Annotated in this window: 94 protein-coding genes and 2 tRNA genes (1 of these 96 cut by a window edge); 72 read left to right on the top strand and 24 right to left on the bottom strand. The window is 59.0% G+C overall.

Going from position 1 to position 115,343, the window contains the following annotated elements:
• Positions 1-1,421: the 3' portion of an alpha-amylase family glycosyl hydrolase gene (locus QZ298_RS01565; RefSeq protein WP_296004971.1), read on the top strand. The gene continues 616 nt to the left of window position 1, outside the view; the window shows 1,421 of its 2,037 coding nt (coding positions 617-2,037); its start codon lies off the left edge, out of view; the stop codon is at positions 1,419-1,421.
• Between the two features lie 157 nt (positions 1,422-1,578).
• Here the strand turns inward: QZ298_RS01565 and tsaD are convergent, their stop codons facing one another.
• The gene (gene tsaD / locus QZ298_RS01560; protein WP_296004969.1) at positions 1,579-2,601 is read right to left on the bottom strand and encodes a tRNA (adenosine(37)-N6)-threonylcarbamoyltransferase complex transferase subunit TsaD; all 1,023 of its coding nucleotides are present in this window, start codon (positions 2,599-2,601) and stop codon (positions 1,579-1,581) included.
• An 86-nt stretch (positions 2,602-2,687) separates the two neighbouring features.
• On the opposite strand from tsaD, the gene QZ298_RS01555 reads away from it, so the two are divergent.
• From QZ298_RS01555 to QZ298_RS01505, 11 genes are all read left to right on the top strand, one after another.
• A complete protein-coding gene (locus QZ298_RS01555; RefSeq protein ID WP_296005131.1) occupies positions 2,688-7,253 on the top strand; it encodes a translocation/assembly module TamB domain-containing protein in 4,566 nt (1,521 codons plus the stop codon).
• 94 nt (positions 7,254-7,347) lie between these two features.
• Positions 7,348-8,022 carry a MotA/TolQ/ExbB proton channel family protein gene (locus QZ298_RS01550; RefSeq protein ID WP_296004967.1) on the top strand — a complete coding sequence of 225 codons (675 nt, stop codon included), beginning with the start codon at positions 7,348-7,350 and terminating at the stop codon, positions 8,020-8,022.
• 6 nt (positions 8,023-8,028) lie between these two features.
• Positions 8,029-8,433, top strand: coding sequence for a biopolymer transporter ExbD (locus QZ298_RS01545; RefSeq protein WP_296004965.1), 405 nt, complete (start codon positions 8,029-8,031; stop codon positions 8,431-8,433).
• Positions 8,433-9,119, top strand: a complete 687-nt coding sequence (locus tag QZ298_RS01540) for a TonB family protein (protein ID WP_296004963.1) — start codon at positions 8,433-8,435, stop codon at positions 9,117-9,119. Before QZ298_RS01545 ends, QZ298_RS01540 begins: the two co-directional genes overlap by 1 nt.
• 113 nt (positions 9,120-9,232) lie before the next feature.
• On the top strand, positions 9,233-9,622 hold the full coding sequence (locus QZ298_RS01535; RefSeq protein ID WP_296004961.1) for a DUF1573 domain-containing protein: 390 nt from the start codon (positions 9,233-9,235) through the stop codon (positions 9,620-9,622).
• Between the two features lie 70 nt (positions 9,623-9,692).
• Positions 9,693-11,003, top strand: coding sequence for an amidohydrolase (locus tag QZ298_RS01530; protein ID WP_296004959.1), 1,311 nt, complete (start codon positions 9,693-9,695; stop codon positions 11,001-11,003).
• Positions 11,004-11,444: 441 nt separating this feature from the next.
• Positions 11,445-12,083, top strand: a complete 639-nt coding sequence (locus QZ298_RS01525; protein WP_296004956.1) for a TetR/AcrR family transcriptional regulator — start codon at positions 11,445-11,447, stop codon at positions 12,081-12,083.
• 6 nt (positions 12,084-12,089) lie between these two features.
• Positions 12,090-13,397 carry a TolC family protein gene (locus QZ298_RS01520; protein WP_296004954.1) on the top strand — a complete coding sequence of 436 codons (1,308 nt, stop codon included), beginning with the start codon at positions 12,090-12,092 and terminating at the stop codon, positions 13,395-13,397.
• Between the two features lie 83 nt (positions 13,398-13,480).
• Positions 13,481-14,494, top strand: a complete 1,014-nt coding sequence (locus tag QZ298_RS01515; protein ID WP_296004952.1) for an efflux RND transporter periplasmic adaptor subunit — start codon at positions 13,481-13,483, stop codon at positions 14,492-14,494.
• A gap of 12 nt (positions 14,495-14,506) precedes the next feature.
• Entirely contained in the window at positions 14,507-17,650 is a 3,144-nt protein-coding gene (locus QZ298_RS01510; protein ID WP_296004950.1) for an efflux RND transporter permease subunit, read from the top strand.
• A 75-nt stretch (positions 17,651-17,725) separates the two neighbouring features.
• Entirely contained in the window at positions 17,726-18,019 is a 294-nt protein-coding gene (locus tag QZ298_RS01505) for a PG0541 family transporter-associated protein (protein WP_296004949.1), read from the top strand.
• Between the two features lie 48 nt (positions 18,020-18,067).
• Here the strand turns inward: QZ298_RS01505 and QZ298_RS01500 are convergent, their stop codons facing one another.
• Positions 18,068-18,286 carry a hypothetical protein gene (locus QZ298_RS01500; protein WP_296004947.1) on the bottom strand — a complete coding sequence of 73 codons (219 nt, stop codon included), beginning with the start codon at positions 18,284-18,286 and terminating at the stop codon, positions 18,068-18,070.
• Between QZ298_RS01500 and QZ298_RS01495 the strand changes: the two genes are divergently transcribed.
• Both QZ298_RS01495 and QZ298_RS01490 read left to right on the top strand, forming a co-directional pair.
• Positions 18,276-19,070: an MBL fold metallo-hydrolase gene (locus QZ298_RS01495; RefSeq protein ID WP_296004945.1), complete on the top strand. Its 795-nt coding sequence runs from the start codon at positions 18,276-18,278 to the stop codon at positions 19,068-19,070. The two genes, QZ298_RS01500 and QZ298_RS01495, sit on opposite strands and share 11 nt — an antisense overlap.
• Before the next feature lie 67 nt (positions 19,071-19,137).
• The gene (locus QZ298_RS01490) at positions 19,138-19,953 is read left to right on the top strand and encodes an SDR family oxidoreductase (protein WP_296005130.1); all 816 of its coding nucleotides are present in this window, start codon (positions 19,138-19,140) and stop codon (positions 19,951-19,953) included.
• A gap of 268 nt (positions 19,954-20,221) precedes the next feature.
• Here the strand turns inward: QZ298_RS01490 and QZ298_RS01485 are convergent, their stop codons facing one another.
• From QZ298_RS01485 to QZ298_RS01475, 3 genes are all read right to left on the bottom strand, one after another.
• Positions 20,222-21,163, bottom strand: coding sequence for a ribose-phosphate pyrophosphokinase (locus QZ298_RS01485; RefSeq protein WP_296004944.1), 942 nt, complete (start codon positions 21,161-21,163; stop codon positions 20,222-20,224).
• A 342-nt stretch (positions 21,164-21,505) separates the two neighbouring features.
• Complete coding sequence (gene yihA, locus QZ298_RS01480; RefSeq protein ID WP_296004942.1) at positions 21,506-22,108, bottom strand: ribosome biogenesis GTP-binding protein YihA/YsxC; 603 nt, start codon at positions 22,106-22,108, stop codon at positions 21,506-21,508.
• A gap of 25 nt (positions 22,109-22,133) precedes the next feature.
• Positions 22,134-23,528, bottom strand: a complete 1,395-nt coding sequence (locus tag QZ298_RS01475; RefSeq protein ID WP_296004940.1) for an arginine decarboxylase — start codon at positions 23,526-23,528, stop codon at positions 22,134-22,136.
• A gap of 220 nt (positions 23,529-23,748) precedes the next feature.
• On the opposite strand from QZ298_RS01475, the gene QZ298_RS01470 reads away from it, so the two are divergent.
• Genes QZ298_RS01470 through secG form a run of 5 tightly spaced genes read left to right on the top strand, consistent with a single transcriptional unit; the run spans position 23,749 to position 27,312 of the window.
• Entirely contained in the window at positions 23,749-24,522 is a 774-nt protein-coding gene (locus tag QZ298_RS01470; protein ID WP_296004938.1) for a hypothetical protein, read from the top strand.
• Positions 24,523-24,534: 12 nt separating this feature from the next.
• Positions 24,535-25,785 carry a sigma-54-dependent Fis family transcriptional regulator gene (locus QZ298_RS01465; RefSeq protein WP_296004936.1) on the top strand — a complete coding sequence of 417 codons (1,251 nt, stop codon included), beginning with the start codon at positions 24,535-24,537 and terminating at the stop codon, positions 25,783-25,785.
• A gap of 25 nt (positions 25,786-25,810) precedes the next feature.
• Positions 25,811-26,335, top strand: coding sequence for an LptE family protein (locus QZ298_RS01460; protein WP_296004935.1), 525 nt, complete (start codon positions 25,811-25,813; stop codon positions 26,333-26,335).
• Positions 26,336-26,349: 14 nt separating this feature from the next.
• Positions 26,350-26,940 carry a hypothetical protein gene (locus QZ298_RS01455; RefSeq protein ID WP_296004933.1) on the top strand — a complete coding sequence of 197 codons (591 nt, stop codon included), beginning with the start codon at positions 26,350-26,352 and terminating at the stop codon, positions 26,938-26,940.
• Positions 26,941-26,952: 12 nt separating this feature from the next.
• On the top strand, positions 26,953-27,312 hold the full coding sequence (gene secG, locus QZ298_RS01450) for a preprotein translocase subunit SecG (RefSeq protein WP_296004931.1): 360 nt from the start codon (positions 26,953-26,955) through the stop codon (positions 27,310-27,312).
• A 213-nt stretch (positions 27,313-27,525) separates the two neighbouring features.
• Here the strand turns inward: secG and ruvA are convergent, their stop codons facing one another.
• Complete coding sequence (gene ruvA, locus QZ298_RS01445) at positions 27,526-28,098, bottom strand: Holliday junction branch migration protein RuvA (protein ID WP_296004929.1); 573 nt, start codon at positions 28,096-28,098, stop codon at positions 27,526-27,528.
• 99 nt (positions 28,099-28,197) lie between these two features.
• Between ruvA and QZ298_RS01440 the strand changes: the two genes are divergently transcribed.
• The 15 genes from QZ298_RS01440 to QZ298_RS01370 all read left to right on the top strand — a co-directional run bounded on the left by QZ298_RS01440 (position 28,198) and on the right by QZ298_RS01370 (position 44,476).
• Positions 28,198-28,779: an OmpH family outer membrane protein gene (locus QZ298_RS01440; RefSeq protein ID WP_296004927.1), complete on the top strand. Its 582-nt coding sequence runs from the start codon at positions 28,198-28,200 to the stop codon at positions 28,777-28,779.
• Between the two features lie 145 nt (positions 28,780-28,924).
• A complete protein-coding gene (gene cdaA, locus QZ298_RS01435; RefSeq protein ID WP_296004925.1) occupies positions 28,925-29,725 on the top strand; it encodes a diadenylate cyclase CdaA in 801 nt (266 codons plus the stop codon).
• An 84-nt stretch (positions 29,726-29,809) separates the two neighbouring features.
• Positions 29,810-30,454: a hypothetical protein gene (locus tag QZ298_RS01430; protein ID WP_296004923.1), complete on the top strand. Its 645-nt coding sequence runs from the start codon at positions 29,810-29,812 to the stop codon at positions 30,452-30,454.
• Between the two features lie 29 nt (positions 30,455-30,483).
• Positions 30,484-32,055 (top strand): hypothetical protein, encoded by a 1,572-nt coding sequence (locus QZ298_RS01425; RefSeq protein ID WP_296004921.1) that lies wholly within the window; start codon positions 30,484-30,486, stop codon positions 32,053-32,055.
• A gap of 567 nt (positions 32,056-32,622) precedes the next feature.
• Positions 32,623-32,865, top strand: a complete 243-nt coding sequence (locus QZ298_RS01420; RefSeq protein WP_296004919.1) for a DNA-binding protein — start codon at positions 32,623-32,625, stop codon at positions 32,863-32,865.
• 232 nt (positions 32,866-33,097) lie between these two features.
• On the top strand, positions 33,098-35,017 hold the full coding sequence (dnaK, locus tag QZ298_RS01415; protein ID WP_296004918.1) for a molecular chaperone DnaK: 1,920 nt from the start codon (positions 33,098-33,100) through the stop codon (positions 35,015-35,017).
• Positions 35,018-35,532: 515 nt separating this feature from the next.
• Positions 35,533-38,529 (top strand): protein translocase subunit SecDF, encoded by a 2,997-nt coding sequence (gene secDF, locus QZ298_RS01410; RefSeq protein WP_296004915.1) that lies wholly within the window; start codon positions 35,533-35,535, stop codon positions 38,527-38,529.
• Between the two features lie 224 nt (positions 38,530-38,753).
• Complete coding sequence (locus QZ298_RS01405) at positions 38,754-39,149, top strand: hypothetical protein (protein ID WP_296004913.1); 396 nt, start codon at positions 38,754-38,756, stop codon at positions 39,147-39,149.
• The gene (gene coaE, locus QZ298_RS01400) at positions 39,146-39,745 is read left to right on the top strand and encodes a dephospho-CoA kinase (RefSeq protein ID WP_363323903.1); all 600 of its coding nucleotides are present in this window, start codon (positions 39,146-39,148) and stop codon (positions 39,743-39,745) included. Before QZ298_RS01405 ends, coaE begins: the two co-directional genes overlap by 4 nt.
• Before the next feature lie 26 nt (positions 39,746-39,771).
• Entirely contained in the window at positions 39,772-40,557 is a 786-nt protein-coding gene (gene folP, locus QZ298_RS01395; RefSeq protein ID WP_296005128.1) for a dihydropteroate synthase, read from the top strand.
• On the top strand, positions 40,554-41,204 hold the full coding sequence (locus QZ298_RS01390) for an ABC transporter ATP-binding protein (protein WP_296004911.1): 651 nt from the start codon (positions 40,554-40,556) through the stop codon (positions 41,202-41,204). The genes folP and QZ298_RS01390 overlap by 4 nt, the downstream gene beginning before the upstream one ends.
• Before the next feature lies 1 nt (position 41,205).
• Positions 41,206-41,970 (top strand): TIGR02757 family protein, encoded by a 765-nt coding sequence (locus QZ298_RS01385; protein WP_296004909.1) that lies wholly within the window; start codon positions 41,206-41,208, stop codon positions 41,968-41,970.
• 123 nt (positions 41,971-42,093) lie between these two features.
• Positions 42,094-42,846, top strand: coding sequence for a methyltransferase (locus QZ298_RS01380; protein WP_296005127.1), 753 nt, complete (start codon positions 42,094-42,096; stop codon positions 42,844-42,846).
• Between the two features lie 56 nt (positions 42,847-42,902).
• Positions 42,903-43,808: a DUF4831 family protein gene (locus QZ298_RS01375; RefSeq protein WP_296004907.1), complete on the top strand. Its 906-nt coding sequence runs from the start codon at positions 42,903-42,905 to the stop codon at positions 43,806-43,808.
• A gap of 20 nt (positions 43,809-43,828) precedes the next feature.
• Positions 43,829-44,476 (top strand): DNA alkylation repair protein, encoded by a 648-nt coding sequence (locus QZ298_RS01370; RefSeq protein WP_296004905.1) that lies wholly within the window; start codon positions 43,829-43,831, stop codon positions 44,474-44,476.
• Here QZ298_RS01370 and trxA read toward each other — a convergent pair.
• From trxA to QZ298_RS01325, 9 genes are all read right to left on the bottom strand, one after another.
• Positions 44,473-44,799 (bottom strand): thioredoxin, encoded by a 327-nt coding sequence (gene trxA, locus QZ298_RS01365; RefSeq protein ID WP_296004903.1) that lies wholly within the window; start codon positions 44,797-44,799, stop codon positions 44,473-44,475. The genes QZ298_RS01370 and trxA overlap by 4 nt on opposite strands.
• Positions 44,800-44,841: 42 nt before the next feature.
• Entirely contained in the window at positions 44,842-45,807 is a 966-nt protein-coding gene (locus tag QZ298_RS01360) for an NAD-dependent epimerase/dehydratase family protein (protein WP_296004901.1), read from the bottom strand.
• A 36-nt stretch (positions 45,808-45,843) separates the two neighbouring features.
• Positions 45,844-47,211: a DNA repair protein RadA gene (radA, locus tag QZ298_RS01355; RefSeq protein ID WP_296004899.1), complete on the bottom strand. Its 1,368-nt coding sequence runs from the start codon at positions 47,209-47,211 to the stop codon at positions 45,844-45,846.
• A gap of 11 nt (positions 47,212-47,222) precedes the next feature.
• A complete protein-coding gene (locus tag QZ298_RS01350) occupies positions 47,223-47,777 on the bottom strand; it encodes a sugar O-acetyltransferase (RefSeq protein ID WP_296004897.1) in 555 nt (184 codons plus the stop codon).
• A gap of 80 nt (positions 47,778-47,857) precedes the next feature.
• Positions 47,858-49,186, bottom strand: a complete 1,329-nt coding sequence (rseP, locus tag QZ298_RS01345; protein ID WP_296004895.1) for an RIP metalloprotease RseP — start codon at positions 49,184-49,186, stop codon at positions 47,858-47,860.
• 15 nt (positions 49,187-49,201) lie between these two features.
• Positions 49,202-50,353, bottom strand: a complete 1,152-nt coding sequence (gene dxr / locus QZ298_RS01340) for a 1-deoxy-D-xylulose-5-phosphate reductoisomerase (protein ID WP_296004894.1) — start codon at positions 50,351-50,353, stop codon at positions 49,202-49,204.
• Positions 50,353-51,228, bottom strand: coding sequence for a murein hydrolase activator EnvC (locus QZ298_RS01335; RefSeq protein ID WP_296004892.1), 876 nt, complete (start codon positions 51,226-51,228; stop codon positions 50,353-50,355). Before QZ298_RS01335 ends, dxr begins: the two co-directional genes overlap by 1 nt.
• A gap of 82 nt (positions 51,229-51,310) precedes the next feature.
• The gene (locus QZ298_RS01330) at positions 51,311-52,090 is read right to left on the bottom strand and encodes a LytTR family DNA-binding domain-containing protein (RefSeq protein WP_296004890.1); all 780 of its coding nucleotides are present in this window, start codon (positions 52,088-52,090) and stop codon (positions 51,311-51,313) included.
• The gene (locus tag QZ298_RS01325; RefSeq protein WP_296004887.1) at positions 52,087-53,460 is read right to left on the bottom strand and encodes a sensor histidine kinase; all 1,374 of its coding nucleotides are present in this window, start codon (positions 53,458-53,460) and stop codon (positions 52,087-52,089) included. The genes QZ298_RS01330 and QZ298_RS01325 overlap by 4 nt, the downstream gene beginning before the upstream one ends.
• A gap of 249 nt (positions 53,461-53,709) precedes the next feature.
• On the opposite strand from QZ298_RS01325, the gene QZ298_RS01320 reads away from it, so the two are divergent.
• From QZ298_RS01320 to QZ298_RS01210, 23 genes are all read left to right on the top strand, one after another.
• The gene (locus tag QZ298_RS01320) at positions 53,710-55,011 is read left to right on the top strand and encodes an MFS transporter (RefSeq protein WP_296004885.1); all 1,302 of its coding nucleotides are present in this window, start codon (positions 53,710-53,712) and stop codon (positions 55,009-55,011) included.
• A 1-nt stretch (position 55,012) separates the two neighbouring features.
• Positions 55,013-55,669, top strand: coding sequence for a beta-phosphoglucomutase (gene pgmB, locus QZ298_RS01315; RefSeq protein WP_296004883.1), 657 nt, complete (start codon positions 55,013-55,015; stop codon positions 55,667-55,669).
• A 2-nt stretch (positions 55,670-55,671) separates the two neighbouring features.
• Positions 55,672-57,945 (top strand): family 65 glycosyl hydrolase domain-containing protein, encoded by a 2,274-nt coding sequence (locus QZ298_RS01310; protein WP_296004882.1) that lies wholly within the window; start codon positions 55,672-55,674, stop codon positions 57,943-57,945.
• A 142-nt stretch (positions 57,946-58,087) separates the two neighbouring features.
• Complete coding sequence (locus QZ298_RS01305; protein WP_296004880.1) at positions 58,088-61,075, top strand: TonB-dependent receptor; 2,988 nt, start codon at positions 58,088-58,090, stop codon at positions 61,073-61,075.
• A gap of 18 nt (positions 61,076-61,093) precedes the next feature.
• Positions 61,094-62,713 carry a RagB/SusD family nutrient uptake outer membrane protein gene (locus tag QZ298_RS01300; RefSeq protein ID WP_296004878.1) on the top strand — a complete coding sequence of 540 codons (1,620 nt, stop codon included), beginning with the start codon at positions 61,094-61,096 and terminating at the stop codon, positions 62,711-62,713.
• A 25-nt stretch (positions 62,714-62,738) separates the two neighbouring features.
• Positions 62,739-63,923 carry a SusE domain-containing protein gene (locus QZ298_RS01295; protein WP_296004876.1) on the top strand — a complete coding sequence of 395 codons (1,185 nt, stop codon included), beginning with the start codon at positions 62,739-62,741 and terminating at the stop codon, positions 63,921-63,923.
• A 68-nt stretch (positions 63,924-63,991) separates the two neighbouring features.
• On the top strand, positions 63,992-66,151 hold the full coding sequence (locus QZ298_RS01290; RefSeq protein WP_296004874.1) for a hypothetical protein: 2,160 nt from the start codon (positions 63,992-63,994) through the stop codon (positions 66,149-66,151).
• A 70-nt stretch (positions 66,152-66,221) separates the two neighbouring features.
• Entirely contained in the window at positions 66,222-67,901 is a 1,680-nt protein-coding gene (locus QZ298_RS01285; protein WP_296004872.1) for an alpha-amylase family glycosyl hydrolase, read from the top strand.
• Positions 67,898-69,997, top strand: coding sequence for an alpha-amylase family glycosyl hydrolase (locus tag QZ298_RS01280; RefSeq protein WP_296004870.1), 2,100 nt, complete (start codon positions 67,898-67,900; stop codon positions 69,995-69,997). The genes QZ298_RS01285 and QZ298_RS01280 overlap by 4 nt, the downstream gene beginning before the upstream one ends.
• 4 nt (positions 69,998-70,001) lie before the next feature.
• A complete protein-coding gene (locus QZ298_RS01275) occupies positions 70,002-71,372 on the top strand; it encodes an alpha-amylase family glycosyl hydrolase (protein ID WP_296004868.1) in 1,371 nt (456 codons plus the stop codon).
• Positions 71,373-71,453: 81 nt separating this feature from the next.
• On the top strand, positions 71,454-72,728 hold the full coding sequence (locus QZ298_RS01270) for an alpha-amylase family glycosyl hydrolase (RefSeq protein ID WP_296004867.1): 1,275 nt from the start codon (positions 71,454-71,456) through the stop codon (positions 72,726-72,728).
• A gap of 6 nt (positions 72,729-72,734) precedes the next feature.
• A complete protein-coding gene (locus QZ298_RS01265; RefSeq protein WP_296004865.1) occupies positions 72,735-74,639 on the top strand; it encodes a glycoside hydrolase family 13 protein in 1,905 nt (634 codons plus the stop codon).
• 202 nt (positions 74,640-74,841) lie between these two features.
• The gene (locus QZ298_RS01260) at positions 74,842-75,741 is read left to right on the top strand and encodes a YgcG family protein (RefSeq protein WP_296004863.1); all 900 of its coding nucleotides are present in this window, start codon (positions 74,842-74,844) and stop codon (positions 75,739-75,741) included.
• 92 nt (positions 75,742-75,833) lie between these two features.
• A complete protein-coding gene (locus QZ298_RS01255; protein WP_296004861.1) occupies positions 75,834-76,409 on the top strand; it encodes a LemA family protein in 576 nt (191 codons plus the stop codon).
• A 737-nt stretch (positions 76,410-77,146) separates the two neighbouring features.
• Positions 77,147-77,890 carry a 1-acyl-sn-glycerol-3-phosphate acyltransferase gene (locus QZ298_RS01250; RefSeq protein ID WP_296004859.1) on the top strand — a complete coding sequence of 248 codons (744 nt, stop codon included), beginning with the start codon at positions 77,147-77,149 and terminating at the stop codon, positions 77,888-77,890.
• Positions 77,891-77,961: 71 nt separating this feature from the next.
• Positions 77,962-79,839, top strand: coding sequence for a DNA topoisomerase IV subunit B (locus QZ298_RS01245; protein ID WP_296004858.1), 1,878 nt, complete (start codon positions 77,962-77,964; stop codon positions 79,837-79,839).
• 30 nt (positions 79,840-79,869) lie between these two features.
• Positions 79,870-82,833: a DNA gyrase/topoisomerase IV subunit A gene (locus QZ298_RS01240; RefSeq protein ID WP_296004856.1), complete on the top strand. Its 2,964-nt coding sequence runs from the start codon at positions 79,870-79,872 to the stop codon at positions 82,831-82,833.
• Between the two features lie 11 nt (positions 82,834-82,844).
• Positions 82,845-83,378, top strand: coding sequence for a shikimate kinase (locus tag QZ298_RS01235; protein WP_296004854.1), 534 nt, complete (start codon positions 82,845-82,847; stop codon positions 83,376-83,378).
• A gap of 127 nt (positions 83,379-83,505) precedes the next feature.
• Positions 83,506-84,282 (top strand): glutamate racemase, encoded by a 777-nt coding sequence (murI, locus tag QZ298_RS01230; protein WP_296004852.1) that lies wholly within the window; start codon positions 83,506-83,508, stop codon positions 84,280-84,282.
• Between the two features lie 84 nt (positions 84,283-84,366).
• Positions 84,367-87,390, top strand: coding sequence for a DNA translocase FtsK 4TM domain-containing protein (locus QZ298_RS01225; RefSeq protein ID WP_296004850.1), 3,024 nt, complete (start codon positions 84,367-84,369; stop codon positions 87,388-87,390).
• Between the two features lie 55 nt (positions 87,391-87,445).
• Positions 87,446-88,054, top strand: a complete 609-nt coding sequence (locus QZ298_RS01220) for a hypothetical protein (RefSeq protein WP_296004848.1) — start codon at positions 87,446-87,448, stop codon at positions 88,052-88,054.
• A gap of 227 nt (positions 88,055-88,281) precedes the next feature.
• Entirely contained in the window at positions 88,282-90,870 is a 2,589-nt protein-coding gene (gyrA, locus tag QZ298_RS01215; protein WP_296004845.1) for a DNA gyrase subunit A, read from the top strand.
• Between the two features lie 33 nt (positions 90,871-90,903).
• Positions 90,904-92,250 (top strand): tetratricopeptide repeat protein, encoded by a 1,347-nt coding sequence (locus QZ298_RS01210; RefSeq protein WP_296004843.1) that lies wholly within the window; start codon positions 90,904-90,906, stop codon positions 92,248-92,250.
• A gap of 115 nt (positions 92,251-92,365) precedes the next feature.
• Here QZ298_RS01210 and QZ298_RS01205 read toward each other — a convergent pair whose 3' ends face one another.
• Together QZ298_RS01205 and QZ298_RS01200 are read right to left on the bottom strand one after the other, a co-directional pair.
• The gene (locus QZ298_RS01205) at positions 92,366-93,412 is read right to left on the bottom strand and encodes a sugar kinase (protein ID WP_296004841.1); all 1,047 of its coding nucleotides are present in this window, start codon (positions 93,410-93,412) and stop codon (positions 92,366-92,368) included.
• A 125-nt stretch (positions 93,413-93,537) separates the two neighbouring features.
• A complete protein-coding gene (locus QZ298_RS01200) occupies positions 93,538-94,659 on the bottom strand; it encodes a DUF4861 family protein (RefSeq protein WP_296004839.1) in 1,122 nt (373 codons plus the stop codon).
• A 180-nt stretch (positions 94,660-94,839) separates the two neighbouring features.
• On the opposite strand from QZ298_RS01200, the gene uxaC reads away from it, so the two are divergent.
• The 8 genes from uxaC (at position 94,840) to QZ298_RS01160 (ending at position 105,696) form a co-directional block, all read left to right on the top strand.
• A complete protein-coding gene (uxaC, locus tag QZ298_RS01195) occupies positions 94,840-96,252 on the top strand; it encodes a glucuronate isomerase (RefSeq protein ID WP_296004837.1) in 1,413 nt (470 codons plus the stop codon).
• A gap of 18 nt (positions 96,253-96,270) precedes the next feature.
• Entirely contained in the window at positions 96,271-97,290 is a 1,020-nt protein-coding gene (locus QZ298_RS01190) for a sugar kinase (protein ID WP_296004834.1), read from the top strand.
• A gap of 189 nt (positions 97,291-97,479) precedes the next feature.
• Complete coding sequence (locus QZ298_RS01185) at positions 97,480-98,154, top strand: bifunctional 4-hydroxy-2-oxoglutarate aldolase/2-dehydro-3-deoxy-phosphogluconate aldolase (RefSeq protein ID WP_296004831.1); 675 nt, start codon at positions 97,480-97,482, stop codon at positions 98,152-98,154.
• A gap of 105 nt (positions 98,155-98,259) precedes the next feature.
• Positions 98,260-99,705, top strand: a complete 1,446-nt coding sequence (locus tag QZ298_RS01180) for an MFS transporter (protein ID WP_296004829.1) — start codon at positions 98,260-98,262, stop codon at positions 99,703-99,705.
• A 32-nt stretch (positions 99,706-99,737) separates the two neighbouring features.
• Complete coding sequence (locus tag QZ298_RS01175) at positions 99,738-101,195, top strand: tagaturonate reductase (RefSeq protein WP_296004826.1); 1,458 nt, start codon at positions 99,738-99,740, stop codon at positions 101,193-101,195.
• Between the two features lie 78 nt (positions 101,196-101,273).
• Positions 101,274-102,764, top strand: coding sequence for a UxaA family hydrolase (locus QZ298_RS01170; RefSeq protein ID WP_296004824.1), 1,491 nt, complete (start codon positions 101,274-101,276; stop codon positions 102,762-102,764).
• A gap of 281 nt (positions 102,765-103,045) precedes the next feature.
• Positions 103,046-104,032, top strand: a complete 987-nt coding sequence (locus QZ298_RS01165) for a pectinesterase family protein (RefSeq protein WP_296004822.1) — start codon at positions 103,046-103,048, stop codon at positions 104,030-104,032.
• Between the two features lie 20 nt (positions 104,033-104,052).
• Positions 104,053-105,696 carry a glycoside hydrolase 43 family protein gene (locus QZ298_RS01160; protein ID WP_296004820.1) on the top strand — a complete coding sequence of 548 codons (1,644 nt, stop codon included), beginning with the start codon at positions 104,053-104,055 and terminating at the stop codon, positions 105,694-105,696.
• Positions 105,697-105,859: 163 nt separating this feature from the next.
• Here QZ298_RS01160 and QZ298_RS01155 read toward each other — a convergent pair whose 3' ends face one another.
• On the bottom strand, positions 105,860-107,185 hold the full coding sequence (locus tag QZ298_RS01155) for an MATE family efflux transporter (RefSeq protein WP_296004818.1): 1,326 nt from the start codon (positions 107,183-107,185) through the stop codon (positions 105,860-105,862).
• Between the two features lie 199 nt (positions 107,186-107,384).
• On the opposite strand from QZ298_RS01155, the gene QZ298_RS01150 reads away from it, so the two are divergent.
• Both QZ298_RS01150 and QZ298_RS01145 read left to right on the top strand, forming a co-directional pair.
• On the top strand, positions 107,385-108,326 hold the full coding sequence (locus tag QZ298_RS01150; protein WP_296004817.1) for a DUF5106 domain-containing protein: 942 nt from the start codon (positions 107,385-107,387) through the stop codon (positions 108,324-108,326).
• A gap of 113 nt (positions 108,327-108,439) precedes the next feature.
• Complete coding sequence (locus QZ298_RS01145; RefSeq protein ID WP_296004815.1) at positions 108,440-108,991, top strand: NADH peroxidase; 552 nt, start codon at positions 108,440-108,442, stop codon at positions 108,989-108,991.
• A 57-nt stretch (positions 108,992-109,048) separates the two neighbouring features.
• Here QZ298_RS01145 and QZ298_RS01140 read toward each other — a convergent pair whose 3' ends face one another.
• Positions 109,049-109,396 (bottom strand): hypothetical protein, encoded by a 348-nt coding sequence (locus tag QZ298_RS01140; RefSeq protein WP_296004814.1) that lies wholly within the window; start codon positions 109,394-109,396, stop codon positions 109,049-109,051.
• A gap of 24 nt (positions 109,397-109,420) precedes the next feature.
• Positions 109,421-109,627 (bottom strand): YtxH domain-containing protein, encoded by a 207-nt coding sequence (locus tag QZ298_RS01135; RefSeq protein WP_296004813.1) that lies wholly within the window; start codon positions 109,625-109,627, stop codon positions 109,421-109,423.
• Positions 109,628-109,696: 69 nt separating this feature from the next.
• Here QZ298_RS01135 and QZ298_RS01130 point away from each other — a divergent pair, with 69 nt between their 5' ends.
• Positions 109,697-110,203, top strand: coding sequence for an SLOG family protein (locus QZ298_RS01130; RefSeq protein ID WP_296004812.1), 507 nt, complete (start codon positions 109,697-109,699; stop codon positions 110,201-110,203).
• 75 nt (positions 110,204-110,278) lie between these two features.
• On the opposite strand, the gene QZ298_RS01125 is transcribed toward QZ298_RS01130, so the two are convergent.
• The 3 genes from QZ298_RS01125 to QZ298_RS01115 form a co-directional block, all read right to left on the bottom strand.
• Entirely contained in the window at positions 110,279-111,145 is an 867-nt protein-coding gene (locus QZ298_RS01125) for a hypothetical protein (RefSeq protein ID WP_296004810.1), read from the bottom strand.
• Between the two features lie 175 nt (positions 111,146-111,320).
• Positions 111,321-112,556, bottom strand: coding sequence for a 6-phosphofructokinase (locus QZ298_RS01120; protein WP_296004809.1), 1,236 nt, complete (start codon positions 112,554-112,556; stop codon positions 111,321-111,323).
• A 120-nt stretch (positions 112,557-112,676) separates the two neighbouring features.
• Positions 112,677-112,877 (bottom strand): cold-shock protein, encoded by a 201-nt coding sequence (locus QZ298_RS01115; RefSeq protein WP_296004807.1) that lies wholly within the window; start codon positions 112,875-112,877, stop codon positions 112,677-112,679.
• Positions 112,878-113,016: 139 nt separating this feature from the next.
• Here QZ298_RS01115 and QZ298_RS01110 point away from each other — a divergent pair, with 139 nt between their 5' ends.
• Positions 113,017-113,292 carry a hypothetical protein gene (locus QZ298_RS01110; RefSeq protein ID WP_296004806.1) on the top strand — a complete coding sequence of 92 codons (276 nt, stop codon included), beginning with the start codon at positions 113,017-113,019 and terminating at the stop codon, positions 113,290-113,292.
• 2 nt (positions 113,293-113,294) lie between these two features.
• Complete coding sequence (locus tag QZ298_RS01105) at positions 113,295-114,368, top strand: TIGR04133 family radical SAM/SPASM protein (protein WP_296004804.1); 1,074 nt, start codon at positions 113,295-113,297, stop codon at positions 114,366-114,368.
• An 83-nt stretch (positions 114,369-114,451) separates the two neighbouring features.
• Here the strand turns inward: QZ298_RS01105 and QZ298_RS01100 are convergent, their stop codons facing one another.
• On the bottom strand, positions 114,452-114,688 hold the full coding sequence (locus QZ298_RS01100) for a hypothetical protein (RefSeq protein WP_296004802.1): 237 nt from the start codon (positions 114,686-114,688) through the stop codon (positions 114,452-114,454).
• Positions 114,689-114,852: 164 nt separating this feature from the next.
• Here QZ298_RS01100 and QZ298_RS01095 point away from each other — a divergent pair.
• Both QZ298_RS01095 and QZ298_RS01090 read left to right on the top strand, forming a co-directional pair.
• Positions 114,853-114,927 (top strand) — tRNA-Pro (locus QZ298_RS01095).
• A gap of 46 nt (positions 114,928-114,973) precedes the next feature.
• A tRNA-Pro gene (locus tag QZ298_RS01090) sits at positions 114,974-115,048 on the top strand.
• Positions 115,049-115,343: the final 295 nt, after the last annotated feature.

The following is a 115,343-nucleotide window of genomic DNA, read 5'->3' as shown; positions in this document are numbered from 1 at the left end:
TCATCAAAGCCGACGGTTATAATGCCGTGCAGTTGATGGCCATCGCCGAGCATCCCTATTACGGGTCGTTCGGCTACCATGTGTCGAGTTTCTTCGCTCCCTCCTCGCGCTTCGGCACGCCCGAGGAGCTGAAAGAGCTGATCCGCCGCGCCCACGAACTGGGCTTGGCCGTCATCATGGATTTGGTGCATGCCCACTATGTGAAGAATCTCAACGAGGGAATCAACGAGTTGGACGGCACCGACCATCATTATTCGCTGCCGGGTGCTGCGGGCGACCAGCCTTACTGGGATTCGAAGCTCTTCGACTACGGCAAACCCGAGGTGCAGCACTTCCTGCTCTCGAACGTCAAATATTGGCTCGACGAGTTCCATTTCGACGGCTTCCGCTTCGACGGGGTCACGTCGATGCTTTACCATCATCACGGCTACGTCGATTTCGACTGCCGCGAACGCTTCTTCGACGCGGGGGTCAACGGCGACGCCATCGCCTACCTCACGCTGGCCAACACGCTGGTCCACGAGTTCCGTCCTGCGGCCGTCACGATCGCCGAGGACGTCAGCGGCATGCCGGGCATCTGCATTCCGGAGTCCGACGGCGGCATCGGCTTCGATTACCGCCTGGGGATGGCCATCCCCGACTTCTGGATCAAGTATCTCAAGGAGGTGCCCGACGAGGAGTGGAACATCTGGGAGATGTGGTCGGTCATGACCGACCGCCTGCCCGAAGTGAAGACCGTGGCCTACGCCGAATCGCACGACCAGGCGTTGGTGGGCGACAAGACGCTGGCTTTCCGCTTGATGGACAAAGAGATGTATTTCCATATGGATCGGGCGTCGGAGAATCTCGTCATCGATCGCGGCATGGCCCTGCACAAGATGATCCGCCTGCTGACCATCTCGACGGGCGGACAGGCCTACCTTAATTTCATGGGCAACGAGTTCGGCCATCCCGAGTGGATCGACTTTCCGCGCGAGGGCAACGGCTGGAGCTATGCCCATGCGCGGCGCCAGTGGTCGCTGGCGACGAACGGGTTCCTGCGCTATTCATGGCTCGGCGACTTCGACCGGGCGATGATCGGGCTGGTCAAGGAGTACAAGGTGCTTTCGGACGGCTATGCCTGGAATCTTTTGATGGACGAGCAGAACAAGACGATGGTCTTTTCGCACGGACGGCTGCTTTTCGTCTTCAACTGGCATCCCACGGCTTCGATTCCCGACTACGAGCTGCCCGTGCAGGGGCCGGGCAAATACATACCCCTGCTCTCTACCGACGAAGAACGCTTCGGCGGTCAGCAGCGCCAGGCGATGGACGGCGAGCACTTCTCGTTCGACGTCGTGGGCGACGACGGCGCGCGCTATCCCCGCATCCGCATCTACAATACGGCGCGTACCGCCACGGTATATTTGAGGGAGGAGTAAGCTGAAGTCCTTGCGGGACGGCAGCGGCGAGGTAAGGTGTCGACTATGGTAAGCGTGCCGTCGCGTGGAAATCGGCGCAGAATAGCAGCACCTCGTACCGACCTGAAGGAATTTATCGGTGGCGCTCCGGGGTAAGGGGCGAATTTCGGATTTTTCTTTATAATTCTTCCAGCCGCGCTTCGGGAGCGATGTCGAGTGTCGAGAAGTCGCCGTGGCGATAGCGGTAGTGGCCCGCCATGGCGATCATCGCCGCATTGTCGGTCGTGAATTTGAATTCCGGCAGGAACGTGCGCCAGCCGCGTTTCTTTCCTTCGGCCACGATGCCGTCGCGCAGACCCGAGTTGGCCGAAACGCCTCCCGCGATGGCGATGTCGCGGATGCCCGTCTGTTTCGATGCCCGCACCAGTTTGTCCAGCAGAATCGCGACGATCGTGTGTTGCAGCGACGCGCACAGATCGGCCTTGTGCCGTTCGATGAACTCCGGGTCTTCGGCCACACGGTCGCGCAGCGTGTAGAGGAACGAGGTCTTCAGCCCCGAGAACGAATAGTCGCATTCCTCGACCCGCGGACGGGCGAAACGGAACGCCGCCGGGTCGCCTTCCTTGGCCAGCCGGTCGATTACCGGGCCGCCGGGGTAGGGGAGTCCCATCACTTTGGCACATTTATCGAAGGCTTCGCCTGCGGCATCGTCGATCGTCGTGCCGATGATCCGCATCTCCAGGGGCGAATCCACGCGCACGATCTGCGTGTGGCCGCCGCTGACCAGCAGGCAGAGGAACGGAAACTCCGGATGGGGCAGCTCTTGGTCGGGCAGGTCGATGAAGTGCGAGAGGATATGTCCCTGCAAATGGTTGACCTCCACCAGCGGGATGTTGCGGGCGATCGAGAGTCCCTTGGCGAACGATACTCCCACCAGCAGCGAGCCGACCAGACCGGGGCCGCGCGTGAAAGCTATGGCGTCGATTTCCGACGCCGCCACGCCTGCTTCGCGCAGCGCCGTGTCGACCACCGGCACGATGTTCTGCTGGTGGGCGCGCGAGGCCAGTTCGGGAATCACGCCGCCGTATTTCACATGCACGGCCTGCGAGGCGATGACGTTCGACAGCAGGCGGTTGTCGCGCAGTACGGCGGCCGACGTGTCGTCGCACGACGATTCGATGCCCAGTATTGTAATATCCATCCGGTTTTTCGTTTTTTAACTAAAATAGTTAAATTTGCAGGTTATAACGGCTATTCGTGCACAAAGGTATAAAAATATTGGGAAAGGTGTTCTCGGCGATCGTTTTGTTGGCGGTCGTCCTGCCGGTCAGCGTTTCGTTGTTGCTGGATATTCCCGCTGTGCAGAATTTCGTGGTGCAGAAAGCCGTGGAGGCGATCTCCGACAAGTTGGAGACCACAATCGCCATCCGCAGGGTCAACATCGGCTTGTTGGGCAAGGTCAAGATCGACGGTTTCTACGTCGAGGATTACCAGCGCGATACGCTCTTTTACGTCGACCGGCTCGACGCTTACGTGACCGGTCTGGGCCTTTTCGGCGGCGGCGTGACGCTCAGCCGCGGCGAAATCGTCGGTGCGAAGCTCTGTTTGCGCGAGACGCCCGACGGGGAGATGAACATCAAGCAGATCATCAACCGCATTTCCGATCCCGACCGTCCCAAGAAAGGCAATTTCAGCCTTGCCGTCCGCAAGGCTTCGATCCAGGATATGGAGTTGTGCCTGGAGCGGCAGGTGCGGCGCGATCCGCCGTTCGGCATCGACTTCGGGCACATGCACCTTTACGACATCGTGGCCCATGTCGACGACTTCACGATCGACGGCCAGACCATCCATACCACCATCGGTTCGTTTTCGGCACGCGAGCGCAGCGGTTTCGTGCTCGACCGGTTGTCCGGCCGCTTCTACCTGACCAACGGTTGTCTCGGTTTCGAGGACGCTTCGATCCTTACCGAGCGGTCGCACGTGTCGATCCCCTACATTTCGCTGGTCGGCAATTCGTGGGCCGATTACAAGGATTTCGTCGGGCTGGTGCGGTTGGACGGTGTCTTGCGCAACACTTCGGTGGCGACCGACGATATCGCTTACTTCGCGCCCAAGCTCCGCGAGTGGCATACCGTCTTGAGCGATATCGATGCTGCGGTCGCCGGCGAGGTCGCCGATTTCAGCGCTGCGATCCGCAGTTTGCGGATCGGGCACGAGACTTCGTTGTCTGCCGAGGCCCGGATCGTGGGCCTGCCCGATATCCGCACCGCGTCGTTCGATCTCGATATTCCCCGGCTGACTACTGCGGCCCACGATATCGAGGCTTTCGCCCGCGACATCGCCCGGCACCCCTTGCCGGCCAATCTGTCCGCCATGTTCGGGCGGGCCGGACGCATCGGACTGCGGTTGCGGTTCGAGGGTTCGCTCTCGTCGTTCGACTTGCAGTCCGCATTGTCGTCGCAGGTCGGAGACGCCGATATCGACCTGGCTATGAAGCCTCTGGGCGGGGGGCGCAACCGGTTGCAGGGCACCCTGGCCACGCGCGATTTCCAGTTGGGCGCCTTGCTCGGCCGCCGCACGCTGTTGGGCGGAGCTTCGCTCACGGCTTCGCTCGACGGTTCGGTGGGGCGCGGCATGACCGATGCCAATGTGCAGGGCAACATTGCGCACTTCGAATTCAATGGTTACACCTACGATTCGCTGCGGCTCGACGGCCGGTTGCGCAACCGCGGGTTCGACGGTCTGGTCACGGCGCGCGACCCCAACCTCGACTTCGACTTCCTGGGGGCCGTCGATTTCAACGGTTCGATTCCGCGTTACGACTTCACGCTCGATCTGCGGCGCGCCGACCTGGCGGCCCTGCATATCAATCCCCGCGATTCGGTGTCGGTGCTCGCGGCCCATGTCGAGGCCAACGCCAGCGGCCGGTCGCTCGACGATCTGAACGGCGTTATCCGCGTCACGGACGCTTCGTATCGTTATAACGACAAGTCGGTCGATTCGCGTAGCATCGAGATCACGGGCGAGAATTCGGCCCACAGCAAGTTCGTCGAGTTGCGTTCCGATTTCGCCGATGTCACTTTCCGGTCGAAGACCAGTTACCGCACGGTGTTCCGTTATTTGGGCGAGAGCGCCTGGAAATACCTGCCGTTGATCGGCAAGGGGGCGCGCCGGGTTTCCGGAGCGGCCCATGAAACTGCCGTGGCCGATGATTATTCGTTGCTCTCGGTGCATATCCGCGATTTCAATCCGGTGGCCGACGCCGTATCGCCCGGGTTGCAGATCGCCGACGGGGCTTCGTTGCAGCTGCTTTTCAATCCGGCCAGCGACAAACTCTCGCTCAAGGCTGCCGCCGAGTATGTGGAGCGCAAGCGGCTGTTGGCAACACGGCTCAATGTCAACGCTTCCAACCGCGGCGATTCGCTCACGGTCTACGCTTCGGCCGAAGATCTCTATGCCGGTTCGCTGCATTTGCCTCATCTCTCGGTCACGGGCGGTGCCCGGCAGAACACCATGCAGTTGTCGACCGGCTTCGAGGATACGGTGCGGCGGTTTTCCGGGTTGATCGGCTTGCGTGCCGAGACCCACGACAAGGCGGAGGGCGGGCAGCTTGTCGATCTGCGGATTCTGCCTTCGTACGTCACGCGGGGCGACAAGCGGTGGCAGATTTTCGCCGATAAGATGCAGATCGACACGGCACGCATCGTTGTCGATCGTTTTCTGGTTTTGAGCGGCGACCAGAGCCTGGCGCTCAACGGCATCGCTTCGCGCAGCCGCGACGATTCGGTAACGCTGCGTCTGCGCAACTTCGACTTGGCGCCCTTTACCCAAGTCGCCTCGCGCATGGGGTATGCGATCGAGGGGCGCACCAACGGCGGGGCTACCATGAAGTCGGTTTTGCGCGGCGGCGAGTTCCGGGCCGACATCTTGTTCGACAGCGTGGAGGTCAACGACATTCCTGCGCCGCCCCTGCGGCTGACATCGCAGTGGGATTTCGCCCGCAACCGCGCCAGGGTGTCGATCGCCGACCGGATGAAAGGCGATACGGTGGTGCGGGGTTATTTTGCGCCCGACCGGATGCGTTATTATGCCCGGTTCGATGCGGATAGTCTCGACATGGGGTTGCTCGACCCCGTGCTTGCGGGTGTCGTCTCCTCGACCCGGGGAATGGCTTCGGCCGATCTGGTATTGCGGGGCGAGCATCGCAACGCCGATCTGAGCGGTACGATCCGCGTGAGCGGTCTCGCCACGACGGTCGATTTCACGCAGGTAACTTATTCGGTGCCCGAAGCGGTGCTCGACGTGACGGGCAACCGTTTCCGAGCTTCCGGCGTGCCCGTCTTCGATCCCGAGGGCAACCGCGGACGTCTGGACATCGATCTCAACCTGCAACATCTTTCCAACATCGCCTACGACCTGCGTGTGGCGCCCAACGAAATGCTGGTGCTCGACACGTCGGCCGAGGACAACGATTTCTTCTACGGCCGGGTCTATGCTTCGGGCATGGCCCGCATCAAGGGCGACAAGGGGCAGGTCGGCATGGACATCGCCGCGTCGACCGAGGGGGATTCCTATTTCTCGATGCCGCTTTCCAGCAAGTCGAACATCTCCTATGCCGATTTCGTGGTTTTCGAGAAACCCGTCTCCGTCGATACGCTCGATCAGGTCATGCGCAAGAAATTGTCGTTCGAGCGCAAGCGGCGTCAGAAGTCGGTCGACGGCAACCGCATGGATATTGCCTTGGCGCTCGACGTGCGGCCCAACGTGGAAGTCGAGCTGGCCGTGTCGGGCAATACGGTAAAGGCCCGTGGCGACGGTACGCTCAATTTGCAGATCAACCCCCGTTCGAACGTCTTCGAAATGTACGGCGATTATACGATCCGCGAGGGTAGCTACCTGCTTTCGTTGCAGAACATCATCAACAAGCGTTTTACCATCGAAAACGGTTCTTCGATCCAATGGACTGGCGGGCCGATGAACGCCTTGCTCGACATCGACGCCGTTTACAAGCTCAAGGCGTCGTTGCAGCCGCTTTTGCAGGGCACTACCGACAAGCTCTCCACCGACCGGTCGGTGCCCGTGGAGTGCGTCATCCATCTGGGCGAGCGGCTTTCGAATCCCGAGGTCACGTTCGACGTCCATGTTCCCGCCTCCGATCCCGAGACGCAGACCCTCATCGCCAATGCGCTGGCGACGCCCGAGTCGGTCAACATGCAGTTCCTCTACCTCTTGTTGTTCAATAGTTTCCTGGCCGAGAACAATGCCGCCGCCAGCTCCAACATCGGCGCTTCGGTGTCGGCTGCCACGGGGCTGGAGTTCCTCTCCAACCAGTTGAGCAACCTGCTTTCGTTGAGCGACTACAACCTCATGATCCGCTACCGTCCCCGCTCCGAACTGACGGGCGAGGAGGTCGATTTCGGGCTTTCCAAAAGCCTGATCGACGACCGTCTGATCGTCGAACTCGAAGGCAATTATCTGATCGACAACAAGCAGGCCGTAAGCAACTCGGAGGTCTCCAACTTCATGGGCGAGGCCTATGTTACCTACCTGATCGACCGGGCCGGTGCGCTCAAGTTGAGGGCCTTTACCCAGACCATCGACCGTTTCGACGAGAACCAGGGTTTGCAGGAGACCGGCATCGGAATCTATTATAAGGAGGATTTCAATAATTTCCGCGATCTGCGCCGCCGGGTGCGGGAACGCTTTACCAACAAAAAGCGCCAAGCCCGCCGCGCAGCCCGCAGGGCCGAGAAAGAAGAGCGACGGAGTGCGGAGAAAGAAGCCGTAACCGGTGCTGCGCTGGGCAGAGAGGACGATGAGAACGGTGCGGTGTGGGTCGACGATGAACGGTAACCGGTGCTGCACTGCCCGGGGTGCCGTAGAAAATGCACCCGGATTACGATGCGAGTGAAATATTATGATTTGAAACTTAAATAAATTTTATACTATGATGACTTTTTTGCAGGCCGCCGAGGGAGTGGTCATGAGCGAGGAAACCCGTATGGGGTTGTGGACTTTGTTTACCAAGGGCGGTTGGTTGATGTGGCCGCTGTTGGCATTGGGCGGTGTGACGATCTTCATCTTCGTGGAGCGTTTCATGGCCATCCGCAAGGCTTCGGTGTTGGACATGAATTTCATGAATCGCATCCGTGATTACATTTCCGACGGCAAGATCGCCGTGGCCATCAACTTGTGCAAGAAGACCGACACGCCCGTCGCCCGCATGATCGAGAAAGGTATCGGACGCATCGGGCGGCCGATGAGCGATGTTCAGACGGCCATCGAGAACGTCGCCAACCTCGAAGTGTCGAAGTTGGAGAACGGTCTGCCGTTCCTGGCCACGATCGCTGGCGGTGCGCCGATGATCGGTTTCCTCGGCACGGTGCTGGGCATGGTGCAAACTTTCATGGATATGTCCGCCGCCGGCGGTACGGTCGACTTGGGGTTGCTTTCGCACGGTATGTATGTCGCCATGGTTACCACCGTGATGGGTCTGCTGGTCGGCATCCCCGCCTACTTCGGTTACAACTACTTGGTGGCGCGCATCGAGAAGCTGGTGTTCCGCATGGAGGCCAATTCGATCGCGTTCATGGATATTTTGAATCAACCCGTTCAAAAGTAGTTCGTTATGGCTATCAAACATGGTTCGAAAGTCGACAAGTCGTTTTCGGCTTCGTCGATGACCGACTTGATGTTCCTGTTGTTGTTGTTTCTGTTGATCGCAACGACGCTCATCAACCCCAACGCCTTGAAACTGATGCTGCCCAAGAGTTCCAACCAGCTCAAGGACAAGGCTATGACTACCGTATCCATCCAACAGAGCGGCAATTCCTATAATTATTATGTGGAATTGGATCGCGTCGACGGCATCCGGGGCGTCGAGCAGGCGCTGCGTTCGCGGCTCGACGGGCAGCAGGAGGCCACCGTGTCGCTGCATTGCGACAAGACCGTGGCGGTCGACGAGGTGGTCAAGGTGATGAACATTGCCAAGGACAACGGCTACAAGTTGATTTTGGCGACAACGGCAAACTGATGTATTACTACGATCCGAACGATGGAGGCCCGCGCCGGTGGGCGATCGTCGCCGCGGTGTTCTATGCCGTGGCCTTGGGCGTTGCGTTCGCCGCGGTGTCGTTCGATTTCACGCCTGTGGTGCAGAAGCCCGGCGACACGATCTTCGTGGAGTTCGTCGAGCCGCCCGTAGTCGAGCCGCCGCCGCCCGTCGAGCCGGCAGCGCAGGCCCGTGTGCACGATGCCGCCGACTACGAGGAGCGCACGGCGCAGATCCGGGGCGACGATCCCGAGACCCGCACGCCCAACCCCAAGGCGCTGTTCAACATGAATAAGAGCGGTGCCGACGAACCCGCCGACGCCGGCAACCGTCACGCTCGCGAAGGCGAGGAGCAGGCTGCCGGAACCGGGCCGGGGGCCGATGCCGACGGGTTGGATCAGCTCGACAAGGGGTTGCAGGGGCGCGGTTTGGTGGGCCATCTGCCGCGGCCTTCCTATCCCGGCACGCGGAGCGGCAAGATCGTTGTGCGGGTTACCGTAGGGTCGCGGGGCGAGGTGACGAGCGCCGCTTTCGAGCCGAAGGGGTCTACCGAGAGCGACCCGCAGTTGGTCGAGGCAGCCTTGGCTGCGGCCCGCAAAGCCCGTTTTACCGAAAGCCGTGCTACGGTGCAGGGCGGTACGATAACCTATGTTTTCCGCATGGAATAACGATGGGACTTCGCTGGTTTTCCGGAGTTGCCGGAAAGACGATGCGATATATATAATGACATATTATTATGATGTTTACTCGTTTATTTTTGATTTGCGTTTTTTTTGCAGGTATGTGTTTTGCGGAATGCCGGGCCGGGGCGCCGTCGTCGGAAGTCGCCGTTGGGCAGCAGCCGGCCGGCAAGGGTGCGCAGTTGGTGTTGCCTGTGGCAACGTATGATTTCGGCGACGTGCCGCGCAAGGGCGGTGCGCTGACCCGGGATTTCGTCTTTCGCAACGAGGGTTCGGCTCCGTTGGTCATCGTGCGCGTGCTCACGTCGTGTTCGTGTTTCAAAGCATCGTTTCCCAAGCGTCCTGTGGCGCCCGGCGGGCAGGGCATCATCCGCGTGACCTACGAGCCGCTCAAGAGCGAGCCGGGCACCTTCAACAAGGTGTTGCAGATCTATTCCAACTCGGCCGGCGGCCGCGAGATCATTACCGTGCAGGGCAATTCGATCGAATAAAAAGATCCGTTGCCGGACAAAGCGCGGAGGATGGTAAGTATTTTTTTTGTGCATTGAAAATAACGTCGTCATGTCAGTTCTTCTTTTTACCAACGCCACTATTTTGCCGATGACTGCCGTCGGAGGGGAGCCCCGTACGTTCTGCGGCGCTTTGGGCGTCGCGGGCAACCGCATCGCTTTCGCTTCGGACGATCCCCGGGACGAGGCCGGCTTCCGGGCCGTGCATCCCGATGCCCGCATCCTCGATTGCCGGGGCAAGCTGCTGATGCCGGGGCTGATCGACACCCATTGCCATGCCGCTATGACTTTGCAGCGCAGCTATGCCGACGACATTCCGCTCATGACGTGGCTCAACGACTACATCTGGCCGTTCGAGGCGCGTCAGACGCCCGACGACGTGGTGTTGGGCATGACGCTGGGCATCGCCGAGATGTTGCTCGGCGGCGTTACGTCGTTCGCCGACATGTATTATTTCGAAAACCGCTGTGTCGAGACGGTCGACCGCCTGGGCATCCGGGCCATGCTCGGTTGCAATTATTTCGATACGAACATCGACGAGGTATTTCCCCAGATCGAGGAGGCCGTGCGTCTGGCTGCCGGTCGCGACCGCATCCGCATCGGCGTGGCGCCGCATGCGCCCTATACGGTCTCGCAGGAGAATCTGTTGCGCGGCAAGGCATTGGCCGACCGCTTGGGGCTGCACCGCATGATCCATGTGGCCGAGACGCAGGACGAGGTGCGCATCGTGTGCGAAAACTTCGGATGTTCGCCCGTCAAGTATCTCGATTCGATCGGCTTCCTCGACCAGCGGACGATCGGTGCCCATTGCGTATGGGTCGACGACGAGGATATCGACATTTTGGCGCGGCGCGGTGTGACCGTTTCCCACAATCCGCAGAGCAACATGAAGATTTCCAGCGGTGTAGCGCCCGTGCAGCGGATGCTCCAGCGCGGGGCGCTCGTGACCGTGGCTACCGACGGCCCTTGCTCGAACAACGATCTGGACATGTTCGAGGAACTGCGTACGGCGGCATTCTTGCAGAAGTCCGCCACGGGCGATCCGCTGGCGCTTCCGGCTTACGAGGCGCTGCGGTTGGCGACCGTCAACGGCGCCCGGGCCATGGGGCGTGCCGACGGCGAGCTGGGCGTGCTGCGTGCCGGCGCCTTGGCCGACGTGGTGGTAGTCGATCTTCAGAAACCCCATTTGCAGCCGATCCACGACGTGATGTCCAACCTGGTTTATTGCGGCAAGGCGGCCGACGTCGAGACGGTGGTGATCGACGGACGCATCGTGGTCGAAAACCGGCGCATCGAGGGACTCGACCTGCCGCAGCTTTACCACGATGCCGCGGCAGCCGTCGAGCGGATCAAGAAAGGGTAGCGAACTATGCGGGATCGGCCGGTGCGGGTTGCAGCTCTGAAGTTGCGGGAATTCTGAATCCAGCCGTCGCAAAATCGCCGCGTCCCGATCTTCGGCTCCGAATATTTCGGCTTTCCCCTCTTTCGCAGAACGATGCTGCGGAAGAGGGGATTTCATTCCCACTTCGACATGGGCTTATAATCGTCTTATTTCCTTTTGCCCGGCCATTCTGTGTTTTTTCCCAGCTTTCCCGCGGCCCAAAAAATCATTCTGCTCCTGCTTTTCTGCCGCTTGTTTTGTCGTTCTTTTTTCGGGGTATCGTTTGTTCTATATTTCCGCATGATTGTTGTATTGCGGGAATTTGCACGCAATCAGAAAACTTTTTTTGTTTCGTGAGTTTTCTTGCGTATATTTGTGCCTGCATATACGATAAATAGTTCTATTTTACCTTTTACCCGAATCATGACACAGAAGGATCGGATCGTCGAGCAAACTATGCACATGTTCGTCGCTCAGGGCATCAAGTCGGTGCGTATGGACGACATCGCGCAGCAGTTGGGCGTGTCGAAACGTACGCTCTACGAGTTGTTCGGCGACAAGGAGGGCTTGCTCTATCTGGCCATGTCTTGTTATTTCGAACAGCATCGGAAGCAATGGACCGAGTTGGGCAGCGATGCGGACAATGTGTTGGAGCGTTTGTTTCTGGTGTTGGGCAACGTCATGGAGCATTCCGAGACGACTTATCGGATATTGGAGAACCTCCGCAAGTTCTATCCCGAGGTCTACCAGAAATTGATGCGCGAAAGTTACGAGCAGAACAAGTTGGAGTTGCGCCGCATGTTGGAGCAGGGGATCGCCGAGGGATTCTTCATCGACAGCATCAATATCGAACTCTCCATTCTGGTTTTTTATTATACGGCTACGGCCATTACGACACGCAGGGAGTTGATTCCGTTTGAGGGAATTAGCGAGCGCGGCGCTTTCATGCAGATCGTCAGCATCTTTTTCCGGGGCATCTCTACCGCCCGGGGGGGGGAGATCATCGACGGGTTCTTGAAGCGCTGGCGGTTCGACAAACAGGAAAAACGAATCATTGAATAGATAAGTATGAAAAAAGTAGTTCTGACGCTCTGCCTGGCCGTCATGGGTTCTTTCGGCGCTTCGGCACAGATGAAGTTGTCGTTGGCCGACGCGATCGACTTGGCTTTGAGCGAGAATCCCACCGTCAAGGTGGCTGAACTGGAGGTGCAGCGCTTCGATTACGTGAAGCGCCAGACGTGGGGCAACCTCTTGCCGCAGCTCTCGGCTGCGGGCAGTTACCAGCGTTCGATCGTCAAGTCGGAGATGCGGGGCGGCATTTCGTTCGGCGCCGACAACACGTTCGCCGTGCAGGGCGATCTGTCGCTGCCCCTTTTCGCACCGCAGGTTTACCGCACCATGAAGTTGAACGACACGCAGATGGCTGCGGCCGTCGAGGCGGCGCGCGGGTCGCGCATCGCGTTGGTCGCCGAGGTCAAGAAAGCGTTCTACAACATTTTGTTGGCCGAGCAGTCGCTCGAAGTGCTTCGCGAGTCGGAGGCCACCGTCCAGCGTACGGTCGACGACACCGAGTTGCAGTACAGCCACGGGCTGGCTTCCGAGTACGATCTGTTGACCGCGCAGGTGCAGTTGAGCAACCTGCGGCCTACGATTCTCCAGACCGAAACATCGATCCGTCTGGCCAAGCTCCTGCTCAAGATGTATCTGTCGATTCCCGAGCAGATCGAGATCGAGGTCGAGGGGCAGTTGGACGGCATGCGCGACGAGGTGCTCGCGGGCACCGACGGGCTGACCGACGACGTGTCGCAGAACTCCGACCTGCGGACGCTCGAATTGCAGGAGGAGTTGTTGCGGCGTCAGCTCAAGGTCGCCAATGCGTCGCGGTGGCCGAGCCTCGGGGCTTTCGGTTCGGCGACCTATACGGGCAACGACATGGAGCCGTTCATGGGTATGGGTGCCGATGACGGGCCGAAGTTTTTTTGGACGAACCCCATCACGGTGGGCGTGCAGCTCTCCGTGCCGATCTTCGCCGGCCTGACTAAGATGAACAAGTCGCGCGAGATCAAGAATCAGATCGCCCAGATCGCCTTGCAGCGTACCTATGCCCGGCAGCAGGTCGACGTGCAGATGCGTTCGGCGCTCAACGACCTGCTTACCGCGCGCGAGACGATGTTCGCCCAGGAGCGCACCGTCGCGCAAGCCCGCAAGGCCTATTCCATCTCCGATACGCGTTATCGTGCCGGAGCCGGGACGATCCTCGAACTCAACAGCGCCCAGCTGGCGCAGACGCAGGCCCAGCTCAACTATTCGCAGGCTATCTACGATTACCTTTCGGCCAAGGCCGAGTACGACCGGATCGTCGGGCGGGAAAAATAAATAAGCGAGCCGGGGCCGCAGGGGCGTTCCGACGTTCCGGCCTCGCGTCCGTGTGTTTACGAATAATTGTAAATTATCATAAGATGAAAAAATCAGCGATCATGTTGTTTGCGGCGGTGGCTTCGACCGCCTGCGTCAGCCGGACGACCACGACCGACGTCGCGGCCGATCCGCGGGTGTTGACCAAAAGCGCTGCGGTCGAGACGGCCGCCGTGCGTCTGACCGAGGAGTTCACTTCCGAAATCGAGCCTTACAAGGAGAACGACATCACGCCCGCTGCGGCCGGCGTACACATCGACCGCATCTTGGTCGACGTGGGCGACAAGGTGCAGGCCGGTCAGCTGCTCGTGACGCTCGACCCTACGCAGTATACCCAGGCCCGCGTGCAGCTCAAGACCGTCGAGGACGATTACAACCGCTTGCTGCCCGTCTATAAGGCCGGCGGCATCTCGGCTCAGCAGATCGAGCAGGCCAAGGCCCAGCTGGACGTGCAGCGCGAGGTGGTAGCCAACCTGAAGAAGAATATCGAGGTGCGTTCTCCGATCTCGGGCGTCGTCACGGCCCGAAACTACGAGTCGGGCGATTTGTTCGCCGCGCAGCCCATTCTGCACGTCATGCAGATCGATCCGTTGAAGGTCGTGGTCAACATTTCGGAACAATATTTCCCCAACGTGCGTCTGGGCATGCCCGTAGAGTTGATGGTCGACATCTTCCCCGATAAGACCTTCACGGGCGCCGTGTCGTTGATCTATCCTGCGCTCGATCCCGCTACGCGTACGTTCAAGGTCGAGGTGCGCGTGCCCAATGCCGACCGCACGCTGCGTCCCGGTATGTATGCCCGCACGATCTTCGACTTGGGCGAGAAGCAGGGCGCCCTGGTGCCTGACGTCGCCATCCAGAAGCAGGTGGGCACAGCCGAGCGCTACCTCTATGTCATCGTCGGCGATTCTGTCGCCGAGCGCCGCGCCGTGAAGCAGGGCCGTCAGGTCGGCGACCGCGTGGATGTGCTTTCCGGCGTCGAGCCGGGCGAACAGGTGGCCGTCACGGCGCTTTCGAAGCTCTTCGACGGGGCCAAGGTCACCATTAAACAGGATTAAAGCCGCTGACTCATGAAAATCTACGAAAGTGCGGTTCGCAAACCGATTTCCACGGTTCTGCTGTTCGTGGGCGTGATCGTCTTCGGATTGTTCTCGCTCATGAATCTGGCCGTGGACCAGTATCCCGAAATCGAGATTCCTCAGATTTCGGTCATCACGATGTACCCCGGTGCCAACGCCGCCGACATCGAAACCAACATCACGCGTGTGCTGGAGGACAACCTCAACACCGTGAACAACCTCAAGAAGTTGACTTCCAAGTCGCAGGATAACGTCTCGATGATTACCGTCGAGTTCGAATACGGTTCCGACCTCAACGAGGGGGCCAACGAAATCCGCGACGTGGTGTCGCGCGTGCAGTCGATGCTGCCCGACGACGTCGACTATCCCACGATCTTCAAGTTCTCCACGTCGATGATCCCCGTCATGATGCTCGCCGTGACGGCCGAGGAGAGCTATCCGGCGCTCAATAAGATTCTCGATGACAAGCTGGTCAACGTCCTCAACCGTGTCGACGGCGTGGGTGCCGTCTCGGTCGTGGGTGCTCCCGAGCGCGAGATACAGATCAACGTCGATCCTACGAAGCTCGACGCCTATGGGCTTTCGGTCGAGCAGCTCGGACAGATCATCGCCGCCGAGAACGTCAACATTCCCAGCGGTACGATCGACATCGGCAATAATACATACAACATCAAGGCCGACGGCGAGTTCAAGCTCTCCGACGAGTTGCGCAAGGTCGTGGTTTCGAACCTCGGCGGCCGCACCGTGATGCTTACCGACGTGGCCGAAATCCGCGATACGCTCGAAAAGGCCACCATGGACGAGCGCGTCAACGGCAAGCGCGGCGTGCGCGTGATCTTCCAGAAGCAGTCGGGTTCGAACACCGTGGATATTGTCCACCAGATCCAGAGCCGCCTGCCCGAGATCCAGCGTTCGCTGCCCAAGGACGTCAAGATGGAGTTGATCTACGAGGCTTCGCAGGAGATTACCGACGCTATCGGATCGCTCTCCGAGACGGTCATGTATGCCTTCATCTTCGTCGTGCTCGTCGTCATGATCTTCCTCGGGCGCTGGCGTGCCACGTTCATCATCTGCATGACCATCCCCGTGTCGTTGATCTGTTCGTTCATCTATCTGTTCGCCACAGGGTCGACGCTCAACATCATCTCGCTCTCCTCGCTTTCGATCGCTATCGGTATGGTCGTCGACGACGCTATCGTGGTGCTCGAAAACATCACTTCGCATATCGAGCGCGGCTCGAATCCCAAGGAGGCGGCCATCTACGCCACCAACGAGGTGTGGTTGTCGGTCATCGCTACCACATTGGTCGTCGTCGCCGTGTTCCTGCCCCTTACGATGGTGCCGGGCATGGCCGGTATTCTGTTCCGCGAGTTGGGTTGGATCGTGACGATCGTCGTCTGCGTCTCGACCACGGCGGCCATTTCGCTTACGCCCATGATGTCGGCCTATTTGTTGAAGCTCGATGGCGGCGTCCATGACTACAAGGGCCTCGGCGTGATCTACAAACCCATCGACCGCGCCCTGGAGTGGCTCGACAATGCCTATGCTCGTGCGCTCGATTGGGTGGTGCACCACCGCCGCATCACTTTCGGCAGCATGATGGCGCTCTTCCTCGCTTCACTGGGACTCGTCGCGCAGGTGCCTACCGAGTTTTTCCCGCCTTCGGACAACAGCCGTATTTCGGCCATCGTCAAGCTGGAGCAGAACCTCTCGATGGAGTATACTGCCCGGGTCGCGCGGCAGATCGACAGCATCGTCTACGCGAAGTTCCCCGAGGTGGTCATCGTCTCGGCTTCGGCCGGCGCCAACTCCTCGGACAACGCCTTTGCGGCGATGCAGACCACCGGTTCGCACATCATCAACTACAACATGCGCCTTTCCGATGTCGGCCTGCGCGAGCGTACGATCTACGAGATTTCCGACTTGCTGCGTGCCGAATTGGACGGCATTCCCGAGGTGCGTCAATATACCGTCACTCCGGGCGGCATGTCGGGCGGCATGAGCGGTTCGGCCACGGCCAACATCAAGGTCTTCGGTTACGATATGGACGTCACGAACGCCATCGCCAATGACTTGAAGGAGCGGCTCGGCGCTCTGGAGGGTACGCGCGACGTGCAGCTTTCGCGCGACGACCTGCGCCCCGAATACAATGTCGTCTTCGATCGCGACCGTTTGTCCTACTACGGCATGAACCGTGTTACGGCGGCACAGGCCGTGCGCAACCGCATCGATGGTTTGACGGCTTCGAAATATCGTGAGGACGGCGACGAGTACGACATCATCGTCCGCTATGGCGAGCCGTTCCGCACGCGGGTCGAGGATGTCGAGAACATCACGCTCTACAACATGCAGGGTCGGCCCGTCAAGCTCAAGGAGGTCGGCAAGGTGCAGGAGGAGTATGCCGCGCCCGAAATCCAGCGCGAGAACCGCCAGCGTGTCATTACCGTGCAGTCGACCTTGGGTGCCGGCGTGGCGTTGGGCGACGTGGTGGCCGAAATCCAGGAGTTGATCGCCGATTATCCGCTGCCCGACGGCGTCGACCTCGAAATCGGCGGTACGGTCGAGGATCAGGGCGATGCTTTCCGCGACTTGTTGACGCTCTTCGCGCTGATCGTCATCCTGGTCTACATCGTCATGGCCACGCAATTCGAGTCGCTGAAGTTCCCCTTCATCATCATGTTTACCATTCCGTTCGCTTTCACGGGCGTCTTCCTGGCTTTGTGGATGACTTCTACGCCTTTGTCGCTCATCGCCTTGATCGGTGCCATCATGCTGGTGGGCATCGTTACCAAGAACGGTATCGTCATGGTCGATTACATGAACTTGTTGATCGAGCGCGGCTCGGGCGTCTTCGACGCGGTAATCGCTGGCGGCAAGAGCCGTCTGCGTCCCGTCTTGATGACGTCGTTTACTACGATTCTGGGTATGCTGCCTCTGGCCATCGGTACGGGTGCCGGTTCGGAGACTTGGCAGCCGATGGGTATCGCTGTCATCGGCGGTCTGACCTTTTCGACGATCCTTACGCTTTTCATCGTGCCGGTGCTCTACTCGATTATGGTCAACCGTGCCCAGCGCAAGGAGCGCGAGAAGCTGGCCCGGCTGGCTACCGAGCAGCAGGCCCGCGAATTAAAGTAAGTTGATTCTTCGTTCCGGAGCCGCTGCCGTTTTCCGATCGTGCCGCGTGCTTCGGGACGAACCAAGAAAAAAGATATGAAAGCAGTATTTTTGTCCTATAATCAGGCCCTTACCGATCGGGTAAATCGTATTCTCGACGAGCAGGGCATCCGCGGTTTTACGCGTTGGGCCTTGACCGAAGGCCGCGGTTCGGCCGACGGCGAACCTCACTACGGCACGCATGCCTGGCCTTCGATGAACGCGTCGGTGCTGGCCATCGTCGAGGATGGGCAGGTCGCGCCTTTGATGGAGGCGTTCCGCGCTATGGATGCCGCGACCAAGATGCAAGGTTCCCGGGCGTTCTACTGGAATATCGAAGGCGGATTCTGAAGCCGGGAGGAGCCAGGCGAAACCGGGAGAATCGGTAGAAATTCTCGTTCAGGCTTCTTTTTCGGTAGTTTCAAGTTCCGAATTTTCCGTCCTTTTTTGAAACGCGTTGCCTCGGCAGCGCGTTTTTTGTGTTTCGGGGTATGCTTGCGGTGTCCCGCTTGCCTTCGGGGCGCCGTTTCGGCCGGGCGCCGGATTCGGCAGGAAAGCAGCGGGGCGAATTTTTAATTTTTCATTTTTAATTCTTAATTTTGCAAGAATGAAGTTCACTTTTTTGGGAACGGGCACTTCGCAGGGCGTGCCGGTAATCGGGTGCCGATGCGAGGTCTGCACGTCGCAGGATGCGCGCGACAACCGCCTGCGCACGTCGGCGATGGTCGAGACCCGCGGTGTACGGTTGATAATCGACGCCGGGCCGGATTTCCGTTGCCAGATGCTGTGTGCGGGCGTGCGGCATGTCGATGCCATCTTGTTGACGCACGAGCATAAAGACCACACGGGCGGGCTGGACGATGTGCGGGCGTTCAATTTCGTCGATTATCCGCCCGCCGTGCACGAAGTCGACATCTTCGCCGCACCTGCCGCTGCGGCTGTCGTGCGCAAGGATTTCGACTACGCCTTTGCGGCGAACAAGTATCGCGGTGTGCCGGTAATCGGATTGCATGAGATCGACCCCGCGGAGCCGTTCGAGGTCAAGGGCGTGAAGATCGTCCCCGTCGCCGGTCATCATTCGCCCCGCTTCACGGTCACGGGCTATCGCATCGGGCCGTTGGCTTATCTGACCGATTTCAAGACGATCGCCGATGGCGAGGTCGAGAAGTTGCGCGGTGTCGAAGTGTTGGTGGTCAATGCTTTGCGATTTGCGTTGCATGATTCCCATTTCAACGTCGACGAGGCGCTGGCACTCGTTCGCAGGGTAGGGCCGCGCAAGGCTTTCCTTACGCATATGTCCCACGAAATCGGGTTGCATGCCGTGGTTGAACCGACGCTGCCCGAGGGGGTGCGCATGGCTTATGACGGCTTGCAGATAGAAATGCACGAAGACTTTTTGTGAACCGGGCGGAGGAGGCCGACGGCTTGGGTGCGCCGGGACAAGAAAAGCAACATGAAAGTAGATGGATATGGAAGATTTCAAGAATAAGACGGTCATTGTGACCGGTGCTTCGTCGGGTATCGGCGAGGCTTTGGCGCGCGAGTTCGCATCGCGCGGCGCGCGGGTGGTTATGGGTGCCCGCAGTGTGGATAAGTTGCAGCTTCTTGCTGGAGAAATCCGCGCCCAGGGTGGGCAGGCGGCTTATTGCGGGGTCGACGTGACCAAGCCCGAGGAGTGCCGCGGGCTGATCGACACGGCCGTACGCGAGTTCGGCGGCATCGACGTGCTGATCTGCAACGCCGGGCTTTCGATGCGGGCGCTTTTCGACGAGGTAGACCTCGAAGTGCTGCATCGTTTGATGGACGTCAACTTCTGGGGTACGGTCAACTGCTGCAAATATGCGTTGCCCTATCTTCAGGCGTCGAAAGGTTCGGTCGTCGGCGTGTCGTCGGTGGCCGGTCTGCATGGTTTGCCCGGTCGTACGGGCTATTCGGCGTCGAAGTATGCGATGACCGGATTTTTGGAGACGCTGCGCATCGAAAACCTCAAGAAAGGGTTGCATGTCATGATCGCCTGTCCGGGATTCACGGCGTCGAACGTGCGTTTCTCGGCTCTCACGGCCGACGGTTCGCAGCAGGGCGAGACGCCGCGCAACGAGTCCAAGATGATGACCTCCGCCCAGGTGGCGCGGATTATTGCCCGCGACGTGCGGCGCCGCAAGCGGCTGTGTCTGATGGAGGCCGAGGGGCGCGCCACGCATTTTGTCAAGAAGTTCGCCCCGGCGTTCCTCGACCGCATGTTCTACTTGGTCATGGCCCGCGAACCCGACAGCCCGCTGAAGTAGGGAGAGCCGCCGGCCGGTGCGCGCTGCTGCCGGCCCGCAGACTTTGTGGAAACCCACCCCTTGTGTTCTTGACTCAGAGACGGGGAGCCGGGTGCTGGGAGTTGGGAGCGTTCCGGTGCCGGCTGCTGGGAGTTGGGAGCGTTCCGGTGCCGGCTGCTTGCTCCCTTATCCGAAAAAGCCCTCTGTCCTCCGAAAAAAGCCCTCTGTCCTCCGAAAAAAGCCCTTCCGCACAAAGGCGGAAGGGCTTTTTCGGTGTTCTTGCCGGATGCTATTTGAAGAATATCGATGAGATTTCCTTGTAGTTGTGTACGCGTTCGATCACATCGGCAAAGAGGTCTGCTACGGTCAGCACCGTGAATTTGTGCAGGTCTTTGTCGGGGTTGAGCGGTATGGTGTCGGTAACGATTACCTCCTGCAAGGCGCTGTCGTTGATTCGTTCGTAGGCCGGGCCGGAAAGCACGGGGTGGGTAATGGCAGCTCTTACGCTCTTCGCACCGCGGGCCATGAGCATGTCGGCGGCCATGCAGATCGTGCCGGCCGTGTCGATCATATCGTCCACGATCAGGATGTTGCGTCCCTCGACTTCGCCGATGGCGGTCATCTTGCCCACCACGTTGGCCTTGGCGCGCTCCTTGTGCGAAATGATGATCGGCGTGCCCAAGAGCTTGGCATAGGTGTTCGCACGCTTGGCACCACCCATGTCGGGGGCTGCGATCGAGAGGTCTTCGATGTTCAGACTGCGGATGTAGGGCACGAAGATGCCGCTGGCATAGAGCGCATCCACCGGCACGTCGAAGAAACCCTGTATCTGGTCGGCATGCAGATCCATCGTCATGATGCGGTCGGCACCCGCGGCCCGCAGCATGTTGGCCACCAACTTGGCGCCGATCGGCACGCGCGGGCGATCCTTGCGGTCCTGGCGCGCCCATCCGAAGTAGGGCATCACGGCCACGACCTGATGGGCCGAGGCGCGGCGTGCGGCGTCGACCATCATCAACAACTCCATCAAGTTGTCCGAGGGCGGAAAGGTCGACTGGATGATGAAGACCGTGCAGCCGCGGATCGATTCGTTGTAGCAGGGCTGGAATTCGCCGTCGCTGAAGCGGAGCACTTCCGACTGTCCGAGTGTCGTCCCGAAGCTGGCGGCGATCTTCGCAGCTAAATACTCCGAGCCGCGGCCTGCGAAAATCTTGATTTTGTGGATTGCCATAGGAGGTTATGGATTTTGATGGTGCAAAGATAGCATAATCATAGATAACTATACGTACTTTCGACCTAAAAATTTCATATCCCTGATGATTTCGACGACCGGACAACCGAGTAGGGAAAATCGGAAAGAAAAGGATCGGAGGAAAGAGGAAAAAAGAAGAAAGGGGAGAGGAAGGGGAGAGGAAAGGGAGAGGAAGGGGAGAGGAAGGGGAGAGGAAGGGGAGAGGTACTGGGGATGTTGGGAGTATATCCGGGTTGTGCGCGCCGGGGCGGGGCCGGAGTATCCGGGTTGTTGGTGCGGGTGTTCGGAGGAAGTTTGGAAGAGGGCTTCCTCCTCCCTATTTTATTGGGCCGGGTTGTCCAGACACTCCCCGATGAACGTCAGAATTTCTTCGCGTCCTGTCCCTTTGGCCGACGAGGAGACCAGCATCGGAGGAAATTCCTCCCATTGTTCCGATAGTACGGTGCGGTAGCGGTCGACGCTGCGGCGCACCTGGGTCTGCGAGAGCTTGTCGGCCTTGGTAAAGATGATCCCGAACGGCACGCCGTTGCGGCCCAGCATCTCGATGAAACGCAGGTCGATCTTCTGGGGTTCGAGCCGCGCATCGACCAGCACGAACAGGAAGTGGAGTTTCTCGCAGCGCAGTACGTAGTCCGTGATGAGTTTCGAGAAGTCGTCGCGCTGGCTCTTCGACGTGCGGGCGTAGCCGTAGCCCGGCAGGTCGACCAGATACCACGCGTCGTCGATGCGGAAGTGGTTGATCAGCCGTGTCTTGCCCGGCGTGCCCGATACTTTGGCCAGCCCCGTGCGGCCCGTCAGCATGTTGATGAGCGACGATTTGCCCACGTTGCTGCGGCCGATGAACGCAATGTCGCGCAGGTCGTCTTTCGGGACTTGCGCAATGCGTTCGGAGCTGCACTTGAATTCGGCTTTGGCGATCTGCATGGCGGCGTCGGAATAGGTCGTTGAATCAATATCCCAGAATGCGAAGCATCGAGCGGTAGGATTGTTCCTTGGCGAACAGACGCGTGTAGTATTCGTTGTCCGACTTGTCGCGGTCGATGATGACGTGCTTGGGTGCCGGGATGAGGCAGTGCTGGATGCCGCCGAAGCCGCCCAGCGATTCCTGGTAGGCACCCGTGTGGAAGAAACCGATATACTGCGTGTTGCCCTTTTCGAGTTTGGGCAGGAAGATGGCGTTGGTGTGGCACTCCGAATTGTAGAAGTCTTCGCTGTCGCACGTCAGTCCGCCGAGGAAAACGCGCTGGTATTCCTTATCCCAGTTGTTTACCGCCAGCATGATGTAGCGCTGGTTGATGCCCCACGTGTCGGGCAGCGTAGTGATGAACGACGAGTCGATCATGTACCAGTTTTCGCGGTCGTTCTGCTGTTTCTGGTTGACGATCGAGTAGAGCGCCGCGCCGCTTTCGCCTACGGTAAACGATCCGAACTCGGTAAATATGTTGGGTTCGTCGACACCGTTGCGCTGGCAGATGTTCTTGATCTGGGCTACGATCTCCTCGGTCAGGTATTCGTAGTCGTATTCGAAGTTGAGCGAATTCTTGATCGGGAAGCCGCCGCCGATGTTGAGGCTGTCCAGCTCGGGGCAGATGGCCTTCAGCTCGCAGTAGACGTTCATGCACTTCGACAGCTCGTTCCAGTAGTAGGCCGTGTCCTTGATGCCCGTGTTGATGAAGAAGTGCAGCATCTTGAGCTGGAACTTCTTGCTGTTCTTGATCTTGGCTTTGTAGAAGTCCACGATGTCGTTGTAGCGGATGCCCAGGCGCGAGGTGTAGAAGTCGAACTTGGGTTCTTCCTCGCATGCGATGCGGATGCCGACCTTGCATTTTTTGGTAAAGGCGTCTTCGAAGAGGTCGATCTCTTCTTTGTTGTCGATCACGGGGATCGTGTTTCCGAAGCCGTCATTGACCAGCTGGGCGATGTTCTCTACGTATTGCGGGCGTTTGAAGCCGTTGCAGATGATGTAGCGGTCTTTGTCGACGATGCCGCTTTCGTAGAGCGCGTTGATGATGTGGATGTCGTAGGCCGAGGAGGTCTCCAGATGAATGTCGTTCTTCATGGCCTCCTCCAGCACGAACGAGAAATGGCTCGACTTGGTGCAGTAGCAGTAGTTGTACGACCCTTTGTAGTCGACTTTCGCCATCGCCACATTGAACATGCGCTTGGCCCGGTTGATCTGCTGGGAGATCTTCGGCAGATAGGTAATCTTCAGCGGAGTGCCGTATTGCTTGATGAGTTCCATGAGCGGAATGTCATGGAAGTTGAGTTCGTTGTCTTCAACGGAGAACTCGTCCTGCGGGAAGTCGAACGATTGTTCGATCAAGTCGATATACTTGTCTTTCATGGTCGGTTTTGTAGCTTGTCGGTAATCCGGCTTCGCTACATTGCAAATTTCGGGGCAAAGTAGCTCGTGCGGATTTTCTTCCGAACGGGGATGCAAAGTAGGCGAATATTTTCCTTTCCGCCAAACACTTTCGGGGTTTATTTCGAAAAAGCGCTCCGGATTTTGGTTTTTTCTGTGAAAAGAGGTAATTTTGAACCCTAAAAAGTAATCAGGTTCCGCCGTGTTGATTCCTATCATATCGCAGTATCTCAGGTCGCAGAAGCGGCTGGTCGTCCCGCAGATGGGCGCTTTCATCGTCAAGGACCCCGACAAGAGCGTGGTTTTCTCCGAGTTTCTCAAGCGGGACGACGGTGTGTTGCGCGGTCTGTTGCGCGAAAGCGGCATCGGCGACCTCGAAGCTGCAGGCGAGATCGACCGCTTCGTCTTCGAGGTAAGGCATGCCTTGCAGCAGGGAAACGAGTTCCCGCTCGAAGGGTTGGGCGTGTTGAAGCCCGGCCCCAACGGTACGATCGCTTTCGTTCATGATCCCCACCTCGTCGCTTCGGTGCACGGTGCGGAGGCGGCCGAGCGGCAGGCCCGGGCCGAGGCGGAAGCCAAGGTCGCGGAGGCGGCGGACGATGCCGGCGTTTCTGCACCGCATGCCGCTGCCGGGAAACAGCAGGGTAGCAAACAATTGTCGGAGAAGATCAAGACGCTTTACGACGGGCCGGGATTGTTCGACGAGGAGGAGCCGCAGCGTCCTTCGTTCCGTCCGCGCCGCCGTTCTTCGCGTTCGGACGAGTACTATGGGAAGCTGCCCCGGCGTCCGGCCATCGAGCAGACGATCGTCGTCAAGCGGCGTTCCGACCATTTCATCTGGATCGCGCTCGTCGCCACGGCCATCGCCCTGGGGGCCATCGCTTTCGGTCATTGGTGCGACACGCGCGACCAGGAGACCGTGCCGCTGCGGTATATTTCCGAGGAGCAGGCGCCGTTCGGCTCCGAGGCTTACTAATTCCAGATTCGAATGACAGAAATCACTACGGTAAAACAGCGTTTCGGCATCATCGGCACCTCTCCGCTTCTGGATCGGGCGCTCGACGTGGCGTTGCGCGTGGCTCCCACCGATCTGACGGTGCTGGTTACCGGCGAAAGCGGCGTGGGCAAGGAGTTTTTTCCGCAGGTCATCCATGCCTTTTCGGCCCGCAAGCACAATAAGTATATCGCCGTCAACTGCGCCGCCATTCCCGAGGGAACGATCGATTCGGAGTTGTTCGGCCATGAAAAGGGCGCCTTTACCGGTGCTTTCGAGGCTCGCAAGGGGTATTTCGAGGAGGCCGACGGAGGTACGATTTTCCTCGACGAGGTGGCCGAGCTGCCGCTTTCGACGCAGGCGCGTCTGTTGCGCGTCTTGCAGACGGGCGAGTTTTTGCGCGTCGGGTCGTCGAAAGTCCAGAAGACCGACGTGCGCGTGGTCGCTGCAACGAATGTCGACCTTCCGCAGGCGATCGTTTCGGGGCGTTTCCGCGAAGACCTCTATTATCGTCTCGGTACCGTGCCCATCGTCGTGCCTGCGTTGCGCGAGCGGCCCGAGGACATCCCGTTGTTGTTCCGCAAGTTCGCTTCCGACGTCGCCACGCAGTACCGCATGCCCGCCGTCACGCTCGACGACGGTGCCCGGCAGTTGTTGACCGGGTATTATTGGCGGGGCAACATCCGGCAGTTGAAGAACGTCGCCGAGCAGATTTCGGCCATCGAGCAGTCGCGTGTCGTCACAGCCGAGATTTTGGGCCGTTATCTGCCTGAGCAGCACGCCGGCGCTTCCATCATGGCGGGTGCCGTGCCTTCCGGCGATGCGATGTCTTCCGAGCGGGAGTTGCTGTATAAGGTGTTGTTCGACATGCGGGCCGACATCAACGAGTTGAAACGCATGATGGGCGAGTTGATGCAGGGCGCCGGGGTGCACCGGGCCGAGCCGGCCGCCGACATCAAGGCGTTGCTGCCGTCGGCCGTTTCGTCGCCGGCTTCTCCGGTCGTGACGGCTCCGGCGACGGTAGCTTCGGGGACTGCCTATGCCGTGCCTCCGGTTTTCGCCGAAAGCGAGGATGTTACCGACGAACCGGTGCGCGAACTGACCAAGGCCGACGTGCAGCGCGAGCAGATCGTGCGGGCGTTGCGCCGCAACAACGGACGCCGCCGCGAAGCGGCCCGCGAACTTTTCATGTCCGAGCGTACTTTGTATCGCAAGATCAAGGAGTTGGGCATAGAGGAAAATTAGGAATCAACAAACAGCGATTTTAGAATTGAAACGTTTTCAAGTCATATTTGCGGTTTCGTTGTTCGTCGCGTCGGCGCTGGCCGGTTGCGGCGTGACGATCAAGTATTCGTTGTCCGGGGCTTCTATTCCGGCCGATGCCCGGACTTTTTCGGTGGCTTATTTTCCCAACAATGCTACGATGGTGTCGCCCATCTTGAGTTCGACGCTTACCGATGCGCTGGTCGATATTTTTTCGCGGCGTACGCGGTTGATGCAGGTCGACGAGGGCGGCGACTTCGCGTTCGAGGGCGAGATCATCAACTACACGTCGACCACCGCTTCGGTGTCGAGCGACGACTATGCCCTGCTCAACCGGTTGACGATCACTGTGCGGGTGCGGTTTACCAATGCGCTCGACGAGTCGCAGTCGTGGCCCGGCGGGCGGACTTTTTCGGCTTACGAGGATTACGATTCTTCGTTGTTGCTTACCGAGATCGAGGGCGACCTCATTCCGCAGATCGTCGATAAGTTGGTAACCGACATCTTCATGGCTTCGGCTTCCAATTGGTAATGCGTGCATTCGTTATGTTGAAATCTTGTTTTGTTTCGGCCGAGGCTGCTGCACAGCTTTCCGACCAGGAGTTGAACGATTGGATCGCTCGCTACCGGTGGTTCGTGCCGGCCCGCGTCGTGCGGCAGTCGCGGACAGGGAAAGCCGATCCGCAGCTTGCGCTCATGGCCCCGTGGCGTGCGCAGAGCAGCCTGCTTCAGCGGTCGGTCGATCTTGCGGCGTTGGCAAGGACTTCCGGTGCGTCGCAGCAAGCCGGGTATCCCGAACCGGATGATGCGGGGGAGTCTTCGCAGGCGGATGCCGAATCGCTTGAGTCGGAGGATGTGCGGATGCCGTCGGCTTGCGTCGATGCGTTGATCGATCGTTTTCTCTGCGAAAAGGATCTGCGCATCGTGGCCCAGGAGGGCGAACCCGAAAGCGAGGTGCGCATCCGTCCGGAGCTGGATGCCGACGACGAAGTGGTCTCCGAGCAGTTGGCTTCCATCTATCTGGCTCAGGGACTGACGGAGCAGGCCGTGGCGATTTATCGTAAATTAAGTTTGCTAAATCCCGAAAAAAGTATTTACTTTGCCGAACTTATTCGCCGGATAGAAAACAATAATTAAAATTCAACGTATATGTTATACACGATTTGCATTGTTCTGATCCTCCTTGCGAGTATCTTGGTAATCCTCGCCGTGTTGGTTCAGAATCCCAAGAGCGGCATGGCCGCCAATTTCGGTGCGTCGAATCAGGTGATGGGCGTGCGCGAGACGACGAATTTCCTGGAGAAGTTTACTTGGACGATGGCGGCTGCCATCGTGGTGCTCAGTCTCGTCGCTACGCTCGCCATGGACAAGGGCCGTGTTGCGGAGAGCAACCTGGAGATTTCCAAGGATGCCCAGGCCTTGCAGGAGCATGTCATCGATTCCGAGCTGCCCGCCATGCCGCAGGCCGGTCTGCCCGCCGAGGAGGCGCAGGCTGCCGATGCCGAGTAGATCCGATTCCGACCGAACGATAAAAAGCCGTGGTTTTCGCCACGGCTTTTTTGTTGATGTTGCAGGCCCGATCAAGAGCGTAAACGATGTCCGGGCATTGGTGCGACCAGGGAGCCGGAGTGTTTCGGACAGTGGATTGGATTGGGCCGGTTGTATGTTGTCGGCCGAACTGCGGGTGCCGGTGCAGCCGAATCTTTCGGCGGATGCCGGTCGTTACAATTCTTTGAGTGCCAGGCGCACGAGTTCTTCTGTTGTGGCGGCCGGGGTCGTGCGTAGAACGGCACGCAGCGCTTTTTCGGCTGCGGCCTTGCCGAAGCCCAGCATCGTGAGCGCCGCCAGTGCTTCGTCGGCCCGGGAGTCGCCCGCCGCGGCGCCTTCTGCTTCCAGCCCCGTCAGTTTGCCGCTCAGTTCGACGATGATCTTCTGGGCCGTTTTCAGTCCCAGTCCTTTCACGTTTTTCAGCAGTACGGCGTTGCCCGACGAGATGATGCCTTGCAGTTCGCCCGGCGAGTAGGTCGACAGGATCGTGCGGGCCGTGTTGCCGCCCACGCCCGAGACGCCCAGCAGCAGCCGGAAAAGTTCGCGTTCGGCCCGCGTAGCGAATCCGTAGAGCAGTTGCGCATCTTCGCGTACGATGTGGTGGACGAATAGTTTCGTTCGTTCGGCGTGTTCGATGGCCGCATAGGTTTCCAGCGATATGTTCACATAGTAGCCTACGCCCCCTGCGTCGAGCACAGCATAGGTCGGGGTCAGTTCGGCAATGACGCCGCTGATATATTCGTACATGCGTGTAAAATTTCAGAGGAATGTCAGGCAAAAATAAAGATTTTTTCTTACCTTTGTATTTCAAGCAAAGAATAATTCACTAAAAACAGAAAAACAGATATGAAAAAATTGCTTTTCATGGCCGGAGCCGTTGCCGCAGCGTTGACGGCTTGCGGGACGCAGGAGCAGAGCGGCGCACCCGCCCAGGAAGGCCCCGTCGGCCGAATCGGAGCAAGCGATATTGCCTACGTGCAGGTCGAGGCGGTGCTGGCCGAGAGCGACCTCTACAAGACCGAGGGCGTGGCGCTCCAGGAGAAGACGCAGAAAGCCCAGAACAGTTGGGCGCAGCGCGAGAAGAACCTTCAGGCCGAAGCCGCCAAGTTGCAGGAGAAGTACCAGAAAGGCTTGATTACCACTAACGATGCCCAGGCCCAGCAGGAGAGCATCCAGAAGCGCGTGGCCGCTTACCAGAATTCGGCCCAGAAGGAGGCCCAGACTCTCGACGAGGAGAATTTCGTATTTACCAACCGCGCACAGGATTTGTTGCAGCGGGCTGTCGAGGAAATCAATGCCGACGGCAAATATAAGTTGATTATCAATGCTTCCGCCTTGATCGACGCCGATACGACGCTCAACATCACGCCGGCCGTGCTGGCCAAGGTCAACGAGTTGTACGCCGCCGACAAGAAAGAGAAAAAATAGTCGTTTCCGCCGTCCGAGCCGCTCTTCGGCCGGATGCCCGCGGTCAGCGGAGTTTCTATGGGCGCGTTGTCGGTAGACGGCGCGCTTTTTTGTCGTCCGGCGCAAAGTTGGAGATCGCCGTCTTTTTTTATATCTTTGTCCCATCATGGGTTTCATTCCGTTCACATTCATCGATCTGATCGACATCGTGTCGGTGGCCGCGATCATGTATTGGATCTACCGCATGACCAAGGGCACCAATGCGCCTTACATTCTGTCGGGAATCATCGCCATCTACTTGTTGTGGGTGGTCGTGCGGACGCTCAACATGGAGTTGCTCTCGACCATTCTCGGGCAGTTGATTTCCGTGGGCGCCATCGCGTTGATCATCGTTTTTCAGCCCGAGCTGCGGCGTTTCTTGCAGATGATCGGCATGCGTAGCAAGCATTTCAACTTCATTACCCGCATCTTCTCTTCGTCCGAGGACAAGGTGCAGACCGACGTGGCCCCCATCGTCATGGCCTGCCGCGAGATGGCTGCGGCCAAAACCGGCGCCTTGATCGTCATCGGTCTTCGCAGCGACTTGACCTTGATCGCCGAGGGCGGCATCGCCGTCGACGCCAAGGTCTCCACCGCTTTGTTGCAGAATATTTTTTTCAAGAACGCTCCGTTGCACGACGGTGCCGTATTGATCGAGAGCGACCGCGTTGTCGCCGCCAAGTGCATCCTGCCCGTGACCCAGAGCGACGTTCCCAAGTCTTATGGCACGCGGCATCGTGCGGCCATCGGCATGAGCGAGATTTCGGATGCCGTGATCGTCGTGGTCTCCGAGGAGACCGGCGGCATCTCGGTGGCCCAGGGCGGGCAGTTGAGACGGGACATCGAACCGGCGCGGTTGCAGCAGACTTTGCAGCGTTATCTCGCGCCCGTCTCCCGCCGCCGTGCGAAAAAGGAGGCCGCCGAATAGCGGGTCGGAAAAGCGTGGCCGGTGTTTGTTTTTCGCGGTGGATCGCGGTATAATCCGATTGTTTTTGTAAATTCGCACGTTTCTATGCCGAAGAATCTTTTCATACTCTTGTGCGCGGCGTTTGTCTGCGGCGCCGGTTGCGCCGACCAGGAGGACGTGCACGGCAAGCAGCGCACCGATATGGCCAACTTCCTGGAGCGTTCGCACCAGCCGCGGTTGATTCCCGAGGAGGAGTACGAGGAGGGCAGCCGCCTGCCGTTCTATACGACCCTCGGCGACGCCGTGTTCCGGTATATCGACGTCGAGCAGTATTTCGACCCCGACCGGGAAAATTGGCCCGAAGTAACCGACCGTTCGTGGGTCACGGTTACTTTTACCGCTTATGTCTTCCGCAATGCCGCCATCGTCGGGGTGCCCGACGGCGGGGTTACCGAGAATAATTTTTCCAGCATCACGCAGCCTTTCTTTTCCAACGATCCGGCTTTCGTGCCTTACTTGCAGATGGCCGGACTCACGCCCGGCGTGTGGCAGTTCGAGCCGTTGGTTCTCGACATGCGCAATCCCGGCATAATAAAAGGGTTGTATCTTGCGTTATTGGGGTGTCGCCAGGGCGATCGGGTCGAGGCTTATATGACATACAACATGGCTTATGGGGATAAGGATTATATGTATGCCATCCCTGCAGAAACGCCCGTTGCGATCTTTTTCAGCGTGGACAAAGTAGAGTAAATACAGCGAATATGATGATACAAAGCAATATGGTTTTCCGTTTTGCATGCGCCGCAGCCATGATCTGGGTGGCCGCCTGCGCCAAGGAGCAGAGCGACTCGTACGACCGCTTCGAGGACATGTCGCTCGAAGCGTGGATCGCGCAGAACCGTTGCGAGTTGCTCGAAAACAAGCAGGAGTTCGGCGGTGCAAGTTATTATATCGACGTGTTGGATGCCGGCGATCCCACGGCCGCGCCCGTCAACGATACGGTGTGTTGGGTAAAGTTCGATTTTTCGGGCCGCGACCTCGGGCACAGAATCGTGCTGACCCGCCGTGCTCCCGAAGCCTTGCTCGCAGGGACTTTTACCAAGTATACCCATTATGTGCCCTATTATCGTTATTGCGGCACCCAGAACGGCAATTTGCCCGAGGCCACTTACCTGGCCATGCGTAATGTCCAGACGCTCGGCGAGACTTATTTCGAGACGTATAAGAGCGATCCTGAGCGGCGTCTCGCTTCGCGCGAGGTGTTGCTGCGCAAAGGGGCCAAGGTCGTGTTGTATTGTCCCTCGCGCGTGAGCGGCGATATTTCGGGCACCGGCGGTTACGAGGGGCAATATGCGTTGGAGTCGGGCAAACCCGTGCGCATCGAGTTGACGATCTGCGATACGGTCAAGAATCCTTTGGCCGCCGAGGGTACCGAGGTAGACCGGTTTTGCCAGGACGAGCGGAACGGCGGGCTGCGCATTTATGGTTCGGAGGAGGATGCGGCCGATGGGCGCATTCCGCTGCCCACCGATCCCAAGGATGCGAACCATCCTTACAATATCGCGGAGCGTTGGACCAGCGCCTGCGATTCCGTGCCCCAGCTCTATGTCGATTATGCCTACAAGCCCCAGGAGCGCTTCGAGTTCCCTGAGCCCTATGCCGTCGGCGTGGCTCCGTATGTGGACAGGTCATCGATGGCGCAGATCGACAAGCGGATCGCCGATACGCTTCTCTATCGTTTCCATGGCGGCGATGCTTCTTCGGTTCCCGACGTGCGGACGCTCGCGGCTGATTCGGTGGGGTTGAGCGGCAAGGCCAAAATTTGGTACATCGGACGTTTTCTCGACGGCTTCATCTTCGACACCAACATCGACGAGGTAAAGAAGATCATCTACGGCGAGGTAAAGAAGCAGGGCCGCGCTTGGGAATATACGCCCGAGTCGGGCGGTGCCGTGCAGTCGTGGTATTACACGGTTCCTCGGCTCAAGTTCGGGCAATGGGCCGCGGTCGTTTCTGTCTCGACCCATGCCTATGGCGCCCAGGGCAAGCAGGGGAGTACCGAGACTACGACTTCTTCTACTTCCAACGGCTATGCACAGCAGAGTTATTACGATTACCTCAATTATCTGAACTACGCTAACGGTTATTACGGCAATAGCTATGGCGGTTATTTTGGCGATTATTACGGCGGTTATATGGGCGGTTATTACAATCCTTATTATAGCGGTTACATGCCCGATTATGGCGATAGCGGATCGGATTCGGTGGTTACCACTTCGTCGACTTATACCGAGGTGCTGCCTTTCACGCCGTTGTTGTTCCAGATTTATGTCGAGCCTGCCGAGGATTGATATTCCCGATGCCGGCCGAAGTCTCGAAGTCCCGTTCCGACATGCGGAACGGGACTTTCGTTTTTTGAAGATGAGGGAGGACGAGTTTTTCGCGGTTAGAGGGGCGGAATTCCCTATGTTATCAGGTTGCCCCCACTTACCCATGTTACCGGGCAGAGTTTCCCAGCTGACGCCCCTCCTCCATGCTGCCGGACGGTGTTTCCCATGCTGTCAGGCCAAGTTTTCCAGTTGACGCCCTTCCTCCATGCTGCTGGACGGTGTTGCCCATGCTGTCAGGCCAAGTTTCCCAGCTGACGACTCTCCTCCATGCTGCCGGACGGTGTTTCCCATGCTGTCAGGCCAAGTTTTCCAGCTGACGCCCCTTCCACGCTGCCCCCCCCCTCATGCCGCCGGACGGAAGTCCCCAGCCCCCCCCTCCATGCTGCCGGACGGTGTTTCTCGGGCGTGGGGCGTTTTCTGCCGGGCACCTTATTTTACGCCTTACTTTTTTCTGAATAAATTTGGCGATTCCATAAATTTATCGTAATTTAGTTGTGTATTAAGTATCATCTTTAAACTTCAACCGATATGATCATCACATTTAACGAATTGCGCCGCATCAAGGACAAATTGCCCAGCGGCAGTTCGCAGCGCATTGCAGAAGAATTGGGCATCGACGTAGAGACCGTCCGCAACTACTTCGGCGGCAAGCACGAGGCGAAGGAGTGCGTGGGCGTCCATTTCGAGCCGGGGCCGGACGGCGGCGTGGTAACGCTCGACGACACGACGATTCTCGACGTGGCGATGCGTATCCTCGGCGAGGAGAAATAGTAGCGATTCGTTTTCTTTGAGCGCGAACGGGTAATTCCGTTCGCGTTTTTTTTGTTTGTCTCTGCCAAAATATCACATCTTGCCGTTTTCGGACTTTCCGATCTGTCATCTTGCTGTCAATTTGGCAGAAAAAGGCATTTGGTACAACCTTTGATCGAATCCGAAGCGTTGACTGTCGGGCGGTATGTGCGCCGGCAGGAGAATGGATAACAAATTCAAAATTCATATCATTATGGCAAAGATTATTGGTATCGACTTGGGCACGACGAATTCCTGCGTGTCCGTCATGGAGGGCAGCGAGCCTGTCGTCATTCCCAACTCCGAGGGGCATCGCACCACGCCGTCGGTGGTCGCTTTTACCGAGGGTGGCGAGCGCAAGGTGGGCGATCCGGCCAAGCGCCAGGCGATTACCAATCCCAAGCGTACGGTCTTTTCGATCAAGCGTTTCATGGGCGAGCGTTACGACCAGGTAACATCCGACATCGAGCGTGCGCCCTACGCCATCGTGCGCGGCGATAACAATACGCCCCGCGTCGACATCAACGGCCGGCAATATACGCCGCAGGAGATTTCGGCCATCATTCTTCAGAAGATGAAGAAGACGGCCGAGGATTACCTCGGTCAGGAGGTCAGCGAGGCGGTTATTACCGTCCCGGCTTACTTCTCCGATTCGCAGCGCCAGGCCACCAAGGAGGCGGGCGAGATCGCCGGTTTGAAGGTGCGCCGCATCATCAACGAGCCTACGGCCGCTGCTTTGGCCTACGGTCTCGACAAGAAGGACAGCGACATGAAGATCGCTGTTTACGACCTCGGCGGCGGTACGTTCGATATTTCGATTCTCGAGTTGGGCGACGGTGTCTTCGAGGTCAAGTCGACCAACGGCGACACCCACCTCGGCGGCGACGACTTCGACCACGTGCTCATCGATTACATGGCCGAGGCGTTCAAGGCCGAGCACCAGATCGACCTGCGCCAGGACCCCATGGCCCTCCAGCGTCTGAAGGAGGCCGCCGAGAAGGCCAAGATCGAGCTTTCGTCGTCCACCACGACCGAGATCAACCTGCCCTACATCATGCCCGTCAACGGCATTCCGCAGCACCTCGTCATGTCGCTCACGCGCGCCAAGTTCGAGCAGTTGTGCGACCACCTGATCCGCAAGACCGTCGAGCCTTGCAAGCAGGCGTTGCAGGATGCCGGTCTGCAGGCTTCGCAGATCGACGAGGTAATCCTTGTGGGCGGTTCCACGCGTATCCCCGCCATCCAGAAGATCGTCGAGGAGTTCTTCGGCAAGGCCCCCAACAAGTCGGTCAACCCCGACGAGGTCGTGGCCATCGGCGCCGCCATCCAGGGCGGTGTGCTCACCGGCGAGGTCAAGGACGTGCTGTTGCTCGACGTCACGCCGCTGTCGCTCGGCATCGAGACCCTGGGCGGCGTGATGACCAAGCTCATCGACGCCAACACCACCATCCCCACCCGCAAGTCGGAGACTTTCTCCACGGCGGCCGACAACCAGCCTTCGGTGGAGATCAACGTATGCCAGGGCGAGCGTCCGCTGGCCCGCGACAACAAGTCGATCGGCCGTTTCCACCTCGACGGCATTCCCGCAGCTCCGCGCGGCGTGCCGCAGATCGAAGTGACGTTCGACATCGACGCCAACGGTATTCTCAACGTCTCGGCCAAGGACAAGGGCACCGGCAAGGAGCAGAAGATCCGCATCGAGGCGTCGTCGGGTCTGACCGAGCAGGAGATCCAGCGCATGCGCGACGAGGCCAAGGCCAACGAAGCCAAGGACAAGGAGGAGAAGGAGCGCATCGACAAGATCAACGCTGCCGATTCCAATATCTTCGCTACTGAAAAGCAGCTCAAGGAGTACGGCGACAAGTTGCCCGCCGACAAGAAGTCGGCCATCGAAACGGCGCTCGGCAAGCTCAAGGAGGCGCACAAGAATGCCGACCTCGCTGCCATCGACACGGCTATCGCCGAGCTCAACGCCGCTTGGCAGGCTGCTTCGCAGGACATCTACGCCCAGCAGCAGGCCCAGGGTGCAGCCGGTGCGCAGGGGGCCGGTCAGCAGACCGATGCCGGCGGTCAGCAGGGCGGTTCCAACGGAGGCAGCCAGCCCGAAGACGTCGAGTTCGAGGAGGTAAAATAGTCCCGAGACCTTTCCGGAGCCGGTTTTTCTCCGTTTCTGTTCTTGTTCCTTTTCCTCGCTTCGGCGTGGTTCGAATAAGGTCGGTGTTGTTGCCGGTTTAAGAAAGTTCCGATTCTTTTTGCGCAGTCCTGGTTTGTCCGGGGCTGCGCTTTTGTTTTTCCGGCGTGTCTGCAATGCGGTGCGATGGCGCGGAGGCCATGCCGGTTGATCTTGCGGCCCGTTTTCGGGTTGTCCGGAGTCTCCCCGTGACTGTCAAATTATTCGGGTATTTTGCAGCTGTTCCTCGTGTTGCGATTGCTTGCCGTATCTTCTTTTGTCCGCGATCCGGCAGCGGAGTGCGGATCGTTGCGCCGAGCCGAGCCTCGAAAAGTAGCGTTGAAATCCCCCGATTGCGGGTTAATGCTGTGAATTGTCAAGTTTTAATTATGAATTCTGAATTGTTTTTCCTATCTTTGCATCCTATTAGGTGTGATGATAAAAATTACAATAAATTATAACAAAATCATTTAATACCAATGCAAAGTAAAGGTTTCATCAAACTCATCGCTGCGCTCTTGGCGCTCGCATGCGTTTACCAGCTCTCGTTTACGTTCAAGACGCGTAACGTCGAGAAGAAGGCTGTCGCTTATGCGGCGCAGTTCCCCTTGGAGCAGCGATCCGGGGCTGAACAGCATTTCCTGGATTCGGTACAGAATCTGCCCGTCTTCAACGTAGGTTTCCGCAAGTTCACTTACAAGGAGTGTAAGGAGAAAGAGTTGAATCTGGGTCTCGACCTCAAGGGCGGCATGAATGTCATGCTCGAAGTGCAGGTCGAAGATGTCGTCAAGGCGTTGGCCGGCGACAGCCAGTCCGATCCTGCTTTTGCCGCAGCGATCGCCGAGGCCAACGAGGCGTTGAAGCAGGGCGATTCCAAGGATTACATCGCCGATTTCGTCAAGGCTTACGAGCGTCAGACCAACGGCGGTTCGCTGGCCGTCATCTTCGTCAGCCCCGACCGCAAGGACATCACGCTGGAGTCTTCCAACGCCGATGTCGAGAAAGTCCTCAAGCATGAGACCGAGGCTGCCATCGCCGCTTCGTTCAACGTCTTGCGCAGCCGTATCGACCACTTCGGCGTCACGCAGCCCAACATCATGCGTCTGCCCAATTCGCACCGCATTCTCGTCGAGCTGCCGGGCGTCAAGGAGCCGCAGCGCGTCCGCGACTTGTTGCAGGGCACTGCGTCGCTCGAATTCTGGACGACCTACGATGCCCGCGAGGTGTTGCCCTCGTTGGTTACGGCCGATAAATATCTGCGCGGCGTCGTGGCCGAAACCGCTGCTGCAAGCACCGTTTCGCCCAAGCAGACCGCCGAAGCCGAGGCTGCCGGCGACCTGATCGCCGAAATCGGCCGCGAGGCTCAGGATGCCGCCGTCGAGACCGAGCATTTCGATCGTGCGCAGAACCCGTTGTTCGCCGTCCTCGATCCTTCGTTCGCCGGGGGCGCTGCCATCGGTGCCGCTTACAGGGCCGACATGGCCGCCGTCGAGGCTTATTTGTCCGATCCCGCCGTGCGCGAGTTCTTCCCCGCCGACATCGAGTTCAAGTGGGGCGTCAAGGGCGACGACAAGATCGACGGTCGTTATCATCTCTATGCCATCCGCGTCGCCACGCCCGACGGCAAGGCTCCGCTCGACGGTTCGGTCATTACCGAGGCTCGCGAGCAGTATGCCGAGCGCGGTGCTTCGGCCGTGGTTTCCATGACCATGAATGGTCAGGGCGCCCAGGAGTGGTCGCGGCTTACCGGCGAGAACATCGGCAAGTGCATCGCCATCGTGCTCGACGGCTACGTCTACTCCGCACCCTCCGTGCGAGGCAAGATCGACAAGGGGTCTTCCGAAATCTCCGGCGACTTTACCATCCAGGAGGCACAGGACTTGGCCAACGTCCTCAGTTCCGGTAAGGTTCCCGCTCCCGCCAAGATCATCCAGGATACCGTCGTCGGCCCGTCGTTGGGTCAGGAGTCGATCAACGCCGGTATGTTGTCGTTCCTCATCGCTTTCGTCCTCGTGCTTCTTTATATGGGTCTTTTCTATAAGACCGCAGGTTGGATGTCCGATATTGCGTTGGTAACCAACGTCTTCTTGCTGATGGGCGTGCTCGTGTCGTTCGGCGCCGTGCTGACGTTGCCCGGTATTGCCGGTATCGTCCTCACAATGGGTATGGCCGTCGACGCCAACGTCATCATCTACGAGCGTATCAAGGAGGAGCTGCGTGGCGGCAAGGGTTTGTCCATGGCCATCAAAGATGGTTTCTCCAAGGCTTATTCCGCCATCATCGACGGCAACCTTACGACCATCATTACCGGTATCGTGCTCTTCATTTTCGGCAACGGCCCTGTGCAGGGCTTCGCCACTACGTTGATTATCGGTATCGTCACGTCGTTCTTCTGCGCTGTCTTCATCACGCGTCTGTTGATCGAGTGGGTGGTCGCCAAGTGGGGCCATATTTCTTTCTCGCGCAAGTGGTCGGAGCGTTTCCTCAATAATACCCGCGTCGATTTCATCGGCAAGCGCAAGATCGCGTACATCGTTACCGGTGTCGTCATTCTCTTGTCGGCCGTTTCGTTCGCTGTGCGCGGTCTGAATCTCGGCGCCGAGTTTACCGGCGGCCGTGCCTACGTCGTGCGCTTCGACAAGGCCGTTTCGGCCGAGGAGGTGCGCGGCCGCATCGAGCAGGCGTTCGGCGCCCAGACCGATGCCGATGCCGCTTCGGTCAGCTCCGAGGTCAAGCAGTACGGCAGCGAGAACCAGATGCGCATCGTCACGCAGTATCGTTACGACGACACCTCCGACGAAGCTACGGCCGAGGTCGAGCAGATCATCTACGACGCTGTGAAGCCGCTCTATTCCTATGACATCTCGTTCGAGCAGTTCCGCAATACGCAGACCGACGTCAACGGTATTCTGAATGCCGACAAGATCGGCCCCTCGATCGCCAAGGACATGACTTGGAACGCCATCTACTCGGTGTTGTTATCGTTGATCGCCATCGGGCTTTACATTACCTTCCGTTTCAAACGTTGGCAGTGGGCTACGGGTGCTACGTTGGCTTTGGCTGTCAATGCGTTGTTCGTCATCGGTCTCTTCTCGATGTTCTACGGTTTGTTGCCGTTCAACTTGGAGGTCAACCAGGCGTTCATCGCCGCCATCCTCACGATCATCGGTTACGCCATCAACGACACCGTGGTGGTCTTCGACCGCATCCGCGAATTCTTGGGTCTCTATCCCAAGCGTTCGTTGCGAGAGAACGTCAACAACGCCATCAACTCCACCTTGTCGCGTACGATCAATACCTCGGGTACTACGATCGTCACGTTGCTCGCCATCTTTTTCTTCGGCGGCGAGACCATCCGCGGTTTCATCTTCGCGTTGACGATCGGCGTCGTGGTCGGCACCGCCGCTACGATCTTCATCGCCACTCCCGTGGCTTACGATCTGATGTCCCGTTCGGACAAGAAGGCCGAGAAATAGTATCGGCGACCGATACTACGGAGGGGGTAGTTCCTTCTGTAAAGCAAATTTCCCCTGTTGTACATGCGTGCAACAGGGGAAATGCTTTTTGTCCGAGGCTTGGGGCGTCTCGCCTTCGTCGTCTGCCGCCTTATTGTCGCGGAATTCGTCGGCTCGCGTATTTTTGGCGGCTATGTTTGGCATTGCGCCCCGCTTGCACTATCTTTGCAAAAAATGTTTTCCCTATGGAAAGTTTGTTGGAGTGGATGCGCCGTTATATCTCGCCTGTTTTTCTGGCTTTGCTCGTCGCGTCGTTCATCTTGTGGTACATCGCCAAACTCAGTTATACATATAGTACGCGCCAGCACGTCAAGGTCGAGGTCGACGGCGTGCCTTTCGAGGTCACATGCGTCGTGCAGGGCATCGGAACGAATCTGTTCGGTTACCGCGTCTATATGAATAAGACTTTGCGTATTCCGCTCGCCAGCCTCCAGTACAAGGTCTCTCCGGAGGAGGGCCACGAGGATAAAATCATTCTCGATTCCAAGTCTTTGCAAAGCGCCATCGCCGTACGTTTGAGCGACATCAAGGTGTTGTCGATCGACGGGGTGCCTGAAATCGACAATCCCGCCAAGAAATGATGAAGATCGGTATCACGGGAGGTATCGGCAGCGGCAAGAGCACCGTCTGCCGGCTTTTCGCATCGAAAGGGATCGCCGTTTACGATTCCGACCGCGCCGCCAAGCGGTTGATGGGCGAGCCGGGGCCGTTGCACGACGCGCTCGTGCGGCGCTTCGGGCCGCGGACGTTCTGCGGCGATGCGCTCGACCGGCATTACCTCGCCGATTTGGTCTTCAGTGATCCTGCTGCTTTGACCGATCTCAATGCCTTGGTACATCCCGCCGTCATGTCCGATTTCGACGTCTGGTGCAGCCGGCAGCAGGGGGATTACATCATCTTGGAGAGCGCCGTGCTCTTCGATTCCGGGTTGGAGGCCATGGTCGACCGTACGGTCGTCGTCTTGGCGCCTATGGAGTTGCGCGTCGAGCGGGCTTGCCGGCGTGACGGATGCGATCCCGAGAGCGTGCGGCGGCGCATCGCCGCCCAGTTGGACGACGAGACGTTGAGCCGCCGGGCCGATTTTTCGTTGGTCAACCTCTTCGAGGAGGATTTGCAGGCTGCCGTCGACGAGCTTGACCGGCGCTTTCGTGGCGAGGGTAATACGTTGTGGTCATGAGAATCGATTTTTCGCAGCCCCGGGTCATGGCGATTCTCAACGTCACGCCCGATTCGTTTTTCGCCGGCAGCCGTACGTTCGATGCCGCGGCTATCGAGCGCCGTGTCGCCCAGGCGCTCGACCAGGGTGCCGACATCATCGACGTCGGAGGTTATTCGTCGCGTCCCGGTGCCGACGAGGTGTCGCCCGAGGAGGAGTGGCGGCGGGTCGAGGCCGGAGTCGCCGCCGTGCGCCGATCGTCTCCCGAGGCGGCCGTTTCGGTCGATACGTTCCGTGCATCGGTCGTCGAGCGGGTCTGCGAGCGTTTCGGCGAAGTAATCGTCAACGACATTTCCGCCGGGGCGCTGGATCCTTCCATGCCCGCTGTCGTCGCCCGTCTCGGGGTGCCTTATGTCGCCATGCATATGCGGGGCAATCCGGCCAGCATGCAGTCCTTGGTCGATTACCGGCAGGATATTGTTATCGAGGTGTGCGCTTATTTTCGTCGGCGGGTCGCCGAGTTGCAGGCTGCCGGCATCCGGCCCGAAAACATCATCCTCGATCCCGGTTTCGGCTTCGCCAAAACGCTCGAACAGAATTACGAGTTGCTCGCCGGATTGCATAAGTTGTGCGCTCTCGGTTTTCCTGTTTTGGCTGGTGTGTCGCGCAAGTCGATGATCTATAAGTTGTTGGATGTGCAGCCTGCCGATGCCTTGGCCGGTACGATCGCTTTGGGATGGGAGTGCCTGCGGCAGGGCGCCGCGATCTTGCGCGTGCACGATGTCCGCGAGGCGGTCGATACGGTAAAGATTTTCAATAGGTTCCGATCATGATACAGGTTTTCGATATTCACAAGCGCTTCGGCGATCTCGAAGTCTTGAAGGGCGTTTCGCTCCGCGTGGCGCGCGGCGAGGTGGTCTCTGTCGTGGGGGCTTCCGGCGCAGGCAAGACTACGCTCTTGCAGATTCTGGGCACCTTGCTGCGTCCCGACAGCGGGCGGGTCGAGATCGACGGTCGAGAGCCTTTCGCTTTGGGCGACCGCGAGTTGTCATCTTTCCGCAACGAGCGGATCGGGTTCGTCTTCCAGTTCCACCATCTTTTGCCCGAGTTCACAGCGTTCGAGAATGTCTGCATTCCCGGTTTCATCGGACAGCGTCCCCGGGCCGAGGTCGAGCGCCGGGCTGCCGAGTTGATCGCTCTGCTGGGCCTCGCGGCGCGGCGCGACCATAAGCCCGCCCAGCTTTCGGGCGGCGAGCAGCAGCGTGTCGCCATCGCCCGGGCGCTTATCAATTCGCCCGCCGTGTTGTTGGCCGACGAGCCGTCGGGCAACCTCGATTCGCGCAACCGCGACGAGATCCACCGTTTGTTCTTCGAGTTGCGCGACGAGTTGGGTCAGACTGTTGTCATCGTTACCCACGACGAGGGGCTGGCTGCCATGGCCGACCGCAAGATCGTCATGTCCGACGGCCTTATTCTTTGACATGACCGACGAGTTGCGCGAGTTGTTGGAGCGGTTGTACGATCGTTACAATCGGCCCGAGTTCATCGCCGACGATCCCGTTTCGGTGCCCCATCGTTATGCCGGGCGTGCTGACCGCGAGGTGGCCGGGTTTTTCGCCGCCACCATCGCTTGGGGCAACCGCAGGGCGATCGTGCGCAGCGGCCACCGGATGATGGGGTTGATGGACGATGCGCCCGCCGATTTCGTCCGCCATGCTTCCGACCGGGAGTTGAAGGTGCTCGACCGTTTCGTCCACCGTACGTTCAACGGCGGCGACCTGCGCGATTTCGTTTTGGCCCTGCGGTCGTTGGAGTTGCGTTTCGGGGGACTGGGGGCGTTTTTTGAAAGTCGTTACCAGGCTACGCAGAGCCTGCCTGAGGTGTTGGCCGAGTTCCGGCACGAATTCTTCAGTTGCGACCATGCGCCGCGGTGCGAGAAACACCTCTCCTCCATCCTCAAGGGGGCGGCTTGCAAGCGGTTGTGCATGTTCCTGCGGTGGATGGTGCGGCATGACGACCGGGGCGTCGACTTCGGCGAGTGGCGGTGTATTCCGCCCTCGGCGCTCTATCTTCCCTTGGATGTGCATACGGGCGAGACGGCCCGGGCACTGGGGTTGTTGATCCGCCGGCAGAACGATTGGCGGGCCGTAGAGCAGGTTACCGCCGCGCTCCGCGAGGCCGATCCCGACGATCCCGTGCGTTTCGACTTTGCGCTGTTCGGAGTGGGGATCGATAGAAGCGAATAAAAGATGTATGGCCTTTCTCCGGCGTGTATTTGGCGGGGGAAGGGCGTTTTTCAACCGATATATTGCTCTTTTGTGTCTGTTTTTCGTTTCAAGCAGTTTGCCGTTCGCCAGGAGCGTACGCCTATGAAAGTCGGCACCGACGGCGTGTTGTTGGGGGCTTGGGCTTCGGTGCAGCCTTCCGACCGGCGGATTCTCGATATCGGCACCGGCACCGGGTTGATCGCCTTGATGATGGCCCAACGGGCGGCGCAGGCCCACGTAACGGGGATCGACGTCGAGGAGGTCGCCGAGGCGCGCGCCAATGCCGACGCTTCGCCTTGGGGGGCGCGCATCCGCATCGAGCGGACGGCGGTGCAGCAGTTCGGGCCGCAGGAGCGGTTCGATCTGATCGTCTCCAATCCGCCGTTTTTCGTCGATTCGCTCACTTGCCCCGATGCCGGGCGCACTACGGCGCGACATGCTGTGCTATTGCCTTTCGAGGCGTTGCGCGACGCGGTTGTCCGCTTGTTGGCACCCCAGGGGCGTTTCGCTGTCATTCTGCCCGTCGACGGCGCTGCGCATTTCGTGGAGCTTTGCCATGGACTGCTTCGTCCCGTCCGGCGCACCGATGTCCGCACTACGCCCCGTCGTCCGGTCAAGCGGGTGTTGCTGGAGTTCGTGGCCGAAAAGGCGGGCCCCCCGCTCCCCGAGGTTTGCGATCGATGTGCCGGTTTCCTTGCTTCCGACACCGCCGGCGTCTCTTCTCTCCAGGCGGTTTCCGATGCGGCTCCCGTTTCTTCCGTCGAGTGGTCCGAATTGGTCATCGGCACCGGGGAGCACGAATGTTATACGCCTGAATATCGGGCTTTGACGTGCGATTTCTATCTGAAATTTTGATTCTGCATCAAAAATACCTTACATTTGTAATAGGTGTTTTTTAAATTTTGTCTCTTATGAAGTTCGAATCTTTGGTGTGCGCTTGTCTGTTGAGTTTTTCCGGCATCTGCGGTGCCCTGGCTCAGAATCCTTATATCGCCTTGGTCGGGGTTGCAGAGACGGCCGATGGAGTCGTTGTCTCCGATCCGCGTTCGGTCTTGGCTGTCGATCTTGTCGTCGAGTGCGACAAGGCGTTGTCAGGGCCTTATGCCCGTTATGCCCAGAAATACTTGGGCGTGCGCGCTTCGTTGACCGATAAGGTGGCTTGGAGCGTCCGCAGCGCTTCGGTCGCCTTGCTGGACGAGGATGCCTGCTGCCTTTCGGAGTGCCCCGAGGCTTCCGGGCCGCAGGTCGTCTCGCACGCCGTTTCCGACGAGGAGTTCGCCCGCTTGCAGCCCGACAAGGTTTCGACCGCCGTTTCGTCGTTGGAGGATGCGGCACGCAATGCGGCCAACACCATCTTTTCGTTGCGGCGCCATCGGTTGGAGTTGATTACCGGCGAGGCCGGCGAGCATGTCTTCGGCGAGGGGCTTCGTGCCGCGCTCGACGAGATCGCCCGCTTGGAGCAAAGTTATCTGGAGTTGTTCCTCGGCAAGCGCGTCGTCACGACCCAGAGTCGGCGTTACGTGGTCTATCCGCAGTCCGACAAGAAGCAGTATATCGTTTGCCGTTTCAGCGTTGTCGACGGGTTGTTGCCCGAGAGCGATCTTTCGGGCGATATGGTGTTGTTGCGCATCGAGCCGTCGTTCGCAGCGCCTTCTCTCGTGGAGGCCGGGCCTAAGGAGTTGAATTTCGTTACCTGCCGCGTCGCCGATCTGTCGGCCTGCACGGTAATTTGCGCCGGTCGCGAGTGCGCCCGCAGCGTGCTGCCCCTCTACGAGTTCGGACGTACGCTCAAGTTGGCTTTGCCGCGGCATAAGTAGGCATGGATTTTTCTTCCCGCATGGTCGTTTTGCTGGCTGCGATGCGCCGCCAGCGCAACGGCGCCGTGGCCGATGAAATGCGTTGTTATGGCGTCGCCTGCGGCTTGAACTATGGCGTCAGCCTGCCGACCTTGCGGTCGATCGCCCGGGCACAGACTCCCGATCATGATTTCGCGCGCTTTCTCTTTCGGCAGGATGTCCGTGAGTTACGGCTCGCAGCTTTGCATATCGCTCTCCCCGATGCGCTTACGGTCGACGATGCCGCTTTTTGGGCCGAGGGCTTGTCCAATTCCGAGATCGCCGAGGAGGCTGCTTTCGCTTTGTTGTGCCGGAGTGCCGTTTTTCCGTGTTTGTTCGACCGTTGGATCGTCGGCGACACTCTTTTTCCCGCTTATGCCGCGTTGATGGCCGCTGCTCGTCGGCCTTCCGCGCCGGTCGGGTGGTGCGACGCGGCGGTCGATGCCGTCGTTCGTTGGGCGGTTCTTGCCGGGCAGCCCGATTATGCTGTCCGGTTGATCGCCCAGGGCGCCGTGGCTTTGCTCGCAGCCTTGGGGGCCCGCGGCGGAGCCGATCGACAGCGGGTGTTGGACGCGGCCGCCCGCGGAGACGATATTCCCGCGTTGCTTTTCGTGCGCGAGGAGTTGGCGTGGCGCTTGGAAGCGCTTTAGCTCTGTTCTATGCGTTCCGTTTTCTCGATCTTTTCCAATATGGCGACCAGATCGGCGTGGCTCATCATGCCGCTGCGGCGCCACAGGACTTCGCCCCGGCGAAATAGGATGAAAGTGGGCACCGAAGCGATGTTATAACGTTTTACCATGTCGTGCATGCGTCGGTCGTCGACATCTATTTTGTAGACGTCCACGCGTCCTTTCATCTCTTCTTTGAATTTGTCGATCACGGGGTGCATCATGCGGCACGGGCCGCACCAGGTGGCGAAGAAATCTATCAGCGTCAGTGCGTCTCGCCAGATGATTTTGTCGAAATCTTGCATAATGTAGGATTTTATGATTTTGGATCGTTTGTTCTTGTTTTTTCAGTTCATTTCCGCCCAAGTCATGCGTACATGGTTTTTGGTGGCAAGTTCCTTTTCCACATAGCTGATCGTGCGGCGCAGCCCTTCGACCAGCGGCGTACGGGGCGTCCAGTTCAGTTCGCGGCGGGCCGTCGACAGGTCGGCTACGCTGCGCAGGGCTTCGTCTGTGCGGGCGCATTGGTGGACGATCCGCGAGCGGCTGCCCGTCAGCGCGATGATCTTCTCGGCCAGCGCACGGATCGGCAGCTCGTGGTTGCTGCCCAGATCGACCGTGTGCACCCGTTCCGTGCGCGGAGACTCCATCAGACGCACCAGCCCGTCCACCAGGTCTTCGACCCAGCAGAATCCGCGGATCTGTTCGCCGTTGCCGTTTACCGCTATGTCGCGGTTTTGGAGCGCAGCGGCGATCATCTTCATCACGACGCGTTGATCCAGCAGATCGGCCCCCGGGCCGTAGGTGTTGAATATGCGGGCTATGCGGGCGTCGACGTCGTATTCGGTGCGATAGGCCCTGTGGAGCGCTTCGGCGGCGGTTTTTCCTTCGCCGAGCATGCGATGGCCCTGGGCGGCTTCCTTGCTTTCGCCGCGGCGGGGGTGTGCTGCATCGCAGAGGTTGCCCGACGAGCCGAAAAGGATGCGGGCATGTTCCGCGCGTGCTGTTTCCAGCGCGTGGATCGATCCCAGCATGCTTACCTTGAGCGTCTCCACGGGCAGCGCCTTGTCGTAGCGCACCCGCGAGGGCGAGGCCATGTTGTAGATTTCGTCGCAGCGGATGCCGAACGGATTGATAATGTTGTGACGGACGAAGCGGAAAGCCGGATGTTGCCGGGCGTTGCGCAGCAGCGGCGACGCATCCGCATCGCGGATATCGACACAATATACTTCGTGTCCCGCTTCCAGCAGACGCAGGCACAGATGCGAGCCTATGAATCCCGCACCTCCCAGTATGACGACTCTTTTTTGCATCTCTTGCTCCTTTTTTTGGAGCTGGAGGTGCAAAATCTATTCCATAAAAAGCGCCCGCGGCAGTTGGTCGATGCTGTTGATCGGCACCACTTCGATGCCTTTCGGCCGTTTGGCGTTTTTGGCGATGTAGCCCGAGACGATGATGCGCTTGAAGCCCAGGCGGGCTGCTTCGCTGATGCGTTGTTCGCAGCGGGGTGCCGGGCGCACTTCGCCCGAGAGTCCCACCTCGCCCGCACAGCACACTCCCTCGCTTACCGGACGGTCGTAGTAGGAGGAGACGACCGCCGCCACGACCGCCAGGTCGAGACCCGGATCGGCTACCTTGAAGCCGCCCGCGAAGTTGAGAAACACATCTTTCTGGAACATCTTCAGCCCGATGCGTTTCTCCACCACGGCCAGCAGCATGTTCATGCGGCGCGTGTCGAATCCCGTGGCCGTGCGCTGGGGCGTGCCGTAGGCCGCGCCGCTCGCCAGGGCCTGCACTTCGATCAGATAGGGGCGCACGCCGTCGGCCGAGGCGCCCACGGCTATGCCGCTCAGCGGTTCTTCGTAGTGGGTAAGCAGGATTTCCGAGGGGTTGTCCACGCCGCGCAGCCCGTCGTCCAGCATTTCGAAGACGCCGATTTCGAACGTTGCGCCGAAACGGTTCTTGATGCCGCGCAGGATGCGGTAGACGTTGTTGCTGTCGCCTTCGAACTGGAGCACAACGTCGACGATGTGTTCCAGAATCTTGGGGCCGGCTATGGCGCCGTCCTTGGTAATGTGTCCGATGATGAAGATCGACGTGCCGGTCGTCTTGGCATACTTGAGCAGCGTGGCGGCGCATTCGCGGATCTGCGAGACGCTGCCCGCCGACGAGTCGAGCAGTTCGGTGTAGATCGTCTGGATCGAATCCACGATCACTACGTCGGGTTTCTGTTCGGCGATCTGCGCTACGATGTTTTCCAGCAGCGTCTCGGCATAGACCATGCACTCCTCGTTGCGGATGCCCAGGCGCAGGGCGCGCATTTTGATCTGCTCGGCCGATTCCTCGCCCGAGACGTAGAGCGTCTTCAGTCCGTTGGGCGCCAGGGCGATCTGGAGCGAGAGGGTCGATTTGCCGATGCCCGGTTCGCCGCCCAGCAGGATGAGCGATCCCGGCACCAGCCCTCCGCCCAGCACGCGGTCGATCTCCGCATTGCCCAGGTCGATGCGGCGGTGGTCGCTTTCGCGGATTTCGCTCACACGTTGGGGTTTGGCCGCCGGCAGGGGGCCGCCCGCCGCCGATGCCGCCGGGCCGCTTTCGCGGGCTATGATCTCTTCGGCGAAGGTGTTCCATTCGCCGCACGAGGGGCATTTGCCCAGCCATTTGGGGGCTTCGAATCCGCAGTTCTTGCAGAAATAGGCTTTCTTTACTTTTGCCATCTTCCGTTTTTTTAGCGCAGTGCGCGTTTTACGACAGCCGGGTTGCCCGCAGCCATCACGTCGTCGGGCAGGTCGCGCACCACCACGCTGCCGGCTCCGATGATGCTGCGGCTGCCGATTTTGACACCTGGACATACCGTCACGTTGCCGCCCAGCCAGCAGTCCTCGCCGATTTCGATCCGCAGGCCTCGTTCGACAGGTTTGCGGCGCTCCTGGTAGTCGAGCGGATGTTGGGGCGTGAGCAGTTTGCAGTCGGGGCCTATCTTGGTGCGGTCGCCGATCGCGATGCCGCCGCTGTCGAGCATCGTGGCGCCACCGTTGATGAATACTCCGTCGCCTATGCAAATCGGGTGGCCGTGGTCGCAGAAAAGGGGCGGGATGATCGTCGCCGTGGCCGGAATGCCCGGTATCAGTTCTTCGAGCGCCGTCCGGCGGGCCGATTCGTCGTCGACGCCGGCGCGATTGAAGCGTTCCAGGCAGCGCTGCGCATGCCGATTCGAAGCTACGATTTCAGGTGCTGTGAAATCATAGAGTTCGCCGGTTTGCATTTTATCGAGTTCGGACATAAACTTGTGTTGTTCGCCGAACGGCATGGGCCGAACCTCTGCAAGACGCGGTTCGCGGAAACATGCGTCGAACGGCGTCTCTATTTGATGAAGAATCGATAGATGTCGTTGCCGTTGGCGTAGAGCAGGAGGGCAAGGAGGATGATCATGCCCGCATATTGTGCCGCTTCCAACACCTTGTCGCTCACTTTGCGGCCCGTTATCATTTCCCAGAACGTGAAGAGCGCATGGCCTCCGTCGAGCAGCGGTATGGGCAGGATGTTCATCACGGCCAGGATGATCGACAAGAATGCCGTTTTGAGCCAGAAGTCCTGCCAGTCCCAACTTCCCGGGAAGATGCTGCCGATCGAGAGGAATCCGCCCACTTCTTCGTAGAGTTTGGTTTTGGGTTGCACGATCATCTTGAGCTGCTGCCAGTAGGACGAGATCATGGCTCCTGCTTTGCGGAATCCTGCGGGGATCGATTCCCAGAACGTGTAGTGCTTCGTGCGCAGGGTGTAGGGCTGCGCCGCGATCACGCCGAGTGTTCCCTCGGCCGATATGGGAAGCCTCAGCGCCACCGTGTCGGAGCCGCGGAGCACTTCGAGGCCGGCTTCTTCGCCCGCGTGCAGTTGCAGCAGGGCCTTGTAGTCGCGGAATTCCAGGTTGCGGTGTTTTTCGCCGCTGCCGACTTCCATGCCTATGATTTCGTCGCCCCGGCGAAGTCCTGCGGCCGTCGGCGCCACTACGCTGTCGATCAGGAATGGCTGACGCAGGGCGAAGAACGTCTCCAGACCCTTTTCCTGCCTGGCCGCGATCAGTGCTTCGAGCGGGAGATCGAGCGTTACTTGTCCACCGGCGCGTTCGACCACCACTTCGCGGCCGCTCTCGGTAATGAATAGTGTGTTGAGTATCTGGGGCAGGCCGTCGACCGGTTCGCCGTCGATGCTGACGAAGCGGTCGCCGTCGCGGAATCCCAGCCGGTGGCCCGCCTCGTTGAAGTTGTAGCCCCAGCGGGCATCTTCGTTCGAGAAGTAGGTGTCGCCCCACGTGTAGCAGATGCCGCAGTAGATCGCGATGGCCAGCGCCACGTTCATCGCCACGCCGGCGATCATTACCAGGAAGCGCTGCCAGGCCGGCTTGGCGCGGAATTCCCACTCCTGCACCGGCTGTTTGAGCTGCTCCTTGTCCATCGATTCGTCGATCATGCCGGCGATCTTCACATAGCCGCCCAGCGGCAGCCAGCCCAGACCGTATTCGGTGTGTCCGCGCTTGAACTTGAAGAGCGAGAACCACGGGTCGAAGAAGATGTAGAATTTGTCGACGCGGATGCGGAAGACGCGCGCCATGATGAAATGCCCCAGCTCGTGTATGCCCACAAGGAGGGTAAAACAGAGGAAGAATTGGATGATTTTGATGAAAAGTTCCATGATCGGGAAGTTGCGTTACAGATGGAGGTATTCGGCAGCCAGACGACGGGCTTCGGCATCCGCTGCGGCGTAGTCGTCCAGCGTCGGTGCCGCGACGAAAGTCGCATGTTCGAGCGTGTGTACGATCGCGCCCACGATGTCGAGCCAGCGGCAGGCTCCTTTCAAAAATGCCGCCACGGCCGTTTCATTGGCGCCGTTCATCGTACAGGCCGCTGTGCCGCCGCGGCGCAGGCAGTCGTAGGCGATGTCGAGGGCCGGATATTTTGTCCGGTCGACTTCGGCGAACGTCAGTTGCGGATGGGCCAGGAAGTCGAACCGCTCGCCGGGCCGTTGGGCGCGGTGGGGGAACATCAGGGCGAAGCTGATGGGCATCCGCATGTCGGGCGTGCCCAGCTGGGCCTTGATCGCGCCGTCTTCGTATTCGACCATCGAGTGGACGATCGATTGCGGGTGCAGCAGCACGGCGATCTTTTCGGCCGGCGTGCCGAACAGCCAGCGGGCCTCGATCACTTCGAATCCTTTGTTGACCAGGGTCGACGAGTCGATCGTGATCTTGGCGCCCATCTGCCATTGGGGGTGGCGCAGGGCCTGTTCGACGGTCGCTTCGGCCAGTTGTTCGGGCGTGAAGTCGCGGAATGCGCCGCCGCTGCATGTGAGGATCAGCCGCCGCACGGGGGCCTGCTCGCCCAGCAGACATTGGAAGATCGCCGAGTGTTCCGAGTCCACGGGCAGGATCGGCGCCCGGTGTTCGGCCGCCAGACGCATGACCGTTTCGCCGCCTACGACCAGCGATTCCTTGTTGGCCAGAGCCAGTTTCTTGCCCGCACGGACGGTCGCCACCGTAGGTGCCAGGCCTGCATAGCCTACCAGCGCATTGACCACCACGTCGCTGTCGCCTGCGGCGGCGACTTGCGCCACGGCTTCTTCGCCGGCATAGACTTTCACGTCGGTGTCGGCCAGCGCATCGCGCAGCGGCGCATAATATTCCTCGTCGGCGATTACCGCTGTGTCGGCATCGAATTTTCGGGCTTGCTCGGCCAGCCGCCGCCAGTTGCGGTGCGCCGTCAGCACGCGGGCCTCGAACTGTGCGGGGTTCTCTTCTACGATGTCGAGCGTCTGCATGCCGATCGAACCGGTCGATCCGAGTATGGCCAGGCGTTGTTTCATCAAAATACGATGTAACCTTCAGGATCGACGGGGCGTCCGCTGTTCCAAAGTTCGAATTCGAAGAGCTGGACTTCGCCGTTCTTGACCTCGGAGTTGTAACCGATCAGTTCGCCCGGACGGATGAGCTGGCCTTTGGTCACGAGCGACTGCGAGAGGTGGCGGTAGATCGACAGCAGGCTGTTGGGATGCTGTATTTCGATGATGTGCCCCGTTTCGGGCGTCCAGCGGCTGATGACCACCGTGCCTTCGTCGATCGCCGTCACGGGAGCTGCGGCCGCCGCGGCGATCCGCAGGCCGAAGTTGCCTTCCTTCAGATCGAAACGGTCGGTAATGATGCCGTCGATAGGCGATGCCAGTTCCATGGTGCGGCGAATGCGGCCGCGCGAACTGTTGATGCCGCCCAGCGAATAGGGGCCGTCGCTCTCCATCTGGGCGCGCAACAGCGAGTCTTCGGTCGAGCGCATGACCAGGACTTTGCTCATGCGCAGGCTGTCCGACGAGGCGAACGTGCGCACGACGGGGGTTTTGCCCTCCAGAATCAGAGCGATGTTTTCGTTGTAGGTCATCATATCGGTAAGCATGCGCTCCATGGAGTCTATGCGGATGATGTTCTGCACGAGCGTTTCGCGTGCGCGTCCCGCTTCGGTGCGGTAGCCGGGCATGAACTCCAGCACCGGCGTGTAGGCCACCAGCGAAAGCAGGATGATGAAGAGCAGCAGCACGAACGACACCAGCCCGGCGAAGATGCTCGCCGGGGAGAGGTGGATGTGCCATTCTTCGCGGTTGTCCGTGGCGTTGAGCATGCTGAAGCGGCGTTTGCGGAAGATGTCGCGCCATTGTTCCGCCATGTCATGCCATATTTGCGTCGGTTTCATTGTCTTTATGCCTTTTGTGCTTGCAGTGAAGTGCAAGATTTGTTCCCTGCAAAGTTAATATAACCCGCGCGGACTGCCAAATTTATTTGTCCTCCAGCCAGTTCATGAAGTCGGTCGTGCGCGAGCGGCTGACGAAGACTTCGAAGTCGGGGCGGGGTTCGAGCGCCACTTTCAGTCTGTTGCTCAGGTGTTTCGATATTCCCGTTATGGCGTCGATCGAGGCCGTGCAGTTGCGTGAAAGGCGGAAAAAGAGCCGCGGGTCGACTTGTTCCGATGCGGCGTCGAGCGACACGTCGAGGATCAGTTTCCGCCCTTCCGTAGTTACCAGATAGGTGTATTTGTCTTCTGCATAGAAATAGGCCACTTGTTCCGTGTTTACCACCGTGATCTTGTCGCCCAGGCGTACCACGAACCGTTTTTTGTATTCCCGGCCCGTGCGGGCCAGTATGCCGCGCAACACCTCGGCGTCGGGCGCCGGCGCCGGTTTTTCCGATTCCATGGTTCTGCGGCAGCGCTCTACGGCGGCTTGCAGCTCTTCCGGAGCGATCGGTTTGAGCAGATAGTCCACGCTGTTGATGCGGAACGCACGGAGGGCATAGTTGTCATAAGCCGTGGTAATGACTACCTTGCCGTGCACTTCGGTCTGGGCGAAGATGTCGAAGCACATGCCGTCCGAGAGCTGCACATCCATGAAGATGATGTCGGGGCGGTTGTCCGGATCGCGCAGCCAGGCCACGGTGCCCACGACCGAGCTTTGCACGCCTACGATGCGCAGATCTTCGAAATGTTTTTCGATCAGACGCCGCAGATTGGTCTGGGCCGGGATTTCGTCTTCGACGATCAGTACGTTGAGGGTTTTCATAGCAGAGGTAGGGTAACGCAGAATTCCGTGTCGGTTTTCTCGACCGTGATCGGAAGTCCCGACAGATCGAGATATTGTTGTTGTATGTTTCTCAACCCCAGCCCCGTCGATGCCGGAGCGTTGAGGCGGGGTTGCAGGTTGTTCGCCACCGTGAGCCGGTCGCTCGTGGCGCGTATGCGTATGCGGAGCGGCTGTTCCGGCCCCACGGCGTTGTGTTTGATGGCGTTTTCGATCAGCAGTTGCAGGCTGCACGGCACCGTGTGGCGGTTCAGGGCTGTCGGCGGGATGTCGCACTCCACATGGAATCCGCTCGTGAAACGTTCTTGCAGCAGATCGATGTATTTGCGGGCGAATTCCAGTTCTTCATGCAGCGGCACCAGGGGTTCGTCTTCGTTTTTAAGCATGTAGCGGTAAGTGCCTGCCAACTTGCGGATGAAAGCGCTCGCCCGTTCGGTTTCGTGTTCTTGCACCAGGTAGTCGAGGATGTTCAGCGAGTTGAACAGAAAATGGGGGTTGATTTGTTGCTTGAGCCGGTCGTAGCGGAATTGGGCGCGGTGTTTCTTGCCGCGTTCGGTGCGCAGTTCTTGGTGCGAGCGGATTACGTAGGTTATGAGTTGCAGCACGGCGTAGACCATCAGGTCGACCAGCAGCACCACCATGTAGAGACGGAAGAATCCGCGGGGCGGAATCGGCTCCGCAGTGCCTTGGGGCGGCCCGTAGCAGACCGCCGCCGTGAGCAGCAGCACCAGCAGCAGCGTGAAGAGGGCCGAGGCGGCGATGCGTACGTCGCGGCGTCGCAGCATGCGGGCGCGCAGGTTGACGAAGATCACGTTGCCGCAGAACATTGTCATGAGCGCCAGTGTGTTGCTCAACAGCCTCTGGAATTCGGGGTAGACGCCTTCTTGTTCGTAGTAGGGCGAGTTGAAGAGCCGCATGTAGAAAAGGCGCAGCAGCAGGATCGCCGCTACGATGCCTACGATCTGCCATGCCGGGGGCGCCCAGCGTACGGGTGTGCGGGGGCCGGCGCCGCGCGGTCGGGCGAACGCATAGGTCAGCCAGCCGATCGCTTCGGTAACCAGCGTCGTCGTGATGACCGGAGCCAGGATGCCGCAGCCGAAGGCTTGTTGGATGAACTGCGCGCCGTAGATGCCGAACAGGTAGCCCACGAAGATGCAGATCAGCGCCAGGGCCGCCACGAATTCGACCCGCAGGCTGCGGCGGATGGCGACGATGAAGATCATCGACAGCGTGAGTACCGTCAGCGGCATGTCGTCGACGTAGTTGAAAAGTCGGCTCAACATGGCCACAACGGCATGCGCTGCTGCAAAAAGATGGATGACGGCCGGGGTGCTTATCGTGGGGCGCTTCATGTTCCGGAGACGTTAATTCAACTTAAAGTTAGGGCTTTTAGTCCGTTTCTCCAAATTTCGCCGCCGGAAAAAATTTCCTGTTCGTCGGCCGGCCGGCCGGCGCCCGTTGCTTGCCGGCCGGCCGGTCGTTTCGTCCTGCCATATTCGCCGTTCGTCGGTTCTTTTGCGCCGTTCGTCGTCCGGAAGTTGGAAAATCGGCCGATTTTTCCTTATATTTATAATACCAAAACCGAAAACTACGATCTTCCCATGAAAAAACCGAAACTGTCTTTTTGGCAGATATGGAACCTCAGCTTCGGCTTCCTGGGCGTCCAGATCGGCTATTCGTTGCAGAATTCGAATACGTCGACCATCTTCGAGTCGTTGGGCGCCGATCTTTCGCATTTGAGCTATTTTTGGCTTGCCGCTCCCGTTGCAGGCCTGGTCATCCAGCCCATCGTCGGACTCTTTTCCGACGGAACCTGGACGCGCTTGGGCCGGCGCGGGCCGTTCATCCTCGGCGGCGCCGTCATTTCGGCCCTCGCCTTGGCCCTGATGCCCAATGCACCGTTGTTGTTAGCTTTCGCGCCGTTGGCTATGGGGGCGTTCATCCTGCTGTTCATGGATCTTTCGTTCAACGTTACCATGCAGCCGTTCCGCGCGCTGGTCGCCGACATGCTCGACGATTCGCAGAAGACCAAGGGCTACGTTGTTCAGACTTTTCTCATCAACCTCGGTGCCGTTGTCGGCGCCGTCCTGCCGTTGATCCTTACCCGGTGCGGCATCTCCGACGAGGTGGTGCCCGGACAGGTCGCGCAGCATATCGCGTGGTCTTATTATATAGGTGGGGCCATCCTTCTGGCCACGGTGCTCGTCACGGCGTTCCGCACCAAGGAGTATCCTCCCGAGGAGTTTGCGCGCTATAACGATGAGACGGTCGAGGAGGTGCTCGAAAAGCCTTCGTTCATGGAGTTGATGCGCAACGTGCCCAAGGTCATGTTGCAGTTGGGCGTCGTGCAGTTCTTCTCGTGGGCCGCGCTGTTTCTCATGTGGACTTACCTCAAGCCCGCCATCACGGGCGTGGTCGTCGACCATGCCACCGGCGAGCTGCTCTCCGCCGGCCAGACCCAGACGTGGGTCGGCGTGTTGAACGGCACCTATCCCGTCCCCGCCTGCATCGCTTCGCTTTTCATCGCCGGCATCGCCGCCCGTTGGGGCAATAAACTCGTCTACGCCCTCTGTCTCTTGTGCGGCGCCGTCGGATTCGCAGGGTTGTGCTTCCTCTCCGATCAGTATGCTTTGATGCTCCCTATGATCGGCATCGGCATCGCTTGGGCCGGCATCCTCGCCATGCCCTACGCCATCCTCTCGCGGGCCGTCGAGGCGCGCCGCATGGGGGTCTACATGGGTATCTTCAATTTCACGATCACTGTGCCCCAGATCGTCGTCGGTCTCACGGGCGGCGTGATCGTACAGTATCTTTTCGGCGGCAGTCCCATGGCCATGATCGCCCTGGCCGCCGTTTTTATGTTGTTGGCCGCCGTGTCGGTCGTTTTCGTCAAGGAAAAATAGTATGATCGCTTGTTGCATCTTCGATCTGGACGGGGTCATCGTCGACACCGCCAAGTATCATTATCTCGCCTGGGCCGAGTTGGCCCGGGCATTGGGTTTCGAGTTCACGCCCGAGCAGGGCGAGGCTACCAAGGGCGTTAGCCGCATGGCGTCGCTCGACATCGTGCTGCGTGCCGGCGGCATGGAAAACCGCTTCTCCGCCGAGGAGAAGGAGCGCCTGGCCGCCGAGAAGAACGCCCGCTACCTCGAATACATCACGCGCATGACCGCCGACGAGGTGTTGCCCGGCGTGTTGGAGTTCTTGTTGGGACTCAAGGCCGCCGGCATCCAGGTCGTGTTGGGTTCCGCGTCGAAGAACGCCGGAGTCATCCTCGACCGTTGCGGTTTGCGCCAGTTGTTCGACCATGTCGTCGACGGGACGCTCGTCTCCAAGGCCAAGCCCGATCCCGAGGTCTTCGCCAAAGGGGCCGAACTCGCCGGCCAGGCGCCCGCCGCCTGTGTCGTCTTCGAGGATGCCGCCGCCGGTATCGAGGCCGCCGCGCGCGCCGGCATGCGTTCGGTGGGCGTCGGCGGAAGTCCGCTGCTGGACAAGGCTACCATGCAGCTGCCCACGTTCGAGGGCTTCACTTTTGAAAAACTTTGCAACCAAATAGATTGATCATGAACCAATTTATCAAGACCGACCCCTGGATGCTCGTCGAGGAGCGTTTCGATCCGGCGCGCGTCAAATCTTCCGAGTCGCTTTTCGCCTTGGGCAACGGCGTCATGGGCGGCCGCGCCAATTTCGAGGAGTCCTATTCCGGCGATTCGTTGCAGGGCAATTATATCGGCGCCATCTACTACCCCGACAAGACCCGCGTGGGATGGTGGAAGAACGGTTATCCCGAGTATTTCGCCAAGGTGCTCAACTCCGCGTTCTGGATCGGCGTCGACGTCGCTGTCGACGGCGAGGTGCTCGACCTCGCCCAGGTCGAGGTGCTGGCGTTCCGCCGCGAGTTGGATATGCGGCGTTCGGTGCTCACGCGTCGCATGACCGTGCGCATGCGCTCCGGCGTTGAGGTCGAGGTCGAGGTCGTGCGTTTCCTCTCGCTCCAGCGGCGCGAGCTGGGCGTCATCCGCTATGCAGTGCGGCCCCTCGATAGGGGGGCAGAGATTACGTTCTCGCCCTATATCGACGCCGATGTCCGCAATACCGACGCCAACTACGACGAGAAGTTCTGGGAGCATGTCTCGACCGACGGCGACGCCGTGCAGAGCCGTACCAAGAAGAGCGGCTTCGACGTCGCGTGGGCACAGCGCGTGGTGCTCGACGGCGCCGGGTTCCGTTGCGAGACGACGCCCGAAAAGGTGCGTCACACGACCGTTGTCCGCCGCGAGGCAAGGGAGTGGGCCGTGCTCTACAAGTATGCGGGCATCTGCTCGTCGCTCAACCATAAGCCCGGGGAGTTGATCGCCGCCGCGCGTGCCGTGGCTGCCGACGGTGCCGCCATCGGGTTCGATGCCTTGCTCAAAGAGCAGGAGGCCGCCTGGGCCGCACGCTGGCATAGCTGCGACATCGAGATCGGCGGCGACGATGCCGCCCAGCAGGGCATCCGCTTCTGCATCTTCATGCTCTTGCAGACCTATACCGGCGTCGACACGCGTCTGAACATCGGCCCCAAGGGATTCACGGGCGAGAAGTACGGCGGCGTCACTTATTGGGACACCGAGGCTTACTGCCTGCCGTTCTACATGGCGACCGCCGGGCCGCAGGTGGCCCGCGAGTTGCTCGTCTATCGCTACAACCAGCTCGACAAAGCCATCGAGAATGCCGCCAAGCTCGGATTCCACGGCGGAGCCGCGCTCTATCCGATGGTTACCATCAACGGCGAGGAGTGCCACAACGAGTGGGAGATCACTTTCGAGGAGATCCACCGCAACGGCGCCATCGCCTATGCCGTCTTCAATTATATCCGTTACACCGGCGACAAGGAGTATCTGGCCCAGGGCGGCGCCGAGGTGCTGCTCTCGATCGCCCGTTTCTGGGCGCAGCGCATCACTTGGTCGGAGGCCCGCAAGAAGTACGTCATGCTCGGCGTTACCGGCCCCAACGAGTACGAAAACAACGTCAACAACAACTGGTATACTTCCTATATCGCCTGCTGGTGCCTGCGCTACGCCGCCGAGGCCGTCGCTTGGGTGCGGCAAAACCGCCCCGAGGCCTATGCCGCCATGTGCGCGAAGCGTTCGTTCGACGAGCAGGCCGAGACGGCCGAATGGCTCAAGATCGACGCCGATATGTACCTCGGCGAAGACCGCGAGCTGGGCATCTTCCTCCAGCAGGACGGTTATCTGGACAAGGAGCAGGTGCTCGTCAAAGACCTCGATCCCGCCGAGCGGCCCATCAACCAGAAATGGTCGTGGGATCGTATTCTGCGGTCGTGTTTCATCAAGCAGGCCGACGTATTGCAGGGTCTTTACCTCTTCCGCGACCGGTTCGACGCCGATACGCTGCGGCGCAACTTCGATTTCTACGAGGCCCGCACCGTCCACGAGTCGTCGCTCTCGCCCTGCGTCCATACGGTGCTCGCTGCGCAGTTGGGACTGATGGAGAAGGCTTACGAGTTGTACCTGCGTACCGCGCGGCTCGACCTCGACGACTACAACCGCGAGGTCGAGGAGGGGTGCCACGTCACTTCGATGGCCGGGTCGTGGCTCGCCGTGGTCGAGGGTTTCGGCGGCATGCGCGTCTGCGACGGCGTACTCTCGTTCGAACCCCATCTGCCCGCCGCTTGGCAGCGTCTGGCTTTCCGCATCGATTATCGGGGCCGTGTACTCTCCGTGGAGATCGTCGACGGCACGGTCTCCATCGTTTGCGAGGGCGAACCGGTCGAGATCATGCTGGCCGGCGAACGACTCACGGTCGACGGCCAAGTCAGCCGTTCGCTGAAATAGGATTTTTCCGACAGGCCGAGTGCAGCGCCGAATTCGTTCGGCCTGCCGAGGCAAGAATATGAACCAGATATAACCACACAACCTATTATTAACTAACACAAACAGCTTTATGCGAAGAATTTTGGCTATGTGTTTGGGGGTTATGCTATTATGTGCAATTACCCCCCCCCTCGCGTCGGCACAGAACGGCGGGCGTGAGATAAAGGGCATCGTCGTCGATGCGTCCGGTACGCCCGTCATCGGAGCTACCGTGGTCGAGGTCGGCACCGCCAACGGTACGTCGACCGACCTGAACGGACAGTATGTCCTGCGTGTCGCCGATGCCGATGCCGCCGTCCGAGTCAGCTACATCGGTTACAAGGATTGGCAGCGCGTCGCTTCGTCGTCCGACTTGGCGCGCATCGTGCTCGAAGAAGACCTCATGTCGTTGGACGAGGTGGTGGTCATCGGTTACGGTGCCGTCAAGAAGAATGACATGACCGGTTCGGTCGTCGCTGTCAAGGCCGAGGAGGTCAACCGCGGCGCCCTGACTTCGCCCCAGGAGTTGTTGCGCGGCAAGGTTCCTGGCGTCAACATCGTCTCGGGCAACGGCGCCCCCGGTGCCGGTGCCGAAATCCGCATCCGCGGCGGCGCATCGCTCTCGGCGAGCAACAACCCGCTGATCGTCATCGACGGCGTACCCGTGGCCAATGACGCAGGCCCGGGCATGTCCAACGGACTGGCGATGGTCAACCCCAACGACATCGCTTCGTTCACCGTTCTGAAGGACGCTTCGGCCACGGCCATCTACGGTTCGCGCGCTTCGAACGGCGTTATCCTCATTACCACCAAGAAAGGCGAGGGCGGCAAGCCCCGCGTCTCCTACAACGGCAGCGTCTCCGTCAAGCACAATTTCAAGACGATGGAGATGATGAACGCCGCCCAGTTCAAGGAGTACATTCTCGGCACCTATCCCGACTTGGCCGACAAGTCTTCGGCACTCTTCGGCACGGCCGACACCGATTGGCAGGAGCTGATCTACAAGGTCGGCATCGCCACCGACCACAACGTCTCGGTCTACGGTTCGGCGCTCAAGGACAAGCTGCCTTACCGCGCATCGGTCGGCTACACCTACGACGGCGGTACGCTCAAAACGTCGGACAACCAGCGTGTGACCGTCGACCTCAACCTGTCGCCCAAGTTCTTCAAGGATCATCTGACGGTCAACCTCAACGCCAAGGGTATCTACAACCGCGGCAACTATGCAGATACGGGCGCCATCGGAGCTGCGGTCTATTTCGACCCCACGCAGGATCCCTACCATCGCACTGAAGACGGGGCGATCGACTACGCCACCAACAACGGTTATTTCAACTGGACTTCCAACCTGGCCGACACCAGCCCGTTGTCGCTGCTCTACGACAAGTGGGACGGCAACCGTTCCTACCGTGCGTTGGGCAACCTCCAGTTCAATTATAAGGTGCACGGTCTCGAAGAGTTGAGCTTCAACCTCAACCTCGGTCTCGATATTACCTCCACCTCCGGCGACAAGGGCAACTATCCCGGTTCGATCATGGCCAACCGCGACGGCGACAAAGACTACAAGGGTTTCGGCCGCTTCGAGGACTACAAGAACCTCCACCGCAACCAGTTGCTTGAGTTCTACGCCAATTACGCCAAGGAGTGGGGCATCCACAACTTCAGCGCCATGGCTGGTTATTCGTGGGCCGAGAACTATGCTTCGACCGACTCGCACAACTACGGCCGCGTCGTCGCTGCGGACGAGTCGCGTCCCTGGGATTCCGAACTCATCAACTTCACTCACTCGGCCTACCAGGATGTGTTGGTGTCGTTCTACGGACGTCTCAATTACTCGATCGCTTCCAAATACCTGCTTACCTTTACCATGCGTGCCGACGGTTCGTCGCGCTTCGTGGGCGACAACCGCTGGGGTTACTTCCCCTCGGCCGCTGCGGCCTGGAACATCGCCCAGGAGAATTTCCTCAAGGATTCCAACGTCGTGTCGGCCCTCAAGCTCCGTTTGGGCTGGGGCATCACGGGTCAGCAGGATTTCGACGACCGTTACGCCGCCAGATCGTATGCCGAGATTTCCAAAGACCCCGCCACGCAGTATCCGTTAGGCCCCGACCAGTGGTATTTCCCGCTCAAGCCCCACGAGTACAACGAGAGCTTGAAGTGGGAGGAGACTACTACTTATAACGTAGGTCTCGACTTCGGTTTCCTCAACGGACGCATCAACGGTTCGGTCGATGCTTATTACCGCAAGACCGACGACATGCTTTCGCGCGTGGCCGTGCCTCTGGGCGGCAACTTCTCCAACTACGTCTACCAGAATATCGGTTCGATGAAGAACAAGGGCGTCGAAGTTTCGCTCAACTTCGTTCCCGTGCAGACCAAGGACTGGCATTTGAGCATCGGCCTGAACGGCACGTTCCAGAATACCGAGATCATGACCCTGCCTTCGGATGCCATCGATGTGGGCGGTGCCGGCGGCGGTACGGGCAACACGGCCCAGCGCCATGTGGTCGGTTATGCGCCCTACACTTTCTATCTGTGGCAGCAGGCCTATGATGCCGACGGCAATGCCATCGAAAACGGCCTTGTAGACCGCGACGGCGACGGTCAGATTACCAACGCCGACCGTTACATGACCAACAAGAGTCCCAACCCCGATTTCTACTACGGCGTCAACCTCAAGTTGACCTACAAGAACTGGGATTTCGGATTCAACGGCCACGGCACCGTGGGCAACTACATGTTCAACGACGTACTGCGCCGCTCGGCCACTTCCTACTACCGCGATCTGATCGGTAAGGGCTTTCTGACCAACACGCAGCCTGTGGCTTCGCGCTACGGTTTCACGACGAGCGCTTCGACGGCCCAGTGTCTGTCGGATCTCTTCCTGGAGAACGCGTCGTTCTTCCGCATGGACGACATCAACCTGGGTTACACGTTCCGCAACGTCTCCAAGCAGGGATTGTCGATCCGCGTGGCTGCCGGTGTGCAGAACGTCTTCGTCATTACCGATTACAGCGGTCTCGATCCCGAGGTTTCGGTGGCCGGAGGTATCGACGGCAACGTCTATCCGCGTCCGCGCATTTACAGCCTGCGATTGGGCATCAACTTTTAATCCGAGGAGTTCACGACTATGAAAAAACATATTTTATTCGCATTTTGCGCGGCTCTGTCGTTCACCGCTTGTCTCGGTGATCTCGATCAGAACCCGCTTTCGGATACGACCGTTCCCAACGGCGAAATCTACTCCAATCCCGTTTTGCGCAAGGGCCAGCTGGCCAAGATCTACGGCGGTTTCACCCTCGTCGGACAGTCCGGCGCAGGCAATGCCGACATCCAGGTCGGCGACGCCGGAGCTTCGGAGTTCCTGCGTGCCTGGTGGTCGATCCAAACCCTTTCGACCGACGAGGCCCACTGCGTCTGGGGCGACGCTTGGGTCAAGGAGATCTGCAACGATACGTGGACTTCGACCAAAAACGACGCCATCTATGCGGCTTATACGCGCGGCATGATGATGATTTCGTATGCCAACGAGTTCTTGCGCAACACCAACGACGGCGACCCCGAGGTGGCGGCCGAGCGTGCCGAGGTGCGCTTCCTGCGCGCCTATGCTTATTGGATTCTGCTCGATTGCTTCGGTAATCCGCCTTTCGTGCTCGAAACCGATCCCGTGGGAACCTTCAAGCCCCAACAGACCGATGCCGCATCGCTTTTCGCTTGGTTGAAAACCGAGTTGGAGCAGTTGACCGGCGAGAATTCCAACCTCATGGCTCCCCATACGCAGGTCTATCCGCGCGTCGACAAGGGTGCTGCCTACGGTTTGCTGGCCCGTTTGTGCCTCAACCACAAAACCTATCTGGGGCAGGAGGACAACAAGATTTATGAAGCAGCCAAGAACGCCGCCAAGCAGGTAATCGACGCTTATGGGCTGGCTAAAAACTACGAGGAGCTTTTCATGGGCGACAACGGCGAGAATCCCGATGCCTTGAAGGAGATTGTCTACGCTTCGTGCTACGACGCTACCCGCACGCAGTCCTACGGCGGCGCTACCTACCTGATCGCTGCCAGCCAGGGCAACCTCAAGGATGGCGACAACCTGCGGCTCGGCACCTCGGAGGCTTGGGGCGGTCTGGTTACCTCGTCGGAATTCGTGGGCAAGTTGATCGGCGATGCCAATGCCGACGCGGCCGCAGTCGGGGCCGAACCCGGGTTCGCAGCCATCGATAAACGCGCGCTCGTGTCGCTCCGTTTCTCCGACGACAAGACGATGAACGGTTCCGACTTCTCTGCCGGCTGGCACGTCTGGAAGTTCAACAACAACCGGGTGTCTGACCCTGATACCGATTATTCGAAGCTCGAACTTTTCGTCTCGATCGACTTCCCGATGATCCGTGCCGCTGAAATGTACCTCGCCTATGCCGAGGCCCAGGCCCGCATCGACGGCGGTTCGACCTCCGATGCTGCGGCCGTGGATTATGTCGCTGAAATCCAGGAGCGCGCAGGCGTTGCGCCGACCGCCGGCCCGGTTTCGCTCGACGACATCTTCAACGAGCTTACCCGCGAGTTCTATTGGGAGGGTTTCCGCCGTACGATGCTCATCCGTTTCGACAAGTTCACTTCGGGCAACTACCTGTGGCCGTTCAAGGGCGGCGTCGCATCGGGTCAGGCGCTTTCCGACCACCTCAAGCTCTTCCCCATCCCGTCCGACGACCGTCTGGTCAACGACAATCTGGAGCAGAACCCCGGTTATTAGTGTCCCATTCTAAATCTTGCATACGATGAAATTCTTAAGATATGTTTCTTGCGCGGTCGCGGCTCTGGCTTTGTTCGCATGCCAGGAAGTCGAGAAGACCTGCGCCGTGGCACCCGATGCGGTCGTCGCGCCCGTTTTGGACGAGCATTCCGACATCCTCGTCGATGCCGACAATTTGTCGTCGGAGGTCACTTTCACGTGGCGTGCCGCCGATTACGGTTATCCCGCCGCCGTGGCTTATGCGCTCTACTGCGTCTACGGCGAGGAGGAGCCTTATCAGGTAGGCGAATCCGCCTCCACTTCCTACACCCTGAGCAAGGAGACGCTCAACAACGCGTTGGTCAACAGCAAGGGGCTGAACGTGCCTGCCGACGAGACTTCCACGGTCTTCTTCTATGTCGAGTCGTCGATTTCGACCGCCCAGGAGAGCGCCTATACCAAGAAGTCGAACGTCATCGGGCTCGACATCACCACCGTCAAGTCGACTTCCGCGCCTTGGATCCGCCGGCCGCTCTATGTGCCGGGCGGGCATCAGGGGTGGTCGCCTGCGACGGCTCCCGTGCTGTGGGAGACGGCCGAGAACAGCGATGTTTACGAGGGCCCGGTCTACCTGGTTCCGGCCGGTGCTGCGGCCGCAGTCTGCGAGTTCAAGTTTACCGACACCCCGGGATGGGACGGCGGCAACTTCGGCAACAGTCTCGATGCGCTCGGGAACAGCGGCGGGTCGGGCAACCTGAGCGTGGCGCCCGGTACCTACTGGGTCAAGGTGACCCTCACTTCCGACCACTCGACCGGAAGCGCCAAGCTGACCCCGATTACCGCCATCAGCGTCATAGGGGCGTACAACAGCTGGGGCGATAACGATGTCGAGATGACGCTCGCCGGACTGCCCGCCGCACCCGTGGATGCTAAAGACCCCGGGTATCCGGCTTATGAGGCTGCGCACAACGCCGCCGTCAACGCTCAGATTTGGGAGTGCACGATTCCTGCTTTCACGGGCGGCGAATTCAAGTTCCGTCTGGATCACGCCTGGGACCAGAGCTGGGGCGGTGCCAACCTGGAGCACCTCGATTTCAACGGCGGCAATTGCTCGACCGATCTGATGGGCAGCGTGCGTTTCGCTATCGACTTCCACGGCGACATCGCCGCGTTGGCCGAGGACGCCACCAACCCGTCGCCCATATCGGCTACCGTAGCGAAAGTCGAATAGCCATCGGCCGGGCCGGCGGCGGCTTGAGTTGCCGCCGGCCTTCGAAACCTTAAAACATAGTGAATATTATGAAAATTCTGAAATATTTCTTGTCGGCCGCAGCGTTGCTTTCGTTGGCCGCGGCTTGCAGCCACGACCCCGAGGAGATGACCGTTTCGTCGGCCGATCCTGCCATCGCTCAACATAGCGATGTGATGGTCAACAATGTTACCGTGGACGAGACTTTTACCTTGGTGTGGTCGGCCGCCAAATTCGGCGCCCCTGTCGAGGTCGAATATGCCGTTGCCGCCAAGTTGGGCGCCGGCGAGTATGTTGCGCTGGGTACTACCGGGAATTGTTTCTTCTCGACGACCAATGCCGCGTTGTTCGAAGCCCTGGGCATTGCGTTGACGGGTTCCTACGACGTGACGTTCAGCGTCGAGGCCGTTTCGGCCGCGGGGGATGTCCGTGCGGCCCAGCCCCGCGTCGTGCGTTTCGTCTACGATAAGAAGGCTTACCTGCATCTGATCGGTTCTTATAGTAATTGGGCTACCGGTATGGGGACCATGTCGCGTCTCTTGCAGGGCGAGGACGGCGTTTTCCGCGGGTTCGTCTTCTTCCCCGCCGACGGCGAGTTCAAATTCGCGTCGCAGCCCGATTGGGACGGCACCAATTACGGTGCAGGCGAAGAAGCCGGTACGATTTCGACCGACGGGGGCGCCAAGAACATTTCCGCCGCCGCCAACCTCTACTACGTCACGGCCGACATCGGCCAGCTGGTTTTTACGATGGAGCCGGTAACGGTTTCGCTGGCGCTCGGCGACCATGAGGAAAAGATGGTCTACAATGTTGCCGACAAAACTTGGGTTGCTTTCGCCGACGTAAAGGAGGGCGACAGCTATACGCTCAAGTTCGACGGTGTCGGCGACCTTGTGCTCGGCGGTGCCGAGAAAGACCTCGAACTGGGCGGCGCGGCTCTCGCGACGCCTGCCGGAGGGATCGTCAGCTTCAAGTTGTCGATTTTCGACTATCCTTATTCGGTCGCTGTGGGCGAAGTAGTCGAGGACGACAAGAAACTCTACGTGGCCCACTCGGTCAACGAGTGGAATTACTTCGAGGCTCCGGCGCTCACGCTCCTCGAAGCCGGCAAGTTCTACGGGCTGATGAACTTCATCGGTGCAACGTCGCCCCAGGTGTTGCTTGCCCGGTTGCAGTCGCCGCTGGGTACGCAGTATGGCGGTACGGCTGCTGCGCTGAAGGCTTTTACCGGCGGTGCCGCAGCTGCGCCGATCGCCGCCCAGGCCGGTCTGCGCTATTATGCCGCCGACCTTTCGGGCGAACCTAAAGTGTTGTATGACACTGAAATTACCGCTGCCGCCGTCTTGCCCAATGGGGCCGATGCTCCCTTCGAAATGACGGCCGACGGCGCAGGCAAATGGACGCTGACCCACGATTTCGCTAAGTCGGGCAAGATTTCGATCTTGCTCAACGGCGGCACCATCGAGTGCGGCGGTACGGAGTATCCCGCCGTGTTGGGCGGCAGCTGCGGCAACCTGGCGCTCGACGGGGCTGCGCTCAATATGACCAAGGGCGAACATACGCTCGTGCTCGACCTCTCGGGCGCAGTCATGACCCTTGGGATCGACGGCGAGATCGCCGATTTGCAGCTTTATCCCGAAACCCTCGGCGTGACGGGCGACTTCGGCGACATCAACTGGAAACCCGAGGTCGCACCGCAGTTGCAGGGCAACATCGAGACCGGCAAATATAAGGGCTATGTTTCGATGTATGGTCTGACCCATGGTTTCAAGTTTACCTACGGAAGCACTTGGGTTCCCGGCCAGGCTGTCGAGGGCGTTGAAAACGAGTTCACGCTCGGTGCAGGCGACAACATGATGATCGCCGACGGTCTTTACTGTTGGGATGTCGACCTCGACGCCATGACCGCCAAAGCTACGCCGCTCACTAAAGTCGGCCTGATCGGCGATGGTGTCGGCGGCTGGGACGATGACCATGCGGTGTTGGTGCGCGACGCTACGGACGGTCTCTATAAGGCAGCCGGCGTCGTATGCCCGGGCGGTGAGTTCAAGATCCGCTTCAACGGCGGCTGGGACTACAGCCTCGGCGGCACGGCGGAGAATTTGATCGACAACGCCGGCAACATGCCTATCGCTGCCGGCACCTACGACTTCACGCTCGACCTGACCCACACGCCTTACAAACTGACCATGACGACAACGGCCGAATAGGCATGCCGTCTCCTTGACCGGCGTGCCTTGACCGGCACGCCGGTTTCTAATGTTCCTAAAACTGCAAACCATGTTTTTCAGCAAATTCTTCCGACTTTTCCTTGCTGCGGCCCTGCTGTGGACGGGCGCTTGTTCTTCCGATCCCGACGCTCCGGTTCCGGTAGGCCCCTGTCCGGGCAATCCGGATGTCGTCGATCGGGTGTCGCAGTATGAGGCCCGGCCTTTCGACGGCGAGAAGCGCGCCGGAGTCTTCTACCAGATTTACGTCCGTTCGTTCGCCGACAGCAACGGCGACGGCATCGGCGACTTGAACGGCGTCACGGCCAAATTAGATTACCTCGACGATCTGGGCGTCGCCGGCATCTGGCTGCTGCCCATTTACACTTGCGATTCCGAGCATGGTTACGACGTCATCGACTACAAGGCCGTCAACCCCGACTACGGTACTTTGACCGACCTCGAAAATCTCGTCGCCGAGGCCCACAAGCGCAAGATCCGCGTCATCCTCGACTTCGTGCCCAACCACACCTCGCATTATTGCCCGTGGTTCCTCGAAGCCTGCAAGAGCGAGACGAATCCCTACCGCAGTTTCTACCACTTTTCCCAGACCGAAACGCCGGGGTGGATCGCCGTGCCGTCGGGTACGACCGGCTGGTTCTATCAGGGCGTTTTCGACCGGTCGATGCCCGATCTCAACTACGGCCCTGCCGCTTCGTGCGAACAGAGCGGGGCGTTCCGCGCCTTGACCGACGCTGCCGAATTCTGGATCGACAAGGGGGTCGACGGCTTCCGCCTCGACGCCGTGAAACATATCTATGATAGCGAGATTTCGGCCGAGAATCCCACTTGGCTCGGCAAGTTCTATACCGATGTCAATGCTTATTTCCAAGGCAAGTCCCAGCTCGGTTTCGAGGATGTCTACATGGTAGGGGAGTGTTGGCTGGCCACCGACCAGATGGCCGAATATTACAAGGGCCTGCCTGCGTTGTTCGACTTTACCGCTTGGCAGGATCGTCTGCTCTACGCCATTCAGAACGACCATGCCAAATGGTTCCCCAAGGACATGATCGCCGAGCGCGAGGTTTTTGCGGCCAAGCGCGCCGACTTCATCCAGGCTACCAAATTGTCCAACCATGACGAAAACCGCGCCCGCACGGCGGTCGGCGGTTCGCATTCCGTGTCGCTCGAGCGCTGCAAGATCGCGGCGGCCGTGTTGTTGACTTCCGTCGGGTCGCCCTACGTTTACTATGGCGAGGAACTCGGCTTCTTCGGCGACAAGAGCGACAAGGACGGCGACCGCAACGTGCGCGAACCGATGCTTTGGAAGCCCAAGGCCGAGGATGCGGAGCGCCCGACGTGGATCACATCGAAACTCAATACCGATTTGGGTGTCGGCAGTGTCGCCGTGCAGGCCGAGAACGTCGCGTCGCTCTACAACGTCTACCGCAAGTTCTTGCGTCTGCGCAATACCTATTCCGCCTTGGCCGGGGGAACGATCGAGCTGCCCGAGTGGTTCGACGATGAGGAGAGCCGCGACAAGCACATCATGGCGTTTTACCGTATTGCCGGCAGCGAGAAGTTGTTGGTCGTGCACAACGTTTCCAACACGTCGTGTTCCTATGCTTTCGAGGGGGCCGTCGACGCGCCCGTCGCCAACATGAACGGAGCCACGATTTCCTCGCAGGGTGCCCGGCATACGCTCGATATGCCGCCTTATTCTTCGATTATTCTTGAGATGAAATCCTTATGAAACGGCTTTTCCTCTTTCTGTCGGTCGCCGCTCTGTTGAGCGGTTGCCGTACACGGGTTTTTCCCGAGTTGCCCGCTGTCGGCAACGAGCGGCCCGTCGTGCCGGCGCTCTTGCAGCCCGGCGACAACCGATTGTGGCTTACCGATTACTTTCCTTGTTGGGAGCGGGCCGATTCGGTAACTTCCGCCGCGCTGCGGATCGTTCCGGCCGCCGATGACTGGTCGGAATTCGTCGTAACGGCTCCCCAGGGGGCTTTCGCCGCGTCGTTCGAGGCCTGGTGCGACGGTCGCCGGCTCTCCGTGGCGGCTCTCGGCGGCGAGCGCAAAGCCGCAGCATGGGCTTTCTCCGAGAGTTGCCGCGGGCATGAAGTCTTCGTCCGCACGTCGCAGAAACCGTTGCAGGTCGTTGCTTTGTGGCAGAATTGCCGGTTACCCGAACATTATGTTTCGGTCGGCGACAACGGCATTTCGGTCATCGTTCCCGGCGATGCCGCCAGGGTGCGGCGTTCGTGGCTGCGACTTTTCGCTGCCTCCGACGACGCGCGGTTCAACGATCTGCTCGTGCCGCTCGAAAACGGCGCTCCCGTGCTCGACGTCTCGCGGCTCGATCGCCATGACAAGCAGGCTCAAGTGCTCTATTCATTGATGATCGACCGTTTCGAGAACGGCGACCTTTCCAACGACCGGCCCTTGAACCGGCCCGACGTACTGCCGCAGGTCGACTATCAGGGCGGCGACCTGCAAGGCATCGCCCGGCGCATCGAGCAGGGTTTCTTCGATTCGCTCGGCATTACCACGATCTGGATTTCGCCCGTCACGCAGAATCCGCGCGACGCGTGGGGTCTCAACAAGGAGCCGTTTACCCGTTTCTCGGGTTATCACGGTTATTGGCCCATCCATACCACCCGGGTCGACGACCGCTTCGGCACGCCCGAGGATTTGCACGCCTTGCTTGCTACGGCTCATGCCCATGGCATGAATGTCATCCTCGACTACGTGGCCAACCATCTGCACATCCATGCGCCCGTCTTGCAGGCTCATCCCGACTGGGTAACGCCGCTTGATTTGCCCGACGGACGCAAGAATCTGGAGTTGTGGGACGAACAGCGTCTGACCACCTGGTTCGACGAACACATCCCTTCGCTCGACCTCCAGCGGCCCGAGGTGTGCGGCCCGATGACCGATTCCGCGCTCTATTGGGTGGCCGAGTTCGACCTCGACGGCTTCCGCCACGACGCCTGCAAGCATATTCCCGAGAATTACTGGCGTATGCTTACCCGCAAGATGAAGACGCGCTTCCCCGACCGCGATCTGTGGCAGATCGGCGAGACCTACGGGTCGCCTGAGTTGATCGGCTCCTATGTCAAGAGCGGCATGATCGACGCGCAGTTCGATTTCAATGTCTACCATACGGCGCTCGATGTCTTGACTTGCGGACGTCCGCTCCGCGATCTGGCCGCCGTGGTCGACGAGTCGCTCGCGGCCTACGGCGCCCACCATACCATGGGCAACATCACGGGCAACCACGACAAGGCCCGGTTGATTTCGCTGGCCGGCGGGGCCGTCTCGCCCGGCGAGGATCACAAGGCCGCCGGATGGAAACGCCATATCGGCGTGGGCGATCCGGTGGGTTACCGCAAGCTGGCTCTGATCCAGGCCCTGAACTGCACCGTTCCCGGCGTGCCCTGCATCTACCAGGGCGATGAGTACGGCGAGCCGGGCGCCAACGACCCCGACAACCGGCGAATGATGCGTTTCGACGGCTACTCTCCCCGCGAGCAGGCGCAGAAGGAGCTGACATGCACCCTGACCCGTCTGCGCCGTTCGTCCATGCCGCTTCTCTACGGCGACATGACCACGCTCGCTCTGACCGATCGGGTGTGGGTCTTTGCCCGCGTCTACATGGGCGACTGGGTCATCGTGGCGCTCAACACGGGCGATCGTCCGCAGCAGGTCGAGTGCGATCTGCCTGCCGCGATGGGCGAAAATCAAAAATTTAAAGCTAACTTTGGGGCCGAATTCGGCTTCCGGCCCGACGGGCGGCTCTTCGTGGAGCTGGCGCCCGCAGATTTCGAAATACTGACCAAAACCGAATAAACCAATGAAACGGATTTTCAATCTTGCTTCCCGCTTCGGCACCCTGACGGTGCTGGGCATCGTTCTTTTGCTGGCTTCGGCGTCGTGCTCCCGCCGGGCCGCCACCCAGGCTCACGCCGACTGGACTTACGATGCCGTACTCTACGAGATGAACGTGCGCCAGTTCACGCCCGAGGGTACGTTCGCCGCCGCCGCGCAGCAGCTGCCCCGCCTGCGCGACCTGGGCGTCGACATCGTGTGGCTCATGCCGATCCATCCCATCGGCGAGAAGGGCCGCAAGGGTTCGCTGGGTTCCTACTATGCGATCCGCGATTATATGGACGTCAACCCCGAGATGGGCACGATGGCCGATTTCGAGCAGTTTCTCGACCGCGCCCACGAGCTGGGGCTGCGCGTGATTCTCGATTATGTGGCCAACCACACTTCGCCCGATGCCGCCTGGGTTACCGAGCGGCCGGCCGAATGGTACGTGCGCGATTCGACGGGCGCCCCCGCCGTGCAGTACGACTGGACGGACATCGCCAAGCTCAATTACGAAACTCCGGGCGTGCGCGATGCCATGCTCGACGTGCTGACGTTCTGGGTAGGCAAGGGTGTCGACGGCTTCCGCTGCGACGTGGCCATGGAGGTGCCGCATGATTATTGGGAATATGCTTTCGCGCAGATCCGTGCTATCCGGCCCGACCTCTTCCTGCTGGCCGAGGCCGAGGGGCCGCAGTTCCATGCCGACGGGTTCGACGCCACCTACGCTTGGGATTTGCACCACGTGTTGAACGACATCGCGCAGGGCAAGAAGTCGGCGGCCGATCTTCGGGTGCTGCTGGCTAAGTACGGCGAGGAGTTTCCCGCCTCGGCCTACCGCATGATGTTTACCTCCAACCATGATGAGAATTCGTGGAACGGCACCGAGTTCGAGCGCATGGGCGATGCCGCCGCGACAATGGCCGCCTTGACCTATGTGCTGCCCCAGAGCCTGCCGTTGATCTATACGGGGCAGGAGATCGGCTACGACCATCGCTTCGCTTTCTTCGAGAAAGACCCCGTTCCGGCCTGGGAGCCGAACGAATGGTCGGAGTTCTACAAGCGGCTCAATGCGCTGCGTCACGCCAATCCTGCGTTGGCCGGCGGCGAGCGGGGCGGCGAAATGACCTATATGGGCGGCGCCGTCGCCGATGTGATGGCTTTCACGCGCACGGCGGGCGACAACAAGGTCGTGTGTCTGTTCAACCTTTCGGGCAGCCCGCAGGCCGTGATTCCGACTGTCGAGGTCGGCGGCGATTTCATCGACGCCATGACCGGCGAGCCGCATCCGATCGTGCCCGGCGAGGAGTTCTCGCTCGGCCCGTGGGAATACCTTATTTTAATTAATAATTGATAGTGAATAATGAATAGTTGTTTTGTGCGCAGAACGCGCAATGCGATCATTCATCATTAACTATTGACGATTCATTGCTTTATGTTGCATCCCGATTGGAGTTATCGTGCCGTAATTTATGAGTTGAACGTGCGTCAGTTGACGCCCGAGGGGACTTTGCGCGCCGCCGCTTCGCGGCTTGCGTTTTTGCGCGATCTGGGTGTCGACGCCGTGTGGCTCATGCCCGTTTACCCGATCGGCATCGAGGGCCGCAAAGGGTCGTTGGGGTCTTATTATTCGATTCGAGATTACTGCGCCGTCAACCCCGAGCTGGGGTCGATGGAGGATTTCGATGCGTTTGTCGCCGAGGCGCACCGCCTGGGGTTGAAGGTGTTGCTCGACTGGGTGGCCAACCATACCGCCCGCGATGCCCGGTGGATCGCGGAGCACCCCGATTTCTACGTCTACGACAGCGAGGGGCGCCCCGCCGTGCCTTGGGACTGGACCGATACGGCCAAGCTCGACTACGCCAATCCCGCCGTGTGGGATGCGCAGGTCGAAGCCATGGAGTTCTGGGTGTGCGACCATGCCGTCGACGGTTTCCGGTGCGACATGGCGATGTTGGTGCCCGTCGAGTTCTGGAATGCCGCCGTGCGGCGTCTCAAGCGCGTGAACCCCGACCTCTTCATGCTCGCCGAGGCCGAGGAGACCAATCTTTTCGACGAGGGGGCTTTCGACGCTTGCTATGCGTGGGAGATGCACCATCTGATGGTCGACGTCGCGCAGCAGCGCAGGCGCGTTACCGCCTTGCGCGATTACATCTATGCCGATCGCGAGCGTTATCCCCGTTCGGCTATGCGCCTGGCGTTTACCTCCAACCACGATGAGAATTCGTGGAGCGGTTCGGAGTTCGAGCGTCTGGGCGATGCCCGCGAGGCGATGGCCGTCTTCTCGTTCGTTGTGCCGCGCGGCCTGCCCCTGATCTATACCGGGCAGGAGGTGGGCTACGACCATTCGTTCGCTTTCTTCGACCGCGATCCCATCCCGGCTTACGAGTTGAACGACTTCACGTGTTTTTACCGGCGCCTTACCCGTCTGCGGCACGAAAATGCTGCGCTGGCCGCCGGCGAGCAGGGCGCGGAGATGATCGAGATACGCAATAACGCCGAGGATTGCCTGATGATCGCCGTGCGCGAGATTTCCGACAATCGCGTGATCGCCATCATGAATCTTTCGCCCTATGCCATCCATGCCGAATACAATACCGGTATCTACGCCGGGCCGTATACCGATGCGATGACCGGGGCCGACTATCGTTTGCCGGAGCGGGTCGTCGAAGACATGGCCCCCTGGAGTTACCGGATTCTGACCCGATAAAATCGTATGAAACCTTTTCGTTTGCTGATTTCTTTTGTTGCTATGGCCGCTTTCTCCTGCAATGTCGTTCCGCAGTTCGACCCGCAGACGGTCGCCGATGCCGGCGGCCGCGTGGCCCATGTCGAGCCGCTGTCGTGGTGGGTCGGCATGCGCACCCCGCTCCAGCTCATGATCCACGGCGACAGCATCGCCGCCTGCGAGGTGCGGATCGAGGGGCCGCAGGGCGTGCGCGTCGTCGGCGTGCACAAGGCCGACAGCCCCGATTACCTCTTTGTCGACGTCGAAGTGGATGCCGCGGCCGATCCCGGCACCCGTTATCTGCTCTTTTCGCGCGGCGACGAGACTTTCAAGCGGCCTTATGATTTTGCGGCGCGGCGCGAGGGTTCCGCGGAGCGCAAAAGTTTCACTACGGCCGACATGATCTATTTGTTGATGCCCGACCGTTTTGCCGACGGCGACCCCGCGATCGACTCGACGCCCGACACGGCCGAGAACCCCGACCGCCGTGCGTTCTTCGGCCGTCACGGCGGCGATTTGCAGGGGATGATCGACCATCTGGACTACATCGCCGGTCTGGGCGCCACAGCCGTGTGGGCTACGCCCTTGCTGCTCGACAACGAGCCGGCTGCGTCGTACCACGGTTATGCCTGCGCCGATTATTATCGCATCGATCCGCGTTTCGGGTCGAACGATCTCTACCGCGACTACGTGGCCGCCTGCCACCGTCATGGGTTGAAGGTTATCATGGATGTGGTCACGAACCATTGCGGCGCCGCCCATTGGTGGATGCAGGATTTGCCGTTCGACGACTGGGTGCACCGCTTCCCCGACTATACGCAGACCAACAACCTCTTTTCTGCCAACATGGATCCCAATGCCTCGCAGTACGATCTGCGGGTGCAGGAGGGCGGGTGGTTCGACCGGATGATGCCTGATATGAACCTCGACAACCCTTTCCTGCTGCGTTATTTCCAGCTGTGGGCCGTGTGGTGGATCGAGTTCGCCGACCTCGACGGATTGCGGGTCGACACCTATCCCTACAACGAGAAGGTGCCTATGAGCGAGTGGTGCGCCGCCGTGCTTGACGAGTATCCGAATCTCAATATCGTGGGCGAGTGCTGGACCTCCGACGTCCCGCAGCTGGCTTATTGGCAGGGCGGCAACCCCAACCGCGACGGCTTCGATTCGCATCTGCCCTCGATCATGGACTTCCCGCTGCGCGATGCCATTTGCGCCGCGCTGCCTTCCGATTCGCTCCGCTGGGGCGAGGGGATGATCCGGGTCTACGGCGCCTTGTCCGATGATTTCGTCTACCACGATCTTTCGCGCATGATGATCTTCGCGGGCAATCACGACACCGAGCGTGTGGCCGATATCGTGCGCGGCGACCTCGGGCGGGCCAAGATCGCCATGACTTTGCTGGCTACCTTGCGCGGCATACCCCAGGTTTTCGCCGGCGACGAGTTGATGTTCCGTTCCGCCGACTTGTCGCAGGGGCACGGCGGTCTGCGCGTCGACTTTCCCGGCGGCTGGGCAGAGGATGCCGTCGATTTGTTCGATCCGGCACAGCGTAAGGGCGCGGCGGCCGAACTCTATGATCATACCGCACGGCTGTTCAACTGGCGCAAGGCCAAACATGTCATCCATTCCGGACGTACGCTCCACTTCGCCGCACGCGATAATACCTATGCTTATTTTCGTTACGACGATACCGATGCCGTGTTCGTATTCATCAACAATTCGCGCGGCCGCAAGCAGGTGCCCTGGTCTCATTATGCCGAGATTACGCAGTCGTTGTCCCGGGAGGGCCGCGATGTGCTCACGGGCGAGACGGTCGAGTTAAGCGATCGTACGGTCGTTGCACCGCGTTCGTCGTTGGTCGTCGAGTTTCGGAGGAATGGCCGCCCGTAAATTCGTCGGTTCTGTTTTTTTGACAAAGCGTCTCGTTGAGGCGCTTTTTTTGCAACATGAATGATATTGCGGTTTTTGCAAAATGCAAGTAAACTTGCTTTTGCGCTCGCTTATTCGTGTCTTTGGCTGCGCCCAAGATACTCGCGCTCGGCAAAATGCAAACGAGTTTGCTTTTGCGCTCGCTTATTCGTATCTTTGTATTATGAAGCGTTTTTTCCTTGCAATATTGTTGTCGTGTGTCTGTGCGACGGCCGATGCCCGCACTTGGCGTGCGGACGAAATCCCCAACGTGCAGGTCGCCGACCGGATGCGTTATGTCTCCGATCCCGACGGCATTCTTCCTGCGGCAGCCGTGTCGCGGCTCGATTCGTTGTGTGCGGCTTTGCGCCGGCAGGGATTGGCCCAGGTGGCTGTCGTGGCCGTCGACGACATTGTCGGCGGCGATCCGTTTTCGTTCGCCATCGAGCTGTTCCGGCGTTGGGGTGTCGGCCGCAAGGAAAACAATAACGGCTTGGGCGTTTTGCTGGTCAAGGATTTGCGCGAAATCCGCTTCGTTACGGGCGGCGGTTTGGAGGGGGTGTTGCCCGATGCCTTGTGCAAACGCATCCAGTTGGATTACATGCTGCCTTATTTTCGCCAGGGCGATTATGGCCGCGGCATGGTGGCCGGTATGGAGGCCGTAGCGCAGGTGTTGCAGGGCGGCGAACTGGAGGCTTCGCCCGAAACGGAGGATGATCTGCCGTTGTGGGCGGTGCTGGCCTTTCTCGGTTTCTTTCTGGGGGCGTTTTTGTTGGCGGGCGTTGTGCTTCATTATCGTAGCAAGCGATGTCCCCGCTGCGGGGCACGGGCCTTGAAGTTGCAGAGCCAGCAGAAACTGGAGTCTACGCGGCGGCACGATCTCATTGAATATACGTTCGTGTGTGCCAAGTGCGGATACACGGTCAAGCGCCGGGCTACGCATTTCAAGGATGGCGGTTTCGGTGGAGGTCTGGGCGGCGGCATGCTTATCGGAGGCAGCGGGCGCGGCTTCGGCGGCGGATCGTTCGGCGGCGGTTTCGGCGGCGGAAGTTTTGGCGGTGGCGGTGCCGGGTCAAGATGGTAAAAACGTGCCGTTGCACGGCGCGGCCGGCGGACTCTTTCTGCCTATGTCTCTGCATGATGTTCGAACGGAATAATTAAATTAAATAGAGAATAATGAAAAAATGGATTTGGATCGCTGTGGCGGTCGTTGCAGCAATTTTCTTGTACGCAACCTACAATGGTTTGGTCAATAAGGAGGAGGGTGTCAATACGGCTTGGGCCCATGTCGAGACGCAGTATCAGCGTCGTGCCGACCTGATCCCCAATTTGGTCAACACGGTCAAGGGGTATGCGGCCCACGAGCGGCAGACGCTCGACGAGGTAACCGAGGCGCGGGCCAAGGCCACGTCGATCAACCTTTCGGTCGACGAGCTGACGCCCGAGAACATGGCCGCTTTCCAACAGGCGCAGGCCGACGTGCGGTCGGCATTGGGGCGTCTGGTTGCAGTGGCCGAGCAATATCCCGACCTCAAGGCCAACCGCAATTTCTTGGAGTTGCAGGCCCAGCTGGAAGGTACCGAAAACCGGATCGCCGTGGCTCGGAAGGATTTCAACGAGGCGGCCCAGCGTTACAATGTGGCCGTGCGGCGCTTCCCGGCCGTGTTGGTCGCCAAATTGTTCGGATTCAGGCAGAAACCCTATTTCGAGGCGGCCGAGGGTGCGGCTGCGGCTCCGCAGGTGCAGTTTTGAGACCGGTTCCGCATATGTTTGCCGCCTGCAACTCGAGTTGCAGGCGGTGTTTTATTTGGCGCCGGCCCTCGGCTGTATGGATTCCGGAGTGCAGTTTTGCGGTAAGCCGAGTGGATTTCGGTGCTTTGCTTTGCGAAAAGCGTTATCTTATCGTTGTTCTGTTCGTGCGGCTGTCGTCTGTCCGGAGTGCGGCTGCGCTTGGGCTTTTTGTGCTGCAAAGGCCGTCAGGATTGCGATTACAATGATTATGACCCACTTTTCCATATCTTTGACATCCATTTAGCTGCTTCGGTTCGGCAAGGTTCAGATCGATTTGGCGTTGCGCTCGACTCTTTGTATTTCGGTTTTACCCGAGATGCTCCCGCTCGGTAGATATGCACGCCAGCTTGCTTTTGCGTTCGACTTCTCGCATCTTCGTCGTGTTTGAATATGTTCTTCCGGTCTTATCTTGTCGACACAAAGATATGTAAAATTATTTATACTTTGCAATACATATTACTTGTTTTTACGGAATTTTTTGATTTTCGATCGATTGCAGAATCAGCTAATGCTTTCTTGTATGATGTCCGTCCTGTAATGTAGGCTTGTCGATGCTTCATCCGAGGTGTTTCTTCTGTTTCCCGATAGGGAGGACGTCGAAATTTTGTTGAAAAAATCGCACGGCAATGCGAGGGTATTTAGCGGAAAAATTCATAATTTTGCAAGATATTGAATAAAATCGCCTTTCCTCGAACATTATGTTGAGCGCTTTATATTATGTTGTGTTGGTGCTGCTGTGCACTATTTTCATGATCGTTTCGGCCCTTGCGTTGGTGGTTTGCTGGCCTTTCGACAAGGCCCGGCGTACGGTGCATGAGTTGTCGCGCGTGCTGGTGCGGATTTTCTTTTTCCTGCCTCCTTTCTGGCGGCAGCGGGTCATCGGTCGCGAGCACATCGACCGGCATAAGAGTTATGTCATCGTGTTGAATCATAATACGGTAGTCGACATTCCGACGTTGTATTGCATTCCGCTCAATTTCCGTTGGGTTTCCAAGCGCGAAGTTTTCCGGGTGCCGTTCTTCGGGCAGTTCCTCGTGTTGCACGGCGACATCTGCATCGACCGCGGCCGGGCGGCCGAGGCCTTGGAGCAGATGGTGCGCAAGGGGTGCGAATGGATCGGCCGCGGTGCTTCGGTGGCAGTTTTTCCCGAGGGTACGCGTTCCAAGGATGGCGAGATCCACCGTTTCAAGACCGGGGCTTTCGCTCTGGCCAAGGAGGCCGGCGTCGAGATTCTGCCCGTGGTGCTCGACGGCACGGCGTCGCTCATCAAGAAGAATTTCATGTTCGACTGGCATAACCGCATTACCGTCCGCGTCCTGCCGCCCGTCTCCGTCGATCGGGTCGCTGCGACCGAGGTGCACGACTTGGCGCAGCAGGTGCACGACAACATGGTCGATGCCTTGGCAGAAATAAGAAATGAAAAATTAAAAATGAAAAATTGATTTCTCCCGCTCCGATCGGTTGCAGAGGGGCGGAGTTTCGATGCTTCATTCTTGATTTTTAATTGGATATTATGGCAGATTTACTCAATAATACGGATTCCGGTGCTTCCTATGGCGATGATGCCATCGTGACCCTTTCGCCGCGTGAGCATATCCGGTTGCGTCCGGGCATGTACATCGGCAAGCTCGGCGACGGTTCGCAGGCCGACGACGGCATTTATGTCCTCATCAAGGAGGTCGTCGACAATTCGGTCGACGAGTTCATCATGGGCGCCGGCCACCAGGTCGACATTACCATCGAGGATCGGGTCGTTACCGTCCGCGACTACGGGCGCGGCATTCCCCTCAAGTCGCTTGCTGCGGCCGTCTCCGAAATGAATACCGGCGGTAAGTACGGCGGTTCGGCTTTCAAGAAGACCGTGGGTCTGAACGGCGTCGGCGTCAAGGCCGTGAACATGCTTTCCAGCGAGTTTACGGCCCGCTCCGTGCGCGACGGCGAGGCCCGCACGGTCTCGTTCGCCAAGGGCCTGGAGCAGAGCGACCGCTGGGAAAGCGGCGTCGACGAGAAAAACGGCACGCTGATCCGTTTCCGGGTCGACGAGGAGGTCTTCGGACACTACGACTACAACCTCGAATACGTCGAGCAGATGGTAAAGAACTATACTTATCTGAACCTCGGCTTGACGTTCAATTTCAATGGCAGCAGCTACGTCTCGAAAAACGGTTTGCTCGATTTGTTGAACGAGAACATGACCGAGGAGCCGTTGTATGCGCCGATCCACCTTTCGGGCGACGACATCGAGGTCGCCATTACCCACGGCACCGGTTACGGCGAAAGCTATTTTTCGTTCGTCAACGGGCAGTATACTTCGCAGGGCGGCACCCACCAGGCGGCATTCCGCGAGGCCATCGCCAAGACCGTCAAGGAGTTCTTCCGCAAGGACTACGACCCTTCGGATATCCGCACGTCGATCATCGCAGCCATTTCGGTCAAGGTAACCGACCCGGTTTTCGAGTCGCAGACCAAGATCAAGTTGGGTTCCAAGGAGGTCGAGCCGGGGGTTTCGATGCGCAACTTCGTCATGGATTTCTTGTCCAAGCACCTCGACGATTATCTGCACAAGCATGCCGAGACGGCGCAGATTCTCCAGAAGAAGATCGTCGAGAACGAGAAGGAGCGCAAGGCCATTTCGGGCATCCAGAAGAAAGCCCGCGAGACGGCCAAAAAGGTGTCGCTCAACAACCGCAAGCTGCGCGACTGCAAGATACACCGCACCGATAAGAGCGAGTTGGCCGAGCGGTCGATGATCTTCATCACGGAGGGTAACTCTGCGTCGGGTTCCATTACCAAGTCGCGCGATGTGCGCACGCAGGCGGTCTTCTCGCTGCGCGGCAAACCGCTCAATTGCTTCGGGTTGACCAAAAAGGTCGTATACGAGAACGAGGAGTTCAACCTCTTGCAGGCCGCGCTCAACATCGAGGAGGAGATGGACAACCTGCGCTACGAGAAGGTCGTCATTGCCACCGATGCCGATGTCGACGGCATGCACATCCGCCTGCTCATCACGACGTTCTTCCTCCAGTTCTTCCCCGACGTCATTCGGCGCGGACACCTTTATATTTTGCAGACGCCGCTGTTCCGCGTGCGCAACAAGAAGGAGACGCACTATTGCTACTCCGAGGAGGAACGGGCAAACGCTCTCAAGCGGTGCGGCGCCAATGCCGAGATCACGCGATTCAAAGGTCTGGGCGAGATTTCGCCCGACGAGTTCCGCGAGTTCATCGGCGAGAACATGCGCCTGGACAAGGTGCGCATTACCAAGGACGACCCGATCCACGACTTGTTGGAATTCTACATGGGCAAGAACACCTTCGAGCGCCAGGGCTTCATCATCGACAACCTGCGCATTGAGGAAGACCTCGTGGAAAACGACTTGGCGTTCAATTGAGAGTGAATAATTAAAAAAAGTAGCCTGTTTATGGCCGATAAAGATAAGATCAACCCCGAAGAGGAATTCGATAAGGAGCGCCCGGTATCCGAGACCGACGGCAGGGCATCCGATGCGCCCGACGACACGCTGACCGACGATATGTCGATCGGCGATGCGGCAACCGACGATAGGGCGGGTGCTGTATTCGAGGGTGCCGATGACGCCGAATCTTCCGATGGCGCCGGGCTTTCCGGCTCTGCCGATTCTGCCGATTCTTCCGACAGCGCCGATGTTGCCGATTCCGCCGCCGGTGCGGTTCGCAGCGGCAAGTACGACCGTCTCACGCAGGAGGAGGGCGGCGTGCGCAAGCTCACGGGCATGTACAAGAACTGGTTCCTCGATTACGCGTCGTATGTCATCCTCGAACGCGCCGTGCCTCATGTCGAGGACGGCCTCAAACCCGTGCAGCGGCGTATCCTCCATGCCATGAAGACCGTCGACGACGGTCGTTACAACAAGGTCGCCAACATCGTCGGCCAGACCATGCAGTACCATCCCCACGGCGACGCGTCGATCAAGGACGCCCTCGTGCAGTTGGGGCAGAAGGAGCTGCTGATCGACTGCCAGGGCAACTGGGGCAACATCCTTACCGGCGACGAGGCCGCCGCAGGCCGTTATATCGAGGCGCGCCTGTCGAAATTCGCTCTCGACGTCGTTTTCAACAAGAAGACCACCGAGTGGATGCGTTCCTACGACGGCCGCAACGAGGAACCCGTCACGCTGCCCATCAAGTTCCCGCTGCTCTTGGCACAGGGGTCGGACGGCATTGCCGTGGGCCTCGCCTCGAAGATTCTGCCCCACAACTTCATCGAGTTGATCGACGCCTGCATCGCTCATCTGGAGGGGCGCGATTTCCAGCTCTATCCCGACTTCCCCACGGGCGGCATGGCCGACGTGAGCCGTTACAACGACGGTCTGCGCGGCGGCGCCGTGAAGGTGCGGGCCAAGATTTCGAAGATCGACAAGCGCACGCTGGCCATTACCGAAATTCCTTATACCACCACCACCGAGTCGATCAAGGAGTCGATCATCAAGGCCAACGAGAAGGGCAAGATCAAGATCCGCAAGGTCGACGACAACACGGCCGACAAGGTCGAGATCGTCATCCAAGTGGCGTCCGACGAGTCGTCCGACAAGACTATCGACGCCCTCTATGCCTTTACCGATTGCGAGGTCTCCATTTCGCCCAACGCCTGCGTCATCTGGGAGGAGAAACCCCACTTCCTCGGGGTCAGGGAGATTCTGCGCCGTTCGGCCGACCACACCAAGTGGTTGTTGGGCCGCGAGTTGGAAATCCGCCTCGGCGAGTTGAACGAGGCGTGGCATGCCGCGTCGCTCGAACGCATCTTCATCGAGAACAAGCTCTACCAGCTCATCGAGGGGTGTAAAACCCGCGAGGAGGCCTATGCCGCCGTCGACAAGGGCTTGGTGCCGTTCAAGAAGCTGTTGCGCCGCGAGGTAACCCTCGACGACGTGCAGCGGCTGACCGAGCTGCGATTCATCCGCATTTCGCGTTACGATTCCGAAAAGGCCGACAACGAAATCAAGCAGATCGAGGAGCAGATCGCCCAAACCAAATACGACCTCGAACACCTCACGGCTTATGCCGTGGCCTACTATCGCCGCATCCTCGAAAAGTACGGCAAAGGGCACGAGCGCCGCACCGAGCTGCGCGAGTTCGATTCGATCGAGGCTACCAAGGTCGCCGTTACCAACGCCAAACTTTACGTCGACCGGGCCGAGGGTTTCTTCGGCATCGGCAAGTCGATGAAAGACGCCGAGTTCGTCTGCGATTGTTCCGACATCGACGATGTGATCGTCTTCACCAAGGACGGCCGCTACGTCATCACCAAGGTGTCGGACAAGGCGTTCTTCGACAAGGGCATCTACTACATCGGCGTCTTCAAGCGCAACGACGAGCGTACGATCTACAACGTCCTCTACCGCGACGGCCGCAACGGCCCGATCCTCATGAAGCGCTGCGCCATCAAGTCCGTCACGCGTGACAAGGAGTACGACATGACCAAGGGCACGCCGCGCAGCGAGATTCTTTATATGTCGGTCAACCCCAACGGCGAGGCCGAGGTGCTGAAGGTTTACTTCAAGCCCCGTCCGCGGCTCAAGAAAGTGATCGTCGACCTCGATTTCTCGACTCTCGCTATCAAGGGGCGTCAGAGCCAGGGTAACCTTTTCTCGCGCTACGGCATCCACAAGATCGTGTTGAAGGAGCGCGGCGTTTCGACGCTCGGCGGCCAGAGCGTCTGGTTCGACGAGGACGTGCGGCGGCTCAACGCCGATGGGCGCGGCAAGCTCTTGGGCGAGTTCAAGGGCGATGACAAACTCATCGTCTGGACGTCGAAGAACCAGTACTACATCACGGGTTACGACCTCGGGCAACACTTTCCCGACGAAACGATCGGGGTGGAGCGTTTCGAATTCGGCCGCGTGTACAGCGTTTGTTACTTCGACCGTGCGCAGGGGTATTACTACATGAAGCGTTTCGCGGCCGAAGCATCCGACAAGATGCAGTTTTTCCTCGACGAGGAGGGCCAGGCCGACTTGACGTGCATTACCGGCTGCGCCGGCTCCAAGTTGGAGATCGTCTACAAGGGGGCGCATGCTTCGCGTCCGGCCGACGAGATCGATGTCGACGAGTTCGTCGGTGTCAAGAGCCATCGCGCCAAGGGCAAGCGCCTGACTACCTACGAGGTCGCCGCCTTGCGGTTCATCGAACCCGAGTTGCCTTCGCAGCCTGAACCTGAACCGGCGGACGAGGAGCCGGAGGTTGCCGGCGCAGGCAGCGACGAGGAATTCGATGCCGCCGCTTCGTCCGTTGAGGATATGGACGTTGCCGGAGGGGCTTCGGTGTCGGAGGAGGTTGCTTTCGAGATCGAACGGCCCGGCGGCGATGCCGAGGAGGCCATCGATCCCGAGCAGTTGGATCTGTTCTGACGTTCGTTGCCATGCCGCTGCTTTTTCTGGTCGGTTACATGGGGTGCGGCAAGAGCACGTTGGCGCGCAAGATCGCGCGGCGGCTCGGCGTCGAGTCCGTCGATACCGATCGCCTGGTCGAGGAGCAGGAGGGTGCCGCCGTGGCGGATATTTTCCGTTACGAGGGCGAGGAGCATTTCCGCCGCATCGAGCGCGAGGCGTTGGAGCGGGTAATCGGCCGGGGCGGCACGCAGGTCGTCTCTACGGGGGGCGGACTCCCCGTGTGGGGCGATAACATGGAGCGCATGAATCGGGCAGGCATGACGGTCTACCTGCGGCGTCCGGCCCGGCAGATCGTGCAGCGGATGTCGCCTTACGGGCGCCGGAAGCGCCCCCGCTTGCAGGGGTTGAACGACGAGGAGCTGGTCGGGTTCATGGCCCGCGACATGATCGAACGCGAGCCGTTCTATGCCCGTGCCCGTCTGACGATCGATTGCGCAACGTTTTCCGACGAGGAACTGGTGGAAATCATATTGGAAAAAGTGAAGAACGAAGAATCGAAATAGAGAACGAGTATTCCGAGGGCCGTCGAAACGTTGCTGCCATGCCGCCGGCCCGTTGTTGTCTCTGCGACCTTAAGGCGGCCGGCCGGGGCTAAAACTCGACATTCCTATTTTACTTTTGACTTATACTATGAACGACGCTCCCATAGGTATCTACGATTCCGGGTTGGGCGGGCTGACCGTCTGGCGCGAGGTGCGGCGCGCGTTGCCCGGCGAGTCGCTCGTCTACTTGGGCGACGGCAAGAACTGCCCCTACGGTTCGCGGCCGCGCGAGGAGATCGTCCGGTTGGCCGATCAGGCGGTCGCGACGCTTGTCGCCCAGGGGTGCAAGATGGTCGTCGTCGCCTGCAATACCGCGACAGCCGCCGCCATCGATTTCCTGCGGGATAAATATGCCGCCTTGCCCATCGTGGGCATGGAGCCGGCCGTGAAACCCGCCTGCCTGGCCACCCGCAGCGGGGTGGTGGGCGTGTTGGCTACCGAGCGGAGTCTCGACGGCGATCTGTTCCGCCGTACAGCCGCCCGTTACGGCAAGGGTATCGAGGTCGTCGCCGTGCCCGGGTCGGGATTCGTCGAGCTGGTCGAAAACGACCTCGAAGCCGCCCCCGAAGCCGAGACGTGCGTGCGCCGGGCCGTCGGGCCGATGTTGGCGCGCGGTGCCGACCAGATCGTGTTGGGGTGCACGCACTATCCGTTCTTGCTGCCCGTGTTGGAGCGTGTCGTTGCGGGGCACGGCGTGACGATCGTCGATCCTTCGCCCGCCGTGGCGCGTCGTGTCGTGCAGTTGCTCGACCGTTTCGGCCTTCGTGCTTCGGCCGATTCGCGTCCCGTTTACTCGTTTCTTACTTTCGCCGACGAAACCTATCGTTTGCGGCTGGAACAGAAAGCCGTGGCAGCGTTCGGTTGATGCGCGCCGCAGATTTCGGACTTGCGACACCCGGAAATCCGAAAATTATTGCTATCTTCGCTCTGTTAAAATCGTGCTTACGCAATGGCATCCCGAAATAGCTCCTCTACTTCTCCCGGTGCGCGGACAAAAGCCCAGCGCAGCAACCGTGACAGCGCTCGTTGGATCGTTGGTCTGGTGTTGCTTTTCGCAGGACTTTTCGCGGTTGCGGCGGTGTTTTTCTCGTTCTTTACCTGGAAATCCGACCAGAGCGTCCTGGCCAAAAGCGTCGAGGAGCGGGAGTTGCTGGGCGAGACGGTCAGCAATCCGTGCGGATGGAGCGGTGCCCGGTTGGGATGGCTGCTGGTCGATGCGTCGTTGGGCGTGTGCGGTATTCTCGTGCCCGTGATGCTTGTGCTCATCGGCGTGCGGATCATCCGCAAGCGGCCTTTGTTGCTCAACCATTCCATTCTGGCGCTCTTTCTCATCATGATCCTCGGGTCGCTGACTCTGGGATTCGTTTTTGCCGACAAGTGGAGTTTCTGTTGTTCTACCGGATGGGGCGGCGAGTTCGGCATTGCTGTCGGCAATCTGTTGCGGGCGCATATCGGAGTGTTGGGTGCGATCATTCTTTTGGCGGTGTGCTGGATTCTCGTCGGGGTCTTCATCAACCGCAATTTCATCAATACGGTCAATTCCGCCGGCAGCGCCGTGGTCGATAAGAGCGGGCGGTTCGTCGGCATGGTCAAGCATCGGGTTGCGTCGCAAGGCAGCGATACGGAAGCCGATTCTTTCTTCGAGGAGCCGTTTTCCGAGGAACCTTTCGTTGTTGCAGGACAGTCGCAGGGCGTTCATGCGCCGCAGGTTTCGCGCCACGTTTCCGAAGCCGCCCCGGTCGCTTCAGCTGGGTCGGCGCCTGATTTCGAGGCCCAGCCTGAAATGCAGGAGCCGCAGATCGCTGCCTGCGCTCGGGACGAGGTGCCGCAGACCGTTTCCCGGCCCCGGCCCGAGGAGGCGGAGCCGTTCGCGACGTCCCCCGTCCTGGAGCCGGCGCCGTTCGCAGGTGCGGCGTCGGAGGTTGCCGTCGAGGACGATCCTTTTACCGAAATTACGCCCGGTGCTCCGGAACCGGAAGAGCCAGCCGAAGAGTCGGCGCAGGCTCCGACGATCGTCTCCGAGGACGACGAGTTCATCGAGTTCGACCTTTCGGACAAGGGGCGGGTCGTCATGGGGCGCGGCGGACTGGTCGAGTTGGAGCCGCCGGCCGTTCCCGAACCGATCGTCGACGGCCCGTTCATGGAGATTACGGTTCCGCAGGAAAAACAGCAGGCGCCCCGACAATCGCAGCCGCAATTGCAATCCCGCCTGCAACCCCGTTCCCAAGCATATCCGGAGCCTGCGGCTGCAACGACACCGGGTGTTGCGGTCTCGCCGGCTGATTCGATTCCGGCGGCAGCTTCGGCTCGGTTGGCTGATTCGGTCGCACCGGTTTCGCCGGCCGCTTCCGTCGCTTCGAACGTGCCGGCAGACGGCGATGCTCAGGGCGTCGTCGTCACGGTCGAGTCGCACCAGGCCCGCATGGTCGACGAGCGGGCGATTCCGACCGAGAGTTACGATCCGCTCAAGGATCTGGTCAACTACCGCAAGCCGCCTGTGACGCTCCTCGAAGATTATGCTTCCGATTCGGAGGTCAGCGACGAGGAGATTTTCGAGAACAAGTCGCGCATCGAGGAGACGTTGAAGTATTTCGGCATCCCCATTCAGCGGATCAAGGCGACGGTCGGCCCCACGGTCACGCTCTACGAGATCGTGCAGGCCCAGGGAGTCAAGATTTCGAAGATACAGGGACTCGAAAACGATATTGCCCAAAGTCTCAAGGCGTTGGGTATCCGCATCATCGCGCCCATCCCCGGCAAGGGCACCATCGGCATCGAGGTGCCCAACCGCGACAAGCAGACCGTGTCGATGTATTCGGCCGTGCGGTCGGTGCGGTTCCAGGAGTCGAAGGCCGAGCTTCCGGTGGTCATCGGGCGGACGATCCAGAACGAGAACTACGTCTTCGACCTGGCCAAGATGCCCCATTTGCTGGTGGCCGGCGCTACGGGGCAGGGCAAGTCGGTCGGTCTGAACGCCATCATCACGTCGTTGCTCTACCGCAAGCATCCCGCGCAGCTCAAATTCGTGATGATCGACCCCAAGATGGTCGAATTCTCGCTCTATGCCAAAATCGAGCGTCATTTCCTCGCCAAGATGGAGTCCGAGGAGAAGGCCATCATTACCGACCCCATGAAGGCCGTTTATACGCTCAATTCGCTTTGCACCGAGATGGACAACCGCCTGGAGTTGTGCAGCCAGGCCGGTGCCCGCAACATCATCGAGTACAACGAGAAGTTCACGGCCCGGCGGCTCAATCCCGAGAAAGGTCATCGCTACCTGCCTTACATAGTTGTCGTGGTTGACGAGTTCGCCGACCTCATCATGATGGCCCGCGAGGTCGAACGTCCCGTCATGCGTCTGGCCCAAAAGGCCCGTGCCGTGGGTATCCACTTGATCATCGCCACGCAGCGCCCCGACGTCAAGGTCATCACGGGCGGTATCAAGGCCAATTTCCCGGCCCGCATCGCGTTCCGTGTTATGCAGATGATCGACTCGCGCACGATCATCGACCAGCCCGGTGCCAATCAGTTGATCGGGCGCGGCGACATGCTCTTTTCGAAGGACGGCGAGCTGACCCGCATCCAGTGTGCGTTGGTCGAGACGCGCGACGTCGAGCGGGTCGTCGACCATATCGCCCGACAGCAGGGCTATGCGGCACCTTATCCGCTTCCCGACTATGTGCCCGAGGGGGGCGACGGCGGAGGCTTGGGCAGCGAGGACGCTGCCGCGGCTCCCATGAAATACGACGTGCTTTTCGCCGAGATCGCGCGCAATGCGGTCGAGAACGGCTCGATCTCCACATCGATGATCCAGCGCAACTACGAGGTCGGTTTCAACCGGGCCGGCCGCATCATGATGCAGCTCGAACGCGCCGGGATCGTCGGCCGGCAGATGGGCGCCAAGCCGCGCGACATCCTTTTCCACGACTTGCCCTCGCTCGAAGCCAAGTTGCAGGATCTGGGGGTGTTTTAGCGTGGTTTGCGGGCATTCCCGATCCGCAATCGCGTAATTTTGAAGGTTCAGACTTATGGCAAAGGTAATTTCCATATTGGGTGTTTTGTTGCTCTCGGTTTTTGCTCCTCTGGCGGCGCAGGATCGGGCCGCGGAGATGATCGGGGCGTTGGCGGCGGAGTTCCGCGCCAAGGGTGCCTATGAGGTCGATTTCGAGGTCGCAGTGGGAGAGTATCGCACGCGCGGCAGTTATGCGGTCGAGGGCGGGCGCTACCACCTGATACTGGGCGACGCCGAGGTTTATGCCGATACGTCCGTCCGTTACGAGATCGACAACCGCCGGCGCGAGGTCACGATCAACCTTGTTGACACGGCCAGCCGCAATATCTTGAACAATCCCGTGCATGCTTTCGATTTCTTGGGCAGCGAGTATGTCCCGACGCTTTTGTCGGAGCACGATGGTTTGACGACGCTGGTGCTTGCGCCCGCAGCCGGAAATTCTGCGCCCGTCGGAAGCATCACGTTGACTTTGAATACTGCGGAGTTGCAGCCCCGTTCGATCTGCTACGATTTCGACGGCGAGCGGATCATGGTGCGGATCGATCGCATCGGAGCGCTCCGCCGGACGTTCAAGACATTCGACCGGGCCGATTATGCCGATTACGAGTGGATCGACTTTCGATGAATAATAAATGATCGATCGCCCGTCGTTCATTGTTTTTTATCGTTCTTTTCCTCGACACCCTGTCGGGGAAATTTTTTTGTGCCGTCAGATCGGCGGAAAAGGGGCAAAAACAAGGGGCGAGAAAAAAATATCGTCCCGAAGCGCCGATTTTCGTTTTTGAAAATTGGCCAGATCAAAAATAAATCGTATTTTTGTTCGTTAAATAGATCGAAATTTCTGGATATAAAATGTTGACTGAAGAAGAAAAGAATGCCGGTTTGATGGGGCGTATCATTCCCATCAACATCGAGGAGCAGATGAAGTCGGCCTACATCGACTATTCGATGTCGGTCATCGTGTCGCGTGCATTGCCCGACGTGCGCGACGGTCTGAAACCTGTGCACCGCCGCATCCTCTACGATATGAGCGCGGAGTTGAATCTCTACTCCGACAAGCCTACGCGTAAGTCGGCGCGTATTGTCGGCGACGTGCTCGGTAAGTTCCATCCCCACGGCGACAGTTCGGTCTACAATGCCATGGTGCGTCTGGCGCAGGATTGGTCGATGCGTTATCCCTTGGTCGACGGCCAGGGCAACTTCGGTTCGATGGACGGCGACTCGCCTGCTGCTATGCGTTATACCGAGGCCCGCATGAAGAAGATTACCGACGAGGTAATGGCCGACATCGACAAGGAGACCATCGATTGGACGCTCAACTTCGACGATACGATCCCCGAGCCTACGGTGTTGCCCACCAAGATCCCGCTGTTGATCGTCAACGGTGCAAGCGGTATCGCCGTCGGTATGGCCACCAACATGGCGCCGCACAATCTCAGCGAGGTCGTCGACGCGTGCTGCGCCTACATCGACAATCCCGAAATCACGGGCGAGGAGTTGTTGCAGTATGTCAAAGGCCCCGACTTCCCCACGGGCGGCATCATCTACGGTTACGAGGGTGTCCGGGAGGCCATGCTCACGGGCCGCGGCCGCGTCGTCATGCGTGCCCGCACCGAAATCGAGCATACGCCGTCGGGCCGCGAGTGCATCGTCATCACTGAGATTCCCTATATGATCAACAAGGCGGAGATGATCAAGAAGATCGCCGACATGATCAACGACAAGAAGATCGAGGGCATCTCCTACATCAACGACGAGTCCGACCGCAACGGTCTGCGCATCATCGTCATCCTCAAGCAGGATGCCGTCGCCAGCGTCGTGTTGAACACCTTGTTCAAGAATACGCCGTTGCAGACTTCGTTCGCCGTGAACAACATCGCGCTGGTCAACGGCCGTCCGCAGTTGCTCTCCATGCGCGAGCTGATCAAGCACTTCGTCGATCATCGCCACGATGTCGTCGTGCGCCGCGCCCGTTTCGACAAGCGCAAGGCCGAGGAGCGGCTGCACATCGTCCAGGGTCTTCTGATCGCCCAGGACAACATCGACGAGATCGTGCAGATCATCCGTTCGTCGCAGACGCCCGATGCGGCCAAGCAGACTATGATCGAGCGTTTCGCACTCTCCGAGATTCAGGCTTCGGCTATCATCGAGATGCGCCTGCGCGCCCTTACGGGGTTGGAGCACGGCAAGTTGATCGCCGAGCGCGACGAGTTGATGAAGTTGATCGCCCATTTGCAGGAGGTGCTCGACAACGAGTCGCTCCAGCTCCGGATCATCAAGGATGAGTTGGTCGAGATGAAGGAGAAGTACGGCGACGAACGCCGTTCCGAAATCGTCTACGCTTCCGAGGAGTTCAACCCCGAGGATTTCTATGCCGACGACGACATGGTCATTACCATTTCGCACATGGGGTACATCAAGCGCACGCCGCTGGCCGAGTATCGTACGCAGAACCGCGGCGGCGTCGGGGCCAAGGGCAGCGCCACGCGCGACGAGGACTTCATCGAGCACATCTACGTCGCTTCGATGCACAACACCATGTTGTTCTTTACCGAGAAGGGGCGTTGTTACTGGCTCAAGGTCTACGAGATTCCCGAGGGCGCCCGTTCGTCCAAGGGGCGTGCCATCCAGAACGTCATCCGCATCGAGCCTAACGACAAGGTGCGGGCTTATATCAATGTCAAGCGTCTCGACGACCAGGAGTATGTAGACAATAACTACATCATCATGTGTACCAAGGACGGTACGATCAAGAAGACCAAGTTGGAGGCTTATTCGCGGCCGCGGCAGAACGGCGTCAACGCCATCGTCATCCGTGAGGGCGACCAGTTGATCGAGGCCAAGCTCACGAGCGGCGCCGCCGAAGTGATGATCGCTGCCAAGGAGGGCAAGGCCATCCGTTTCAACGAGGCTACCGTGCGTCCCATCGGCCGCGTCGGCGCCGGCGTGCGCGGCATTTCGCTGGAGGGCGACGACGAGGTGGTCGGCATGATCTGCATCGAGCCGGACGACAAGCGCGATGTCCTGGTGCTGAGCGAGAACGGCTACGGCAAGCGTACCGACCTCGACGAATACCGCATTACCAATCGCGGCGGCAAGGGCGTCAAGACGATCAACATTACCGAGAAGACCGGTAAGCTCATTTCGATCCAGTCCGTTACCGACGAGAACGATTTGATGATCATCAACCGTTCGGGTCTCACGATCCGCACCTCTGTCGAGCAGATCCGTCTGGCCGGACGCGCCACGCAGGGCGTGCGGATCATCAACCTGCGCGAGGGCGATGCCATCGCTTCGGTCATGGCCGTGCCTGCTGCCGATGAGGAGCCGACCGACGAGGGTGCGGTTGCCGAAAGCGGTGCAGCGGAGACCATCGAGGGCGGTGCGCCGGAGGCTTCCGCTCCGGCGTCGGAGCAGGGCGCAGCGCCTGCCGAGGAGTAGTGAATAATGTAAAACCTTAATATTTCAGTTGTTATGAAAAGAACGATTTGGATGGCTTTGGCTGCGCTGTTGTTGGCAGTGCCCGCCGCCAATGCCCAGAAAGTGAACGAGTCGGCTTTCCTTGCCAAGATTCAGAAGAGCGACGCCGATATTGCCGATGCCAAGAAGAACATCAAGGCGTCGACGTGGATCAACCGCGGCAAGTTGTTTTGCGACATTGCTGCCGAGCCGACCAAGAACCTCTTCATCAACATGGACGCCGCCATGTTGAAGTTGGCCGTGGGCGAGCCTGCTTCCACGGGCAGCGCCGAGGTCGGCGGCCAGGCGTGCGAGACGTGGGAGTATCCCTACTTCACGGCGTATATCGCCAACAACAAGCTCCTGACCTGGAAGCAGAAGAAAGCGATCGTCGCCGACGCGCCTGCTCAAGCCATCGAGGCTTACAACAAGGCTTATGAGTTGGATCCCAAGCAGGGCGAGAAGATCAAGGCCGGTCTGAAGCAGGTCAGTGACTTTTGTTCGCAGGTCGGCAACGCCGGTCTCGATTCGGGCGATTACATCGGTGCCGCCGATGCTTTCGCCGAGGCGTTCCGCGCCCAGTCCGGCCCCGCTTACGGGCAGCCCGATCCCGTGTTGCTCTACTATGCCGGTTACCTGCGCACCATCGACGGTGCTACGCATCCCGAGTCGTTCGTCATGGGTGCCGATTACCTCAATAAGGCGCTCGACCTGGGTTATGCCGACGAGGAGGGCAACATCTATTACTACCTCTTCCATTGTTACTACGGTCAGAAAGCCAACGATCCCGCTTTCGTCTTGCGTTCCAAGGATACGTTGCTGGCCGGTATCGAGAAGTTCCCCAAGAACGAGCGTATCCTCGACGGTTTGATGCAGCTCTACACCTCCGAGGAGGGCGTGGGCGATCCCGCCGATCTGGTGGCTTTGATCGACGCCGCCATCGCCGAGAATCCCGAGAACGTCGACCTGTGGTTCGGTCGCGGCCGTACGTTCTACGCTTTGAAGAACTACGACGAGAGCATCAAGTCGTTCGCCAAGGTCGTGGAGTTGCAGCCCGAGTTGTTCGAGGGCAATTACTACCTGGGCGTGTTCTACACCATCAAGGGCGATGCGCTGAACAAGGAGTTGAACGAGAAGCAGTATAGCAGCCAGGCGGCTTACGATGCCGATCTGAAGGCCGTCAACGAGGTTTACCTCGCCGCCGTGCCTTGGTTCGAGAAGGCCCACCAGATCAAGCCGCAGGATGCCGATACGCTCGAATTCCTCAAGCAGCTGTGCTTCCGTCTGCGCGACGAGGAGGGCATCATGGAGAAGTACAACACTTACAATACGCTTTACAAGCAGGTAAAAGGCTTGGAGTAGCGAATATTCCAACCTATGAAAAAAGGGCTGTCCGATTCTTCGGACAGCTCTTTGCATTGTCGGGGCGCGAAATTTAGGCCGGTTGAAATTTGCAGGAATCTTCGTATTTGGGTTTTTACCGCGCGATCCGCCCGGAGGTGCTGCCGTTGGCAAGGGCATCTACCTCGTCGACCGCAACCCGGTTGTAGTCGCCCGGTACGGTGTTTTTCAGGGCGCAGGCCGCCGCTCCGAAATCCAGTGCCTGCCCCGGCGTGCGACCGGCATAGAGCGAGTAGATGATGCCGCCCACGAATGCGTCGCCCACGCCCACGCAGTCGACCACGGGGGCGATGTCGTAGACGCGTGTCGTCAGCAGACAGCCTTCGGTGTAGAGCGTTCCCGAAATGGTGTGATGGTTGGCATTCAGTACGTTGCGCAGCGCAAATACGATCGTTTTGCACTCCGGCAGTCGTTCCGCCACGCGTCGTGCTGCTGCTTCGTAGCTTGCCGGCGAAAGTTTTTCGCACGCTTCGCAGGCTTTCAGTGCCGGTACCTCGATGCCCATGACCGTGGCATATTCGTCGTCCGTGCCGAAAAGCACGTCGCACTCCGCCAGCAGCGGTACCAGCACTTCTTGGGCGCTCTTGCCGTAGCGCCATAGATTTTTGCGGTAGTTGATGTCGCACGAAACCGTCAGCCCCCGGCGGCGGGCCGCACGGATCGCCTCGGCGCACACTTCTGCTGTGCTGGCGCTTACGGCCGCCGCAATGCCCGACCAGTGGAACCACGCTGCATCGCGGAACGCTTCCTCCCAGTCGATCATGCCCGGCCGTAAGGCGTCGAACGACGAGCCGGCCCGATCGTAGACCACTTGCGAGGAGCGGATCGCCGCGGCGGTTTCCATGTAGTATAGCCCCATGCGGTCGCCGCTGCGGATGATGCGTGGGGTCTCCACGCCGTTGCTGCGGAGGTCGTCCACGGCAGCCTCCGATATCTTGTTGGCGGGCAGGCAGGTAATGAATTCGCTGCGTACACCGTAGTTGGCTATCGACACCGCGACGTTGGCTTCGCTGCCGCCGAAGTTGGCTTCGAACGCGGGGCTTTGGGAGAAACGCCGGTTTCGCGGGGGCGTGAGCCGCAGCATGATTTCGCCGAACGTGACGATTTTCTTTCCGTTTTCCATTTTCTCCGAATCTTTTTTGCAACAAGGCCCGAGAGCGGTTCCCGGGCCTCGTTCGTTTGTATGCTGGCAGCTCGGCGTAGCTCGGTCGAGTTCGGCGCTGCGCCCGGCTTGTCGCAAAAGTGCGGTTAGCGAATTACCCGTACCGCCAGCGGTTCGGCCAGAGCTGCCGTCAGGTCGGCTGCTTGCTTCTGCCATTGGGCCATGTTTTCGATGCCGCCTTTGCTCCAGCCCGAGCCGGCATAGTAGACCAGCGGTTCGCCGTCGCGGGCCATCTTCACGGCCAGTGCATGGCCCAGCGTCTCGGGCAGCACCTCGCTTCCGGGCAGCACGATCGACAGATAGATGTCGCCGTCGCCTGCCGGGTCGGCCGAGTCCGAAGCTGCTTCGCGCAAGGCGAACCAGCCGTCGCCCTGGGCGAATTCTTTCACGTCGTGGCGCACCACGCCTGCCGCGATCGGCAGTTCGGCGACGCCCGTATAGCGGTTTTCCATGCGCGAGAAGCGCGAGCCGGCGTCCAGCGAGATGGTCTTCACGAGCGATACTTCCTTGCCGTCGACTTCGAACGGTGCGTAGGTCAGTTCCACCGTCGTGCGGATCGGGCCGTTGTCCAGCGTGCGCTGCGTGGCGTAGTTGTGGCCCATCATCCAGAATTTGCCGCCCGCGAACGGAAGCGAGGCGCCGGCACCTAGCGTCACGCCCACCTTGTAGCAGTCCATGCCGTCGCCGTAGTCGTGGTGGTAGTGGCCGCGGGCGTAGCGTTCGTCGATGACCAGCCGATCGGTCGACTTTACCCATACGTCGATGCCCGGCGTGATGAGTTTCTCGGGCGAGGTCTCCAGCGCCGGGCCATAGAGACGGTAGGCTACCTTGTCGTTTTCCCAGGCGTAGTCGTCATAGCGTTCGGGCACCTGGCGTCCGTAGGCTTTGGCCGTATAGTCTTCGCGTTCGCCCGCTATAACGGCAAAGCGGAGCGTCTCGCCGGCGGCGATGTCCGTTTGGAAAAGCAGGGTCTGCGGCTCCTCCTCTCCGGCGTAGATCGTCTGCGAGGGCACCTGCACCCCTTCGGCGTCGAGCACCACGACGTTTTCGGGCGTCACGCCGCGCAGCGGGGTTATTTCGCTCCACGCGACTTCCACGCTCTGGGCTTCGCGCTGCGTTTGCGACGGATTGCTTACTTCGATCTGCACGTTCTGCGCGCAGGATGCGAGCGCCAGGAGTGCGGCGCCCGGAATGATTTTACGAATCATGACGTTGAATTTTGTTTGCGTTGGTTGTACCGCAAAATTACTCACTTTTCGCTTACGAGCCAATCGAAAAGGCAAATAATGTATTCAATCGACAAATATTATACTTAATTTGGCGATTTTTTATATTGGCCTTTCGCAATAAATTGCTACTTTTACATATTGAAAAACTGCATACTTATCATGAAACAGTTCAACGACGACAATTTCTTGTTGCAAACGCCGGCTGCCGAGCGTCTCTATCACGAGCATGCGGCCAAGATGCCGATCATCGACTACCATTGCCACCTCATTCCTGAATATGTGGCCTCGAACCATAAGTTCGACAACTTGTCGAAAATCTGGTTGGAGGGCGACCACTACAAGTGGCGCGCCATGCGTACCAACGGCGTCGACGAGCGTTACTGCACCGGCAAGGATACGTCCGATTGGGAGAAGTTCGAGAAGTGGGCCGAGACGGTGCCCTATACCATGCGCAACCCGCTTTACCACTGGACGCACCTGGAGTTGAAGACCGCATTCGGCGTTACCGAGCTGCTCAATCCTCAGAGCGCCCGCAAGATTTACGATGAGTGTACCGAGAAGTTGCAGAAACCCGAGTTTTTCGCCCGCGGTCTGATGCAGCATTACAACGTCGAGGTCGTCTGCACGACGGACGATCCCGTCGATTCGCTCGAACACCACATCAAGGTCGCCCAGGACGGTTTCGCCGTGCGCATGTTGCCCACGTGGCGTCCCGACAAGGCGATGGCCGTCGAGGTGCCCGCCAATTTCCGCGCTTACATGGAGAAGCTCTCCGAGGTTTCGGGTGTTGAAATCCGCAAGTTCTCCGACGTCATCGACGCGCTGCGCGTGCGGCACAAGTTCTTCGAAGAGGTCGGCTGCCACCTCTCCGACCACGGTATCGAGGAGTTCTACGCCGAGGATTATACCCAGGCCGAAATCGACGCTATTTTTAATAAGGTGTACGGCGGGACGGAGCTTTCGCGCGAGGAGATCCGCAAGTACAAGACGGCCATGATGGTCGAGTTCGCTGTCATGGACCACGAGACGGGTTGGACGCAGCAGTTCCACTACGGTGCTATCCGCGACAACAATTCGCGCATGTTCAAGCAGTTGGGCCCCGATACCGGCTTCGATTCGATCGGCGACTTTACCGTTGGCAAGGCCATGTCCAAGTTCTTCGACATGCTCGACCGCAACGACAAGCTTACCAAGACCATCATCTACAATCTCAATCCCCGCGACAACGAGTTGGTCGCTACTATGTTGGGCAACTTCCAGGACGGCCGCTACGGCGCCGGCAAGATCCAGTTCGGGTCGGGTTGGTGGTTCCTCGATCAGAAGGACGGTATGGAGAAGCAGATGAACGCTCTCTCGACGTTGGGCCTGCTGAGCCGCTTCGTCGGCATGTTGACCGATTCGCGTTCGTTCCTTTCCTATCCGCGTCACGAATATTTCCGCCGTACGCTCTGCAACCTGCTGGGCAACGACATCGAGCAGGGGCTGCTTCCCGCTTCGGAGATCGACTTCATCGGCCGCGAGATCGTCGAGGGCGTATGTTACCGTAATGCCAAGAATTATTTCAAATTTTAATCAAACTATCATAACCCTATGAAAATCGTTACTTTGGGTGAGATCATGCTGCGCCTTTCGACGCCCGGCAACACCCGTTTCGTTCAGTCCGATTCGTTCGATGTCGTCTATGGCGGCGGCGAGGCCAATGTGGCCGTCAGCTGCGCCAACTACGGCCACGAAGCCTACTTCGTTACTAAGTTGCCCAAGCACGAGATCGGTCAGTCGGCGGTCAACGCGTTGCGCAAATACGGCGTCAAGACCGACTTCATCGCCCGTGGCGGCGACCGCGTAGGTATCTACTATCTTGAGACGGGTGCTTCGATGCGTCCTTCGAAGGTCATCTACGACCGTGCCCACTCGGCCATTGCCGAGGCCGACGTCGCCGACTTCGATTTTGACGCCATCATGGAGGGTGCCCAGTGGTTCCACTGGTCGGGCATCACGCCGGCCATTTCGGACAAGGCTGCCGAGCTGACCCGTCTGGCTTGCGAAGCCGCCAAGCGTCACGGCGTCACGGTGTCGGTCGACCTCAATTTCCGCAAGAAGCTGTGGACTAAAGAGAAGGCCCAGTCGATCATGCGCCCCTTGATGCAGTATGTCGACGTCTGCATCGGCAACGAGGAGGACGCCGAGTTGTGTCTCGGTTTCAAGCCCGATGCCAATGTCGAGGGCGGCGAGACCAACGCCGAGGGTTACAAGGGCATCTTCAAGCAGATGGCCGAGACGTTCGGATTCAAGTACGTCATTTCGACTCTCCGCGAGTCGTTCTCCGCTACGCACAACGGTTGGAAAGCTATGATCTACAACGGTCAGGAGTTCTACGAGTCGAAGCGTTACGACATCGATCCCATCATCGACCGTGTGGGCGGCGGCGACTCCTTCTCCGGCGGTATCATCCACGGCTTGCTGACCAAGCCCAACCAGGGCGAGGCCCTCGAGTTCGCTGTGGCCGCTTCGGCTTTGAAGCACACCATCAACGGCGACTTCAACCTCGTCTCGGTCGAGGAGGTCGAGTCGCTCGCCGGCGGCAACGCCAACGGTCGCGTGCAGCGATAAACAATTGAAAGTAAAATAATCGAAATCGGTCTGTCCGTTGCCCCGTGATTCCGATAGGAGCACGGGGCGAGGCTCCGGCTGCGGAAGACCGGCGTCCGGATGAATCCGGACATCGGAATCCGAGACCCGGAAGAATCCGGGCACCAGGGCGGGGCGTCCGCAGGTCGATCTTGTTAAAATGTTTGAATAATGGCTCGTTTTTCTAAATTGCAGGTTATGGAAGCCATCGGCAAGACCGGTATGGTTCCCGTGTTCTATCACTCCGACGCCGAGATCGCCAAGCAGGTGTTGAAAGCCTGCTACGACGGCGGTGTCCGCGCGTTCGAGTTTACCAACCGCGGCGATTTCGCTTCGGAGGTCTTCATCCAGTTGGTGAAGTTCGCCGCCAAGGAGTGCCCCGACATGGTGTTGGGCATCGGTTCGATCGTCGACGCACCCACGGCCGCCATGTACATGCAGTACGGCGCCAACTTCGTTGTCGGCCCCTATCTGAATCCCGAGGTCGCCAAGGTCTGCAACCGTCATTTGGTGCCTTATACGCCTGGCTGCGGTTCCGTTACCGAAATCGGTACGGCCCAGGAGCTGGGATGCGACTTGACGAAAGTTTTCCCCGCAGGCAATGTCGGCGGCCCCTCGTTCGTCAAGAATGTCAAGGCTCCGCTGCCTTGGTCGAACATCATGGCTACGGGCGCCGTCGAACCTACCGAGGAGAACCTTACGGCTTGGTTCAAGGCCGGGGTCTATTGCGTCGGCATGGGTTCGCAGCTTTTCCCCAAGGAGGTGCTCGCCGCCAAGGATTGGAAGGCCGTTGCCGAGAAGTGCCGCTTCGCTTTGGGTGTCATCGCCGCCGTGCGGAGTAAATAGGTATGCCGGACTTTCCGCGTTCCGGAAAGGGGCGCGGAAAGTTCTTCGTCGTACGGCCTCCGTTGCCGTCTTCGATTTTTCCTAAACTTTTAACTGATAATCTAAATGACTGATATTAAAAATAAGATGACGAACTGGCGTTGGTGGATGTGCCTGCTGTTGTTCGTCGCCACGACGGTCAATTATCTCGACCGCCAGGTGCTTTCGCTCACTTGGAAAGACTTCATCGCCCCCGAGTTCCACTGGACCGATTCCGATTACGGTACGATTACCGGTTTCTTCTCGATTTTCTATGCCGTGGCTTGCTTCTTCGCCGGTAAGTTCGTCGATTGGATGGGCACCAAGAAAGGTTATCTGTGGGCCATCGGCGTCTGGTCGCTCGGTGCCTGCATGCACGCAGGTTGCGGGTGGGCCACGATGCACATCGAGGGTTACGATTCCTTGGCTGTGATGACCGCCGTGGAGGCAGGTTCCAACGCGGCGCTCGCGATCGCTACGGTCAGCGTATGGCTTTTTCTCGCCTGCCGCGCCATTCTCGCCCTCGGCGAGGCCGGCAACTTCCCTGCCGCCATTAAGGTTACCGCAGAATACTTCCCCAAGAAAGACCGTGCGTTCGCCACTTCGTTGTTCAATGCCGGTGCTTCTGTCGGTGCGTTGATCGCTCCGCTGACCATCCCCGTGTTGGCTTCGGCCTGGGGTTGGGAGATGGCTTTCATTATCATCGGTGTGTTGGGCTTCGTCTGGATGTTCTTCTGGGTTTTCATGTACGATAAGCCGAGCGAGTCCAAGTTCGTCAACCAGGCCGAACTCGATTATATGTTGCAGGACGAGAAGGAGCAGCCCGCCGAGACGAAATCGGCCGCCGAGGAGAAGACCATTCCGTTCATCAAGTGCTTCGGTTACAAGCAGACTTGGTCGTTCATCGTCGGCAAGTTCTTTACCGATGGGGTGTGGTGGTTCTATCTCTTTTGGGCGCCGGCTTATTTCTCCGAGTGCGGTTATTCGATGGAGACTACCATGGGTAAGATGCTCGTCTTCGTGCTCTACCTCATCGTTACCGTCATTTCCATCGGCGGCGGTTATCTGCCTAAGTTCTTCGTCGAGCAGAAGCGCATGGAGCCTTATTCGGGCCGCATGCTCGCCATGTTGATCTTTGCGTTCTTCCCCCTCTTCGCGCTTTTCGCGCAGCCTTTGCAGGGTTTCTCCGTCTGGTTCCCCGCATTGATCATCGGTATCGCCGGCGCCGGTCACCAGGCTTGGTCGGCCAACCTCTTCTCGACCATCGGCGACATGTTCCCCAAGTCGACCATCGCCACGATTACCGGCATCGGCGCTATGGCCGGCGGCGTCGGTTCGTTCCTCATCAACAAGGGCGCCGGCATGCTCTTCGATTACTCGGCTGCCCAGGGTGCCGACTTCTCGTTCTTCGGTTTCTCCGGCAAGCCCGCCGGTTACATGATCGTCTTCTGCATCTGCGCCGTGGCCTACCTCTTGGCTTGGAGCATCATGAAGGCGCTTGTGCCGAAGTATAAGCCGATCGAACTCAAATAATCTTGTTAAAATCGTAAAACGAAATATTGGTTATGATCAAAGAATTAAATAAGTCGACCGTCGCCAAGACGGAGCGTCCCGTGAAGATCCTCCAGTTCGGCGAGGGTAATTTCTTGCGTGCGTTCGTCGATTGGCAGATCGACATCGCCAACGAGAAGGGCGTCATGAATGCAGGCGTGGCCATCTGCCAGCCCATCCTCGACCCCGAGCACAAGGTGTTGGGCATGATCGACATGCTCCACAAGCAGGACAACCTCTACCATGTCTATCTGGAGGGTATCGAGAACAAGCAGCCCAAGAAAGACGTGCGTCTGGTCAAAAGCGTCATGGATTCGTTCAATCCCTACGTCGACTATGCCAAGTACGAGCAGTATTTCCTCTCGCCCGAGTTGAAGATTACCATCTCCAACACGACCGAGGCAGGCATCCGTTACGAGGAGGGCGACGACTTGACCGCCTGCCCGCCCAAGTCCTATCCCGCTAAGATGACGGCACTGCTCTACAAGCGTTTCAAGCACTTCAACGGCGATCCTACCAAGGGCCTTTGCATCATCTGCTGCGAGTTGATCGAGAACAACGGTTCCACGCTCCACGAGTACGTCATCAAGCACGCCGAGTACAACAAGCTCGGCCAGGACTTCATCGACTGGGTCGAGAAGAACTGCCACTTCTGCGATACGCTCGTCGACCGCATCGTGCCGGGCTTCCCCCGCGATACGATCAACGAGATCAAGGAGGAGATCGGTTACGACGACAACCTCGTCGTCAAGGCCGAGTTGTACCACTTGTGGGCCATCGGCGGCCCCGGTTATAAGGAGGTCATGAAAGAACTGCCCCTCGACAAGGCCGGCCTGCATGTCATCTTCATGCCGTCGATCAAGCAGTTCCGCGACAAGAAGGTGCGCATTCTCAACGGTTCGCATACCGGCATGGTGCCCATCGCCTTGCAGATGGGTTGCGAGACCGTCATGGATGCGTTCAATACGCCCGCCATCGAGAAGTTCGTCAACGACATGGTCGCCCAGGAGGTCATTCCCATGATCGAGGAGGATCAGGAGGAGTTGAAGCAGTTCGCCGCCAGCATTCTGGAGCGTTTCTACAATCCCTACATCAAGCACATGTTGAAGTCCATTTCGCTCAACTCGCTGTCGAAATGGGAGGCACGCAATTATCCGACCGTCAAGGACAATTGGTTCAAGGCGCATCGCATCGCCGAGCACGAATGCTTCACGTTCGCCGCGCTGATCTCTCTCTACGGCCCCGAAAGCGGTTTCCAGCCCGACGATACGCAGGAGTTCGTGGAGTACATCCGCAAGAATTGGAATCCCGCCGACTTGGAGGGCACCGTGGCGAAGATCGTGCGCGAGAGCGGCATCTTTACCGTCGATTTCTCCGAGGTGCCGGGCTTCATCCCCGCCGTCGCCGCCTACCTGGCCGACATCCGCGACCTGGGCATGGCCAAGGCGCTGGACAAGTTCCTCGGCAAGTAGACCGATCGTTCATCCGGGGCAGGAGTGCGACTTCGCGAGGAGAGCGCTCCCGCCCCTTTTTCCGTGAATAGTAGAGCCATGAAACGCTTTCTGAAAATCAATGCCGCGGACAACGTCGCCGTGGCCCTCGCCGACGATCTGAAGGCCGGCGAATCGTTCGACATCGACGGCGTGCGCATTACCTTGCGCGAACCCGTCGCCCGCGGCCACAAGTTCGCGTTGCGCGACATCGCCGAGGGCGAGAATGTCGTCAAGTACGGTTATCCCATCGGCCATGCCACTGAATCCGTGGCCGCCGGTGCTTGGATCCATTCCCACAACCTCAAAACCAATCTCCGCGACGACTTGGAGTATTCCTACGCCCCCAAGGTCTACGACGTCGACTACCCCAAGCGCGACGTCAAGATCATGGGTTACCTCCGCAAGAACGACACGATGGGCATCCGCAACGAGTTGTGGATCGTGCCTTCGGTCGGGTGCGTCAACGGCCAGGCCCAGGCCATCGCCGAGCGCGTCAAGGCCGAGTGCGATTGTTCGCACCTCGACGACGTGCGGGTCTATACCCACAACTACGGTTGTTCGCAGCTGGGCGACGACCATGCCAACACCCGCAGCGCCCTCGCCGCTCTCGTGAAGCATCCCAATGCCGGTGCCGTTCTTGTTCTGGGCCTCGGGTGCGAGAACAACCAGGTTTCGGCCCTCAAGGAGGCCATCGGCGAGTGGGACGACGAGCGCGTCAAGTTCCTCATCGCCCAGGAGGTCGAGGACGAGGTCGCTGCCGGCTTCGAAATCTGCCGCGAGTTGGTCGAGAAGACCCGTGCCGACAAGCGTCAGCCGCTGCCGCTCTCTTACCTCCGTGTAGGTCTCAAGTGCGGCGGTTCCGACGGTTTTTCCGGCATCACGGCTAATCCGTTGGTGGGCCTTTTCTCCGATTGGCTCATTGCCCAGGGCGGCACTACCGTGTTGACCGAGGTGCCCGAGATGTTCGGCGCTGAGACCATCTTGATGGATCGCGCCGAGAACCGGCAGATTTTCGACCAGACCGTTTGTCTTATCAACGATTTCAAGGGTTATTTCCGCAAGTACGACCAGCCCATCTACGAGAACCCTTCGCCCGGCAACAAGAAGGGCGGCATTACTACTTTGGAAGAGAAATCGTTGGGGTGCGTCCAGAAGGGCGGTGCCCAGCAGGTCGTCGATGTCTTGAAGTATACCCAGCCGATCTGCAAGCAGGGGCTCAACCTCTTGCAGGCGCCCGGCAACGACCTCGTGGCCGCTTCGGCGCTCGCTTTGTCGGGGTGCCAGCTCGTGTTGTTCACCACCGGGCGCGGTACGCCGTTCGGGTCGTTCGTGCCCACGATGAAGATTTCGACCAACACACAGCTTTCGAAGTTCAAGTCCAACTGGATCGATTTCAACGCCGGGTCTTTGGTCGAGGACGAGGAGCCGCAGGCCGTGTTGGAGCGCTTCATCGCCAAGATTCTTGCTACGGCCGACGGCGAGCACCTGCTCCACGAGAAGACCGGTTTCAAGGAGATCGCCATCTTCAAGACGGGAGTAACGTTGTAATTGAAAATGAAAAGTTGAAAAATTGAGAATTTCAGTCTCGAACGATGCCGGAGCCGTAAGCGAGGGAGGGGCTGAAAGCGTCCGTCGGAGGGGACAATTTGCTCGCAAATTCGCGTCGGGCGCCCGAAGCCAGCGTCCAGTCCGCTCCGTAGCAGGCGGAGACAGTCGTCGGGTGGTTTTGGCTCCACCTTTTGCCATCAAAAGGTGGAAAAGAAGATTGTATGATTTGCAAATAGTCATCGTATCTCGGAGCGATGTGGTCAGTCAGAAGAAAGCAAAAGATGAAAAGTAAGTTTTTATTGTTTTTCTTGTGCATCTGTTGCGGTTGTAGACCGCAGGGCGAAAAGAGTCTCTACGTTGTCGACTGCAACGGCGGCGGCGACTTCACTACGATCCAGGCTTGTCTCGATGCTTTGCCTTCGAAGCCCGAGCAGTGGCGCGAGGTAACGGTCATGCCCGGCGTCTACCGTGAGAAAGTCACTCTCGACGTCTACAAGGACAAGGTAACGATCGCCGGCGCCGGAGAGACGCCCGATCAGGTGCGCATCGTCTGGGCCGATTTCTCGGGCAAGGTTGTCGACGGCTACGAAATGACTACCTACGATAGTTATACCATGTCGATCCAGGCCGACGACGTGCGGTTGTTGAATCTGACCGTAGAGAACGATGCCGGCAGGGTAGGGCAGGCTGTGGCGCTCGAAACCCGCGGCGACCGCATCCGGATTAAGAATTGTCGCTTGATCGGCGACCAGGATACGTTCTTTACCAAGGGTTACGTTTCGCGTGTCCATGTCGAGAATTGTTTCATCGAGGGTACTACCGATTTCATCTTCGGCCCTTCGATCGTCTTGTTCGACAATTGTACGATCCATTGCAAGGCAGATAGTTACATCACGGCTGCTTCGACCACCGAGCGCAACAAGTACGGTTATGTCTTCCGCAATTGCCGCGTCACGGCGGCCGACGGCGTGACCAAGGTCTACCTCGGACGTCCGTGGAAATCTACTGCCCGTACCGTGTGGCTCCGGTGCGAACTCCCCGCCGCCATCCGGCCCGAGGGGTGGCACAACTGGCGCGATCCCGCCCGCGAGCGTACGTCGTTCTATGCCGAGTGGCGTTGCTATGGCCCCGGTGCCGACCGCAGCGGCCGTGTCGCTTGGTCGCACGAGCTTTCCGATGAGGAGGCCGCCGATTATATTCCTGCCCATATTTTTGCCAAAAAGACCGGTTCCGAGCAGTTCCACGACGACTGGACGGGTTATTTTTAATCTTTTAACCGACCTTATCTATGAAAAAAACATTGCTTCTTTGCAGCTTTTTCTTCGCTGCCCTCGGCGTTTCCGCACAAACGGTCTGGACGCCCGATCTCGGCAACGGGAAGTATAAGAATCCCGTGCTCTATGCCGATTATTCCGATCCCGACGTCATCCGCACGGGCGACGATTTTTGGATGACCGCTTCCTCGTTCAATTGCGTCCCCGGGTTGCAGATTCTCCATTCGACCGACTTGGTAAATTGGGAGATCGTCAATACCGTCTTTGCCGCGCAGCCGCCCTACGACCATTTCGACAAGCCCCGTCACGGCGAGGGGGTCTGGGCGCCCGCCATCCGCTTCCATGACGGTTGGTATTATATTTATTGGGGCAACCCCTATGTCGGCGTCTACATGACCAAAGCGCAGGATCCGCGCGGCGAGTGGACGGAGCCGCACCTCGTCAAGAAGGTCGAGGGTGTGATCGACACTTGCCCCTTGTGGGATGACGACGGCAAGGCCTACCTCGTCCACGGTTGGGCCGGTTCGTGCGCCGGGCTTAAGAGCGTGTTGAGCGTCAGCGAGATGACGCCCGACGGCGAGCGTCTCATCGGCGAGGACGTCATGATCTTCGACGGCCACGGCGACCATCCTACGGTCGAGGGGCCGAAGTTCTACAAGCGCAATGGTTGGTACTATGTCTTCGCGCCCGCCGGCGGCGTCAAGCCCGGGTGGCAGATCGTCTTGCGTTCCAAGTCGCCGTGGGGGCCTTACGAGTGCCGTGTGGTGTTGCATCAGGGCAATACCAAGACCCCCGGTCCGCACCAGGGCGGTTGGGTCGACGACGTCGAGGGCAATTCGTGGTTCGTCCACTTCGTCGACATGTATGCCTACGGACGGGTGGTGCATTTGCAGCCCGTAACCTGGAGCGATGACGACTGGTGCATCATCGGCGTCGACCGCAACGGCGACGGCATCGGCGAGCCGGTCGACACCTATAAGAAGCCGGCTTCGCACGTCAAGAGCGCCATCAAGACTCCGGCCGACAACGACGAGTTCGACGGCCGTACGTTGGGTTTGCAGTGGCAGTGGCATGCCAACCCCCAGTTCGGTTGGTATTTCCCCAATCCCTCCGACAGCGAGCTGCGGCTCTATTGTCACAACCGGCCCGAGGGGTGGCGCAACCTTTCGGACAACGGCAACTTGTTGTTGCAGAAGATCAATGCGCCGACTTATACGGCGACGACCAAACTTCGCTTCCACCCCTCCTACGAGGGCGACCGGGCCGGTTTGATCGTCATGGGGCACGACTATGCTACGATCGGTTTGCGCTATGCCGGCGGCAAGCTCGTCGTCGAGCGCACCGCGTGCAAGCGGGCTATGAAGAAGGGCGCGCCCGAGACGGTCGACGCCTCGCAGGAGTTCGCCGCATCGGGCGATCCGGTCGACGTGTGGTTCCGCTGCCGCTTCGAGCAGAAGTGGAATGCCGACGGTACGCCGCGCTTGATGTGTAAATTCTCGTTCAGTACCGACGGCAAGCGTTTCCGCGAGCTGGGCGAGGCATTTACCGCCGAGGCCGGTCATTGGATCGGTGCCAAGGTCGGTTATTTTGCTGATGCCCAGATGCGTAAGAACGATGCCGGATGGATCGATATCGATTGGTTCCGGACGACAAAATAGCCGATCGGGCGGTGCGCTGTGCTTGTTTTCTGCACCAGGGCGCCGCAGACCGCCTTGCAGCCCGGCTGTAAGGCAGATGTAGAAAAATTATCCCCGCTTCCGAAAGGAGGCGGGGAATTTTGTTTTTCCTTGGGCGGCCGGGGCGATTCCGGCCGTTCTGGTTTTATTCGGTTGCTTTGTTTTCGATCATGCGCAGTCGGCCTGTCATGAAATATTGTAATATGCCGCGCAGGAACATGTAGAGCATGAACGCCATCCACAGCGCGTTGTTGCCGATGAGCGGATAGCCGGCGTAGTAGATAGCGAAATAGGCGGCCGTGGCCAGGAACATCGAGTTGCGCATCACGCGCGTTTCGGTGGCGCCTACCATGATGCCGTCCATGATGAACGGCATGGCGCTGGCGATCGGTATGACGATGATCCAGCCGATGTAGCGTCCCGCCAGGGCGATGATCGTCGGGGCGTCGGGTGTTGAACGGTCGACGAAAAGGCCCACCAGTTCGCGCCAGCCTCCGAGATAGATGCCCACGAAGACGACCGACACCATCGTGCCCCAGAAGATGCAGCGGCGCAGACATTGCTTGAGCGATTGCGGATCGCGGGCGCCGATGAAGCGGCCCGTCAGTGCTTCGGCCGCATAGGCGAATCCGTCGTTCATGTAAGAGAAGAGCGTGAAAAGTTGCAGCAGCAGCGTGTTTACGGCCAGCAGCGCCGGGTCGTCCATGCGGGCCGAGGCGCCCGTGAAGAACGTATAGACCGCTACGATGCAGAGCGTGCGCAACATGATGTCGCGGTTGATCAGGAAGAAAGTTTTCAGCGGGCGGATGTCCAGCACCTCCGACCATTCGATTTTCGTCAGCATGCGGCCGTATTTCCACACCAGCAGGGCCGCCGACAGCCCCACGCCGCACCATTGGGCCAGCACCGAGGCGTAGGCTATGCCTACGATGCCCATGTCCATGCCGAAGGCGAACCAGAGACTGCATAGAATATGTATGATGTTGACTGCCAATGCCGTGAACATCGGAATCACGGCGTTCTGCATGCCCGTGAACCAGCCGTTGAATCCGAAAAGCATGATGCCCGCCGGCACGGCCCAGATGCGGGCGTAGAAATAGTCGCGTGTCATCGCTCCGCCGTTCATGGCCCAGAGCGCCAGTTCACCCACGGGCCATTGCAGCGCCACCATCAGAACGCCCATCAGCGCCGCCACGGTCAGCGCCCGGGCCAGCATGTTGGAGCATTCGTGGAGGTCGCCCGCACCGTAGGCTTGGGCCGTCAGGCCGCTCGTGCCCATGCGTACGAACGAGCAGTTCCAGTAGATGAAGTTGAAGATCGAGACTCCGATGGCCAGTGCGCCGATCGTCGCCGCCGAGTCTGCGCCCCAATGCCCCGCTATGGCGGTTGAGACGATGCCCATCAGCGGTACGGTAATGTTCGACACGATGTTGGGCAGCGCTATGCGCATTATTTCACGGTTCATGTTCATTGCGAGCGCAAAAATAGGAATAAGCGAGGGTAAAAGCAAGCCCGCTTGCATTTTGCCGAGCGAGATGAAGCCAAAAATAGAAATTATGAGCGAGAAATAAAAACGCACCGGCCGCGTATGGCTCGAAAACGCGGAAAGTGCAGCGCGTATTTTGAATTGCTGTTTTTTCGCTCTATCTTTACCTCAAAATTCGGTAGTCATGTTCCGTTTGCTTTGTTTCGTTTTCGCTTTGTCTGCGTTCGTTTCGTGCGGGCGTCGCTCGGCGCAGCCCCGGACTCCGGTTTCTGTGCCGCAGCATGTATTTTTGCCGCCCGTTCCGCCCGTGGCGCTTTCGTTGGATGAGAAACGCGATTTCTTGCGCGAGCATTTTTGGGATCGCTTCGATTTCGGCGACACGCTTTTCGTCAGCCAGGCCGACAGTGCGCGGATGTTGGACCTCTACGCGCAGTTCATTACCGTGATTTCCGATCGTCCGACCGATCCGGCGCCCATCCAGGCGCTCATGGCGCGGGCCGCCGTTTCGCGTCCCATGTTGGATTACTTCGTCTGGCTCGCTTCGCAGGTGCTCGCTGATCCCAATTCGGCGTTGCGCAACGACGAGTTTTACATTCCCGTGCTCCAGGCGCAGCTGGCCGCGCCGTTCTACGACGAGTACGAGCGCATCGGCCCCGATTACGAGTTGCGCACCGCCATGCAGAACCGTCTGGGGCAGCCGGCCAACGATTTCCGGTATACGCTGGCTTCCGGAGCTTCCGGTTCGCTCTATCGTCTCAAGGCCGATTACGTCTTGTTGTTCATCAACAACCCCGGGTGCCCCATGTGTCGCCAGATCCGCGATGAAATCTGCGCTTCGCCCATGCTCACACGGTTGATCGGGGCTGGGCGGTTGAAGGTGCTGGCGTTCTATCCCGACGAAGACCTCGGCGAGTGGATGAACTACCGCGAGCATATCCCCGCCACATGGATCAATGCCTATGACAAGGGTTGCGTCGTGCGCGAGACTTCGGCTTACAACCTTTCGGCCATTCCTGCGCTCTACCTTTTCGACCGCAGCAAGCGGGTGTTGGTCAAGGATGCGACCGATGTCTCGCTCATCGAGCAGGCGATCGCCTGGCACGAGCAGTCCGCGAACGGTTTATAAGCGTTGCTTATCGGCCTATAAAAAAAGACGATGACCGTCTTGGCGTTTATTCGCTTCGATTCATTATTTTTGTATCGGAAAACAAACTATTACACACCAAACATTTTACGATTATGGCAAAGAAATGGCGTTGCAGCGTCTGTGGTTATATCCACGAAGGCCCCGAGGCACCCGAGCAGTGCCCCATGTGCAAGGTTGGCAAGGAGAAATTCGTCGAAGTCCAGGAGCAGGACGGCGATTTGGATTTCGTTACCGTTCATAAGATCGGCGACGGCAAGGGTGCCAGCGCCGAGTTGTGGGAGGGCTTGCAGAACCACTTCATGGGCGAGTGCACCGAGGTGGGCATGTATCTGGCCATGAGCCGGCAGGCCGACCGCGAGGGTTATCCCGAGATCGCCGAGGCTTACAAGCGTTATGCTTGGGAGGAGGCCGAGCACGCTTCGAAGTTCGCCGAGTTGATCGGCGAGGTGGTATGGGATACCAAGACCAACCTCTACAAGCGTATGAACGCCGAGTGCGGCGCCTGCGAGGACAAGATGCGTCTGGCCCGTCTGGCCAAAGAGCAGAACCTCGACGCCGTGCATGACACCGTGCATGAGATGGCCAAGGACGAGGCCCGTCACGGCAAGGGTTTCGAGGGTCTCTACAAGCGTTACTTCAAGTAGCAGACCTGCCGTTTTCAATAGAAGAACGGTTCCGAAAATTTCGGAACCGTTCTTTTTTTATTCGGTGCGGCGCAGCTCGTTGCGCAGGCGGATGAAGAAGTCCAGTTTGTGGACGACCCAGTCGTAGCCTTGTTTGAGCAGCCGGGCTACATCGTAGACCGTATCGAGCCGGTCGCGGATCTGTTGGATCGTTCCTCTGAGCGTCAGGAAGTAGATGCCGGCGGTCGCAGCCAGGAACAGACCGCCTACCGCGAGCGTCGACCAGATCAGCGAGTCCAGAAGTTCCGCCAGCCAGACGACCAGAGCCGTGATGAGCAGCACCACAGCGATCATGGCCGCCATGCAGAAGAGCAGCAGCCAGATGGCGAAGTGCCCGCCCGAAGCGTTTTTGTTGTTCGTCGACATACGGCGTTCGGATGCACGATCGGTTTAGTGTTCGCACTTGCAGCGTGCTTCCTCGATCTGCTCGTGCACCTTGTCGACCTGGTTTTTCATCTTGTCGATTTCGTCGTTGATGAAATCCTTGATTTGCTTGCGCGTTTCGGGGCCGGACTGCGGGGTAAAAAGCATGGTAAGGGCCGAGCCGACGATCAGGCCGCCCAGCAGCGAAGTGATGATGATACCTGTGTTTTTCATGGTTGTTGATTTTTAAGATTCATTGTCTCCGTTTTGCAAAGTCCGGGCCAAAAGAGCTATCTTTGCGGTATGACGGACAATCTTTTCACTTCGGTAGCTTTCACAGGCCACCGTACCTACGACGGCCGGGCCGACGGGGCATTGCGGCAGATCGTCGCCGCGTGCCATTCCCGGGGTGCGCGCATGTTCTTCAGCGGCATGGCCGTGGGGTTCGACATGGCTGCCGCCGAGGCCGTGTTGGCGTGTCGGGCGATGCTGCCCGGGACGCGTCTGGTCGCTGTCGTCCCTTTCGAGGGGCAGCAGACGCGTTTTTCTCCGGTCGACAAGGCCCGGTTCGAGCGGATCGTGGCCGCGGCCGACGAGACGGTCGTTCTCTCGGCCGGCTATCATCGGGGTGTCTATGCGGTGCGCAACGATTTTCTCGTCGACCATGCCGGGTCTCTGATCGCTTGGTTCGACGGATCGCCCGGCGGTACGCATTATACCGTGCGTCGGGCCTTGCGGCTCGGGCGCCGCATCGACAACCTTTGTTCCGCGGGGCCTGCTTTCCCGCTGCCCGCCCCGACCTTGTTTTAATAAAGGCGGCCCTATTGATATAAAAAGCGGAACCCCTTCGCGAGGTTCCGCCCGATGGCCGGCCATGCTTGCCGATCAATAGGTTTCCAGCGTTTGCAAAAATGCTTCGGTTTCTTTCGAGGCTCCTCCTTTATTGCTTGTTTCGAAATTGAACGATAAAAGCAATCCGTTATGCCACGTGTGATATGTGGTTGTTGTGGAATTAGGTTCGAAGTGTCCGACATGCTTCAGAAATCGGATGCCATTGATCTCTTCGATTTTGTTTTCGATCCATTGTCCGTCGGGGAAAAATCTTTCTGCCCGGGCGTTTAAAAATCCGGCAATATCGTCTACTGAGTCAAAGTCTTCCCCGACCGATTCCCCTAAACCGGACACTCCGTTTATGTAAATTTCACATGAAGGGCTGAATGTCCTGATCCGGTATACTGCATACGTCGAGTCGGTTTCTTCGGTGTGTTCGGTCGTTATGGCTGTAAATCCGGTCGGCACCGTGAACCGTATGCCCAGTTCCGGGCAGTCGTACGGTTGTTCGTGGTCGATCAGCGGCGTATCTTCGGCCTGCACCATGCGCCACGATTGGTAGCCTGCTCCGGCAATTGCCAGCGCCGTACATACGGCCGTTACGATCGCTTTCTTGCAAGCTGCATTTTCGCCGCGTGCCCGCATGATCCGTACATAGGCCGTCAGGCCGTTGAGCGCTTGTATGGCTCCCCATACGATGGCGCCCGTCGCTATTACGTAGCGTCCGCCCGCTTCGGTCAGGTAGTAGGACAAGAATGTGAATGCCAGGCCGCCCACGCACCACAGCAGGCCTAAAAGCATGTTGCGCCGCGCTCCTTTCAGCACTTCTTCGTCCGTCGTTGCGTCGCAGTCCGGTTCTTCGTGTTCTTGCTCCGGCATATCGGATACCGGTTCGAAAACTTTCTTTTCGTTCTCTTCCATTGTTCGTTCGGTTTGTTTCTGTGTTGCAAATTTACAAAATACCCGCTCCGCATACGCATTCTTGCGAAAAAAAATTCTCCGTTCAGACAAAATTCGCTCCGTGCAGGCATTGTTCTTAAAAAAAATACCGGTTTCCCATTGCGGGAAACCGGTAAGCAGAAGCCGGAACGATGTTCTATTTCCAGTTCAGAATCTTGTGGAAGTCGAATTCTTCCGGATTGGGTACATACTGTTTGGCCGCTTCGTAGTCGGCCGGAGTGATGGCGTTCAGGATGTTTTCGACCACCGACGAGAACTTGTCGGAGTGGATGTCCACCAGACGGGGCGGAATCTTGCCCGTTTCGGGGTCTTGCAGATCTTTCAGATAGAGCGGCGACACGTTGCCTTCGGAGTCTACGTAAACCATGCAGCCCGTTTTGCCCTCGGTAAAGAGTTTGTGCACGCCGATACCCAGTTCCGAGCAGTAGGTCAGGTCGTAGGCGATCGGAGTCTGGCAGCGGATTTCGTAGCCCAGTTCCACGGGGCGGCTCTTGACTTTGAGGCCCAGTTCCTTGACGCGTTTTTCGATCATTTCGTTGAAGATGTGCGCCTTCGATACCTTGCCCAGTTCCGGGTGGCCGTGTTCGTCGTAGGTAAAGTGGATGCCGCTCTTGCGGATTTCTTCGTCGCTGAGCGCATGGAATACGCCTTCCGAGATCACGGCGGCGCCGTAGTCCATGCCCATGATCTTGCGTTTGATGATCGACGAGATGACCATGTTTACGATCTTCTCGACCGTGATTTCCGTCTTGTTGAACATCTCGGGGATGACGATCATCGGGTAGTGGCAGGCTTCGCCGATGCCGAACGCCAAGTGGCCGGCGCTGCGGCCCATGGCTGCCAGAACGAACCAGTTGCCGCTCGTGCGGGCGTCCACATAGACGGCGCGGGCGATCACGGCACCTTTGTCCTTGGCCGATTCGTAGCCGAACGTCGGCGTGCCCTTGGGCAGGGGCAGGTCGTTGTCGATGGTCTTCGGCACGTGGATGTTGGCGATGGGGTATTTCTTGCTCTCCAGGAACTTGGCGATGCGGTTGGCCGTCGATGCGGTGTCGTCGCCGCCCACCGTTACCAAGAGCTTGATGTTGTTGTCGGTAAAGAACTGGAGGTTGAAGTTGTTCTCGAAGTCCGAGTCCTTGGGTTTGAAGCGGCTCATCTGCAAGAACGACCCGCCCTGGTTGAAGATGCTGTCGGCCATGCGGTAGTCGATGTCTACGGTGCGGGGCTGGGGAATGAAGAGTCCTGTATAGCCTTCGTGCAGGCCGATCACGCGATAACCGTTGTGCAGGAATGTCTTGGCGACGCTGCCTACCACGGTGTTCATGCCGGGAGCGGGGCCGCCGCCGGTCAGAATAGCAATAGCTTCTTTCATGATATTTGTGGAATGAAATTTGTTTTTCGAAGGTTAAAAATACGATTTATTTTCGAAATCAACAAAAAATGGGAAGTTTCCTTTGCGAAACTTCCCAGACGGAAATGCGGTAATTATGGTTTACTCAACTACCGTAACGTTCACGGCCTGTTCGCCTTTGGCACCGGTGCCGACCTCGAACTCGACGTGCTGGCCTTCGTTGAGCGACTTGAAACCATCCGTTAAGATGCCCGAGAAGTGAACGAAAATCTCCTTGCCGTTCTCCCCGGTAATGAATCCGTAGCCTTTCTTGCTATCGAACCATTTTACTTGACCTTTCATAAAAAAGTGATTAAAGAGTTTGTTATTCGCAGCAAAGTAACGCAAAAAACGTTGGTTTTCAAAACTTATCGGCGTATTTTTTCGACTTTGCGGGATTTTTTTTATATTTGTCCCTACCAAACAGGTTATCGATAGGCGTATGAACAGAAATTTGAAGTTGCTTTTGGCTTCCTTGCTGGGTTTTTCGGCCGCATGTTCTTCGGTGCGCAGCACGCCGGCGCAGAGCGCTCCGACGCAGGAGCAGACTCCGGACGGGGTAGAGGCGGATACGGTGCGCCATCGGATCGTGGTAATGTACGGCGTGCGTCCTCCGCAGCGTCGGCAGCCGGGTGTCGATCCCGTGGCCGAGCGTCCCGTCGATTCGCTCGATGTTTCTTTGAAGCGTGCGCCGCAGTCGGAGCATTCGGACGAATAGCCATGTCTCCGCGTCGGTTGGGCCTCCGCAAGCACTTGGCTCTCAATATTTTTTCCGACCTTTATCGTTCGACGGTCGCCGAGCATCGTCTCGATACGCTCTTTTGGGAGTGTACGTTGCGGTGCAACCTCGCATGCCGTCATTGCGGGAGCGATTGTCGTGTCGATCCGGGTGTCGGGGACATGCCGGTCGACGATTTCCTCCGGGTGCTCGACCAGGAGATCACGCCGCATGTCGACCCTGCGTCGGTGCTGGTCATTTTCTCGGGTGGCGAAGTGCTCTTGCGCGACGATCTGGAGCATGCCGGGCGCGAAGTTTCGCGCCGGGGGTATCCGTGGGGCATGGTTACCAACGGCATGGCGTTGACCGAGCGGCGTTTGCAGGGGTTGATCGATGCCGGTTTGCGAACCATTTCGGTAAGTCTCGACGGTTTCGAACGCGAACATAATTACCTCCGGTGCCATCCGTTGAGTTATTCCAAGGCGCTCGACGCCCTTCGGTTGATCGTCCGCGAACCCGGACTGGCTTACGACGTGGTTACTTGCGCCACAGGGGCGTTGGTGCCGCAGTTGGAGGAGTTCCGCGATATGTTGATCGCCGAGGGCGTGCGGTCGTGGCGACTTTTTTCGATCTTTCCGATGGGCCGGGCCAAGGACGATGCGTCATTGCGATTGACCGATGCGCAGTTCCGTGAGTTGCTGGAGTTTATTCGACGTACGCGGCAGGAGGGCCGCATCGACGTAAGCTATGCCTGCGAGGGGTTTCTCGGGGGGTACGAGGCGGAGGTGCGCGACCAGTTCTACCAGTGTGCTGCCGGGGTGTCGGTCGCTTCGATCCGGGTTGATGGGGCGATTTCGGGCTGCACTTCGATCCGGGCCAATTTCCACCAAGGGAATATTTACCAAGATAAATTCTGGGACGTGTGGCAGAATCGTTTCGAGCCGTTCCGCAATCGGGAGTGGGCGCGCCGCGGGGCGTGCAGCGACTGCCGGATGTTCCGTTATTGTCTCGGCGGCGGCATGCACCTCCGCAACGACAACGGCGATCTGCTTTATTGTCATTACAAGCGCTTGTAGGACGCAGAATTGTATCTCGAATAAAAAAGCCGATCCTTACAAGGATCGGCTTTTTTGTTGTGTGCGAGGTCATCCGTCTTGTGTCATTCGGGTTGAGCGGTAAGATGACGTTTTATACTCGAATACGTCTCTTTGACCCAAAATGTTTCATCGATCCCCCTGATCGTGAGCGTGCAGCAGCTCGTGAGCCGGCGCAGCATGGGCAAGCGGCGCAGTTCTTCGTCGGTAAAGCGCGTGCGTTCTTCGACGAGTACGATGTCTTCGATGCGGATCAACCATCGTTTCGACGAGAGACTGGTAAGCTCGATGTAGGGTTGCATGGATCGTTTTTTTTCGGGGCCTTGGCAAGAAGCATACCAAGGTGCGGCCGACCGTCCGTTCGGTTTTTCCGACTGCCGCAAGATCGTATTTTTTTGCAGAATTTTTTGCGTTTTCGGATTTTAGATGTATCTTTGTGCGCTCTTATGATGGTAGGGGCTTTGTTCGGGGTGTAGCGCAGTCCGGTTAGCGCGCCAGCTTCGGGAGTTGGAGGTCGCTGGTTCGAATCCAGTCTCCCCGACAAAATGAACAGACTGCCAGTCGGCGGTCTGTTTTTCGTATCGGAACGGGGTGTAGCGCAGTCCGGTTAGCGCACCTGCTTTGGGAGCAGGGAGTCGCTGGTTCGAATCCAGTCTCCCCGACAAAAGACAATCATGAAAAACTCTGCTTTCAAGCAGAGTTTTTTATTGCATAGCGTGGGGGCTATGCGTTCGCCTCAAAGGTTATTGTTTTTTGCAGCTTTACTTTGCGCTTTTTTAGTCGATCTGTGCATTATTTCGATGGCAAGCCGAGTATCTTTGCCATATTTTTCGTCAAATTCTTTTTGAAAAATATATTGATTATCAATTAAATCGAAATACATATTTTCCCCGGATGAACTCCACTGCAAAAACCCCATATCATTAGAGAGTAGGTAGTCGATAGTTTGCAATGCAA

Source organism: uncultured Alistipes sp. (assembly GCF_910580175.1).
Taxonomy (GTDB): Bacteria; Bacteroidota; Bacteroidia; order Bacteroidales; family Rikenellaceae; genus Alistipes.
Note: the sequence above shows the minus strand (reverse complement) of the source record. Positions and strands in the feature narration are given on the sequence as shown.

Bases quoted from the DNA above. Each gene is read 5' to 3' on its own strand.
- QZ298_RS01425 (WP_296004921.1), top strand. From the start codon at position 30,484: ATGGTTTTCCGTTTTGCATGCGCCGCAGCCATGATCTGGGTGGCCGCC.
- QZ298_RS01515 (WP_296004952.1), top strand. From the start codon at position 13,481: ATGAAAAAATCAGCGATCATGTTGTTTGCGGCGGTGGCTTCGACCGCC.
- QZ298_RS01525 (WP_296004956.1), top strand. From the start codon at position 11,445: ATGACACAGAAGGATCGGATCGTCGAGCAAACTATGCACATGTTCGTC.
- QZ298_RS01320 (WP_296004885.1), top strand. From the start codon at position 53,710: ATGAAAAAACCGAAACTGTCTTTTTGGCAGATATGGAACCTCAGCTTC.
- QZ298_RS01100 (WP_296004802.1), bottom strand. From the start codon at position 114,688: ATGCAACCCTACATCGAGCTTACCAGTCTCTCGTCGAAACGATGGTTG.
- QZ298_RS01520 (WP_296004954.1), top strand. From the start codon at position 12,090: ATGAAAAAAGTAGTTCTGACGCTCTGCCTGGCCGTCATGGGTTCTTTC.
- QZ298_RS01325 (WP_296004887.1), bottom strand. From the start codon at position 53,460: ATGAAGCGCCCCACGATAAGCACCCCGGCCGTCATCCATCTTTTTGCA.
- QZ298_RS01190 (WP_296004834.1), top strand. From the start codon at position 96,271: ATGAAAATCGTTACTTTGGGTGAGATCATGCTGCGCCTTTCGACGCCC.
- QZ298_RS01510 (WP_296004950.1), top strand. From the start codon at position 14,507: ATGAAAATCTACGAAAGTGCGGTTCGCAAACCGATTTCCACGGTTCTG.
- gyrA (WP_296004845.1), top strand. From the start codon at position 88,282: ATGTTGACTGAAGAAGAAAAGAATGCCGGTTTGATGGGGCGTATCATT.
- QZ298_RS01360 (WP_296004901.1), bottom strand. From the start codon at position 45,807: ATGCAAAAAAGAGTCGTCATACTGGGAGGTGCGGGATTCATAGGCTCG.
- coaE (WP_363323903.1), top strand. From the start codon at position 39,146: ATGATGAAGATCGGTATCACGGGAGGTATCGGCAGCGGCAAGAGCACC.
- QZ298_RS01540 (WP_296004963.1), top strand. From the start codon at position 8,433: ATGTATTACTACGATCCGAACGATGGAGGCCCGCGCCGGTGGGCGATC.
- QZ298_RS01120 (WP_296004809.1), bottom strand. From the start codon at position 112,556: ATGAAAGAAGCTATTGCTATTCTGACCGGCGGCGGCCCCGCTCCCGGC.
- QZ298_RS01165 (WP_296004822.1), top strand. From the start codon at position 103,046: ATGAAAAGTAAGTTTTTATTGTTTTTCTTGTGCATCTGTTGCGGTTGT.
- uxaC (WP_296004837.1), top strand. From the start codon at position 94,840: ATGAAACAGTTCAACGACGACAATTTCTTGTTGCAAACGCCGGCTGCC.
- QZ298_RS01440 (WP_296004927.1), top strand. From the start codon at position 28,198: ATGAAAAAATTGCTTTTCATGGCCGGAGCCGTTGCCGCAGCGTTGACG.
- QZ298_RS01280 (WP_296004870.1), top strand. From the start codon at position 67,898: ATGAAACGGCTTTTCCTCTTTCTGTCGGTCGCCGCTCTGTTGAGCGGT.
- QZ298_RS01250 (WP_296004859.1), top strand. From the start codon at position 77,147: ATGTTGAGCGCTTTATATTATGTTGTGTTGGTGCTGCTGTGCACTATT.
- QZ298_RS01115 (WP_296004807.1), bottom strand. From the start codon at position 112,877: ATGAAAGGTCAAGTAAAATGGTTCGATAGCAAGAAAGGCTACGGATTC.
- QZ298_RS01140 (WP_296004814.1), bottom strand. From the start codon at position 109,396: ATGTCGACGAACAACAAAAACGCTTCGGGCGGGCACTTCGCCATCTGG.
- QZ298_RS01240 (WP_296004856.1), top strand. From the start codon at position 79,870: ATGGCCGATAAAGATAAGATCAACCCCGAAGAGGAATTCGATAAGGAG.
- QZ298_RS01235 (WP_296004854.1), top strand. From the start codon at position 82,845: ATGCCGCTGCTTTTTCTGGTCGGTTACATGGGGTGCGGCAAGAGCACG.
- QZ298_RS01430 (WP_296004923.1), top strand. From the start codon at position 29,810: ATGCCGAAGAATCTTTTCATACTCTTGTGCGCGGCGTTTGTCTGCGGC.
- QZ298_RS01455 (WP_296004933.1), top strand. From the start codon at position 26,350: ATGTTGAAATCTTGTTTTGTTTCGGCCGAGGCTGCTGCACAGCTTTCC.
- QZ298_RS01495 (WP_296004945.1), top strand. From the start codon at position 18,276: ATGAAGTTCACTTTTTTGGGAACGGGCACTTCGCAGGGCGTGCCGGTA.
- secDF (WP_296004915.1), top strand. From the start codon at position 35,533: ATGCAAAGTAAAGGTTTCATCAAACTCATCGCTGCGCTCTTGGCGCTC.
- QZ298_RS01275 (WP_296004868.1), top strand. From the start codon at position 70,002: ATGAAACGGATTTTCAATCTTGCTTCCCGCTTCGGCACCCTGACGGTG.
- QZ298_RS01390 (WP_296004911.1), top strand. From the start codon at position 40,554: ATGATACAGGTTTTCGATATTCACAAGCGCTTCGGCGATCTCGAAGTC.
- QZ298_RS01505 (WP_296004949.1), top strand. From the start codon at position 17,726: ATGAAAGCAGTATTTTTGTCCTATAATCAGGCCCTTACCGATCGGGTA.
- QZ298_RS01200 (WP_296004839.1), bottom strand. From the start codon at position 94,659: ATGATTCGTAAAATCATTCCGGGCGCCGCACTCCTGGCGCTCGCATCC.
- folP (WP_296005128.1), top strand. From the start codon at position 39,772: ATGGCGATTCTCAACGTCACGCCCGATTCGTTTTTCGCCGGCAGCCGT.
- QZ298_RS01485 (WP_296004944.1), bottom strand. From the start codon at position 21,163: ATGGCAATCCACAAAATCAAGATTTTCGCAGGCCGCGGCTCGGAGTAT.
- QZ298_RS01300 (WP_296004878.1), top strand. From the start codon at position 61,094: ATGAAAAAACATATTTTATTCGCATTTTGCGCGGCTCTGTCGTTCACC.
- QZ298_RS01130 (WP_296004812.1), top strand. From the start codon at position 109,697: ATGACGGACAATCTTTTCACTTCGGTAGCTTTCACAGGCCACCGTACC.
- QZ298_RS01535 (WP_296004961.1), top strand. From the start codon at position 9,233: ATGTGTTTTGCGGAATGCCGGGCCGGGGCGCCGTCGTCGGAAGTCGCC.
- QZ298_RS01530 (WP_296004959.1), top strand. From the start codon at position 9,693: ATGTCAGTTCTTCTTTTTACCAACGCCACTATTTTGCCGATGACTGCC.
- tsaD (WP_296004969.1), bottom strand. From the start codon at position 2,601: ATGGATATTACAATACTGGGCATCGAATCGTCGTGCGACGACACGTCG.
- QZ298_RS01150 (WP_296004817.1), top strand. From the start codon at position 107,385: ATGTTCCGTTTGCTTTGTTTCGTTTTCGCTTTGTCTGCGTTCGTTTCG.
- cdaA (WP_296004925.1), top strand. From the start codon at position 28,925: ATGGGTTTCATTCCGTTCACATTCATCGATCTGATCGACATCGTGTCG.
- QZ298_RS01210 (WP_296004843.1), top strand. From the start codon at position 90,904: ATGAAAAGAACGATTTGGATGGCTTTGGCTGCGCTGTTGTTGGCAGTG.
- QZ298_RS01295 (WP_296004876.1), top strand. From the start codon at position 62,739: ATGAAATTCTTAAGATATGTTTCTTGCGCGGTCGCGGCTCTGGCTTTG.
- QZ298_RS01545 (WP_296004965.1), top strand. From the start codon at position 8,029: ATGGCTATCAAACATGGTTCGAAAGTCGACAAGTCGTTTTCGGCTTCG.
- radA (WP_296004899.1), bottom strand. From the start codon at position 47,211: ATGGCAAAAGTAAAGAAAGCCTATTTCTGCAAGAACTGCGGATTCGAA.
- QZ298_RS01375 (WP_296004907.1), top strand. From the start codon at position 42,903: ATGAAGTTCGAATCTTTGGTGTGCGCTTGTCTGTTGAGTTTTTCCGGC.
- pgmB (WP_296004883.1), top strand. From the start codon at position 55,013: ATGATCGCTTGTTGCATCTTCGATCTGGACGGGGTCATCGTCGACACC.
- dxr (WP_296004894.1), bottom strand. From the start codon at position 50,353: ATGAAACAACGCCTGGCCATACTCGGATCGACCGGTTCGATCGGCATG.
- QZ298_RS01160 (WP_296004820.1), top strand. From the start codon at position 104,053: ATGAAAAAAACATTGCTTCTTTGCAGCTTTTTCTTCGCTGCCCTCGGC.
- QZ298_RS01170 (WP_296004824.1), top strand. From the start codon at position 101,274: ATGAAACGCTTTCTGAAAATCAATGCCGCGGACAACGTCGCCGTGGCC.
- ruvA (WP_296004929.1), bottom strand. From the start codon at position 28,098: ATGTACGAATATATCAGCGGCGTCATTGCCGAACTGACCCCGACCTAT.
- QZ298_RS01270 (WP_296004867.1), top strand. From the start codon at position 71,454: ATGTTGCATCCCGATTGGAGTTATCGTGCCGTAATTTATGAGTTGAAC.
- QZ298_RS01125 (WP_296004810.1), bottom strand. From the start codon at position 111,145: ATGGAAGAGAACGAAAAGAAAGTTTTCGAACCGGTATCCGATATGCCG.
- QZ298_RS01255 (WP_296004861.1), top strand. From the start codon at position 75,834: ATGAAAAAATGGATTTGGATCGCTGTGGCGGTCGTTGCAGCAATTTTC.
- QZ298_RS01155 (WP_296004818.1), bottom strand. From the start codon at position 107,185: ATGAACATGAACCGTGAAATAATGCGCATAGCGCTGCCCAACATCGTG.
- QZ298_RS01350 (WP_296004897.1), bottom strand. From the start codon at position 47,777: ATGTCCGAACTCGATAAAATGCAAACCGGCGAACTCTATGATTTCACA.
- dnaK (WP_296004918.1), top strand. From the start codon at position 33,098: ATGGCAAAGATTATTGGTATCGACTTGGGCACGACGAATTCCTGCGTG.
- murI (WP_296004852.1), top strand. From the start codon at position 83,506: ATGAACGACGCTCCCATAGGTATCTACGATTCCGGGTTGGGCGGGCTG.
- QZ298_RS01205 (WP_296004841.1), bottom strand. From the start codon at position 93,412: ATGGAAAACGGAAAGAAAATCGTCACGTTCGGCGAAATCATGCTGCGG.
- QZ298_RS01185 (WP_296004831.1), top strand. From the start codon at position 97,480: ATGGCTCGTTTTTCTAAATTGCAGGTTATGGAAGCCATCGGCAAGACC.
- QZ298_RS01305 (WP_296004880.1), top strand. From the start codon at position 58,088: ATGCTATTATGTGCAATTACCCCCCCCCTCGCGTCGGCACAGAACGGC.
- QZ298_RS01265 (WP_296004865.1), top strand. From the start codon at position 72,735: ATGAAACCTTTTCGTTTGCTGATTTCTTTTGTTGCTATGGCCGCTTTC.
- QZ298_RS01420 (WP_296004919.1), top strand. From the start codon at position 32,623: ATGATCATCACATTTAACGAATTGCGCCGCATCAAGGACAAATTGCCC.
- QZ298_RS01135 (WP_296004813.1), bottom strand. From the start codon at position 109,627: ATGAAAAACACAGGTATCATCATCACTTCGCTGCTGGGCGGCCTGATC.
- rseP (WP_296004895.1), bottom strand. From the start codon at position 49,186: ATGGAACTTTTCATCAAAATCATCCAATTCTTCCTCTGTTTTACCCTC.
- QZ298_RS01310 (WP_296004882.1), top strand. From the start codon at position 55,672: ATGAACCAATTTATCAAGACCGACCCCTGGATGCTCGTCGAGGAGCGT.
- QZ298_RS01175 (WP_296004826.1), top strand. From the start codon at position 99,738: ATGATCAAAGAATTAAATAAGTCGACCGTCGCCAAGACGGAGCGTCCC.
- QZ298_RS01285 (WP_296004872.1), top strand. From the start codon at position 66,222: ATGTTTTTCAGCAAATTCTTCCGACTTTTCCTTGCTGCGGCCCTGCTG.
- QZ298_RS01225 (WP_296004850.1), top strand. From the start codon at position 84,367: ATGGCATCCCGAAATAGCTCCTCTACTTCTCCCGGTGCGCGGACAAAA.
- QZ298_RS01335 (WP_296004892.1), bottom strand. From the start codon at position 51,228: ATGAAACCGACGCAAATATGGCATGACATGGCGGAACAATGGCGCGAC.
- QZ298_RS01180 (WP_296004829.1), top strand. From the start codon at position 98,260: ATGACTGATATTAAAAATAAGATGACGAACTGGCGTTGGTGGATGTGC.
- QZ298_RS01145 (WP_296004815.1), top strand. From the start codon at position 108,440: ATGGCAAAGAAATGGCGTTGCAGCGTCTGTGGTTATATCCACGAAGGC.
- QZ298_RS01370 (WP_296004905.1), top strand. From the start codon at position 43,829: ATGGTCGTTTTGCTGGCTGCGATGCGCCGCCAGCGCAACGGCGCCGTG.
- QZ298_RS01290 (WP_296004874.1), top strand. From the start codon at position 63,992: ATGAAAATTCTGAAATATTTCTTGTCGGCCGCAGCGTTGCTTTCGTTG.
- QZ298_RS01245 (WP_296004858.1), top strand. From the start codon at position 77,962: ATGGCAGATTTACTCAATAATACGGATTCCGGTGCTTCCTATGGCGAT.
- secG (WP_296004931.1), top strand. From the start codon at position 26,953: ATGTTATACACGATTTGCATTGTTCTGATCCTCCTTGCGAGTATCTTG.
- QZ298_RS01385 (WP_296004909.1), top strand. From the start codon at position 41,206: ATGACCGACGAGTTGCGCGAGTTGTTGGAGCGGTTGTACGATCGTTAC.
- yihA (WP_296004942.1), bottom strand. From the start codon at position 22,108: ATGCAGATCGCCAAAGCCGAATTCAAGTGCAGCTCCGAACGCATTGCG.
- trxA (WP_296004903.1), bottom strand. From the start codon at position 44,799: ATGCAAGATTTCGACAAAATCATCTGGCGAGACGCACTGACGCTGATA.
- QZ298_RS01220 (WP_296004848.1), top strand. From the start codon at position 87,446: ATGGCAAAGGTAATTTCCATATTGGGTGTTTTGTTGCTCTCGGTTTTT.
- QZ298_RS01380 (WP_296005127.1), top strand. From the start codon at position 42,094: ATGAAAGTCGGCACCGACGGCGTGTTGTTGGGGGCTTGGGCTTCGGTG.
- QZ298_RS01110 (WP_296004806.1), top strand. From the start codon at position 113,017: ATGAACAGAAATTTGAAGTTGCTTTTGGCTTCCTTGCTGGGTTTTTCG.
- QZ298_RS01475 (WP_296004940.1), bottom strand. From the start codon at position 23,528: ATGAAAGACAAGTATATCGACTTGATCGAACAATCGTTCGACTTCCCG.
- QZ298_RS01550 (WP_296004967.1), top strand. From the start codon at position 7,348: ATGATGACTTTTTTGCAGGCCGCCGAGGGAGTGGTCATGAGCGAGGAA.
- QZ298_RS01260 (WP_296004863.1), top strand. From the start codon at position 74,842: ATGAAGCGTTTTTTCCTTGCAATATTGTTGTCGTGTGTCTGTGCGACG.
- QZ298_RS01405 (WP_296004913.1), top strand. From the start codon at position 38,754: ATGGAAAGTTTGTTGGAGTGGATGCGCCGTTATATCTCGCCTGTTTTT.
- QZ298_RS01465 (WP_296004936.1), top strand. From the start codon at position 24,535: ATGACAGAAATCACTACGGTAAAACAGCGTTTCGGCATCATCGGCACC.
- QZ298_RS01490 (WP_296005130.1), top strand. From the start codon at position 19,138: ATGGAAGATTTCAAGAATAAGACGGTCATTGTGACCGGTGCTTCGTCG.
- QZ298_RS01105 (WP_296004804.1), top strand. From the start codon at position 113,295: ATGTCTCCGCGTCGGTTGGGCCTCCGCAAGCACTTGGCTCTCAATATT.
- QZ298_RS01330 (WP_296004890.1), bottom strand. From the start codon at position 52,090: ATGAAAACCCTCAACGTACTGATCGTCGAAGACGAAATCCCGGCCCAG.